The 115343-nt window shown below is 72.1% G+C and carries 94 protein-coding genes and 1 tRNA gene (1 of these 95 only partly in view); 56 read left to right on the top strand and 39 right to left on the bottom strand.

The genetic code is table 11. The annotated features are described in order from the left end of the window. The 3 genes from ACFT9I_RS01165 to ACFT9I_RS01155 form a co-directional block, all read left to right on the top strand. Positions 1–450 carry the end of a carbohydrate-binding protein gene (locus ACFT9I_RS01165; RefSeq protein WP_382559106.1) on the top strand. It extends 2433 nt beyond the left edge of the window, so only the last 450 of its 2883 coding nucleotides appear in the window; the start codon falls outside the window, past its left edge; its stop codon occupies positions 448–450. A gap of 20 nt (positions 451–470) precedes the next feature. Beyond that, positions 471–2198, top strand: a complete 1728-nt coding sequence (locus ACFT9I_RS01160) for a ThuA domain-containing protein (protein WP_382559104.1) — start codon at positions 471–473, stop codon at positions 2196–2198. 164 nt (positions 2199–2362) lie between these two features. After that, positions 2363–3085 (top strand): GntR family transcriptional regulator, encoded by a 723-nt coding sequence (locus ACFT9I_RS01155; protein ID WP_382559103.1) that lies wholly within the window; start codon positions 2363–2365, stop codon positions 3083–3085. Here ACFT9I_RS01155 and ACFT9I_RS01150 read toward each other — a convergent pair. The 4 genes from ACFT9I_RS01150 to ACFT9I_RS01135 form a co-directional block, all read right to left on the bottom strand. Beyond that, positions 3073–4509 (bottom strand): sulfatase, encoded by a 1437-nt coding sequence (locus ACFT9I_RS01150; RefSeq protein WP_382559101.1) that lies wholly within the window; start codon positions 4507–4509, stop codon positions 3073–3075. The two genes, ACFT9I_RS01155 and ACFT9I_RS01150, sit on opposite strands and share 13 nt — an antisense overlap. 113 nt (positions 4510–4622) lie before the next feature. Further along, positions 4623–4712, bottom strand: coding sequence for a putative leader peptide (locus ACFT9I_RS01145; RefSeq protein ID WP_382559099.1), 90 nt, complete (start codon positions 4710–4712; stop codon positions 4623–4625). Positions 4713–4819: 107 nt separating this feature from the next. Further along, complete coding sequence (locus tag ACFT9I_RS01140; RefSeq protein WP_382559097.1) at positions 4820–6544, bottom strand: alpha-glucosidase; 1725 nt, start codon at positions 6542–6544, stop codon at positions 4820–4822. Between the two features lie 42 nt (positions 6545–6586). Beyond that, positions 6587–8755 (bottom strand): alpha-galactosidase, encoded by a 2169-nt coding sequence (locus ACFT9I_RS01135; protein WP_382559095.1) that lies wholly within the window; start codon positions 8753–8755, stop codon positions 6587–6589. 225 nt (positions 8756–8980) lie between these two features. On the opposite strand from ACFT9I_RS01135, the gene ACFT9I_RS01130 reads away from it, so the two are divergent. Together ACFT9I_RS01130 and ACFT9I_RS01125 are read left to right on the top strand one after the other, a co-directional pair. Next, entirely contained in the window at positions 8981–10138 is a 1158-nt protein-coding gene (locus tag ACFT9I_RS01130) for an ROK family protein (RefSeq protein WP_382559094.1), read from the top strand. 50 nt (positions 10139–10188) lie between these two features. After that, positions 10189–11178 carry a MerR family transcriptional regulator gene (locus ACFT9I_RS01125; protein WP_382559092.1) on the top strand — a complete coding sequence of 330 codons (990 nt, stop codon included), beginning with the start codon at positions 10189–10191 and terminating at the stop codon, positions 11176–11178. Between the two features lie 9 nt (positions 11179–11187). Here the strand turns inward: ACFT9I_RS01125 and cynS are convergent, their stop codons facing one another. The 3 genes from cynS to ACFT9I_RS01110 all read right to left on the bottom strand — a co-directional run bounded on the left by cynS (position 11188) and on the right by ACFT9I_RS01110 (position 13164). Beyond that, on the bottom strand, positions 11188–11631 hold the full coding sequence (gene cynS, locus ACFT9I_RS01120) for a cyanase (RefSeq protein ID WP_364792377.1): 444 nt from the start codon (positions 11629–11631) through the stop codon (positions 11188–11190). A gap of 148 nt (positions 11632–11779) precedes the next feature. Next, on the bottom strand, positions 11780–12244 hold the full coding sequence (locus ACFT9I_RS01115) for a hypothetical protein (RefSeq protein WP_382559090.1): 465 nt from the start codon (positions 12242–12244) through the stop codon (positions 11780–11782). A gap of 32 nt (positions 12245–12276) precedes the next feature. Continuing rightward, a complete protein-coding gene (locus tag ACFT9I_RS01110) occupies positions 12277–13164 on the bottom strand; it encodes an alpha/beta fold hydrolase (protein ID WP_382559088.1) in 888 nt (295 codons plus the stop codon). Positions 13165–13324: 160 nt separating this feature from the next. On the opposite strand from ACFT9I_RS01110, the gene ACFT9I_RS01105 reads away from it, so the two are divergent. The 4 genes from ACFT9I_RS01105 (at position 13325) to ACFT9I_RS01090 (ending at position 17154) form a co-directional block, all read left to right on the top strand. After that, positions 13325–14653, top strand: a complete 1329-nt coding sequence (locus ACFT9I_RS01105; RefSeq protein ID WP_382559086.1) for a PLP-dependent aminotransferase family protein — start codon at positions 13325–13327, stop codon at positions 14651–14653. A gap of 148 nt (positions 14654–14801) precedes the next feature. Beyond that, positions 14802–15500 (top strand): ABC transporter permease, encoded by a 699-nt coding sequence (locus tag ACFT9I_RS01100; RefSeq protein WP_382559084.1) that lies wholly within the window; start codon positions 14802–14804, stop codon positions 15498–15500. Then, a complete protein-coding gene (locus ACFT9I_RS01095) occupies positions 15497–16171 on the top strand; it encodes an ABC transporter permease (RefSeq protein ID WP_382559082.1) in 675 nt (224 codons plus the stop codon). Before ACFT9I_RS01100 ends, ACFT9I_RS01095 begins: the two co-directional genes overlap by 4 nt. Continuing rightward, positions 16168–17154: an ABC transporter substrate-binding protein gene (locus ACFT9I_RS01090; protein ID WP_382559080.1), complete on the top strand. Its 987-nt coding sequence runs from the start codon at positions 16168–16170 to the stop codon at positions 17152–17154. Before ACFT9I_RS01095 ends, ACFT9I_RS01090 begins: the two co-directional genes overlap by 4 nt. Before the next feature lie 28 nt (positions 17155–17182). On the opposite strand, the gene ACFT9I_RS01085 is transcribed toward ACFT9I_RS01090, so the two are convergent. Further along, the gene (locus ACFT9I_RS01085) at positions 17183–18154 is read right to left on the bottom strand and encodes an acetylxylan esterase (protein ID WP_382559078.1); all 972 of its coding nucleotides are present in this window, start codon (positions 18152–18154) and stop codon (positions 17183–17185) included. 173 nt (positions 18155–18327) lie between these two features. Between ACFT9I_RS01085 and ACFT9I_RS01080 the strand changes: the two genes are divergently transcribed. The 6 genes from ACFT9I_RS01080 (at position 18328) to ACFT9I_RS01055 (ending at position 26435) form a co-directional block, all read left to right on the top strand. After that, complete coding sequence (locus ACFT9I_RS01080; RefSeq protein WP_382559076.1) at positions 18328–19428, top strand: LacI family DNA-binding transcriptional regulator; 1101 nt, start codon at positions 18328–18330, stop codon at positions 19426–19428. Between the two features lie 86 nt (positions 19429–19514). Next, on the top strand, positions 19515–21125 hold the full coding sequence (locus tag ACFT9I_RS01075) for an FAD-dependent oxidoreductase (RefSeq protein ID WP_382559074.1): 1611 nt from the start codon (positions 19515–19517) through the stop codon (positions 21123–21125). A 112-nt stretch (positions 21126–21237) separates the two neighbouring features. Further along, positions 21238–23367, top strand: a complete 2130-nt coding sequence (locus ACFT9I_RS01070; RefSeq protein WP_382559073.1) for a hydantoinase/oxoprolinase family protein — start codon at positions 21238–21240, stop codon at positions 23365–23367. Continuing rightward, on the top strand, positions 23364–23999 hold the full coding sequence (locus ACFT9I_RS01065) for a hypothetical protein (RefSeq protein ID WP_382559071.1): 636 nt from the start codon (positions 23364–23366) through the stop codon (positions 23997–23999). Before ACFT9I_RS01070 ends, ACFT9I_RS01065 begins: the two co-directional genes overlap by 4 nt. Before the next feature lie 4 nt (positions 24000–24003). Further along, the gene (locus ACFT9I_RS01060) at positions 24004–25284 is read left to right on the top strand and encodes a transporter (RefSeq protein WP_382559070.1); all 1281 of its coding nucleotides are present in this window, start codon (positions 24004–24006) and stop codon (positions 25282–25284) included. Between the two features lie 44 nt (positions 25285–25328). After that, positions 25329–26435 (top strand): hypothetical protein, encoded by a 1107-nt coding sequence (locus ACFT9I_RS01055; protein ID WP_382559068.1) that lies wholly within the window; start codon positions 25329–25331, stop codon positions 26433–26435. A gap of 75 nt (positions 26436–26510) precedes the next feature. Here the strand turns inward: ACFT9I_RS01055 and ACFT9I_RS01050 are convergent, their stop codons facing one another. Further along, the gene (locus ACFT9I_RS01050; RefSeq protein ID WP_382559066.1) at positions 26511–27674 is read right to left on the bottom strand and encodes an ATP-binding cassette domain-containing protein; all 1164 of its coding nucleotides are present in this window, start codon (positions 27672–27674) and stop codon (positions 26511–26513) included. Positions 27675–27794: 120 nt separating this feature from the next. Between ACFT9I_RS01050 and ACFT9I_RS01045 the strand changes: the two genes are divergently transcribed. From ACFT9I_RS01045 to ACFT9I_RS00985, 13 genes are all read left to right on the top strand, one after another. After that, positions 27795–29093 (top strand): alpha/beta fold hydrolase, encoded by a 1299-nt coding sequence (locus ACFT9I_RS01045; protein WP_382559064.1) that lies wholly within the window; start codon positions 27795–27797, stop codon positions 29091–29093. Between the two features lie 42 nt (positions 29094–29135). Further along, entirely contained in the window at positions 29136–29876 is a 741-nt protein-coding gene (locus tag ACFT9I_RS01040; RefSeq protein ID WP_382559062.1) for a PIG-L deacetylase family protein, read from the top strand. Positions 29877–30005: 129 nt separating this feature from the next. Beyond that, a complete protein-coding gene (locus ACFT9I_RS01035) occupies positions 30006–31121 on the top strand; it encodes a PP2C family protein-serine/threonine phosphatase (RefSeq protein ID WP_382559060.1) in 1116 nt (371 codons plus the stop codon). A gap of 45 nt (positions 31122–31166) precedes the next feature. Continuing rightward, entirely contained in the window at positions 31167–32147 is a 981-nt protein-coding gene (locus ACFT9I_RS01030) for an NADPH:quinone oxidoreductase family protein (protein ID WP_382559058.1), read from the top strand. After that, positions 32144–33355 carry an acyl-CoA dehydrogenase family protein gene (locus tag ACFT9I_RS01025; protein WP_382559056.1) on the top strand — a complete coding sequence of 404 codons (1212 nt, stop codon included), beginning with the start codon at positions 32144–32146 and terminating at the stop codon, positions 33353–33355. Before ACFT9I_RS01030 ends, ACFT9I_RS01025 begins: the two co-directional genes overlap by 4 nt. Further along, complete coding sequence (locus tag ACFT9I_RS01020) at positions 33352–34542, top strand: acyl-CoA dehydrogenase family protein (protein WP_382559054.1); 1191 nt, start codon at positions 33352–33354, stop codon at positions 34540–34542. Before ACFT9I_RS01025 ends, ACFT9I_RS01020 begins: the two co-directional genes overlap by 4 nt. 110 nt (positions 34543–34652) lie before the next feature. Further along, positions 34653–36251, top strand: a complete 1599-nt coding sequence (locus ACFT9I_RS01015; RefSeq protein WP_382559052.1) for an ABC transporter substrate-binding protein — start codon at positions 34653–34655, stop codon at positions 36249–36251. A gap of 23 nt (positions 36252–36274) precedes the next feature. Beyond that, positions 36275–37240: an ABC transporter permease gene (locus tag ACFT9I_RS01010; RefSeq protein ID WP_382559050.1), complete on the top strand. Its 966-nt coding sequence runs from the start codon at positions 36275–36277 to the stop codon at positions 37238–37240. After that, positions 37233–38135: an ABC transporter permease gene (locus ACFT9I_RS01005; protein WP_382559049.1), complete on the top strand. Its 903-nt coding sequence runs from the start codon at positions 37233–37235 to the stop codon at positions 38133–38135. The genes ACFT9I_RS01010 and ACFT9I_RS01005 overlap by 8 nt, the downstream gene beginning before the upstream one ends. A 107-nt stretch (positions 38136–38242) precedes the next feature. After that, positions 38243–39163, top strand: a complete 921-nt coding sequence (locus ACFT9I_RS01000) for an ABC transporter ATP-binding protein (RefSeq protein ID WP_382559599.1) — start codon at positions 38243–38245, stop codon at positions 39161–39163. Further along, positions 39156–39818: an ABC transporter ATP-binding protein gene (locus ACFT9I_RS00995; RefSeq protein WP_382559047.1), complete on the top strand. Its 663-nt coding sequence runs from the start codon at positions 39156–39158 to the stop codon at positions 39816–39818. The genes ACFT9I_RS01000 and ACFT9I_RS00995 overlap by 8 nt, the downstream gene beginning before the upstream one ends. A 144-nt stretch (positions 39819–39962) precedes the next feature. Next, entirely contained in the window at positions 39963–40820 is an 858-nt protein-coding gene (locus ACFT9I_RS00990; protein WP_382559045.1) for a phosphatidylinositol-specific phospholipase C/glycerophosphodiester phosphodiesterase family protein, read from the top strand. Positions 40821–40970: 150 nt separating this feature from the next. Further along, the gene (locus tag ACFT9I_RS00985; protein ID WP_382559043.1) at positions 40971–41165 is read left to right on the top strand and encodes a hypothetical protein; all 195 of its coding nucleotides are present in this window, start codon (positions 40971–40973) and stop codon (positions 41163–41165) included. Positions 41166–41195: 30 nt separating this feature from the next. Here the strand turns inward: ACFT9I_RS00985 and ACFT9I_RS00980 are convergent, their stop codons facing one another. Beyond that, positions 41196–41597 carry a hypothetical protein gene (locus tag ACFT9I_RS00980; protein ID WP_382559041.1) on the bottom strand — a complete coding sequence of 134 codons (402 nt, stop codon included), beginning with the start codon at positions 41595–41597 and terminating at the stop codon, positions 41196–41198. Between the two features lie 339 nt (positions 41598–41936). Next, positions 41937–42293, bottom strand: coding sequence for a DUF779 domain-containing protein (locus ACFT9I_RS00975; RefSeq protein ID WP_382559039.1), 357 nt, complete (start codon positions 42291–42293; stop codon positions 41937–41939). Positions 42294–42423: 130 nt separating this feature from the next. On the opposite strand from ACFT9I_RS00975, the gene ACFT9I_RS00970 reads away from it, so the two are divergent. Then, the gene (locus tag ACFT9I_RS00970) at positions 42424–43260 is read left to right on the top strand and encodes an SGNH/GDSL hydrolase family protein (RefSeq protein ID WP_382559037.1); all 837 of its coding nucleotides are present in this window, start codon (positions 42424–42426) and stop codon (positions 43258–43260) included. Between the two features lie 96 nt (positions 43261–43356). On the opposite strand, the gene ACFT9I_RS00965 is transcribed toward ACFT9I_RS00970, so the two are convergent. The 6 genes from ACFT9I_RS00965 to ACFT9I_RS00940 are packed head-to-tail and all read right to left on the bottom strand — an operon-like array spanning position 43357 to position 59255. Beyond that, positions 43357–45306 (bottom strand): ABC transporter ATP-binding protein, encoded by a 1950-nt coding sequence (locus ACFT9I_RS00965; protein WP_382559035.1) that lies wholly within the window; start codon positions 45304–45306, stop codon positions 43357–43359. Positions 45307–45352: 46 nt separating this feature from the next. Next, positions 45353–46537, bottom strand: coding sequence for a glycosyltransferase (locus ACFT9I_RS00960; RefSeq protein WP_382559033.1), 1185 nt, complete (start codon positions 46535–46537; stop codon positions 45353–45355). Continuing rightward, positions 46534–47346 carry an alpha/beta fold hydrolase gene (locus ACFT9I_RS00955; RefSeq protein WP_382559032.1) on the bottom strand — a complete coding sequence of 271 codons (813 nt, stop codon included), beginning with the start codon at positions 47344–47346 and terminating at the stop codon, positions 46534–46536. The genes ACFT9I_RS00960 and ACFT9I_RS00955 overlap by 4 nt, the downstream gene beginning before the upstream one ends. A gap of 4 nt (positions 47347–47350) precedes the next feature. Continuing rightward, entirely contained in the window at positions 47351–47662 is a 312-nt protein-coding gene (locus tag ACFT9I_RS00950; protein ID WP_382559030.1) for an acyl carrier protein, read from the bottom strand. Then, on the bottom strand, positions 47659–52290 hold the full coding sequence (locus ACFT9I_RS00945) for a beta-ketoacyl synthase N-terminal-like domain-containing protein (protein ID WP_382559028.1): 4632 nt from the start codon (positions 52288–52290) through the stop codon (positions 47659–47661). Before ACFT9I_RS00945 ends, ACFT9I_RS00950 begins: the two co-directional genes overlap by 4 nt. Further along, positions 52287–59255, bottom strand: a complete 6969-nt coding sequence (locus ACFT9I_RS00940) for an SDR family NAD(P)-dependent oxidoreductase (protein ID WP_382559026.1) — start codon at positions 59253–59255, stop codon at positions 52287–52289. The genes ACFT9I_RS00945 and ACFT9I_RS00940 overlap by 4 nt, the downstream gene beginning before the upstream one ends. A 573-nt stretch (positions 59256–59828) precedes the next feature. Between ACFT9I_RS00940 and ACFT9I_RS00935 the strand changes: the two genes are divergently transcribed. The 5 genes from ACFT9I_RS00935 to ACFT9I_RS00915 all read left to right on the top strand — a co-directional run bounded on the left by ACFT9I_RS00935 (position 59829) and on the right by ACFT9I_RS00915 (position 63143). Beyond that, on the top strand, positions 59829–60452 hold the full coding sequence (locus ACFT9I_RS00935) for a methylated-DNA--[protein]-cysteine S-methyltransferase (protein WP_382559024.1): 624 nt from the start codon (positions 59829–59831) through the stop codon (positions 60450–60452). A gap of 35 nt (positions 60453–60487) precedes the next feature. After that, positions 60488–60961 (top strand): RNA polymerase sigma factor, encoded by a 474-nt coding sequence (locus ACFT9I_RS00930; protein WP_382559023.1) that lies wholly within the window; start codon positions 60488–60490, stop codon positions 60959–60961. Between the two features lie 13 nt (positions 60962–60974). Further along, on the top strand, positions 60975–61610 hold the full coding sequence (locus ACFT9I_RS00925; RefSeq protein ID WP_382559021.1) for a methylated-DNA--[protein]-cysteine S-methyltransferase: 636 nt from the start codon (positions 60975–60977) through the stop codon (positions 61608–61610). A 132-nt stretch (positions 61611–61742) separates the two neighbouring features. After that, positions 61743–62522: a S1 family peptidase gene (locus tag ACFT9I_RS00920; RefSeq protein WP_382559019.1), complete on the top strand. Its 780-nt coding sequence runs from the start codon at positions 61743–61745 to the stop codon at positions 62520–62522. 162 nt (positions 62523–62684) lie between these two features. Then, positions 62685–63143, top strand: a complete 459-nt coding sequence (locus ACFT9I_RS00915) for a nuclear transport factor 2 family protein (protein ID WP_382559017.1) — start codon at positions 62685–62687, stop codon at positions 63141–63143. A gap of 205 nt (positions 63144–63348) precedes the next feature. Here the strand turns inward: ACFT9I_RS00915 and ACFT9I_RS00910 are convergent, their stop codons facing one another. Continuing rightward, the gene (locus ACFT9I_RS00910; protein ID WP_382559015.1) at positions 63349–63933 is read right to left on the bottom strand and encodes a putative glycolipid-binding domain-containing protein; all 585 of its coding nucleotides are present in this window, start codon (positions 63931–63933) and stop codon (positions 63349–63351) included. Positions 63934–64145: 212 nt separating this feature from the next. Here ACFT9I_RS00910 and ACFT9I_RS00905 point away from each other — a divergent pair, with 212 nt between their 5' ends. Next, positions 64146–65006 (top strand): hypothetical protein, encoded by an 861-nt coding sequence (locus ACFT9I_RS00905; protein ID WP_382559013.1) that lies wholly within the window; start codon positions 64146–64148, stop codon positions 65004–65006. Positions 65007–65021: 15 nt separating this feature from the next. Here the strand turns inward: ACFT9I_RS00905 and ACFT9I_RS00900 are convergent, their stop codons facing one another. Continuing rightward, positions 65022–65774 carry a TetR/AcrR family transcriptional regulator gene (locus ACFT9I_RS00900; RefSeq protein WP_382559011.1) on the bottom strand — a complete coding sequence of 251 codons (753 nt, stop codon included), beginning with the start codon at positions 65772–65774 and terminating at the stop codon, positions 65022–65024. 84 nt (positions 65775–65858) lie between these two features. Here ACFT9I_RS00900 and ACFT9I_RS00895 point away from each other — a divergent pair, with 84 nt between their 5' ends. Together ACFT9I_RS00895 and ACFT9I_RS00890 are read left to right on the top strand one after the other, a co-directional pair. Continuing rightward, on the top strand, positions 65859–66350 hold the full coding sequence (locus tag ACFT9I_RS00895; protein WP_382559009.1) for a GNAT family N-acetyltransferase: 492 nt from the start codon (positions 65859–65861) through the stop codon (positions 66348–66350). Positions 66351–66530: 180 nt separating this feature from the next. Further along, on the top strand, positions 66531–67328 hold the full coding sequence (locus tag ACFT9I_RS00890) for an SAM-dependent methyltransferase (RefSeq protein WP_382559007.1): 798 nt from the start codon (positions 66531–66533) through the stop codon (positions 67326–67328). A 20-nt stretch (positions 67329–67348) separates the two neighbouring features. Here the strand turns inward: ACFT9I_RS00890 and ACFT9I_RS00885 are convergent, their stop codons facing one another. Beyond that, positions 67349–68557: an MFS transporter gene (locus tag ACFT9I_RS00885; RefSeq protein WP_382559005.1), complete on the bottom strand. Its 1209-nt coding sequence runs from the start codon at positions 68555–68557 to the stop codon at positions 67349–67351. A gap of 90 nt (positions 68558–68647) precedes the next feature. Continuing rightward, positions 68648–69922 carry a beta-ketoacyl-[acyl-carrier-protein] synthase family protein gene (locus tag ACFT9I_RS00880; RefSeq protein ID WP_382559003.1) on the bottom strand — a complete coding sequence of 425 codons (1275 nt, stop codon included), beginning with the start codon at positions 69920–69922 and terminating at the stop codon, positions 68648–68650. A 50-nt stretch (positions 69923–69972) separates the two neighbouring features. On the opposite strand from ACFT9I_RS00880, the gene ACFT9I_RS00875 reads away from it, so the two are divergent. Together ACFT9I_RS00875 and ACFT9I_RS00870 are read left to right on the top strand one after the other, a co-directional pair. Beyond that, positions 69973–70635 (top strand): TetR/AcrR family transcriptional regulator, encoded by a 663-nt coding sequence (locus tag ACFT9I_RS00875; RefSeq protein ID WP_382559001.1) that lies wholly within the window; start codon positions 69973–69975, stop codon positions 70633–70635. Between the two features lie 112 nt (positions 70636–70747). Then, positions 70748–72268: a hypothetical protein gene (locus ACFT9I_RS00870; protein ID WP_382558999.1), complete on the top strand. Its 1521-nt coding sequence runs from the start codon at positions 70748–70750 to the stop codon at positions 72266–72268. A gap of 22 nt (positions 72269–72290) precedes the next feature. Here ACFT9I_RS00870 and ACFT9I_RS00865 read toward each other — a convergent pair whose 3' ends face one another. Next, entirely contained in the window at positions 72291–72656 is a 366-nt protein-coding gene (locus tag ACFT9I_RS00865; RefSeq protein ID WP_382558997.1) for a hypothetical protein, read from the bottom strand. Positions 72657–72791: 135 nt separating this feature from the next. Here ACFT9I_RS00865 and ACFT9I_RS00860 point away from each other — a divergent pair, with 135 nt between their 5' ends. The 3 genes from ACFT9I_RS00860 to ACFT9I_RS00850 are packed head-to-tail and all read left to right on the top strand — an operon-like array spanning position 72792 to position 75770. Further along, the gene (locus ACFT9I_RS00860) at positions 72792–73484 is read left to right on the top strand and encodes an RNA polymerase sigma factor (RefSeq protein WP_382558995.1); all 693 of its coding nucleotides are present in this window, start codon (positions 72792–72794) and stop codon (positions 73482–73484) included. A 16-nt stretch (positions 73485–73500) separates the two neighbouring features. Beyond that, positions 73501–74517: a MerR family transcriptional regulator gene (locus tag ACFT9I_RS00855; protein WP_382559596.1), complete on the top strand. Its 1017-nt coding sequence runs from the start codon at positions 73501–73503 to the stop codon at positions 74515–74517. Continuing rightward, the gene (locus ACFT9I_RS00850) at positions 74508–75770 is read left to right on the top strand and encodes an NAD(P)/FAD-dependent oxidoreductase (RefSeq protein WP_382558994.1); all 1263 of its coding nucleotides are present in this window, start codon (positions 74508–74510) and stop codon (positions 75768–75770) included. Before ACFT9I_RS00855 ends, ACFT9I_RS00850 begins: the two co-directional genes overlap by 10 nt. A gap of 55 nt (positions 75771–75825) precedes the next feature. Here the strand turns inward: ACFT9I_RS00850 and ACFT9I_RS00845 are convergent, their stop codons facing one another. Further along, the gene (locus tag ACFT9I_RS00845) at positions 75826–77199 is read right to left on the bottom strand and encodes a cryptochrome/photolyase family protein (protein WP_382558992.1); all 1374 of its coding nucleotides are present in this window, start codon (positions 77197–77199) and stop codon (positions 75826–75828) included. 312 nt (positions 77200–77511) lie between these two features. Here ACFT9I_RS00845 and ACFT9I_RS00840 point away from each other — a divergent pair, with 312 nt between their 5' ends. From ACFT9I_RS00840 to ACFT9I_RS00820, 5 genes are all read left to right on the top strand, one after another. Further along, positions 77512–78762 carry a polyprenyl synthetase family protein gene (locus ACFT9I_RS00840; RefSeq protein WP_382558990.1) on the top strand — a complete coding sequence of 417 codons (1251 nt, stop codon included), beginning with the start codon at positions 77512–77514 and terminating at the stop codon, positions 78760–78762. Then, positions 78759–80321 carry a phytoene desaturase gene (locus tag ACFT9I_RS00835; RefSeq protein ID WP_382558988.1) on the top strand — a complete coding sequence of 521 codons (1563 nt, stop codon included), beginning with the start codon at positions 78759–78761 and terminating at the stop codon, positions 80319–80321. The genes ACFT9I_RS00840 and ACFT9I_RS00835 overlap by 4 nt, the downstream gene beginning before the upstream one ends. Then, positions 80318–81337, top strand: a complete 1020-nt coding sequence (locus ACFT9I_RS00830; protein ID WP_382558987.1) for a phytoene/squalene synthase family protein — start codon at positions 80318–80320, stop codon at positions 81335–81337. The genes ACFT9I_RS00835 and ACFT9I_RS00830 overlap by 4 nt, the downstream gene beginning before the upstream one ends. Beyond that, entirely contained in the window at positions 81334–82338 is a 1005-nt protein-coding gene (locus ACFT9I_RS00825) for a DUF5914 domain-containing protein (protein ID WP_382558985.1), read from the top strand. The genes ACFT9I_RS00830 and ACFT9I_RS00825 overlap by 4 nt, the downstream gene beginning before the upstream one ends. Before the next feature lie 329 nt (positions 82339–82667). Beyond that, on the top strand, positions 82668–83117 hold the full coding sequence (locus tag ACFT9I_RS00820; protein WP_382558983.1) for a DUF6234 family protein: 450 nt from the start codon (positions 82668–82670) through the stop codon (positions 83115–83117). A gap of 31 nt (positions 83118–83148) precedes the next feature. Here ACFT9I_RS00820 and ACFT9I_RS00815 read toward each other — a convergent pair whose 3' ends face one another. From ACFT9I_RS00815 to ACFT9I_RS00800, 4 genes are all read right to left on the bottom strand, one after another. Then, complete coding sequence (locus ACFT9I_RS00815) at positions 83149–84699, bottom strand: FAD-dependent oxidoreductase (protein WP_382558981.1); 1551 nt, start codon at positions 84697–84699, stop codon at positions 83149–83151. Beyond that, positions 84696–85403 carry a class I SAM-dependent methyltransferase gene (locus tag ACFT9I_RS00810; protein WP_382558979.1) on the bottom strand — a complete coding sequence of 236 codons (708 nt, stop codon included), beginning with the start codon at positions 85401–85403 and terminating at the stop codon, positions 84696–84698. The genes ACFT9I_RS00815 and ACFT9I_RS00810 overlap by 4 nt, the downstream gene beginning before the upstream one ends. A 50-nt stretch (positions 85404–85453) precedes the next feature. Further along, on the bottom strand, positions 85454–86656 hold the full coding sequence (locus ACFT9I_RS00805; RefSeq protein ID WP_382558977.1) for a lycopene cyclase family protein: 1203 nt from the start codon (positions 86654–86656) through the stop codon (positions 85454–85456). Between the two features lie 206 nt (positions 86657–86862). Next, complete coding sequence (locus tag ACFT9I_RS00800) at positions 86863–87423, bottom strand: TetR/AcrR family transcriptional regulator (protein ID WP_382558975.1); 561 nt, start codon at positions 87421–87423, stop codon at positions 86863–86865. A gap of 145 nt (positions 87424–87568) precedes the next feature. Here ACFT9I_RS00800 and ACFT9I_RS00795 point away from each other — a divergent pair, with 145 nt between their 5' ends. Beyond that, positions 87569–89167 carry a carboxylesterase/lipase family protein gene (locus ACFT9I_RS00795; RefSeq protein WP_382558974.1) on the top strand — a complete coding sequence of 533 codons (1599 nt, stop codon included), beginning with the start codon at positions 87569–87571 and terminating at the stop codon, positions 89165–89167. Positions 89168–89180: 13 nt separating this feature from the next. On the opposite strand, the gene yidD is transcribed toward ACFT9I_RS00795, so the two are convergent. The 5 genes from yidD to ACFT9I_RS00770 all read right to left on the bottom strand — a co-directional run bounded on the left by yidD (position 89181) and on the right by ACFT9I_RS00770 (position 98896). Next, positions 89181–89663, bottom strand: a complete 483-nt coding sequence (gene yidD / locus ACFT9I_RS00790; protein ID WP_382558972.1) for a membrane protein insertion efficiency factor YidD — start codon at positions 89661–89663, stop codon at positions 89181–89183. Between the two features lie 117 nt (positions 89664–89780). After that, entirely contained in the window at positions 89781–91370 is a 1590-nt protein-coding gene (locus tag ACFT9I_RS00785) for an ABC transporter substrate-binding protein (protein ID WP_382558970.1), read from the bottom strand. 11 nt (positions 91371–91381) lie between these two features. Next, on the bottom strand, positions 91382–93448 hold the full coding sequence (locus ACFT9I_RS00780; protein ID WP_382558968.1) for an ATP-binding protein: 2067 nt from the start codon (positions 93446–93448) through the stop codon (positions 91382–91384). A 253-nt stretch (positions 93449–93701) separates the two neighbouring features. Then, a complete protein-coding gene (locus tag ACFT9I_RS00775) occupies positions 93702–96923 on the bottom strand; it encodes an NACHT domain-containing protein (protein WP_382558966.1) in 3222 nt (1073 codons plus the stop codon). A gap of 323 nt (positions 96924–97246) precedes the next feature. Then, the gene (locus tag ACFT9I_RS00770; protein ID WP_382558964.1) at positions 97247–98896 is read right to left on the bottom strand and encodes a hypothetical protein; all 1650 of its coding nucleotides are present in this window, start codon (positions 98894–98896) and stop codon (positions 97247–97249) included. A 327-nt stretch (positions 98897–99223) separates the two neighbouring features. Between ACFT9I_RS00770 and ACFT9I_RS00765 the strand changes: the two genes are divergently transcribed. Together ACFT9I_RS00765 and ACFT9I_RS00760 are read left to right on the top strand one after the other, a co-directional pair. Then, a complete protein-coding gene (locus tag ACFT9I_RS00765) occupies positions 99224–99646 on the top strand; it encodes a hypothetical protein (protein WP_382558962.1) in 423 nt (140 codons plus the stop codon). A 139-nt stretch (positions 99647–99785) separates the two neighbouring features. Continuing rightward, positions 99786–102158 (top strand): APC family permease, encoded by a 2373-nt coding sequence (locus tag ACFT9I_RS00760; protein WP_382558960.1) that lies wholly within the window; start codon positions 99786–99788, stop codon positions 102156–102158. A 44-nt stretch (positions 102159–102202) separates the two neighbouring features. Here the strand turns inward: ACFT9I_RS00760 and ACFT9I_RS00755 are convergent, their stop codons facing one another. Continuing rightward, positions 102203–103795 (bottom strand): MFS transporter, encoded by a 1593-nt coding sequence (locus tag ACFT9I_RS00755; protein ID WP_382558958.1) that lies wholly within the window; start codon positions 103793–103795, stop codon positions 102203–102205. A 314-nt stretch (positions 103796–104109) separates the two neighbouring features. On the opposite strand from ACFT9I_RS00755, the gene ACFT9I_RS00750 reads away from it, so the two are divergent. After that, the gene (locus tag ACFT9I_RS00750) at positions 104110–104520 is read left to right on the top strand and encodes an RNHCP domain-containing protein (protein ID WP_382558956.1); all 411 of its coding nucleotides are present in this window, start codon (positions 104110–104112) and stop codon (positions 104518–104520) included. A gap of 64 nt (positions 104521–104584) precedes the next feature. Here the strand turns inward: ACFT9I_RS00750 and ACFT9I_RS00745 are convergent, their stop codons facing one another. After that, positions 104585–105328 carry a helix-turn-helix domain-containing protein gene (locus ACFT9I_RS00745; RefSeq protein ID WP_382559593.1) on the bottom strand — a complete coding sequence of 248 codons (744 nt, stop codon included), beginning with the start codon at positions 105326–105328 and terminating at the stop codon, positions 104585–104587. A gap of 236 nt (positions 105329–105564) precedes the next feature. Here ACFT9I_RS00745 and ACFT9I_RS00740 point away from each other — a divergent pair, with 236 nt between their 5' ends. After that, the gene (locus ACFT9I_RS00740) at positions 105565–106230 is read left to right on the top strand and encodes a DUF4097 family beta strand repeat-containing protein (RefSeq protein ID WP_382558954.1); all 666 of its coding nucleotides are present in this window, start codon (positions 105565–105567) and stop codon (positions 106228–106230) included. Between the two features lie 16 nt (positions 106231–106246). Continuing rightward, positions 106247–107095 carry an alpha/beta fold hydrolase gene (locus ACFT9I_RS00735; protein WP_382558952.1) on the top strand — a complete coding sequence of 283 codons (849 nt, stop codon included), beginning with the start codon at positions 106247–106249 and terminating at the stop codon, positions 107093–107095. Positions 107096–107163: 68 nt separating this feature from the next. Here the strand turns inward: ACFT9I_RS00735 and ACFT9I_RS00730 are convergent, their stop codons facing one another. Then, positions 107164–109542: an ABC transporter permease gene (locus ACFT9I_RS00730; protein ID WP_382558950.1), complete on the bottom strand. Its 2379-nt coding sequence runs from the start codon at positions 109540–109542 to the stop codon at positions 107164–107166. Continuing rightward, complete coding sequence (locus ACFT9I_RS00725) at positions 109539–110282, bottom strand: ABC transporter ATP-binding protein (protein ID WP_382558948.1); 744 nt, start codon at positions 110280–110282, stop codon at positions 109539–109541. Before ACFT9I_RS00725 ends, ACFT9I_RS00730 begins: the two co-directional genes overlap by 4 nt. Before the next feature lie 219 nt (positions 110283–110501). Here ACFT9I_RS00725 and ACFT9I_RS00720 point away from each other — a divergent pair, with 219 nt between their 5' ends. From ACFT9I_RS00720 to ACFT9I_RS00710, 3 genes are all read left to right on the top strand, one after another. Then, the gene (locus tag ACFT9I_RS00720; RefSeq protein WP_382558946.1) at positions 110502–111782 is read left to right on the top strand and encodes a sensor histidine kinase; all 1281 of its coding nucleotides are present in this window, start codon (positions 110502–110504) and stop codon (positions 111780–111782) included. Beyond that, entirely contained in the window at positions 111779–112486 is a 708-nt protein-coding gene (locus tag ACFT9I_RS00715) for a response regulator (protein ID WP_382558944.1), read from the top strand. The genes ACFT9I_RS00720 and ACFT9I_RS00715 overlap by 4 nt, the downstream gene beginning before the upstream one ends. 127 nt (positions 112487–112613) lie before the next feature. Further along, positions 112614–112699: transfer RNA gene (locus ACFT9I_RS00710), tRNA-Cys, on the top strand. 106 nt (positions 112700–112805) lie between these two features. Here the strand turns inward: ACFT9I_RS00710 and ACFT9I_RS00705 are convergent. From ACFT9I_RS00705 to ACFT9I_RS00695, 3 genes are all read right to left on the bottom strand, one after another. Beyond that, positions 112806–113246, bottom strand: a complete 441-nt coding sequence (locus tag ACFT9I_RS00705; protein ID WP_382558942.1) for a nuclear transport factor 2 family protein — start codon at positions 113244–113246, stop codon at positions 112806–112808. 127 nt (positions 113247–113373) lie between these two features. Continuing rightward, positions 113374–114327: a helix-turn-helix transcriptional regulator gene (locus tag ACFT9I_RS00700; RefSeq protein ID WP_382558940.1), complete on the bottom strand. Its 954-nt coding sequence runs from the start codon at positions 114325–114327 to the stop codon at positions 113374–113376. Positions 114328–114331: 4 nt separating this feature from the next. Continuing rightward, positions 114332–115237 (bottom strand): phytanoyl-CoA dioxygenase family protein, encoded by a 906-nt coding sequence (locus ACFT9I_RS00695; protein ID WP_382558938.1) that lies wholly within the window; start codon positions 115235–115237, stop codon positions 114332–114334. Positions 115238–115343: the final 106 nt, after the last annotated feature.

The following is a 115343-nucleotide window of genomic DNA, read 5'->3' as shown; positions in this document are numbered from 1 at the left end:
GTGACCGGGCAGGGCAACCTCTTCGACCTCGACGCCTTCACCTTCACCACCGGCACCAGCGGCTCCAGCCAGACCGTCGAGGGCGAGTCGTTCAGCTCGGGGCAGGGCGTCCAGGCGGCCGCTCACGCCCCGGCGAGCGGCGGCAACACGCTCGGCTACATCGAGAACGGCGACTGGGCGGGCTACGCCTCCGTCCCGACGGCCGGGACCAAGACCTTCTCCGCGAAGGTCTCCTCGGCCGGCGCCGGCGGCACCATCACGATCCGCTCGGGCTCGGCGACCGGAGCCGTCCTCGGCACCGTCGCCGTGCCCAACACCGGCGGCTGGGAGACCTTCCAGAACGTCTCCACCGCGCTGACCGGTACCGGATCGTCCGGGGCGCTGTTCCTCACCTTCACCGGTGGGGCCGGTTCGCTCTTCGACATCGACACCCTCACTCTCACCAAGTGACGCGAGTCAAGGAGACAGTGATGCTCCGTCAGCTCCGTACCCTGCCGAAGACCGCCGCGGCGGCCTTCGCCCTCACCCTCGGCCTCGCCGCGTCACTCCTGGCACCGGCCACCGCGGCCCAGGCTGCCGACCCCGCGTACAAGGTCCTCGTCTTCTCCAAGACGGCGGGCTTCCGCCACGACTCCATCCCCGTCGGCACCCAGACCATCCGCGACCTCGGCGCGGCCAACAACTTCACCGTCACCGCCACCGAGGACAGCAACGCCTTCACCCCGTCGAACCTGGCCGGCTTCAAGGCCGTCGTCTTCCTCTCCACCACCGGCGACGTCCTGAACGCCAGTCAGCAGTCGGCGCTCCAGGGGTACGTGGACGGTGGCGGCGGCTACTTCGGCATCCACGCGGCGGCCGACACCGAGTACGAGTGGCCGCAGTACCAGCAGCTCGTCGGCGCCTGGTTCAAGAGCCACCCCGCGGGGACCCCGCGGGCCACGGTGAAGAACGAGGACCGGACCCACGCCGCCACCTCGCACCTGGGTCAGACCTGGTCCCGCGTCGACGAGTGGTACAACTACCGCACCAATCCCCGCCCGCAGGTCCGGGTGCTCCAGAGCATGGACGAAACCAGTTACTCCGGCGGGGACATGGGTGACCACCCCATCACGTGGTGCCATCCCCAGGGCAACGGCCGGTCCTTCTACACCGGACTCGGCCACACCCAGGAGTCGTACGCCGATCCCGCGTTCCGGTCGCTGCTGCTCGGCGGCATCCGGTACGCGGCGGGCTTCGCCAAGGCCGACTGCCGCGCGGAGACCGGCTACACGACGCTCTACAACGGCTCCACCACCGGCTGGTCCCAGGCCGGACCGGGCAGCTTCACCAACACCGACGCCACCCTGAACGCGCAGGGCGGCATGGGCCTGTACTGGTACCGCACGAAGGAGTACGCCTCGTACTCCCTCAAGCTGGACTGGCGCATGGCCGGGGACGACAACTCCGGTGTGTTCGTGGGCTTCCCGGCCTCCGACGACGTCAACACGTCGGTGAACCAGGGCTACGAGATCCAGATCGACTCCACCGACGCGGCCGACCGGACCACCGGGTCCGTCTACGGCTTCAAGGCGGCGGACATCGCGGCCCGGGACAACGCCCTGAATCCGCCGGGGAGTTGGAACGCGTACGAGATCCGGGTGGAGGGGGAGCGGCTCCAGGTCTTCCTCAACGGCGTACGGATCAACGACTTCACCAACACCGACCCGGTGCGCTCGCTCCAGCAGGGGCACATCGGGATCCAGAACCACGGCACCGGTGACGACGTGTCCTTCCGCAACATCAGGATCAAGGAACTGGGCGGCACCACACCGCCCCAGTCGACCACCTACGAAGGGGAGTCCTACACCTCGGGGCAGGGCGTCCAGGCGGCCGACCATGCTCCGGCGAGCGGCGGCCGGACCCTCGGCTACATCGAGAACGGCGACTGGGCGGGCTACTCCCAGGCGTCGCTCAACGGAGCGAAGACCTTCGCCGCGAAGGTCTCGTCGGCCGGCGCGGGCGGCACCGTCACGATCCGCTCGGGCTCGGCGACCGGACCGGTCGTCGGCACGGTCGCGGTGCCGAACACCGGCGGCTGGGAGACCTTCCAGAATGTGTCCACCACGCTGACGGGCACACCGACCGGGCCGCTGTTCCTCAGCTTCACCGGTGGCGGCGGTTCCCTGTTCGACATCGACACCTTCACCATCGGCAGATAGCGGCACGCGGCTCCGGCTCGTGGCGTGTGACTGACAGGCCGTAAGCGACCTGCGGGACGGCCGAGTTGGCCCCGGGGACTCATCCCCGGGGCCAACTCATTTTTGCGTATGTCTTCGGTCAATGCCGTTGACGCGTCGTACTTCATACGTCATATATGAGACACATGACCTTCACGCCGACTCCGATACCGTCCCGCACCCAGTACGTCCTGGAGGCGATCAAGCACGCCATCCTCACGGCGCGGCTCCGACCGGGTCAGGCGCTGGTCGAGGCCGAACTCGCCGCCCAGTTCGGCGTGTCCAAGACGCCCGTACGCGAAGCGCTCAAGACCCTCGCCGGTACCGGCCTCGTCGTCATGAGCCAGTACAAGGGAGTTGTCGTACGGCATGTCGACGCGGCCATGGCACGAGAGGTGTACGACGTCCGGCTGCTGCTCGAACCGGAGGCGCTGCGCCGCTCGGTGAGCCGTGCGGCCCGGCTCGACGCGGCCCAGGACGCCCTGGACCGGGCCGAGTCGGCGGCGGACCGGGCGGACAGGTCGCTCGCCAACCGCGACTTCCACCGGGCACTCTATCTGCCCTGCGGCAACCCGCTGCTCGCCCGGCTGCTGGACGAGATCCGCGACCAGGCCGCCCTCGTGTCCACCGTGGCGTGGGCGGCCGTCCCGACCTGGGAGCGCGAGGCGGCCGAGCACCGCGAGATCCTCCGGCTCGCGGTCGCGGGCGACGCCACGGCTGCCGGGGACGCCCTCCACCACCACATCGCCTCGTTCGTACGCCGGGCCTTCCCCGAGGACGAGGCGGGCGGCGGCTCCCTCGGGGAAGGAGGCTCCCTCGGCACAGGCGACTCCCTCGGGACAGGCGGCTCCGACGCTCAGGCGGACTGAGCCGGATACGGCAGCAGGTCCCCGTCCACGCGCTCCCACGCCGTGCGCAGCTCGGCCAGCAACTCCGGGCGCAGGCCCGCCTTGTCGGCCTGTTCACGCTGGTCGGACCCGAGGTGGAAGAGCTGGTCCTGACCCGACTTGCCCCGGTAGTACTTCCACTCGTCGCGCCGCAGGGCCCGCTCCCCGCGCACCCGCCAGAACAGGTCACGGCCGCTCGGCGGCGCGTCGCCGCGCAGGAGGTGGCCGGCCAGACTGCGGCCGTCGAGCGGATAGGCCGGATGGGGGCGGGCGCCGCCCAGCTCCAGCAGTGTCGCGGTCCAGTCGGGCGTGAACACCGGAGCCGAGCTGACCTGTCCGCCGTCGATGGCGGCCGGCCAGCGCAGCACGGCCGGCACCCGGATACCTCCCTCCAGCAGCGAGGCCTTGTTGCCGCTCAGCGGCCAGTTGAACGAGAAGCGTTCCCCGCCGTTGTCGCTGGCGAAGAAGACGAGCGTGTCGCGCTCCTGGCCAGAGCGGCGCAGCGCGTCGAGCACCTGGCCGACCGAGCGGTCCAGGTCCTCGACCATCTCCCGGTACTTCTCCACCGACCCGCCGTCGCTGTGCCACAGGGCCCCCGGGTCGCCCGCCTTGATCCGGCGCACGATCTCCGCGCTCTCGCGCGTGTCACCGTCCGCTGTCCAAGGCCAGTGCGGGGTGGTGAAGTTGAGGTTGAGCAGCCAGGGCTCGCGGTGGTCGCGCCTTACGTACTCGCTCGCCCGCTCGGTCAGGATCCGGGTGTAGTAGCGCAGGTCCTGGTACTCGGCGTCGCCCTCGTAGAGGTCGTACTCGCCGCCCTGCCCGAGCTTGGAGTAGTACTCCAGCGCCCCGCCGAAGTTCCCGAAGAACTCGTCCCAGCCGGACCGGGTGGGGGAGTAGTCGGGCAGGAAGCCGCAGTGCCACTTGCCGATCAGCGCCGTCGCGTACCCGGCGCCCCGCAGCAGTGACGCGAGCGTGGGATGGGTCGGCTCCAGACCGACGGACCTGTCGGCGATGGGCTCGGCCAGCCCGCCCTTCGTACGGCCCGGATAGCGCCCGGTGTAGAGCGAGAACCTGGTCGGCGAGCAGGTCGCCGAGCCGGCGTAGGCGTCGGTGAACCGCACACCCTGCCGGCCCAGCCGGTCGAGGTTCGGGGTGCTGATGTGGGTGGCTCCGTAACTGGACAGATCGGCCCAGCCGAGGTCGTCGCCCAGGATGAAAAGGATGTTGGGCCGGCGTGGCCGGCGCCCCGTGGCGGCGCGGAACTCCCGCTCCGCCGGCCGCGTCTCGTGCTCCGAGGCGACCGCACGGCCGCCCGTCGCTCCGACGGCCGCGGCGGCGGCACCGGCCCCGACGACCCCGCCGAAGGTGCGGCGGGACAGCTTCGACTTCGACGCGTGCGAAACCACGACTTCTCCAGAGAGTGATGGCCCGTGGGGCGTGCCTGGGCACGACGCGGCCACGCGGCCGGTACAGGTGAAGGGGAGACGAAGGAGAGCTCAGTCCCTGGGGACCGGGCGGTTCACACGCAACAGATGGCGCTCGCTACACGGACCAGGTCGACGTGGCGGCGCTCCACAAGAGTGACCCGGAGGCCACTGGGGGGCTGCATGACCATGGAGACTGGTCCATGGTCCGCGCGGCTGTCAACGCTCGTCCACGGGCCGGACGAGCCAGGCGGGGTGGACGGAGGTGGGCGGGCGGGCTCGACGCCGGGACTCAGGCCGTCGGGCGGCGCCGACGGTTGACCCGTGCCTCCCAGGGGGCGAGCGAGACCGTGGTGGTCACGGGTCCGGGGTCCGGGACATTGCCGATCAGCAGCTCGCTGTCCCGCCAGCCGTCGTCCGGCAGCTCGACCTCGGCCACGTCGCCGGTGAAGTTGCCGAGGACCAGCAGTTCGGTCGCCGTACCGTCCGCCGCCACCAGCCGTCGGGTGAAGGCGTACACACGCGGGTCCGCCGACAGCAGCATGGTGAAGTCGCCGTGTGCCACGGCTGGTTCGGAGTGCCGGAGCGCGATCAGCCGGCGGTAGTGGTGGAAGACGGACGACGGATCGCCGTACGCCGCTCGCGCGTTGATCCCGGTGTGGTTCGGGTTGACCGGGATCCAGGGGGTGCCGGTGGTGAACCCGGCGTGCGGGGAGGCGTCCCACTGCATCGGCGTACGGGCGTTGTCGCGCCCCATGGCCCGCAGCCCCGCCAGGACACGCGCCGGGTCGGTGCCCCGATCGACCGCCTCCGCGTAGTGGTTGAGCGACTCGATGTCGCGGAAGTCGTCGATGGAGGTGAACGGGGCGTTGGTCATGCCCAGTTCCTCGCCCTGGTAGACGTACGGCGTCCCGCGGTGCAGATGCAGGACGGTGGCGAGCATCGTCGCGGACCTGACCCGGTGGCCGGGTCCGTCGTCGCCGAAGCGGGAGACGACGCGGGGCTGGTCGTGGTTGTTCCAGTAGAGGCTGTTCCAGCCGACCTCGCTGAGGCCGTCCTGCCAGCGGCCGAGCGACGCCTTCAGATCGAGCAGATTCAGCGGCCGTACGTCGAACTTGCCGTCGCCGTGGTCGAGTCCGACGTGCTCGAACTGGAAGACCATGTCCACCTCGGCGCGGGCCGGATCGGTGAAGAGTCTGGCCTCCTCGACGGTGACGCCCGGCATCTCGCCGACGGTGAGCAGCCGTTGGGGACGCCCGGCGAAGACCTCGCGGTGCATCTCCTGGAGGAATTCATGGATCCGGGGGCCCGCGCCGTGATGGGTGCGGTCGTGCAGCGCGGGGTCCTTCGAGATGAGGTTGATGACATCCATCCGGAAGCCGTCCACGCCCCGGTCGAGCCACCAGTTCATCATCCGGTGGACCGCCCCGCGGACCTCGGGATTCTCCCAGTTGAGGTCGGGCTGCTTGCGGGAGAAGAGATGCAGGTAGTACGCGCCGGCCGGCTCGTCGTACTCCCAGGCGGGGCCGGAGAAGAAGGAGCGCCAGTTGTTGGGCTCGGCGCCCGGGGTGCCGGGGGCCGCCCCGTCCCGCGCGGGCCGCCACCAGTACCAGTCACGCTTGGGGCTGTCCGGCCCCTGCCGGGACTCGGTGAACCACGGGTGCTCGTCGGAGGTGTGATTGACGACGAGGTCCATGACCAGCTTCATGGAGCGCGCGTGGACGGCGGCGAGCAGGTCGTCGAAGTCCGCGAGCGTACCGAGGGACGGATCGATGTCCTGGTAGTCGCTGATGTCGTAGCCGTTGTCGTCCTGCGGGGACGGGTACACCGGCGACAGCCACAGGACGTCGACACCGAGATCGGCGAGATGGTCCAGCCGCCCGATGATGCCGCGCAGGTCTCCCACGCCGTCCCCGTCGGAGTCGGCGAAGCTGCGCGGATAGATCTGGTAGACGACCGCGGACTTCCACCAGGCTTCGGGGGAGGGGGACGGGGAGGGGGAGTTGGTGCTGCTCACGTGCTTGAACCTCGCATGATGTCGGTGGTCGCGGGACGCCGGTCAGAGCCTGTACGCCTCCACGAGCACGAGACGTTCCGGGTGGAGCGTCGGGGCCCGCACCCCGGCGACGGCCAGCGTCCGGCCGGTCAGCTCCACCCCTTCCGCACGCTCCCACCAGAGTGGGGCGGCCCGCGGGGATCCGTCGGGCCGGTCGCCGGGCCCGTGGGGCCGTACCCGGTAGCGGGCGTCCGGGTCGAGTCCGGGCAGCCGTACCGGGTCCGCCGGTGATGTCACGCTCGTCGCCGTCTGGACCAGGGCGTACAGCGCGCGCGAACGGTCGGCCGCCACCACGCCGTGCACCCACAGCGCCGGATCGGGATGGTCACCGTGCACGACCGTGCCGGAGTGCAGCAGCGGCCGAAGCTCCTTGTGCGCGGCGACCCACTCGGCCAGCCGGGCGCGCTCGTCGGAGTCGGCGGCGGTGAGGTCCCACTCGATGCCGAAGTGCCCGAACAGGGCGGTCCCGGCCCGGAAGTCGAGGGTGTGGGTACGCCCGGTGGTGTGCGCGACCGGCGAGCCGACGTGGGCGCCCAGGAGCTCGGGTGGCAGCAACAGCCCTGTCCAGCGCTGGATCTGCTGTCGTTCGAGCGCGTCGATGCAGTCGCTCGTCCAGACGCGGTCGGTGCGTTCCAGGATGCCGAGGTCGATCCTGCCTCCCCCGGAGGAGCAGGACTCGATCTCCAACCCGGGGTGCCGGGACCGCAGTTCGTCCAGGAGCCGGTACGCCGCCGCCGTCTGTACGTGGACCCCGGCAGCGCCCGTCGGACTGTGCCCGGCGTCCACGAGATCCCGGTTGTGATCCCACTTGAGATAGTCGATGTCGTACTCGCCGACCAGCGCGTCGAGGCGCTCCAGCAGATAGTCGTACGCCCCGGCGTGGCCGAGGTCGAGCACCTGCTGCTGCCGGGACTCCGGCGGGAGGCGCCCGCCCGTCGCCAGGATCCACTCGGGGTGCGCGCGGGCGAGGTCGGAGTCGGGATTGACCATCTCGGGCTCGACCCATAGCCCGAACTCCAGTCCCAGCGACCGGACATGGTCGACCAGCGGGCCCAGCCCCTCGGGCCAGACGGTCTCGTCCACGTACCAGTCGCCGAGCCCGGCGCGGTCGTGCCGACGTCCCTTGAACCATCCGTCGTCCAGGACGAAACGCTCCGCGCCCACCTCGGCGGCGGCGTCCGCCAGGGCGGTGAGCCTGCCGAGGTCCTGCTGGAAGTAGACGGCCTCCCAGGTGTTGAGGGTGACCGGCCGGGGCCGGTGCGGGTGCCGGGCCCTGGCGCGCAGGTGCTGGTGGAAGCGCCCGGCCAGTTCGTCGAGCCCGTGGCCGTACGATCCGACGATCCACGGGCTCGTGTACGACTCGCCGCCCGCCAGCCGGACTTCGCCCGAGAGCAGGGTCTCCCCGGCACCGAGCAGGGACACCCCGGCGGGGGTGCGTTCGGCGAGGGTGCGGTGGTTGCCGCTCCACGCCACATGCAGACCCCAGACCTCGCCCGTACGGAAACCGAATCCGCGCTCGCCCGCGAGATGCAGCAGCGTCGCGTCGGTGCCCGTACGGCCCCGGCGGTTCTCCCGGAGATGCGTACCGAGCGTGAACTCGTGGCGCTGCGGGCTCCGTTCGCGCACATGCCGGCCGGTGAGGTCGAGGATCTCGGTGGCGTGGGCGGGCACGGGGAGGGCGAGCAGCAGACCGTCGAGGACGTACGGGCGCTCGCCGGTGTCGCGGTTGGTGACGGTGGCGCGCTGCCGTACGAGCCCGGAGGCGGTCAGCTCGACCTCCAACACGAGTTCGAGCCGGGCGTGTTCGTCGACGGCGTCGACGGTGAGCTGGTGCGCCTCGGGGAGGTCGGGTGTGCGGAGGGTGCGGATCGAGCGGACGGTGAAGGCGGTGGAGAAGTCGGCGCCGTCGCGGTGGCCGGTGAGGCCCGGTGTACCGAGCCAGCCGGCCGAGTGCTCCGGCAGGAGGGAGAGCGGCACCGGCAGGTCGAGGGTGTTGGACATCTGCCGGGCGGCGCTCGCGGTGGCCAGCTCGGCGAGCCCGGCCGGGTCGATGTCCCCCAGGTCGTCGCCCCAGTGGAGCACCCGGGGCAGTCGGACGCCGGTGCAGTCGAGGACCAGGCTCGTACCCGCGGCGCGGAGGTGGAGGTAGTCACGGGAGTGACCGGTGCGCATACGGGCTCCTCGGGTCGTCCGTCGTCTCAGGTTAGTTTCGGGGTGGAAGTTTCTGCTCGTCAATAGGTGGATGTCATGCCCTCGCTATGGCGAGAACACGCCCCTCGCGGCATGTTTGCTTCCGGTGTGGAAGTAAATGGGGTGAGCTGGCAGGATGGACGGACCCAGTTGCCGCAGGCGCCACAGCGCGCCGGGCTCCTCGCGGAAGGCCGTCCCTTGCACGTGATGACACCGGCGCCGTGGACCCCGCTCTCCGGGGCCGCGCACGCCGTCGCCCTGGAAGTGCTGCTGCGCGGACCGCTGTCCCGTAGCGAACTCGCCCGTCGGCTGGACCTGTCCGCGGGCAGCCTCACCCGGCTGGCGAAGCCGCTTCTGGACAGCGGGCTCCTCGTCGAGTCGGGCACTACCAGCCACGAATCGCGCGCCGGCCGCCCGACCCGGCCACTCGACATCGTCGCCGACGCGCACCACTTCGTCGGCGCCAAGATCACCCACGAGGACGTGCACGCCGTACTGACCACGCTCCGCGCCGAGGTCGTCGCCTCCGCGCGGGCGGACCTGCCGGGACGCGACCCGGCCTCGGTCGTCACCGTCCTGCGCGCGCTCACAGCCGAACTCGTCGCCGAACTCGCCCCGGAATCACGGCACATCACCGCCGCCGGCGTCAGCCTGGGCGGCAGCGTGGCCGACCACGCGACGGTCACCGGAGCGCCGTTCCTGGGGTGGCACGACGACGTACCGCTGGGGGCCATGATCGCCGCCGCGCTCGACGTGCCCACCGCCGTCGACAACGACCTGCTCGCGCTCACCCGCGCCGAGCACTGGTTCGGCGCCGCACGAGGCCATGACCGGTTCGCGGTCCTCACCGTCGGGGCGGGTATCGGCTACGGCCTCGTCGTGCACGACCGCGTCGTGGACAGCCCGGACGCGGGCGTCGGCCTGCTCGGACACTTCCCGCTGGATCCCCTCGGACCGCTCTGTCCGCGAGGACATCGCGGCTGCGCCACCGCCATGCTGTCGATGGCCTCGCTGCGCGCCGCCGCGTCGGTGGGACTGCGGCGAGACGTCTCGTACGACGAGTGCCTCGATCTGGCGGCGTCCGGCGACCCGGTGGCCGGGCCGCTGGTCATGGCCTCGGGCCGGGCCCTGGGACGTCTGATCGCGGCCGTCGCGAACCTCACCCTCACCACGGAGATCGTCCTGACCGGCGAGGGCGCACGGCTGGCGGAGGCGGCGCACGAGGCGCTGCGCGAGGGCCTGGCGTACGACCGGGATCCGCGCGCGGCGGCCGTCTCGCTCGACGTACGGCCGGTGGACTTCGGCCTGTGGGCGCGCGGCGCGGCGGTGACGGCCATCCAGGCGTATGTGCTGGGGCGCGTCTGACGACGCACGTGGTTGCGTCTCCCGTCGGGGGAGACCCGAGACTGGGGGTCATGGACGGCGACGCGCTCCACCCGATCGGCGAGCTGGCCCGGCGTACCGGGCTGACGGTCAAGACCATCAGGTTCTACTCCGACCGCGGGATCGTGCCGCCGGCCGGCCGCACCCCGGCCGGCTACCGCCTCTACGGCTCCGACGCCGTCGCACGCCTGGACCTCGTACGGACACTGCGCGAACTGGGCCTGGACCTCGCCACGATCCGCAAGGTCGTGGTCCGGGAACTGCCGCTGTCCGACGTCGCGGCGGCGCACGCGGAGGCGCTGGCCGTGCGGATCCGCGTGCTGCGCCTGCGGCACGTGGTGCTGACGGCGGTGGCCAGGCGCGGGTCCACACCTGAGGAGATGGAACACATGCACAAGCTGGCCGGACTCTCCGAGGACGAACGGCGCCGTCTCGTCGGCGACTTCCTCGACGCCGTCTTCGGCGGCCCGGACGCGGCGCCCGCGTCGGCGGGCGAAATCGCGGGCCCCGCAGTGGGCCCCACAGCGGGCCCGATGGCCGGCGTCATGCGGTCGATGACCCCCGAGCTGCCGGACGATCCCGCCGACGAACAGCTCGACGCGTGGCTGGAGTTGGCCGAGCTGTCCCGGGACCCGGACTTCCGCGCCGCCGTGCGGCGGCTGATGGAGGACGACGCCGCGGACCGCGCCGGGGCGAGGGCGGGAGCCGTGCCGCGCCGTGACCCCGTCGCGGTGGTACGTGACACGGCCGGCCCCGCCATGACGGCCGGGATCGACCCGGACTCACCACGGGCCGATCCGGTCGTCGCGTCCGTCACCGCCCACTACGCCGATCTCCTCGGCCGCCGGGACGACACCGCCCTCCGGCACCGGCTGCTCGCGCGGCTGACGGCGGCGGGCGACCCCCGCAGGGAGCGGTACCTCCAACTCCTCGCCGTCATCAACGGCTGGCAGGCCCCGGAGAGCCTGACGCCGGTGCTCGACTGGTTCGGCCGCGCCCTGCGCGCCCGGACACCGGTGTAGGGCGACCCGTCACCACTGGTACGGGAGGTACTTCCCGTCCATCGTGATGACCACGCGGTCGCCGGCCGGGTCCGGTACGCGCTGGACATCGAGGCGGAAGTTGATGGCGCTCATGATGCCGTCGCCGCACTGCTCGTGGATCAGTTCCTTGATGGTCGGACCGTAGACCTGGACGACCTCGTACAGTCGGTAGATCGTCGGGTCGACCGGTACGGCGGCGTCCAACGCCCCGCGCGTCGGCTGGAGTTGGAAGGCGAGAGCGGCATCGTCCCCGAGTTCGAGGAGCGCGGCCGCGGTGGCGGCCTCGTCCTTCCCCATCGGGTGCTGGCCGAGGAGCGCGGCCGTGGTCCAGGCGAGCGGTTTGCCCACCGCCTCGGCGAGTTGGGCCCAGGTGATCCCGGTCTTCACCTTGGCCTGGCGGACGGCCTCGGCGGCTTCGTGCTTGCTCAGCATGTGCAACTCCATTCCCGGACTGCGGCCTGGTAGCACGCGGCCACAGCATAGGAGAGAGGCGACAGGAGGGGTACGGCCCGTCTCCGCGACGTGGCTGCTCACAGTGGGTGTTCGCAGGGGCGGACGCGGAGACTCACGAACGGGCCTTTCAGGAAAGGGACTTGCGCGCCTTGCGCAGCGCGTAGAGCTGGAGATCGGCGAATCCCAGCACGGCCACCGCCTGGACCACGATCAGCGCCGTGCCCAGCCCGGTCGGGTCGAGCCACCCGGCGGCGGCCGTCACGACGCTGAGCGCGAACCACGCCAGATTGCTGCCGATCACCGTCCGCACCGCCGTACGACGCGGTGCCCGCGCGGAGCTGACCCAGGCCACGAAGACCGCGTAGAGCACCAGGAACGCACCGATCCCGGCGAGGAACGCGACCGGCAGACCCAGCACCGAGTCCAGCGCGGCGCAGCCGATCAGGGCGGCGGCCCCCACGGCGCCGGTGGCGACGGCGTCGAGCCGCAGCGCCAGGCGCAACAGGCCGGTGTCACCGCGTACGACGGTGGAATCGGTGGACGGCGCCGTCAGCGACGGGGCGGGGACACCGAACGAATCCGACGAACTCATGGGTTCCTCCTCGGGGAAGCGGCTTGACTTCCCTAATGGTTCTCGAAGGCGCCGTCCTGGTCGATTACCCGGGAGGTAATGGGCGGCGGGGAGCCCGGCAGAAGATCCGGCAGGGAGTCGAGGAACGCGCCGAGCACCGCGTCGAACTCCGCCCGCCGCTCCAGGTTGGGCATGTGCCCGGCACCCTCGATCACCGCGAGCGTCGCGCCGGGTATCCCCTCGCTCATCACACGCGCGTCGGCGACCGGCGTGTATACGTCCTCGCTGCCGACCACGACGAGCGCGGGCACCGCCACCCGCCCCAACATGCCGACGTAGTCGGGCCGTTCGGCCCGGCCCCGCAGCGCCGCCGCCGCGCCCTCGGGCGGCGCGCCGCGCATCATGTCCCTTACGTGCCCGGCCACCGCCGGCAGCGCCTCGACGTTGTGCGGCGCCACCATCTTCGTCAGCACCTCGTCCGCGTACGGCCCCATGCCCTCCCGCAGCAGCCGGTCGGCCATCGCGTTGCGTGCCAGCTTGCCCGGCGCCGTCTCGGCGGCGGCGAAGGTGTCGGCCAGCACCAGGGCCCGGACCCGCTCCGGGAAGAGCCGGTAGAACTCCAGGACGATCTGACCGCCCATGGAGAGCCCGCCCAGCACGACGCGATCGACGCCCAGCCGGTCGAGCAGCGCCGCGATGTCCCACGCGAAGGTGGTGAGTGTCGTCTTGCCGGGGACGACGGTGCTCCCGCCGTAGCCACGCAGATCGGCGGCGATCACCCGCCGCCCGGGGCCGGCGAACGTCTCGATCTGAGGCCGCCACATGGAGCGGTCGAACGGGTGGCCGTGGACGAGGACCAGAACGTCACCGTCGCCCCCGGCCTCGTCCCCACCCGCGTCGTCGTAGGCCAGGGTGATGTCGTACAGCGTCGTGGTGCTCATGCCCGCGTCCCTCGTCCGGTGCTCGAATCCATGCCGTCCCGCTTGCCTTCTCGATGCTATGTGGTGCAATATCTCGATGCAATGATGAAATTGTCCTCGGTGCAATTTTGGTGTTGGTCGCATGCAATGTGCCGCCGGGAGCGGCGCGGGAGGGAGTGCCATGGAGGACTACCGCCTGATCGCCGACCAGCTCGCGGCCGACATCCGGGCCGGGCACCTGGCCCCCGGCGAGCGGCTGCCACCGCAGCGGCCGTTCGCCCGGAGCCGTAACATCGCCAACTCCACGGCGGCCAGGGTCTACGGCGAGCTGATCCGGCGCGGGCTGGCCGTCGGCGAGGTGGGCCGGGGGACCTTCGTACGCGCCGCGCCGCCCGGACCGCAGCCGACGCTCACCGAGCCCAGCGAGGCCAGGGTCGACCTGGAGGTCAACTTCCCCGTCCTGCCGGAACAGGCCGAGCTGCTCGCCGCCGGTATGGCGCGGCTGGGACGCCCCGACGTACTCGCGGAGAGTCTTCAGCCCCTCGGCGGATCCGGGTCGCCCGCCGCACGCGAGGCCGCCGCGTCCCTCCTCGCCCGCGCCGGCTGGACCCCCGAACCGGAGCGGATCCTCTTCGCGGGCAACGGCCGCCAGGCGATCGCGGCGGCTCTCGCGGCCTGTGTCCCGGCCGGGGAACGGCTCGGTGTGGAGGAGTTCACCTACCCCGTCGTCAAGGGCATCGCCGCCCGCCTCGGGATCACCCTCGTCCCGCTCGCCATGGACGAGCACGGACTCCTGCCGGAGGCACTGGCGGACGCCCCGCCGCTGCGGGCCGTCTATCTGCAGCCGACGCTCCACAACCCGCTGGGCATGACGATTCCGCCGGACCGCAGGGCCCAACTCGTCGAAACGGCGCGGACGTTGGACCTGCACATCATCGAGGACGCCATCTACGGATTCCTCCGCGACGACGTGCCACCGCTCGCGACCCTCGCCCCCGAACGCACGATCGTCCTGGACAGCATGTCCAAGCGGCTCGCGCCAGGCCTGACCCTCGGGTACGCCGTGGCGCCGCCCGGCTTCGAGCAGCGGCTGGCCTCGGCCCTGCGCTCGGGAGCCTGGGCGACGTCCCGGTTCGCCCTCGACGCCGCGACCCGGTGGACGACCGACGGCACCGCCGACGCCGTCGGCCGGGCCAAGCGCGCCGACGCGGTGGAGCGCCAGCGCGTCAGGGCCGAGAGCCTGGCCGGCTTCACCGTGCACGCCGATCCGCGCGGCTACCACTGCTGGTGGGAGCTGCCCGACCACTGGCGGGCCGAGACGTTCGTCGCCGCGGCCGCCCGCCTCGGCATCGCCATCGCGCCCGGCGCCGCGTTCACCGTCGGCACCGGCCGCGCGCCCAACGCCGTCCGCCTCGCCCTGGGCACCCCCTCCCACCGCGCGCTCGCCGACGCCCTGGACCTCCTCGCGACCCTGGCGCGCGGCACACCGGAGGACGCCGCGCCGGAATGACCGCGGGCGCGGCGCCGATCCCGTACGTCGCCGCGATCCCGCCCGGGTCGGCGATCCCGTACGTCCCCGCGATTCCGTACGGGTCCGTGCGATCCCGTACGGGCCAACCCCACGCGCGACGCGCCCCGAACACGGCTGGAATGGGCGGGTGACCGCACCCCCCGACGACTGCCTCGCGCACAACGACTGGATCTGCGGCGCCTACCTCACCAGCCGTCGGCACATTCTCTGGGACGCGGTCCTCCAGCATCTCCAGCTCACCGTCGTCTCCGTCCTCATCGGGCTCGCCCTCGCCGTCCCGCTCGCCCTCGCGGCCCGGCGGTGGCGCTGGGCATCGGGACCGGTGCTCGGCATCACCACCGTGCTCTACACGATCCCGTCGCTCGCGATGTTCTCGCTGCTGCTGCCGGTGTACGGGCTGTCCGCCTCGCTCGTCGTCGCCGGTCTCGTCCTCTACTCGCTCACCCTGCTCGTACGGAACATCCTGGCCGGGCTGCGCGCCGTCCCCGAGGAGACCCGGCAAGCGGCGCGCGGCATGGGATACGGGCCGGTCAGACTGCTCCTCACCGTCGAGCTGCCGCTGGCGCTGCCCGCCTCGATGGCGGGCCTGCGCATCGCCACCGTCTCGGCGGTCTCCCTCGTCACCATCGGCGCGATCGTCGGGTACGGCGGCCTCGGCAATCTCATCTACGCCGGGATGAACACCTTCTTCAAGGCGCAGGTCCTCACCGCGTCCGTCCTCTGCGTGATCATCGCGATCCTCGCCGACCTGTTGCTCCTCGCGATCCAGCGGGTGCTCACTCCCTGGGCGAGGGAGCCGAGGCGGCCGAGGAGGCGGAGCGCGTGAACACCCTCTCCGACGCCTGGTCCTGGCTCACCAGCGGCTCCCACTGGTCCGGCTCCGACGGCATCTGGAACCGGCTCGGCGAACACCTCTTCCTCACCGTCGTCTGTCTGCTCATCAGCTGCGCCGTCGCGCTGCCCGTCGCGCTCGTCCTCGGCCACCTCGGCAAGGGCGGCGCGCTTGCCGTCAACATCTCCAACGTCGGCCGGGCCGTCCCCACGTTCGCCGTCCTGGTCCTGCTGCTCCTCACCCCGATCGGACAGTACGGCGACTGGCCGACGATCATCGCGCTCGTCCTCTTCGCGATCCCGCCGCTGCTCACCAACGCCTACGTCGGGATGCGGGGCGTGGACGCCGATGTCGTACGAGCCGCCCGGGGCATGGGTATGACCGGCCGTCAGCTGCTGGGGCGGGTCGAACTGCCCCTGGCGGCGCCGCTGATCCTCACCGGCGTACGGATCGCGGCCGTCCAACTCGTGGCCACGGCCACGATCGCCGCGCTGGTGGGAGGCGGCGGGCTCGGCAGGATCATCACCGCGGGGTTCAACCTCGCGTCCACACCGATGGTCGTCGCGGGCGCCGTGCTCGTGGCGGTGTTCGCGCTCCTGGTCGAAGCGGTCTTCGAGGTGGCGCAGCGGCTGGCCCCGCGGTGGGTGAGAGGCGGCACCGGATGAGCCCGCGCCGTACGGTGCAGAGCCCGCGCCGTACGGTGCGCACGCCTCTCGCCGCCGCCCTGCTCCTCGCGCTGACCGCCGCGGCCTGCGGCACGGGGCCCTCCCTGGAGAACCAGGGCACGGTCACCGCCTCGCCCGGCGACAGCAAGGACCTGACCATCGGCTCGGCCGGCTTCACCGAGAGCGACCTGCTGGCCCAGATGTACGCGCTCCTCCTCGGCCGGGCCGGCTACCGCACCAAGATCCTCTCCGTCACCAACCGCGAGCTGTACGAACCCGCCCTGGAGAGCGGCCAGATCGATGTCGTGCCGGAGTACGCCGCGACCTTCGCCGACTGGCTGAACGCCAAGGCGAAGGGCGCCGACGCCAGGACCGTCGGCTCGCCGGACCTGGACGCCACCATGAAGGCGCTGCGCGAACTGGCGGCGCGGCGCGGGCTCGACGTGCTGGACCCGGGCCGCGCCGTCGACCAGAACGCGTACGCCGTCAGCGCCGCGTACGCGAGGAAGCACCGGCTGAAGACGCTCTCCGACCTCGGGCGCGCCAAGCTGCCCGTACGGCTGGCGGCAGGCGACGAGTGCGTACAACGCGCCTACTGCGCACCGGGGTTGAAGAAGACGTACGGCATCCGGATCACCGGCATCGACCCCAAGGGCCTGGGCACCACCCCGTCCAAGCGGGCAGTGCAGAACGGGCAGGACCAGATGGTCGTCACCACGACCACCGACGGGACGCTCGCCGAGTTCGGTCTCGTCATCCTCGCCGACGACAAGCACCTCCAGAACGCCGACCACATCGTGCCCGTCGTCAACCGGTCCAGGGCGGGCGCCAAGGGCGTACGGAACGCCCTCAACAGGCTCAACACCGTGCTGACGACCAGGGATCTGGCGTCGATGAACGAGCAGGTGGACAGCTGGCGGCGGCTGCCCGAGGACGTCGCCAAGAACTATCTCAAGAGCAGGAAGCTGATCCCCGCCGGGTGATTACCCATCACCCATCACCCATCGCCTGTCAGGCCGTCAGGCGGCCCGGCAGCCAGCCCAGTTGGGCCTCCTCCTGGTAAGCCTCGCCGCCCTCGTGGCCGTTGAACTCGTACACCTCGATCGTCCGGTCCTCGTGCGGATAGACGTTGAACGCCGCGAACACCGTCGACGGCGGGCAGGTCTGGTCCTCCAGAGCCGCCGAGAACAGCGCCGGGGCCCGGCCGCGCGCCGCGAAGTGGACCCCGTCGAAGTAGCTGAGCGTCCGCCGGACCTGCTCGCCCCGGCGGCGGTAGGTGTGGAGGTAGCTGCCCACCTCCCGGTACGGATGCCGGTCGGTGAGCGTCGTCGCCCGCGGGAAGTCGCAGAGGAACGGCACGTCGGGCGCGATCGCCACCAGGTCCGGCACCAGTCCGGCCACCGCCAGCGTGATCCCGCCGCCCTGGCTGCGCCCGATCGCGGCCGTACGGGAGGCGTCGGCCAGCGGATGGGAGCGGGCCGCCTCCACCGCGCGGACCGCGTCGGTGAAGACCCGGCGGTAGTAGAACTCGTGCGGGTCCTCGATGCCCCGGGTCAGAAAGCCCGGGAACGAGGACGCGCTGCCCACCGGGTCCGGGGTGTCACTGCCGCCCCACCCGGCGCCCTGCCCCCGGGTGTCCATCACGAAGTACGCGAAGCCGGCCGACGGCCAGAGCAGCCGGGAGTGGGGCAGCCCGCGCCCGCCCCCGTAACCGACGAACTCCACCACCACGGGCAGCGGTTCACGGGTCCCCGCCGGCAGGACGAACCAGCCCTTGACCGGGTGGCCGCCGAAGCCCGCGAAGGTCACGTCGTACACCTCCACGGTCGACAGCGCCGTCGCGACGGGCTCGAAACGGGCGGCCAGCTCGTGGGTGCGGGTCTCGGCGAGCGTCGTCGCCCAGAAGGCGTCGAAATCGGCCGGTTCCACGGACCGGCTGCGGTAGTTCCGAAGCTCGTCGAGGGGCAGATCGAACAGGGCCATGTGCGGGATCACCTCGTGTTCAGCGGGCGGACGATCACACCGTACGGTCCCGGCCGCCGGCGAAGAAGAGGCCGGAAGAACTCTTGACCGATGTCTTGACCCCTGCGTTCGGGAGGTCCACAGTACTCGTTAATGCGCATTACTAATACGCATTAACGATCCGGAGGAACACGGTGGAGGAACCCAGGAAGCGGGCCCGGCCGGGCCGGGCCCCCGCACCCACGGGCCGTACGTCGCGGCCACGCCAGGCCGAGGTCGCCAGGCTCGCCGGGGTCTCACAGGCCACGGTCTCGCTGGTGCTCGGGGCGCGGAAGCAGGGCGCCACGATCTCCGAGGAGACCCGGCGCAAGGTGCTCGACGCGGTACGCAGCCTCGGCTACGTCCCCGATCCGGCGGCCAGCCGGCTCGCCGCCGCCCGCAACAACCTGCTCGGGGTCTTCAGCTTCACCTCCACCTTCCCGACCGACGTACAGCACTCGTACTACCCGTTCCTCGTCGGCGTCGAGCAGGAAGCGGCGGCGCGCGGCTACGACCTGGTGCTGTTCACCGGCTCCAGCACGGGCGGCGCGGGGGCCGCCGGACCGCACGCCCTGAACCGGGTACGGCTCGCCGACGGCTGCCTCTTCCTCGGCCGCCACGCACCCGCCGACGAACTGCTCCGCCTGGTCGCCGACGGCTTCCCCGTGGTCCACCTCGGCCGCAGGGACGAGCTGGAGGGGCTGGCCTGGGTCGGCGCCGACTACGTCAGCGCCAGCAAGGAGGTCGTCACCCACCTCGCCGGGCTCGGCCACCGGCGGATCGTGCTCGTACGGGAGGACGACGAGGCCCCCGCGTCCACCGACCGTGAGCACGGCTTCCTCAAGGGCCTGGAGGAGGCCGGACTGCCCGGCGGCCCGGCCGCCGTCTTCCGCTCCGCCGACCCGGAGCACGACCTCACCGCCGAGCGGCTGCGCGGCTGGCTCGACGACGGCGTCACCGCGTTCGTCGCCGAGGAGACCGACACCGGCGACGCCTGGCGCGCGCTGCACGGCGCCGCGCACTTCGTCGGCATCGACTGCCCGCGCGACGCCTCCCTCGCGCTGCTCGGCAGCCCGCCGCCGGACCTGTCCGACGGACCGACGCCCACCGGATTCGACATCCCCCGGCCGCAGTTGGGCGCCGCCGCCGTGCGGATGCTCGCCGCGCTCGTGGCGGGGGAGCGGGCCACCGAACCACTGGTGGCCTGCGCCTTCCGGCCCGGCACCACGGCGGGAGCGCCACCCGCCCACCACTGACCCCTACCGACCGTCGCATCAAGCACCGACGCATCAAGCACCGTCGCATCAAGCGCCAACGCACACACAGCACTTCAAGGAGACCCGTGACATCCGCACCCGACATCCTCATCGTGGGCTCAGGGCTCGGCGGCGTCGCCGCCGCCCTCGCCGCCTGCCGGGCCGGACGCACCGTCGTCCTCACCGAGGAGACGGACTGGATCGGCGGCCAGCTCACCTCCCAGGCCGTCCCGCCGGACGAGCACCCGTGGGTCGAGCAGTTCGGCACCACCGCCTCGTACCGCACCCTGCGCGAGTCCATCCGTGACCACTACCGCCGGTGGTACCCGCTGCGCTCCGAGGCCCTGGCCCTCACCGATCTCAACCCGGGTGCGGGCCGCGTCAGCAAGCTCTGCCACGAGCCGCGCGTCGCCCTCGCCGTCCTGGAGGCGATGCTCGCGCCGCACCGCTCCTCGGGCCGGCTCACCCTCCTGACCGAACACCGCCCCGTCGCCGCCGAGACGGGCGACGACGACACCGTACGGTCCGTCACACTCACCGACCGCGACGGCAACCGCCGTACGATCAGCGCCCGTTACGTCATCGACGCGACCGAGACCGGCGAACTGCTCGAACTCGCCGGGGTCGAGCACGCGATCGGCGCCGAGGCGCGGAGCGAGTTCGACGAGCCGCACGCCCCCGACGAGGCACAGCCCCTCAACCAGCAGGGCATCACGGTCTGTTTCGCGCTCTCCCACCACGAGGGCGAGGACCACACCATCGACCGGCCGGCCGACTACGACTTCTGGCGCGCCTACCGGCCGGACTTCTGGCCCGGACCGCTTCTCGGCTTCCTCGCGCCCGACCCCCGCACGCTGGAGGCCGTACCGCGCACCTTCGTCCCCAACCCGGAACTCGACCCGCTCGACGTCACCGCCGACCAGTCCGCCGACGCGGGCGACAAGGAGCTGTTCGGCTTCCGCCGGATCCTGGCGCGCAAGCTGCACCGGCCCGGCGCGTTCGACTCCGACATCACCCTCGTCAACTGGCCGCTCAACGACTACTGGCTGAAGCCCCTGATCGGCGCCGGCGAGGAGACGTCGGCCGCCGCGCTCGCCGAGGCCCGGCAGCTGTCGCTCTCGGTCCTGTACTGGCTCCAGACCGAGGCGCCGCGCGCCGACGGCGGCAAGGGATTCCCCGGACTGCGGCTGCGTCCGGACGTCACCGGTACGGCCGACGGACTCGCGAAGGCGCCGTACGTACGCGAATCGCGCCGTATCAAGGCCGTCACCACCGTCACCGAGCACGACGTCGCGATCGACATCGTCGGCCCGCACGGCGGCACCCGCTACCGGGACTCCGTCGGCGTCGGCAACTACCGCATCGACCTGCACCCCTCCACCGGCGGCGACAACTACATCGACATCGGCTCGGTGCCCTTCGAGATCCCGCTCGGCGCGCTCGTACCGCGCCGTGTCCGCAATCTGCTGCCCGCCGGAAAGAACATCGGCACCACCCACATCACCAACGGCTGCTACCGGCTCCACCCGGTGGAATGGAACATCGGCGAAGTCGCGGGTGCACTGGCCGCGCACTGCGTCGCCGAGGGCGTCGAACCGCGCCAGGTCCAGGCCGAGGACAAGCGGTTCGACCAATTCGCCCGGCTGCTCGACCGCGAAGGAGTCCAGCGCCACTGGCCCGACGTACGCGGCTACTGACAGCACCCCGTACCGAACGAGGCGGTGAACAGCCGGGCAGGACAGCTCCACCTGCCCCGCCCGGCCCACCGCCCACGTAACTGCCAACCCTGCACAAGGAGGTGCCCCTACCATGAACACCCACCGCATCCGCGTCGGCATCGACGTGGGCGGAACCTTCACCGACGCCGTGGCCGTAGACGCCACGACCCTGCGACTTCTGGGGCAGGTGAAGGTCCCCACCAGCCACCATCACGAGGACGGCGTCGCCCACGGCATCGTCGAAGCTCTCGACCGTCTGCTGGAGAAGACCGGACACGCCCCGAAGGACGTGGCCTTCCTGGCCCACGGCACCACCCAGGCTACCAATGCCCTGCTGGAGGGCGACGTCGCCACCGTCGGCCTGATCGGCGTAGGCGCCGGTCCGAGCGCCGGATTCACCCGCAGGCTCGCCGCCTTCCGGAAGCTCGAACTCACCCCCGGCAAGCGGCTCCCGCTCGCCTACGCGCATGTCGCCGACCCGGACGACGGGCCCGCCGTACGCGCCGCCGTCGAGGCGGTCGTCCAGGAGGGCGCCCAAGTCGTCGTCGCCAGCCAGCCGTTCAGCGTCGACCGCCCCGAGGGCGAGGACACGGTCGTCGCGGTGGCCGGGGAACGCGGTCTGCCGACGACCGCCGCGCACGAGATCACCTCGCTGTACGGGCTCCACAAGCGCACCCGGACCGCCGTCGTGAACGCCGCGATCCTGCCGCGCATGCTCGCCACCGCCGACCTCGTCGACGCCTCCATCATCAAGGCGGGCGTCACCGCGCCGCTGATGGTGATGCGCTGCGACGGGGGAGTGATGTCCCTGGACGAGATGCGCCGCAGACCGCTGCTCACCGTGCTGTCCGGACCGGCGGCGGGAGTCGCCGGCGCCCTCATGCAGGAGCGCGTCAGCGAGGGCCTGTTCCTGGAGACCGGCGGCACGTCCACCGACATCAGCGTCGTACGGCGCGGCAAGGTCGCCGTCCGGCACGCCACCATCCTCGGCAAGACCTCGTACCTGTCGGCGCTCGACGTCAGGACCGTCGGTGTCGGCGGCGGCTCGATGGTCCGCATCGGGGGCGGCAAGGTCACCGGCGCCGGACCGCGCAGCGCGCACATCGCGGGCCTGCCCTACGCCTGCTACGCGACCCTGGACGACCTGAAGGACGCGAAGATCAGCACGATACGTCCGATGGACGACGACCCCGCCGACTACGCGGTGCTCGACGCCGCCGGCGGACGCTTCGCGATCACCATGACCTGCGCGGCCAACGCGCTGGGCCGGGTCCCCGAAGGGGACTTCGCGCACTGCGACCCGGCCGTGGCGAAGGCAGCGATAGCGCCGCTGGCCGCCGCGCTCGGCACGGACGTCGCCACGGCGGCGGCCCGCGTGCTCGACGCCGGCACCGACCAGGTGAAGACCGTGGTCGACGCGATGATCCGCGACTACCGGCTCGACAAGGACACCGCCGTGCTCGTCGGCGGCGGCGGCGGCGCGGCCTCCGTCACCCCGCACCTCGCGGCCGTCTCCGGCCAGGAGGGCCGGATCGCCCGCCACAACGAGGTCATCAGCCCCATCGGCGTCGCCCTCGCCCTCATCCGCGAACAGGTCGAACGCATCATCCCCGGCGCCGGCCAGGAACAGATCCTCGCCGTACGGGCCGAGGCCGAGGCCGCCGTCGTCGCCCAGGGCGCGGCCGCCGACGGCGTCGAGGTGGAGGTCACCGTCGACCCGCAGACCAGCACCGTGCGGGCCGTCGCGACCGGCGCCACCGAACTGCGGACCCAGGACCGCGCCCACCGGGCCGACGAGGCCGACCGGCTGCGCGCCGCGGCCGACAGCCTCAAGACCGACCCGGCGTCGGTGCGCGTCCTCGCGGGCACCCCCGCGCACACCGTGTACGGCACCGACGTCCACCGCCGGTTCCGTGCCGACCGGCATCCGGTGCGCGTCGTGGACGCCGACGGCGTCGTACGGCTCCACGCGCCGGACGCCCGCGTCGAGTCCACCACGGTCGGCCGCGCGCCCGAGGTCCTCGCCGGGCTGGTGAAGGAGGCCACGTCGTACGGCGACGGCGGCGTCCGCGCCCCCTCCCTGCGGCTCCTCATCGGCTCCAGGATCGCCGACCTCTCCGGCGTACTCGACCCGGGGCCGTTGCTGGCGCTCGCCCGCAGCGAACTGCGCGCACGCGCCGCCGACGAACCGGTCGTCGCCGTCCTGGAGGTGCGCTCATGAGCGCCGCCGCCCTGCTCGACCGCGCCGCGCTCGCGGCGATCGAAGCACTGGAGGCGACCGACGACATCGAGTTCGCCGTACGGCTCCTCGCCAACACCCCCACGCACGAGAACCGCGACCCGGCCCTCCTGCGTCAATGGGCGGCCACCGCCGACGAGTTCGGCGCCGCGCTCGCCCCCGTCGCGTGCACGGCCCGGGTCATGGAGAGCGCCGACGGCCTGGAGAGGGGCCTCCTGGCCCGCTACACCTCCCGGCCGGTGCCGACCGTCGAGCTGTTCACCGACACCCTGGCCCTCGCCGAGGAACTGATCGACCGGCTCGGCTGGCGCCACTGGTATCCGGCCGGATCGGTACGGGCGGCGGCGGTCGCCCACGAGGCCGTGCACGAACAGCTCCACCACGGACCGGAGAAGACGGCCCTGAAGCGGTCCCTGAACCACGTCGTGCTGCGCGCGGGACGCCACCGTCTGTACGGCCACGTCGCGGGCGCCGACGAGATCGCCGCCCACGCCTACGCCCGCACCGTCTGCGGTCTCGGCCGCAGCCCGCTCCTGCTGACGGCCGCCCTGGCCACCGCGGCGGAACCGAAGCACGGATCCCCGCAGGGATCCCCGCACGGAAGAAAGAAGTAACGCCATGGGCGTCGTCATCCTTCTTGTCATGGCGGCCGGTGTCGCCGCGATGCTCACCCGCAAGCTCCCCACCGCCTTCGCCCTCGTCATCCTGGCCGTCGTCATCGCCTTCCTCGCGGGCGCCCCGCTGACCGGCGAGAACAGCGTCCTCGACACGGTCGTCCAGGAGGGCGCACCCGCCCTCGCCGCCACGATGATCGCGATCCTGTTCGGCTCCTGGCTCGGCAAGCTCCTCGACGAGACCGGTATCGCGGGCACCCTCGTCCGCAAGATCGTCGAATTCGGCGGTGACCGCCCGGTCGTGGTCGCGCTCGGTGTCCTCGCCGTCTCGACACTCGTCGGTACGGTCACGGGCTCGGCGCCCGCCGCGATGCTCGCCGGCATCATCGGCATCCCCGCCATGATCGCCGTCGGTATCCCGAAGGTCACCGCGGCCGGCACGATCCTGATGGGCATCGCGGCCGGTATGCCGTTCGAGCTGCCCATCTGGCAGTTCTTCTCCACCGCGCTGGAACTGCCCGTCGACACCGTGCGCGGCTTCATGATCAAGCTGTTCCCGTTCGCGCTGGCCGCCGCCGTCCTCTTCGTCCTCATCGAGACGCGACGACGCGGCGTCGAGCACGCCTGGTCGCTCAAGTCCGCGTCCGCGAAGCCCACTTCGCGCCGCAAGCAGCTCGGCGACGCCCCGTGGTACGCGCTGCTCACCCCGCTCGTACCGCTGATTCTCGCCCTCGGCCTCGACGTCGCGATCCTGCCGTCGATGCTGGCCGGTGTCCTGTACGCGCTGGTCACCACCACGCGGCCGGGCGAGATGAGCAAGCGGCTGCTGCGCACCCTGTACGGCGGCTTCGAGGTCGCGGCGGCGCCGATCGTGCTGTTCATCGCGATCGGCATCCTGCTCGCCGCGGTGAAGCTGCCCGGCGCCGTGGAGGCGCTGGAGCCGCTGGTCAAGGCCGTCAGCCCGCAGAACCCGGTGCTGTTCGTCGTGGTCTTCACCCTGCTCGTACCGCTCTGCCTCTACCGGGGGCCGCTGAACGTCTTCGGCCTCGGCGCGGGCATCGCCGGTGTCCTCATCGCCGCCGGCATCTACCCGGCCGTCGCGGTGCTGGGTCTCGCCACCTCGTACAACCAGGTCTTCGGTGTGTCGGACCCGACCAGCACCCAGACCGTGTGGAGCGCCCAGTACGCGGGGGTCACACCGCAGCAGGTGATGCTGCGGACCCTGCCGTACGTCTGGGCCGTCGCCCTCGGCGGCTTCTGCGTCACCGCCGCCACCTATCTGTGATCCCGCACTTCTGTGATCTCTCAACTCCCTGGACGGAGAACGACATGACACAGCAAGACACGCACGGCACCCACGACCGGCCGCAGAACCCCGGCCGTCGGATATTCCTGCGCGCCGCGGCCGCGACAGCCGCGGTGACCTCCGGTGTGATAGCCACCGGCGCCACGGCGGGCAGCGCCGGCGCTGCCCCTGCCGCCGCGACCCCCGCGACCCCCGCGACCCCCGCGGCCCCCGCCGTCGCCGCCGTCGCCGCGGCGCCCGGCGGATTCCCCGACTACCGGTACCTCAAGACGCTCCTGAAGCCCTCCCAGCTCAAGTACAACCCCACCGGCGAGATCATCTTCCCGTGCATCCGGGGCGTCTACGACAAGCTGGCCAATCCGCTGGGCCGTTACTACCTCTACTACGGCCCGCACGACGCGCCCGGCGGCATCTGCCTGGCCTACGGCGACTCGCTGGAAGGGCCGTTCACCGAGTACACCGCCAACCCGATCGTCTCCAACAACTGGCAGCCGCACTACAAGGTCAGCCACGTCGCCTCGCCGCACGTCATCTGGCGCGCGGACCTCAAGGAGCTGTGGCTCTACTTCCACGGCGAGAACGGCACCACCCGCCTCGCCCGCTCCAAGGACGGCATCACCTTCACGTACGACAAGGTGGTGCTCACCACCGCGATGATGCCCGCGGGCAGCAACGAGACCTCGTACGCCCGTGTCTTCGCGCACGAACTGCCGTCGCGCGGCGCGCACTACGTGATGCTCTTCATGCTCAACAACCAGTCCAACCACCGTGCCATCGCGTGGGGTTGGTCGAGCGACGGCCGTAACTGGACCTTCGACCAGACGCCGCTCGTCCGCCACTCCGACGTCGGCGCGAACAACGTCGGCGGCCCGCACCTGCTCAGCCGGAACGGCAGCACGTACGTGGTCTACAACACCGACAAGGAGCACGGCGGCAATCTGCTGATCACCGAGGTCGGCAACGACTTCAGCCGCCGGAACCACCTCGGCGTCTTCTACGACTCGGCCAACAGCGCACCGGACAACGGCCGCAGTGCCGCGCCGAGCTTCGGGACCGACGAGGGAGTGCCGTACATGGTCTACGAGGCGGGCGAACGCCTCCAAGGCTCGATCGCGGTCGCCCGAGGCTGACCGGTCCACTCCGGGCGGGGTGCGTAGGACGCACCCCGCCCGGCAGTCCTGGCACGCCTGAGCGTCCGCCCACGCCTACGCGTCCGCGACCGAGTCGAACTCGACCTCGCCGCGCGGGATCCCGTGCGCGTCCGCGTCCACCGACCGCCGCAGCGCCTCGTGCAGCTTCGCCGGGGTCAGCACACCCGCGAACCGCGATCCGTCCACCACCGCGACCCACCCCGCGTCATGCTGAAGCATCTCGCTGAACGCCTGCTTCAGCGGCGCCCCGACCGGCACCCACGCCTCCATGCGCCGCGCCGTGTCACCCACCGTGCCCTGCCCGCCCGCACGCTCCAGCGCGTCCGCCGACACCCAACCGTGCAGCTCACCGCCGCCGTTCAGCACCACCGCCCACCTCCCGCCCTCCTCGCGCAGCCGCTCCGCCGCGCCCGCGGCCGGCTCGTCGAGCCGGGCCACCGGGGGCTGCTCCAGGTCGGCCGGCTCGATCGTGGTGACCGACAGCCGCTTCAACCCCCGGTCGGCGCCGACGAATTCCGCGACGTACGGGGTGGCCGGCGTCCCGAGGACCGCCCCCGGCCTGTCGAACTGCTCGATACGCCCCTGCCCGTACACCGCGATCCGGTCGCCCATCAGCACCGCCTCCTCGATGTCGTGCGTCACCATCAACACCGTCTTGCGCACGGTCGCCTGGAGATTCAGGAACTCGTGTCGCAGCCGCTCACGCGTCACCGGGTCGACCGCGCCGAACGGCTCGTCCATCAGCAGCACCGGCGGATCGGCCGCCAACGCGCGTGCCACGCCCACCCGTTGACGCTGACCGCCCGACAACTGCGCCGGATGGCGCGGCCCGTACACCTTCGGGTCGAGCCCCACCAGATCCAGCAGCTCCGCCGCCCGCTCACGTGCCTTCGGCTTCTTCCAGCCGATCAGCGCCGGGACCGTCGCCGTGTTGTCGAGGACCGTACGGTGCGGAAAGAGCCCCACCTGCTGGATCACGTAGCCGATCCGGCGGCGCAGCCGTACCGGGTCGACCCCGGAGATGTCCTGGCCGTCGACGAGGATACGGCCGGACGTCGGCTCGATCAGCCGGTTCACCATCATCATCGTGGTCGTCTTGCCGCAGCCGGAGGGTCCGACCAGAGTGACCAGCTCCCCTTCACGGACCTCGAAGGACAGGTCGTCGACGGCCGTCGTACCGTCTGGGTAGACCTTGCTGACCTGCTCGAACCGGATCATGAGGTCACGCTAGGAGCGAGCGGGGACGTTCGCACACGGGCCGCGGCTGAACGGTCGCGGCCGGCTGCCGGACCACAGCCAACGACACAGACCACACGGACCACCGACCCAGGAGCACCTTTGACCAGCTACCGCCAGCCCGGCGTCACCCTCACCGACCACCGCTTCTCGGTCCCGCTCGACCACGCGAACCCGTCGGGGGAGCGGATCGAGCTGTACGGCCGCGAGGCCGTGGCCACCGCGAAGGCCGACGCCGACCTGCCGTGGCTCGTCTACCTCGAAGGCGGACCCGGCTTCGGCGCGCGCCGTTTCATCGGCCGCCAGGCGTGGCTCGGGCGCGCCCTGGAGGACTTCCGGGTGCTCCACCTCGACCAGCGCGGCACCGGCCTCTCCACCCCCGCCAACCGCCAGACGCTCCCGGCCCGCGGTGACGCCCGGCAACAGGCCGACTACCTGGCCCACTTCAGGTCCGACAACATCGTGCGGGACTGCGAGGCCATCAGGCCCCAGCTCACCGGCGGCGCCCCGTGGACCGTTCTCGGCCAGAGCTTCGGCGGCTTCTGCGCCGTCCGCTATCTCTCCGCGGCGCCCGAGGGCCTGCGCGCCGTACTGATCACCGGCGGTCTGCCCACGCTCGACGGCGGGCCCGACGACGTCTACCGCGCCGCCTACCCGCGTATCGAACGCAAGGTTGCCGCGCACTACGCCCGCTATCCGCAGGACGTCGAACAGGCCCGCCGGATCGTCGGACACATCGCCGAACACCACCCGGTCCTGCCGAACGGCTACACCCTCACCCCCGAGGCGTTCCAGTCCCTCGGCATCCTGCTCGGCGGCGGCGAAGGGACCCATCAACTGCACCAGCTGCTGGAGAACGCGTTCGTGCACACCCCCGGCGGCCATGAACTGTCCGACACCTTCCAGGAAGGCGTAGCCGCCCAGCTCTCCTTCGCCGGGCACCCGTTGTACGCGCTCGTGCACGAGGCCGTCTACGCCCAGGACACCCGCCCGACCGCCTGGTCGGCCGAGCGGGTACGCGCGGAGTTCCCCCGGTTCGACGCGGCGCGGACCCTGGCCGGCGACACCCCGCTCCTGTTCACCGGCGAGACCATCCACCCCTGGCACTTCACCGCCGACCCCGCGCTGCGCCCGCTGCGCGAGACCGCGGAACTGCTGGCCGCCCGCCGGGACTGGCCCGCGCTGTACGACGTCGACCGGCTGGCCGCCAACGAGGTCCCGGTCGCCGCCGCCGTCTACCACGACGACATGTACGTCGACACCGCCCACGCGCTGGAGACCGCGCGCGGCATCCGGGGCCTGCGCACCTGGGTCACCGACGAGTACGAGCACGACGGCGTCCGGTCCTCGGGCCCACGGGTACTCGACCGGCTGCTGGCGCTGGTGCGCGACGAGATCTGACAAGCACTGCGGGCCCCGGCGCCACCCGCCTAACCTGCGGACATGACTGATTCGACCGAACAGCTCGCCCCCATGCCCGCCGACTGGCAGCGCGCCCTCGCCGTGGTCGCGCACCCCGACGACCTGGAGTACGGCTGCTCGGCGGCCGTCGCCGCCTGGACCGACGAGGGCCGCGACGTCACGTATCTGCTCGCCAGCAGGGGCGAGGCCGGGATCGACACGATCGACCCCGCCACCGCCGCCCCGCTGCGCGAGCGCGAGCAGCGGGCGAGCGCCGCCGTCGTCGGGGTGTCCGAGGTGGTCTTCCTGGACCACAAGGACGGTGTGATCGAGGAAGGGCTCGCGCTGCGCCGCGACATCGCGGCGGCGATCCGCCGCTACCGCCCGGAGCTGGTCATCACCCTCAACCATCGCGACACCTGGGGCGGTACCGCCTGGAACACCCCGGACCACCGCGCCGTCGGGCGCGCCACGCTCGACGCGGCCGGCGACGCGGGGAACCGCTGGATCTTCCCCGAGCTGACGGAGCGGGGGCTCCAGCCGTGGGACGGCGTGCGCTGGGTGGCTGTCGCCGGGTCCACCCGCCCGACGCACGCCGTCGACGCGACGGCCGGGCTGGAACGCTCCGTACAGTCGCTGCTCGAACACCGCAGTTACATCGAGGTGCTGACCGACGAGGACCCCGAGGTGTACTGCCGTACGTTTCTCACGGCCCACGCGCGGGAGGTGGCGGCGCGCTTCGGCGGCCGGCCGGCGGTGCCCTTCGAGGTCTTCGGCCGCTGACAGAGCCGTCCGGTCATGGGGGTTTACCTTTTTGGGTGCTTTGATCAGTTTCATAGCGCGGTGAACCCGTTGTTCCCATGATGTGGTGACTGGATGCAGAGACGGGCTCGGCAGAGAGGGACCGGTGACATGGACCAGGGGCATTCCCGCCTTCAGCAGTACCCCTGGTTGCCCCCGGTGCTGCTCGTCGGTTCCGTCGGCCTCGAACTGGTGACTCCCAAGATCGTCAGCGGCGCCGCGCTCATCGCCGTCGCCGGCATGGCGGCGGCCATCAGCGGCACGTTCCGCTACACCCTGCTGATCGTGGCCGTCGGCCTCGGGCTCACGGGCGTCTCCGCGTTCGAGGCCCACCACGGCTACGCGTCCGCGACCGTGCAGGTCGCGGAGATCGTGATCGCCTCGGCTCTCGCGCTGGCCGTCCGGCGCATGCTCGACAGCCAGAGCGCCAAGTTCTCCGTGGTCAGATCCACCGCCGAGCAGTTGCAGCGGGCAGTCCTGCCACCGCTGCCCAAGATCGTCGGCCCGATGACCGTCGCCTGCCGTTACGAGGCGGCGAACGCCGCAGCCCGGATCGGCGGCGACCTCTACGCCGTGGAGGAGACGCCCTTCGGCCTCCGGCTGCTCATCGCCGACGTGCGTGGCAAGGGCCTCGGCGCGGTCTCCGCCGTCTCCGTCATCGTCGGGGCGTTCCGTGAGCGCGCCGAGTCCGAGGCCGACCTGGTGGGGCTCGCCGAACGGCTCGACCGCGCGGTCGTCCGTTCCGTCGAGCAGTACGCCGACCCGTTCGCCGTCGACGCCGCCGAGGCCTTCGCCACCGCGCTCCTGGTCGAGATCGACCGGCGCGGCGCCACCATGCGGCTGCTGAGCTGCGGCCATCCCGCCCCCTATCTCGTACGGAACGGCGAGGTGCGCCAGCTGGACACCGGCCAGGCGGCGCCCCCGCTGGGGATGGGGAGCCTCGCGCCCGGCGTCGGCGGGCCCCACTCGTACGACTTCCCCATCGGCGCCACCCTGCTCTGCGTCACGGACGGGGTGACGGAGGCGCGGAACGCGGCCGGGACCTTCTACGACCCCCTCAGCGAGCTGAGGCCGGTCCCGGACGGGGATCCGGAGCGGCTGATCGGGGCCCTGTTCTCGTCGGTCGGCCGGTGGACGAAGGGCCGACGCAGCGACGACATGGCGGTGCTCGCCGTCGCGCGGCACGGCGACGACGAGCCTGTTCCCAGAGGGCAAGCGACTGCTTAGTATGTGGGGGAGTGTGTACCGACCCTCATGTGTGGAGGCCCCCGAATGCAGGCATGGCGAGTGCACCGGAACGGCGAGCCGAGCGAGGTGATGCGGCTGGACGAGGTGGACCGGCCGGCACCGGGCGACGGTCAGCTCCTGCTGAAGGTCCTCGCGGCCGACATCAACTTCCCCGACGCCCTGCTCTGCCGGGGCCAGTACCAGGTCCGCCCGCCGCTGCCCTTCACTCCGGGCGTCGAGATCTGCGGTGAGACGGAGGACGGACGGCGCGTCATCGCGACCCCCGCCCTGCCGAACGGCGGACTCGCCGAATACGTCGTCGCCGACGAGGCCGCGGTGCTCCCCGCCCCCGACGCCCTCGACGACGCCGAGGCGGCGGCCCTGCACATCGGCTACCAGACGGGCTGGTTCGGACTGCACCGCAGGGCGCGCCTCCAGGCGGGCGAGACACTGCTCGTGCACGCCGCCGCCGGAGGCGTCGGCAGCGCGGCCGTCCAGCTCGGCAAGGCGGCGGGCGCCACCGTCATCGGCGTGGCCGGCGGCCCGGACAAGGTGCGCGTGGCAAGGGAGTTGGGCTGCGACCACGTCATCGACCGGCGCACCGACGACATCGTCGCCACAGTGAAGGAGATCACCGGCGGGCGCGGCGCCGACGTCGTCTACGACCCGGTCGGCGGTGACGCGTACGCCAAGTCCACCAAGTGCGTCGCCTTCGAGGGCCGCATCCTCGTCATCGGCTTCGCGAGCGGCACCGTCCCGACCCCCGCCCTCAACCACGCGCTCGTCAAGAACTACTCGATCGTCGGTCTGCACTGGGGCCTGTACACCCAGAAGGACCCCGCCTCGATCCTCCGCTGCCACCAGGAACTGACGGAACTCGCCGCCAAGGGCGTCGTCAAGCCGCTCATCAGCGAGCGGGTACCGATGGCGGGCGCCGCCTCCGCCGTCCAGCGCGTGGCCGACGGCACCACCACCGGCCGACTGGTCGTGGTCCCCGCCCCGGCATCGGCCGCGGGCGCCCGGTGAAGGCGATAGACGCGGCCGAACTGCGCCGCCGTACCGAGGATCTGCTCGCCGCGCACCCGCCGGCCGACACGGAACCGACCGACTTCCTGAAGGCCCGCTTCGACGCCGGGCTGGCCTGGGTGCACTTCCCGGCCGGCCTCGGCGGACTCGACGCCCCGCGCTCCCTCCAGTCGGTCGTCGACGCCGAACTGGCCGCCGCCGGCGCCCCCGACAACGACCCGCGCCGTATCGGCATCGGCCTCGGCATGGCCGCCCCCACCATCCTCGGGTTCGGCACCGACGAGCAGAAGCGCCGCTTCCTGCGGCCCCTGTGGGTCGGCGAGGAGGTCTGGTGCCAGCTGTTCAGCGAGCCGGGCGCCGGGTCCGACCTCGCCGCGCTCGGGACCCGCGCGGTGCGGGACGACGACGACGCCGGTGGCGGTGGCGGTGGCGACTGGATCGTCAACGGGCAGAAGGTGTGGACCTCCAGCGCCCATCTCGCGCGCTGGGCCATCCTCATCGCCCGTACCGACCCCACCCTGCCCAAGCACCGGGGCATCAGCTACTTCATCTGCGACATGACCGCCCCCGGTGTCGACGTCCGGCCGCTGCGCCAGATAACCGGCGAGGCCGAGTTCAACGAGGTCTTCCTCACCGACGTCCGGATCCCCGACGCCCACCGGCTCGGCGCGGTCGGCGACGGCTGGCAGGTCGCCCGGACCACCCTCATGAACGAGCGCGTCTCGATCGGCGGCGCCCGTCTCCCACGCGAGGGCGGCATGATCGGCGCGGTCTCCCGGACCTGGCGCGAACGCCCCGACCTGCGCACCCACGAGCTGCACCAGCGCCTCCTCACGCTCTGGGTGGACGCCGAAGTGGCGCGGCTGACCGGCGAACGGCTGCGCCAGCAGCTGGCCGTGGGCAGGCCGGGTCCCGAAGGCTCGGGCCTGAAGCTGTCGTTCGCCCGCCTCAACCAGGAGATCAGCGGTCTTGAGGTCGAACTGCTCGGCGACGAGGGCCTGTTGTACGACGACTGGACGATGCGGCGCCCGGAACTCGTCGACTTCACCGGTCGCGAGGCCGGCTACCGCTATCTGCGCTCGAAGGGCAACTCCATCGAGGGCGGTACGAGCGAGGTACTGCTCAACATCGTCGCCGAACGCGTCCTCGGCCTGCCCGCCGAGCCCCGCAACGACAAGGACGTCGCATGGAAGGACCTCACCCGATGAGCACCGAGGACGCCGCGACCGCCGCTCCCGCCACCGGAGAGGGCGCCGACTCCGCCGAGGCCGCGCCCGATCTCCTGTATTCCGAGGCGGAGAACGACCTGCGCGCCGCCGTACGGTCCCTGCTCACCGACCGGGGCGACGTCCCCGCCGCGCTCGCCCGCGCCGAGTCGGGCGCCCCGTACGACACCGCGCTCTGGACATCGCTCGCCGCCGGGATCGGCGCGGCCGGGCTGCTCGTACCGGAAGCGCTCGGCGGCCAGGGCGCGAGCCACCGCGAGGCCGCGGTGGTGCTGGAGGAGCTGGGCCGGGCGGTAACTCCCGCCCCGTACCTGACCAGTTCGGTGATCGCGACGCAGACACTGCTGGCCCTGGGCGAGACCGTTCCCGCCGTTCCCGCCGTCACGAAGCTGCTCGGCGCGCTGGCCGAAGGCCGTACGGTCGCCGTGCTCGCCGTCCCGCTCTCCACCGGACCCGACGCCCCGCTCCTTCTCGACGCGGCCCCGGGCAGCGGGATCAGGGCCGTGGCCGACGCCGCGATCGCCGACGTCCTGCTCGTCCTCGGGGACGACGGGCTGTACGCCGTCGGGACGGCGGAGCCCGGCGTCACCGTCCGGGCGCACACCCCGCTCGACCTCACGCGCCCGCTCTCCACCGTCACCGTGGACGCCGCGGCGCTGGCCGCCGGGACCCGGCTCGCGCACACGGGGACGGCGGAGGTCGCCGTACGCCGCGGACTGCTGGCCGGCGCGGGACTGCTCGCCTCCGAGCAACTCGGCCTCGCCGAATGGTGTTTGGAGGAGACGGTCCGGCACACCCGCGAACGGCACCAGTTCAACCGCCCCATCGGCTCCTTCCAGGCGCTCAAGCACCGGATGGCCCACCTGTGGCTGGAGGTCGTCTCGGCCCGCGCCGCCGCCCGCAACGCCGCCGACGCGCTGGCCACCGGCAGCCCCGACGCACCGCTCGCCGTCGCGGTCGCCCAGGCCTACTGCGGCCGGGTCGCCGTGCACGCGGCCGAGGAGTGCGTCCAGCTCCACGGCGGCATCGGTATGACCTGGGAGCACCCGGCGCATCTGTATCTCAAGCGGGCCAAGTCCGATGAGATCGCGCTGGGTTCGACCGGATCGCACCGCGACAGCCTCGCGGCGCTGACGGGCCTGCCCGCGCCGGGCGCACGGGCGCGGTAGTTCCGGCCGCCCTTCGACCGGGATACCACCTGGACAACCACCCCTTTACATACTGTTTAATTGCGAGTCGTTCGCAATAACGTTTGATCTTCAGTAGGGGTGTGGAATCCATGACCGCCCGTTCGATACGTGGCACGGCCGCGGCGACGCTGGCCGGTTCGCTGGCCCTCACCGCCGTGGCCTGCTCGAACCCGGACAGCGGCTCCGGCGACGGCGGCGGGGACCAGGAGTCCGCCGTCGTCGGGATCGCCTACGAGCCGGACAGCCTCAGCCCGCTGCTCGGCTACGGCAAGGACGGCAACTCCAAACTCTTCGACGGGCTTCTCACGGTCGACGGCGACATGAAGCTGAAGCCCGCCCTCGCCTCCGCGCTCCCCGAGGTCGCCGCCGACGGCATGACCTACACCTACCGGCTGCGCGACGACGTGAAGTTCAGCGACGGCAAGCCCTTCGGCGCGGCGGACGTCGTCTTCACCTACCGCACCATCCTGGACGCGAAGACCAACAACCCGTCCAAGACCGAACTCGCGGCCATCAAGGACGTCACGGCCAAGGGCGAGAGCACCGTCGTCTTCACCCTGAAGTACCCGTACGCGCCGTTCGCCCAGCGCACCGTGCTCCCCATCGCGCCGGAGCACGTGGCGGGCAGGCAGGACGTCAACTCCGGGCCGTTCACCAGCAAACCGGTCGGCACGGGACCGTATCTCCTGACCAACTGGTCCAAGGGCGAGAAGATCAGCTTCAAGGCCAATCCGGACTACTGGGGCGGCGAGGCCACGGTGAAGAAGTTCACCATGGCGATCATCAAGGACGACGACGTACGCGCCACCCGGCTGCGCGCCGGTGACCTCGACGGCGCGATCCTGCCGCCCAACCTCGCCAAGGGCTTCAAGGACGACAAGGGCAGGCGGACCTACGCGGCCACGACGTACGACTACCGCACCGTCACCCTCCCCACCCACAACAAGGTCGCCGGTGACAACGCCGTCCGCCGCGCGCTCGACGTCGCCGTCGACCGCGACACCATGGTCGACAAGATCCTCGACGGCGCGGGCAGGGCCGCCTACGGCCCCGTGCCCACCGACAGCGAGTGGTTCACCAAGGGCACCGAGCGCCCGCACGACCTCGCGCGGGCCGAGAAGATCCTCGACGAGGCGGGCTGGAAGCCCGGCCAGGACGGCATCCGTACGAAGGACGGCGTACGCGCGAGCTTCCCGCTCTGGTACCTGACCGGCGACAAGCTCCGCCAGGACCACGCCCTCGCCTACGCCTCCGACGCCAAGAAGGCCGGCATCGACATCAAGACCCAGGCCGGTACGTGGGAGGTCATCGAGCCGCGGATGAAGGTCGACGCCGTCCTGGCGGGCGGCGGAGCCCCCGGTGACCCCGACTTCGACCAGTTCAGCCTCCTCAACTCCGGCCTCGCCGGGGACGGCTTCAACAACATGGCCTGGTACGACAACCCGGCCGTCGACAAGGCCCTCGACACCGGTCGCGAGAGCGGGGAGAAGCCCGCGCGCAAGGCCGCGTACGACACCGTCCAGCGCGAGCTGGCGAAGGACCCCGGCTACACCTTCCTCACCCACATCGACCACATGTACGTCGTGAACGACACCTGGGGCACCCTCACCACCCAGGTCGAACCGCACGACCACGGACTCGCCTCCGGCCCCTGGTGGAACGTCGAGCAGTGGGCCCGCACGCTGTGAGCCGCCGCCTCCCGTGGGGGGCGATGGCCCGCATGACGGGGCGGCGGACGCTGTTCGCCGCCCCCGTCCTGCTGGTCGTCACCTTCGGCGTCTTCGCCGTCGCCGCGGCCTCACCGTTCGACCCCGTCAAGGCCTACGCCGGCACCGCCGGGCTCACCGCCTCGCAGGAGACCCTCGACCAACTGCGCGCCAACCTCGGCGTCGACCAGCCGCTCGTCGGGCGCTGGTGGGAGTGGCTGACCTCGGCCGTCACCGGTGACCTGGGCGACTCCAGCGTCATGCGCCGGCCGGTCGCCGACGTGATCACCGAACGCCTCGGCTGGTCCGTGCTCCTGGCCACCACCGCCTTCGTCCTCGCGATCCTGCTCGGCACCGCGCTCGGCGTGGCCGCAGCCCGCCGCCCCGGCGGCTGGCTCGACCGGGGCGTCAGCTCGGCCGCGTACACCCTGGAAGCCGCACCCGCGTTCTGGCTGGGGCTGCTCGCGATCTGGTTCTTCGCCCTGCGGCTCGACGTCCTGCCGGCCGGCGGTCTCACCGACTCGGGGAGCGACATCGTCACCTTCGGCCAGGTCGCCTCGCACCTGGTGCTGCCGGCGGCCGTGCTCGGCGTCTCGCAGATGCCGTGGTTCTACCTCTACGTACGGCAAGGGGTCGCCGACGCGCTGGAGGAGGACCCCGTACGCGGGGCGCGCGCCCGGGGACTGAGCGAACGCACCGTCCTGCTCGGTCACGCCTGGCGCTCCGGGATGCTGCCGATGCTCACCCTCATCGGCTCGCGAGTCCCCGAACTCATCACCGGCGCGCTCCTCATCGAGACCGTCTTCAGCTGGCCCGGCATCGCGGCGGCCACCGTCGAGGCGGCGACCTCCGTGGACTTCCCGCTGCTGGCGGCGCTCACCGTCCTCGCCACGGCGGCCGTGCTCGTCGGCAACCTGCTCTCCGACCTGCTGTACGGACTCGCCGACCCGAGGGTGGGCTTCGATGGCTGACACCACCACGCACACCGCTCATGAGCCGGCCCCGTCGTGGCGCTCGCGCGGGCGCGGGCGCAGCCGCCGCTCGACGCGATCGGTCCGTGCCGTCACCTCGGCCGTCATCGTCGCCGTCGTGGCGCTGGCCGTCCTCGTCGTACCGCCGGTCGTCCAGCTCGACCAGCAGGCCGTCGATCTCGCGCTCAAGCTCCAACCGCCGTCCCTGGAGCACCCGTTCGGCACGGACGACGTGGGCCGCGATCTGCTCCTGCGCTGTGTGTACGGGCTCCGCGTCTCGCTCCTCGTCGGACTGGTCGCCGCCCTCGTGGCCACCGTCATCGGCACGGCCGTGGGCGCCGCCGCCGCGGCCTTCGGCGGCTGGACCGACCGTGTCGTCATGCGTCTCGTCGACACCTTCTCGTCGGTGCCGCACCTGCTCCTCGGCATCTTCGTCGTCGCGATGTTCCGCCCCGGCGTCTGGCCGGTGATCGTGTCGGTCGCCCTGACGCACTGGCTCTCCACCGCCCGGATCGTCCGCTCCGAGGTCCTGTCGCTGCGCTCGCGGCCGTACGTGGACGCCGCGGTCTCCGGCGGCTCCTCGCGGTGGCGGATCACGGTGCGCCATCTGCTGCCGGGGGTACTGCCGCAGGCGGGGCTCGCCGCCGTACTGATGGTGCCGCACGCCATGTGGCACGAGTCGGCGCTCTCGTTCCTCGGCCTCGGGCTGCCCAGCCACCAGGCGAGCCTCGGCAACCTCGTACAGACGGCGCGCGGTTCGCTGCTCGCCGGCGACTGGTGGCCGACACTCTTCCCCGGGCTGTTCCTGATCGTCCCGACCCTCGCCATCGCCGGGCTCGCCGGGGTGTGGCGGGAACGGATCAATCCGCGCCGCCGATCGGAGCTGATGCTGTGACGACCCCCGAGCCCCGTACTCCGGTGGAGACCCCGGTGGAGACCCCGGTCGAGTCGTCCGCACCGGCGCCCGTGCTGTCGGTGCGCGGCCTCGGCGTCCGCTTCCGGATGCGCGGCGGACGGCACATCGCTGCCGTCACCGACGCCACCTTCGACCTCGCCGTGGGGGAGTGCCTCGCGCTCGTCGGCGAGAGCGGCTGCGGCAAGTCGGTCCTCGCGTCGGCGCTGCTCGGCCTGCTGCCGGGCAACGCGCAGACCACCGGCTCCGCGCTGCTGGGTGGCGCCGACCCCGTGGACCTGCTCACCGCCGACGAACGGACCCTGGCCCGTACGGTACGGGGCCGGCGCATCGGCCTCGTACCGCAGAGCCCTGCCGCGCACCTCACCCCCGTACGCACCGTACGGTCCCAACTGGTCGAGGTACTGCGTGAGTTGACGGGTGCCCGAGGGCCGGCGCTCGCCCGGGCGGCCGAGGCCGCCGCCGAACGCGCGGCCTACCCCGCCGACCACCTCGACCGCTACCCGCACGAACTCTCCGGCGGACTCGCGCAGCGCGCGGCGACCGCCCTCGCGCTGATCGGCGACGCTCCGCTGCTGCTGGCCGACGAACCGACCACCGGACTCGACCGGGAACTGGTGGACCGTACGGCCGACGAACTGCGCCGGCACACCGACGACGGCCGCGCCCTGCTGATGATCACCCACGATCTGGCGGCGGCCGAGCGGATCGCCGACCGCGTTGCCGTCATGTACGCGGGCCGGATCGTCGAACTCAGCCCCGCGGCAAGCTTCTTCGGCGGCCACGGGCCACGCCACCCCTACGCGCGCGGCCTGCTCGACGCCCTGCCCGAGCGGGAGTTCACCGCCATCCCCGGCATGCCGCCCGAACTGGGCGACCTCCCCGCCGGCTGCGCCTTCGCCGCCCGCTGCCCGCGGGCCACCGACAGCTGCGCCACCCTGCCCGACCTGACACCGGGGCCCGGCTCGTCCGTCGCCTGCCATCACGCCGAGGAGCGCGTCGATGCTTGAACTCCTCGGCATCACCGCCGGATACGAACGCGGAGCCCCCGTCGTCAAGGGCGCGTCCGTCACCGTCGCCCCCGGCGAGTCGGTGGGCCTCCTCGGTCCCAGCGGCTGCGGCAAGTCGACCCTCGCCCGGGTCGCCGCCCTGCTGCACCGGCCCGACGCCGGCACCGTGACCCTCGACGGCGAACGCGCCACCGGCTGGCGCCACCGCGCCCCGAGGGCCCAGCGCACCGCGATCGGGGTCGTCTTCCAGCAGCCACGGCTGTCGGCCGACCCCCGGCTCCGGCTGAGCGACCTGATCGCCGAACCGCTGCGCGCCAACGGCCGCCGGGACGAAGTGACCGAGCGGGTCGGCGAGCTGGCGCGGACGGTGGGGCTCACCGACGAGCTGCTCGGCCGCAGGCCGCACGAGGTCAGCGACGGTCAGCTCCAACGCGCCTGCCTCGCCCGTGCGTTGGTGCTGCGCCCGCGCTGGCTGGTCTGCGACGAGATGACCGCGATGCTCGACGCGTCGACCACCGCCGCGCTGGTCACGGTGGTCGAGGAGTATCGGCGCGCCCAGGGCGCCGGACTGCTGGCCGTCGGCCACGACCGGGTGCTGCTGGAGCGCTGGTGCGACCGTACGGTCCGCTGGCCGGAGATCGCCGAGACCGTCTGAGACCGCCCGGACGGTCCGGGGCGGGACTGTCTGAATCGCAGCCGTCGGCTGGTCGAACTCTTCGTACGACCCTGCCCTTTGGGCCAGGTGACGGCGGATACTCGGGGCGCCCTAGTCGTTCGCCCCACCGACCTCGGAGGCATCATGGCCCTCACCACCCGACGCAGAGCGGTGACCACCCTCGCCGCCGCGATCGCCGGAGCGGTCGCCGTACCCTCGTACGCGCAGGCGACCGAGCGGGGCGGCGGCCCCCAGCCGCTTCGCCGCGCCCACGCGCACAACGACTATCTGCACGAGCGGCCCCTCCACGACGCCCTGTCGCACCGCTTCACCAGCGTCGAGGCCGATGTCTTCCTGGTCGACGGCGAGTTGCTGGTCGCCCACGAGCCCGAGACGCTCGACCCCACGCGTACGCTCCGCTCGCTCTACCTCGACCCGCTGCGCGACCGGGTCAGGGCCAACGGCGGTGCCGTGTACCGGGGGCACCACCGGCCGGTGCAGCTGCTCATCGACATCAAGACGGACGGCGCCGCCGCCTATCTGGAGCTGCACCGCCAACTGCGCTCCTACCGCTCCATGCTGAGCACCTACTCCTACGGCGCCGTACGGTACGGCGCCGTCACCCCGGTCATCTCCGGCGACCGCGCCGCCCGCGTCCCGATGGAGGCACAGCGGGTCCGCCACGCCTTCTACGACGGCCGGCTCGAAGACCTCGGCAGCACGGCGCGAGCCTCGTTCGTCCCGCTCATCAGCAGCAACTGGACAACGAGCTTCACCTGGCAGGGAGTCGGCGCCTTCCCCGCCGCCGAACGCACCGAACTGCACCGCATCGTCCGCGCCGCCCACCGGCGGGGCCAGCGCGTCCGGTTCTGGGCGACCCCCGACCTGGCGGGGCCCGCCCGCGACGCCGTGTGGTCCGAGCTGCTCGACGCCGGGGTCGACCACGTCAACACGGACGACCTGGCCGGTCTGGAGAGCTTCCTCGCCAAGAACGACCGGTAGCCGAGCAGAACGACCGGTAGCCGAGCAGCCGACGGAAAGCAACCGGTAGTCAACCCGTACGGCCTACACGCCAGTTGCCTGAACTGCCCCTCCGCTCCGCCAGACTGACGGCCGAATGCCGCAATTCCGGCGCGGCGGAGGAGGTTGGCGATGGCCATTTCGATCTCACTGGTGCTGCTACTGGTGGTGCTCACCGTGATCTTCGTGCGCAACGGCGGACTCAAGCTGGGGCACGCCATCTGCTGTGTGCTGCTCGGGTTCTTCCTCGCGGGCACGAGCATGGCGCCGTCCATCCAGGACGGGATCAACTCCACCGCGAACGTGGTGAGCAGCCTGCAACCCTGAGTACGGGCCCCGGTTGCCGGGTGACGGCTGTCAGGCGACCGCGCAGGCGGTGACGGCCGCCTGGGTGGCGGTGGCGGCCGTCGTGGTCGCGGCGGCGCTCGCGTTGGCGGACGTGACGGCGGCGGCAGCGGCCTCCGTCGCGGTGGCGGCCGCCTCCGCGAGCGCGGCGGCGGGCTGGGTCGCCGCGATGGCGGCGGCGACTGCCTTGACCGCGGCGGCGGACGAGGCCGCGTCGGCCTTGGCGGCATCGGCGGCGGTGGCGGCGTTGGCCGCTGACGCGGCGGCGGCCGTGGTGGAGGCCGCGCAGGCGACGGGATCGGCCATGGCCGAACTCGGCGCGGCGGTACGGGTGTCGGCCTGGGCGACAGCCGTGGCACCGACGGTCAGAGCGGCCGTGGCGAGAGCGGCGGCGGCGATGCGTTGAAGCGTCATGAGGGAACCCCTGTCTGCTGAAGGGCGAGCCTCGGTGCCCGGCGCAGGGGCCGGACCACGGATTCCACCGGGACGGGGAACCGAGGTGGCTCACACCGGAAGCACAGCACCCGCCGACTCCGGTGTCCTGTCGGCAGTTGGGCGCATCCCGCCCCGGACTCCCACGGGACCGCCCGCCGCCACCCGCGCCGGAGCGCCTGCTCACAGGGCGTGGCGCGGCCGGACCGGGGTCCGTCCGGCCGCCGCCCCACCGGCCCAGCCGAGTTCCCCGTACGAGTACGGGACTCGCCGCCGTACGCCCGCCCCGTTCGCCCGCCTCGTTCGCCCGCCGCGTACGCCTCAGATCAGCCGGGAGCGGATCAGGAACCGCACCCCTTCCGGCGCCTCCAGCGAGAAACCGCTGCCGCGCCCCTCCACGACGTCCACGATCAGCCGGGTGTGCCGCCACGCCTCGTACTGGCTCACCGACATCCAGAACGGCACCGGCTCCGTGACGCCCTCGACCGCCAGGGACTCCAGGAGCACGTCCGAGTTCCCCGTACGGAACTCACCGTCCGGGTAGCACATGGGCGCGCTGCCGTCGCAGCAGCCGCCCGACTGGTGGAACATCAGCGGTCCGTGGTCGGCCCGCAGTTGCCGTATCAGATCGGCGGCGGCGGGCGTCACCTCCACCCGCGTGCTCTCCTCTTCACTCATCCCGCCAGTAAACCGGACCCAACGTTGCATGAAGGTTGCGTGCCTGCGGGGGAGCTTCCTGAATTGCCATCAGATATTTTATGACCGGGTATACCGCAGGGCATCAAGTGGTGCTATTTATATAGAGTCCATGACCCCACTCATCGGAGAAGTATTCGTGCGTTCCAAAAGACCACTCATCGCCGCACTGCTGGCAATGGTCGTAGCCGCAACCGTAGCCCCCACAGCGACCGCGGCACCGAAGGCGGCCGGTAAGTACGTGGCCATCGGCGACTCCTACGCGGTCGCCCCCGGTACGCGTACCTACGACAACCCCGACGACCCGTGCCGGCGAGGTCCGCTGACCTACCCCCGGCTCTGGGCCGCCCAGCACCCGGACACCGCTTTCGTCGAGGCCTCGTGCTCCGGCGCGACCACGGCCGATGTCGCCAGCACCCAGATACCGCAGCTGACCGCCGACACCACACTGGTAACGGTGCAGGTGGGAGGCAACGACGTCGGTTTCGTCGATGTTCTGACGAACTGCATCCTGACGATCGACGACGCGGACTGCATCGCCGGCGTCGAGCTCGCGAAGCAGGCCGCCACCGGCGCGCTGTCTCCCGCGCTCGCGCAGACCTACGGCGCGGTGCGGGCCGCCGCCCCGTCGGCCAAGGTCGTCGTCGTGGGCTACCCCCGGCTCTACAAGATCGGTGGTTCCTGCGGAATCTTCGGTCTCAGCGACGCCGAGCGTTCGGCCATGAATTCAGCGGCCGACGTGCTGAACGACATTATGGCGAGCCGTGCGGCCGAGGCCGGATTCACCTTCCTGGACCCGCGTCCCGCATTCGACCCGCACACCCTCTGCTCGGGTGGCTCGGAATGGGTGACGAGCCTGGAGTGGGACAAGATCAACGAGTCCTACCACCCGAATGTGGAAGGCCACAGGGACGGATATCTGGCAGCCCTGAACTCCATTACCGGCTGACCGGATCGCATTGTTCCGAACAGCTGAGAACGGCTGAGAAGAACTGAGAACTGGTGAGGGCATTCCGCTCGATCGCGGAATGCCCTCACCTACTTCTCACCGATTCACCGGCACCGGCTCCCCGGCCGGTCCACCGACACCGGTACCGACATCGGCACCGGCTCCGGCTCCGCCGATCGCGGAGACCTCCGCGTCGTCGCCCACCAGCATCTGGGACGCGGCCAGTTCGCGGTACAGCACGTCCGCCTCGACCAGTTCCTGATGGGTTCCCGTGCCACGTACCCGACCGTGTTCGAGCACCACGATCTGATCCGCGCCCGTCACCGTGGAGAGCCGGTGCGCGATCAGCAGCACGGTGCAGCGCCGCGCCGCCTGTTCGACCGCCTCGCGCAGCGCCCGCTCGTTGTTGGCGTCGAGCTGCGCGGTCGCTTCGTCGAGCAGCAGCACCTCGGGACCGCGCAGCAGAGCGCGCGCGATGGCGAGCCGCTGCCGCTCACCGCCCGAGAGCGCGACCCCCCGGCTGCCGACCTCCGTCCGCAGCCCGTCGGGCAGCCGCTCGATCAGCGAGTCGAGCCGCGTCAGCCGCAAAACCTCCGCGACCTCCTCGTCCGACACGTCCGAAGCCGCGTACGTGAGGTTCTCCTCGATCGTCCCCGCCATGACGGGTGACTCCTGCTCGACGTAGGCGATCCGGCGGCGCACCTCGGCGCGGGGCAGGGTCGCGATGTCCACACCGCCGATCAGGATCCGGCCGGCCGCCGGCTCGTAGAACCGCTGGAGCAGGGCGAACATCGTGGTCTTTCCCGCACCCGAGAGACCCACCAGCGCGCTCTGGGTGCCGCCGCGCACCGTGAACGAGATGCCGCGCAGTGCGGGGGACCGGTCCGGGTAGGAGAAGTGGACGTCCCGGAACTCGACCGGGGGCGCGTCCGTTCCGTCCCAACGGCCCCCGCGCGCGGCGCCGTTCACCTCAGCACCGTCTCCGTCCACGTCATCCACGTCGTCCTCGATCGGCATCCGCCCGACCTGCTCGATACGCCCCACGGCGCCGAGCCCCTGCTGGAGCATCCCCAGCCCCGCGACCAGCGAGCCGATCGGGCTCGCCAGGTAGAACACGTACAGCAGGAACGCGATCAGCGCCGACGCCTCCAGACTCCCCGAGGCGACCAGCGCGCCACCCACCCCGAGCACGGCGAGGAACGCCGCCTGGATGGAGACGCCCGACAGCACCTTCACCATCGCCACGTACCGCGCGCCGACCAGACCCGCCCGGTACGCGCCGTCGACGGCCTGTCCCGCGAACGCCGTCTCCCGGCCCTCCGCGCCGTTGGCCTTCACGGTCCTGGCCGCGCCCAGCGCCCGGTCGAGCGCCGCGCCGACGGCGCCGATCGACTCCTGCGAACGGGCGACCGCCTCACGGATCCGCGGCAGGATGAGCACCATCACCAGCGTGACGCCGAGCAGCACCGCCACGGTCACCCCGAGCAGTCCCACATGCACCAGGCCCATCAGCACCACGGCCCCCAGGATGCTGAGCACGCCGTTGGCGACCATCACCAGGCCCTCGGTCGCGGCGTTCTGCACGAGCGTGCTGTCGGACGTGACGCGGGAGATGAGATCGCCCGGCGCGCGGCGGTCGAGTTCGGGCACCCGCAGCCGGATCAGCCGGAACACCAGATCCCGGCGGATCTGCCGCACCACCCGCTCCGAGGTGCGCTGCTGCCACCAGGACTGGAGTCCGGTGAGCACCGCCCCCAGGACGACCAGGCCGGCCAGGAGCAGCACGGGACCCATGACCCCGCTGCCGTCGCCGAGTCCGTCCAGTACGTGCTGCGCCACCAGCGGCTGTACGAGGCCGGCCCCGCTGGCCCCCAGGAGGAGCAGCAGTGTGGCGCCCAGGACGAGGCGGTGCGGCCTGGCGTAGCCGAGCAGGACGCGCAGCGGAGCCGTGCCTGGCGCGCCCGGGGTGTCTGACGTGGTGTCAATTGTCTTGGCGTCACCGGCGGGTTCGGTGCGGGAGTCGGGGGGAGCGGAAGCCGATGTCATGGGGGGTCCCGTGGTTGCGGTCGGGGTGAGGTGAGTGGGCCGGGGGTCAGCCGGAGGCGGGGACGGGGGCATGCCGCGCCGCGATCCGTTCGAGGTGGTCGGCGGCGGCGGACCGGCCGCCCGCCGCGCGCAGCGACCGGCCGATGGACTCGGCGGCGGCCCGGTGCCCGCCGGCGTCGTCCAGCACGGTCTCGATCGCCGTACCGAGCCGGGCGGCGTCCACGCGGCGGAAGCGGACCCGCACACCGGCGCCCGCGTCGACCACCTGTCCCGCGACGATGGGCTGATCGTCACGGATCGGGGCGAGCACCAGCGGCAGGCCGTGCCACAGCGTCTCGCACACCGTGTTGTGGCCGGCGTGGCAGACGACGGCGTCGGCCCGTGCCAGCAGGTCGAGTTGGGGCACGTGCGGCCGCACGATCACACCGGGCGGTACGGCTCCGAGGGTGCCGCCGGGATCGACCACGACCCCCTGCACCCGGTCGCCGAGCGCGTCCAGCGCGGTCACCGCCTCGGTGAGGAAGCGGCCTCCGGCGTCCGCGTTGGCCGTGCCGAGCGAGACGAGAACGAGGCGGCGCCCGGGGTCGAGAAGGTCCCACGGAAAGTCCGAACCCCCGGCGCGCGGTGCGACGGCGGGGCCGACCAGATGGACTTCCCCGCCCGGCAGCGGTGTCTCGCCGACCAACTCGCGCCCGGTGAAGGCGATCACGCCGTGCGGCGAGAAACGCGGATCGCCCTGCGCGGCCGGATCACCGATCCGGGCCCGCAGTGCACCGAGCAGGTCGGCCAGCCACGCGCCCACCTTCGGCAACTCCGCCAGCGGGTCGACGAGTTCGGCCGACGTGGTCGCGGAGGTGACATGCACGATCCCGCGACGCTCGGCGACCAGCGCGCCCGCGACGGCGTGCTGGTCGGTGAACACGGCGTCGGGACGGAACCCGTCGATCGCCGCCTCGACGCCCGGCGCCATCAGATCACCGAGCGGGACGAAGAACTTCTCCCAGAGGTGCTGGAAGGCGCCGGGCCCCGCGAGGCCCGGCGGCCGGCTCAGCCCGTTGTCCGGCATGGCGCACTCGTAGACCTGGGCCCCGGGGCCCGCGAGCGCGCGGATCTGGTCGCCGTAACCGGCCCACGCCACCTCGTGGCCGCGCCCCGACAGTTCGTCGGCGACGGCGGCCAGCGGGTTGGTGTGACCGACCAGTGGGGGGACGACGAGCAGAAACCGTGTCACCGCACCGCCTCGGCCAGGGTGTGCTCCCGCACCCAGCGCAGGATCAGGTCCTGGGTCTCCTCGGTGCGCTCGACCAGCACCGAGTGGCCCTGCTCGGCGAGGACCACGGTGCGGCAGGACACCAACTTGGTCTCCAGCTCGGGCACTTGGGCGCTCAGCCCGGACTCGTCACCGAAGATCGCGAGCACCGGGCAGCCGTCGAGCGCGTCGAGGCCGTCGTCGATGACACGGCCGGCCGGGACGTCCTCGGCCAGGGTGGTCGTGGCCAGGATGCGGCTGGCCCCCCGCGAGAGCCGGGCGGTGTGCGCGCCGTGGTTCGCCGAGATCCAGCCGATGACCTCCTCGCGGGCGAGCTGGTTCTTGGCGTCCCTGAGTCCGTCGGCCATGTGCCGGGTCCACTCCGCCACCGGAGGCTCGGACTCGATCATGGTGACGGTGGCGACCCGGTCGGGGTGCCAGGCGGCGAACGCGGTCGCGATCGTGCCGCCGAAGGAGTTGCCGACCACATGCACCCGGCGCGTCTCGCCGAGCGCGTCGAGCACGCCGACGAGATCCCCGACGAACGATTCGAGCCGGTACCCCGTGGCCGGCCGGTCACTGCGGCCGTGCCCCCGCAGGTCGTACATGATCACGTCGATGCCCGCCGCCGCGAACGCCGGGCCGAGCGTGAAGTAGTAGCTGGCCAGACTGTCCGTGAGTAGACCGTGGACGAACACCACGACCGGCGGATCCCCGCCGTCGGCCGGCGGGTTCGCGGCGGGCAGCCGCTGGACGTGGGTGGTGATGTCCCCGGTGCGTATCTTCGCCATCGGATCAGACCTGCCCGGCAGTGTGCAGGGAGGCGGCGACATAGTCGACCAACTCGCCGACCGTGAGCGCGATGATCTCGTGCAGTTCGAGATCGGCGATGAACAGGGCCAGGTTGACCTGGTCGCCGTAGTGCTCGCGCAGCGAACCGGCCAGCGTCACCAGGTCGATGCTCTCCAGTTCGAGATCGTCGTGGAAGGTGGTCTCCCGGGTGATCTCGGCGTCGTCCAGACCGTCTTCCTCCAGCATGGTCCGCAGCATCGCGGTGATGTCGCTCTCCACGGCCGTGGCCACGGTTGCATCGATTTCGGTGGTCATGCCGAATCTCCTGTCAGGTGTATCTGGTCTGTGCGGTCTGCCTGGTCTGTGCGTTCCATACGATCTGTGCGGTCTGTGCGGGCGTCGTTCTCGGTCGTCGTCCAGGCGACGACGTACTGCCGCTCCGGCAGCCCCGGCGGATTGGCTGTCTCTTCCAGGCGCACCTCGTAGAGCCGTCCCCCGGCCACCACGCGTGCGCGCCTCTCGTCGGCGGCCACCACGCGGTACTCCGCGGGGCGGCCACGCAGGCCGGTGCCGCGCGCCTTCGCGACGGCTTCCTTGGCGGTCCAGAAGCGGGTGAACCACAGGGCGCCGCTGCCCGGCGACCGCGCCACCAGAGCGTCGAGCAGGGTGAGTTCGGAGGTGTCGCACGAGGTCTCGACCGTGGCGCGCGGCCGTTCGACGATCTCCTCGATGTCGATACCGCAGGTGCCGCGCGCGGCGATGGCCACGCCCGTCTCGCGGCGGTGCGCGATCGAGACGGTCAGCTCGCCCGGCGCGCGCCCGTGCACGCCCTCGACCAGCGGGCGCCCCGACGTGTCGTTGCGTACGGAGATCTCGGCCGGATAGATCTCGCCCGCGCCCTCCCGCCACAGCAGCCGGCGCACCGCGTCCTTGGCCGAGATCCGGCCCAGGAGCCACTGGCGCCTGCGCACCGGCGGCAGCCCCTCGTAACGGGCCCGCTCCGCGCTGCCCAGCATGTTGCGCATGATCAGCTCGCGCGTCGCCAGGTCCGGCCAGCGCTCGTGGACGATCGCCCAGCCGCCCGGCCGCTCCGTGGACAGGGTGTTCTCGCCCGGGAAGCGGTCCACCGCGCGGATGTTGGCGTCGGTGTCGAAGCGCCGGTCCTGCCAGCCGGTGAACTCCGCCCAGACCAGCCCGTCCTCACCGATCAGCTGCATGTCGGCCGTGAGCGTGAGGTCGGTGACCTCGGTGATCCGGATCAGACAGGTCAGCCGCTCGCCCGGCCGCGGATGCGGCCCGTGGAAGCGGATGCGCTCCATGCGGACCGGGAACACGGTGGTGCGCTCGGTGAGCGTCGCCATGATCCAGTAGCCGAGCAGCTGACCGACGTTGTCGAGCAGGGCGCCGGGCGCCTCGGGGGTGGTCAGCACCCCGCGTACCCACCGGTCGCCGATGGCCGTCAGCTCGCTGACGCCCTGGAAGCGCGGCCCGTGGAACATCCACCGCTCGTCGTAGAGCTGCTCGGCCGTCAGGCCGGGCACCCGTTCGGCGGTGGTGTCGACCGGCCAGGCCGGGGGCGGCGCGGGGTGGGCGGCGGCCAGTTCGACCACGGCGCGCGAGTAGCCGGTGAGGCTCACCTCGACCCGGTCGGCCGCCAACTGCCGTACCTCCAGCGGCACATCGACGGCGGGCATCGCCTCGATCCACTTCAGCAGGCGCACGTCGTGGACCGCGACCGCCCGGGTCCCGGGCACGGCGCGCTCCGCGATCTCCATGAGATGGCCGATGACGGTGGTGGCGGGGACGATCGGCCACCGGTCGCCCTCGTCGGGCCAGCCGGGGCGCTGCCGGAAGAAGCAGTGGTCGAGGAGGTACGGCATCTCGGCGACGTCCACGCGCAGCGCGGCGGGGACGGCGGGGACGGCGGGCTCCGGCGGCGGGGGTACCGCCGTCGTGGCCGGGGCTGTCGCGGTCGCCCGGTACGTCGTGGCCCGTGCCGCGATCAGCTCGTCCGCGACCGCCGCCGTGTCGTTGATCAGCGCCGACAGTTCGGCGGCGATCGGGAACCCGGCACCGGCCCGGCCGAGCGCGTCCAGCCGGTCGAGGGCATTGCCGTCGCCGATGGGACGGGCGGCGGGCGGGTGGCCGATGCTGTCGGCGAGGAGCTTCTTGGCCTGCTCGGGCAGGGACACCAGTGCCCCGCCGAGGTCGAGCCGTACGCCGGGCCGGGTGCGACCCGCGCTCGCACGCGTTCCCGTGGCGGCGGCCGTGCCGGGCGTGGATCCGAGCAGCGGACCGACGTCCGGGGCCGCGCCCTCCACCCACAGCGCGGTGACCACCCGGCGCAGCTGCGCCAGACTGTCCCGCGCCGAGGAGTGCGCGGAGACGACCAGCCGGTCCTTGCCGGCCAGGGTGTCGTCGATCAGCGAGCCGAGCTGACCGGCACCCAGCTGGATGAACGCGCGGTGCCCCGCCTCGTGCATCGTGGTGATCAACTGCCGGAACCGCACCGGTTCGAGCAGATGCCGGACGAACAACTCCCTTACGGCAGCCGGGTCCTGGGGATAGCGCGCGGCGGTCGTCGCCGACCAGACCGGCGTGGACTGCACGTGCAGTGTGTACGTCTCGGCGGCCCGTCTGATCGGATCGAGATACGGGGCGAGCATCGGGGTGTGGAAGCCGGAGCGGAACGGCAGTACCTGCCCGATCACGCCCTCGGTCCGGAACCGGTGGACCAGTTCGCCGACCGCCTCCTCCGGACCGCAGATCATCGACTGGTTCGGCGCGTTGTCGTGCGACAGCACGACGTCGCTCCGGCCCGCCAGTTCGGCGAGCACCCGGTCGGCGGGCATCCCGAGCACGGCGAACGCCGCACCGGGTACGCGCAGCGCGTCCGGGTCGAAGCCCGCGAGGAAGGTGTCGACCTCGTCGGCCGCGTGAATCCCGCCGCAGGCCATGGCCGTCCACTCGCCGACACTGTGTCCCGCGACCGCGTCCGGCACCACGGACAGCCTGCGCAGCGCCGTGTCGAGGAGCCTCCCGAGCTGGAAGACCGCCGCGCCGTGCCGCCCCACGTCACCGACCTTGGCATCGTGCCCCGGCGCCCACGTCAGCCCGAACCGCTCGGCCAGCGAGTCCACTTGGGCCTCGAACTCGGCTTCGAGCCCGGGGAAGACGAACGCGGTCGTGCCGCCGCCCGGACCGAGCAGCGGACGCGGGCTGAACCACACGTCGCTGCGCCCGCGCCAGGCCGCGCCCTTCGTGACCGCCTTCCTGGCCAGCTTCAGCCTGCGCGCCGTCGGGTCCACGATGCCGAGCCGGACGGGACCGGCGGCGGGCGCGTGCTCGTGCTCGCTCAGACCGGCCGCCAGGACCGTCGAGTCGTCGGCGTCCAGCAGCGCGGCGAGCGTCGCCTGATCGGGGGCGGCGAGCCGCAGCACCCGCTCCGGTTCGGTGACGGTCGCCGTCGCCCGCGCCGTACGCCTGTCGACAGTCACGCCCCCAGCGGCCGGTACCGACGAGGCCGGTACCGACGCCGCCTGCTCCAGCACGACATGGGCGTTGATGCCGCCGAAACCGAAGGCGTTGACGCCCGCCCGCCTCGGCGCGCCCGTGACGGGGCTCTCCCAGGGAGCCGACTTCGACAACGGCGTGAACCTGGTCGCCTCCAGCGCCGGATGCGGATCCTCGCAGTGCAGCGTCGGCGGCAGCACCCCGTGATGGAGTGCGAGCGCCGCCTTGATCAGCCCCGCGATACCGGCGGCCGGCATCGTGTGACCGATCATCGACTTCACCGACCCGATCGCGGCACGCGCTCCCACCGCCGGACCGAACACCTCGGCGAGCGTGGTCAGTTCGGCACGGTCACCGGCCGGGGTGGCCGTACCGTGCGCCTCCAGCAGACCGATGGCGTCGGCCGCGCGCGGGTCGAGTCCCGCCGCGTCCCACGCCTGCCGTACGGCGCGGACCTGCCCGCCGGGATCGGGGTTGAACAGACTGGCCGAACGCCCGTCGCTCGCCACCCCGGTGCCGGAGACCACCGCGTACACCCGGTCGCCGTCGCGCTCCGCGTCCGCCAGCCGCTTCAGCACCACGATGCCGGTGCCCTCACCGATCAGCACACCGTCCGCGCCCTGGTGCAGCGGACGGATCCGTTCACTCGGCGACAGCGCGCCGAGCTGGCTGAACACACTCCACAGCGTGATGTCGTGGCAGTGGTGCACCCCGCCCGCGAGCATCACGTCGCAGCGGCCACTGTCCAGTTCACGTACGGCGTGGTCGACCGCCACCAGCGACGAGGCGCAGGCGGCGTCGACGGTGTACGCCGGGCCGCGCAGGTCCAGCCGGTTGGCGACCCTGGAGGCGGCCAGGTTCGGCACCAGCCCGATCGCCGACTCCGGTTGTTCCGGGCCGAGTTGACCGGCGAACGCCGACCGCACTTCCTCCAGCCGGTCGTCGCCCAGCTCGGGCGCCAGCTCGCGCAGGGTGCGCACCAACTGGTTGGCCGTACGCACTCGTTGGTCCAGCCTGACCAGACCCGGCGTCAGATAACCGCCCCGGCCCAGCACGATCCCCGCCCGCTGCCGGTCCGCCGGCAGCACCGGCTCACCACCGGCGTCGGCGATCGACTGATGGGCCACGTCGAGCGCGATCAGCTGGTCCGGCTCCGTACCCGCGACGGAGGTCGGCATGATGCCGAACCGCGTCACGTCGAACTCGGCGCTCTCGTCGACGAATCCGCCCCGCCGGCAGTACACCCGGTCGCTGCGCGGGGGACCGCCGGGCGCGTAGAACTCCTCGTCCCAGCGGCCCGCCGGAACCTCGGTGATCGAGTCGACGCCGTTGACGATGTTGTGCCAGTAGCTCTCCAGATCGTTGGCGCCCGGGAAGTACACGGCCATGCCGACGACGGCGACCGGTGTGCGCGAGTCCACCGAGGTCACCAGCCCGACGCGGTATAGACGGTCGCGTGCACCTCGGGCGCGCCCCAGGCGAGTTCACGCAGCAGGCTCAGCGGCCCCTCCTCGGGGTCGATGAGCTTGATGCCCCGTGCCGCGTACGAGCGCATCAGCGCGGGGGTGACCATGCCGCCGTTGGTCTCGGCGGCGGCCCAGGGGCCCCAGTGCACGGTCAGTCCGCGGCGGTCGTCCGTCGACCAGCGGCGGCCCAGCTCCTCCAGCGCGTCGTTGGCCGCGGCGTAGTCGGACTGGCCGCGGTTGCCGAGCGCGGCGGCGATGCTGCCGAACAGCACCGCGAACCGCGGGCCGCGCGGCAGCACGTCCACCGCGTCGAGCACGGCGCGCGCGCCGTCGACCTTGGTGGAGAACACCCGGCCGAAGGACTCCGTGGACTTCTCGGCCAGCAGCTTGTCCTCGATGACCCCGGCCGCGTAGACGACACCGTCGAGCCTGCCGTGCTCGGCGTAGATGTCCTTCACCGTGGCCCGTACGACCTCCGTGTCGAGCACGTCCACGCAGTGGTAGCGGACCTCGCTCCCGAGCGCTCGCAGCCCGTCGACGGTCGCCCGCACCTCGCGTTCGGCGAGCACCGCCCCGACCAGGCGCTCCACCTCGCCGGGAGAGGTCAGGCCGGTGGCCAGGAAGGCGGCCCGCAGCCCGTCGCGGTCGGCGGCGCCGACGGTTGCCGGGTCCTCCGACGCGGCGGGCACCGGGGTCCTGCCCATGAGTTCGATACGGCACCGGCTCGCCGAGGCGATCGTGCGGGCGAAGCGCGCGGTGATGCCGCGTGCGCCGCCGACCAGCAGGACGACCGACTCCCGGTCGAGCCCCGCCGCCTCGGCCTCCGCCTGGCCCTCGCCGGCCGGGCCGGCTCCGGTGGCGGCGAGCGCGCCGAGATCGGTCGGGGTCAGCCGCAGCGCACGCCGCTTCCCGCCGTCGGTGAGGACGACCGGTTCCCGTTCGGTGGCGGCGAGTTCGGTGACGAGGGCGTCCGACACCGCGTCGGCGGTCGCGTCGGCCGCCACCTCGACCAGGGTCGCTTTCGTGTCGGGGTACTCGCGGGCAACGCTGCGGAAGAAGCCGCGCAGCCCGCTGGCCGCGCCCTCGGTCCTGCGCTCGACGGCGATGACAGCGCCCGGTGCGCCCGCGAGCGCCGCCTGGAACAGGGGGAGGGCTTCGGGGAGCGGCGGCTCCGCCGCGTCGAGCGTGTCGAGGAGGACCACGGCGTCGGCGGTGGCCGTCGGCAGCTCACCGGCCGGTACGAGCGTGGGCGAGGCACCGGCCGCGCGCAGCCGCTCGGCCAGCTTGGGGGCCAACTCGCCGCCGCCGAGCAGCAGTACGGCGGCTCCGGCGGCGATCGAGCCGGTCACCTTCTCCAGCGGCGCCTCGGTGAACTCCAGGCGCTGCGGGGCCAGGATCTCCGCTTCGGCAGGTGAGGTCTCGGCCGCGGCCGTCTCCGTTTCCGGCTTTGTCTCCGCCTCAGGGGCGTCGGCGGTGCCGGTGAGCCGTTCGACGAGCAGTCCGGTGATGCCGGCCGCGGTGCGCGCCGTGCTGAGACCGTCCAGCTCGCCGCTCGCGTCGAGGGGGAGGCCGAGGCGTACGGCGAGTTCGCCGGCTATCTCGGCGCGCTTGATGGAGTCGACGCTCAGGTCGGCCTCCAGATCCAGCTCGGGCTCGATCATCTCGACCGGGTAGCCGGTGCGGTCCGCCACCACGGTCAGGACGGCGGCGAGCACCGATTCCGGGTCGGTCGCCGACGCGGTGGCCTCGGCCTCCGCGACGGGCGTGGTGGTGGGGCCCGCCGCCGCGGTGGGGGACGCGGCGGCGGGCAGTGCGAGGACCGACGGTGCGGTCGGTGCGGCGACGGCGGCGACGGCCGCCGGCTGCCAGGCGACGGGAGCCGGCGCCTGGACGGCTGCCACCGCTCCCGGCCCGCCGAGGTAGGTCATCAGGACGTCGCGCTGGGCGGCGACCAGATCGCGGCTGGTGCGCAGGAATTCGGCGACGAGCGCGTCCGGTGCGCTGTGGGGGGACTGGTTCTCCGGCACGATCAGCTCCGTAACGGGTCGGGCGGGGTGCAGGGCGGTGGGGGGAATGGTGCCGTCGGCGAGCCGGACGAGCTGGCCGTCCACGGTCCAGCCGGGGCTGCGCTCGGCGACCGCGGTCTCCGGGTCGACGGCGTCCCGGCCCAGGAAGAGGCGGCCGGTGCGGACGTCGGCCCCGTTGACGGCGAGTTGGGCCAGCGCGGTGAGGAAACCGCTCAGGCCGCCCGGCCGTCCGCCGTCGAGCGGAATCGTCCGGTGGGGACGGTCCCCGAGGACGGCCGAGACCAGCCGGCTGAGCACCCGGCCAGGACCGACCTCGGCGAAGACGCGGGCACCGGCGGCGTACATGGACTCGATCTGCTCGGCGAACCTGACCGGCGAGCCGATCTGGGCGGCGAGCCCCGCCCGTACCTCGGCGGGGTCCGTCGGATAGGGCTCCGCCGTACGGTTGGCCCACACGTCGAACGCGGGCGGATACACGGTCAGTCGGTCGAGCCGCTCGGCGAACGCGTCACCCGCGCCGGCCAGCAGCGGACTGTGGAAGGCGCAGGCCACCTGGAGCGGTTTGACCGAGTGGCCGGCGTCCCGCAGGCGCGAGACCGCCGCGGCCACCTGCTCGGTCGGTCCCGAGATGACCGTCTGGGTGGGCGAGTTACGGTTCGCGGCCACGACCTCCCCGTTGAGGCCGGCCAGCCGCAGCACCTCGTCCACCTGCTCGGGCGACGCGGTGACGGCGGCCATCGTGCCGGCGTCACCGCCAGCCGTCCGGGACAGGATCGCCTCGGCGCGCGCGGCGCTCGCCGTGATGACGTCCCTGGGGGAGAGCGCCCCGGCCACGCCGAGCGCGACCAGTTCGCCGTAGCTGTGCCCCGCGGCCATGTCCGGGCGTACGCCGACGGAGGCGAGCAGCTCGGCGGCGGCGAGTTCGACCACGCCGAGGGCGGGCTGGGCGACGGCCGTGTCGGTGATGCGGGCCAGCTGCCCGGCCTTGCCCTGCTCGCCGAACGCGGCCGGCGGGTGGAGGACGTCGGCCCAGCGTGCGCCGAGCTGGAGGTAGCGCTGCAACTCCGGGAAGGCGACGAAGAGTTCGGCGAGCATGCCGGGACGCTGGCTGCCCTGCCCGGGGAACAGGAACGCCAGTTTCCCCTCGGCGTCACCGGCACTCCCGTCGGCCGACTGGATGCCAGCTTCGGGCGTCTGGATCCCGGCCCCGGCCGTGTGGATGCCGGCCTCGGGCGCGTGCTCGCCCTCCGCCGCGCGGCGCAGCAGCTCGGGCAGTTCGGCGAGGCTGTTCGCCACCACGGCGATCCATACCCGCTCGCCGCGCACCGCCGACCGGTCGCTTCGCCGTGCCGCGCTACGCGCGTAGTCGCGCAGCTTCCACGGGCCGCCCTTGGCCAAGAGGTCCTGGAGCGCCCGCACCGAGCGTCGGGCCGCCTCGGCGTCCTGCCCCCGGAACGTGAAGAGTTCGGCCGGCCACGTGTCCAGGGAATGCGCAGGTGGCGCCTGGGTGTACGCGCGTAGAACAACGTGGAAGTTGGTGCCGCCGAATCCGAAGGCGCTCACTCCCGCGACACGCTCCGCCGGCTCCACCGCCCACGGCGTCGCCGTCGTGTGGAAGACGAACGGGCTGCTCGCCTCCTTCCAGGCGGCGTTGGGCTCCTTCAGGTGCAGGGTCGGCGGCTTCACCCCGTGGTACAGCGCGAGTGTGACCTTGATGAGTCCGGCGAGCCCCGCCGCGCACTTGGTGTGCCCGATCTGGGACTTGACGGAGCCGACCGCGCAACTGGCCACCTCGGCACCGGCTTCGGTGAACACCTCGGTGAGCGTGCTGAGTTCGGTACGGTCCCCGACGACGGTCCCGGTGCCGTGCGCCTCGACCAGTCCCACATCGGCCGGCGAGACACCGGCGTTGTGGTAGGCGCGGGTGAGGGCGGCGTGCTGTCCCTCCGGGCGGGGCGCGGTCAGACCGAGCGCGCGCCCGTCACTGGCGCTGCCCACCCCGTCGATCACGGCGTACACGCGGTCGCCGTCGCGCTCCGCGTCCGCGAGGCGCTTGAGGACCACGCAGGCCACGCCCTCGCCGAGGGCGATGCCGTCGGCGGCGGCGTCGAAGGTGGCCGAGCGGCCCGTGGGGGAGAGCGCGTGCACGGACGAGAACAGCAGATAGTCGTTGATGCCGTTGTGCAGGTCGGCGCCGCCGCACAGCACCATGTCGCTGGTGCCGGAGACGAGTTCCTTGCAGGCGACGTCCACGGCGGTGAGCGAGGAGGCGCACGCCGCGTCGACGGTGTAGTTGGCACCGCCGAGGTCGAGCCGGTTGGCGACCCGCCCCGCGATGACGTTGGCGAGCATGCCCGGGAACGAGTCCTCGGTGAGCTTGGGCAGTTGCTCGTCGAGCGCGGGCGGGATCGTGCCGATGTAGCCGGGCAGCACCGTACGCAGCGTCGTCGCGTTCGACAGGTCGCTGCCCGCCTCGGCGCCGAACACCACCGACGTACGGGCGTGGTCGGTGCCCTTCGCGTCGTACCCCGCGTCGGCGAGCGCGCGGCGCGCGGCCTCCAGCGCGAGGAGCTGCACCGGTTCGACGGCGGCGAGCGAGGCCGGCGGAATGCCGTAGCGCAGCGGGTCGAACGGGATCTCGGGCAGGAAGCCGCCCCAGCGGGACGGGGTCCGCTCGCCGTCGCCGTCCGGCGCGTAGTAGCGCTCCTGGTCCCAGCGCTGGGCGGGGACCTCGGTGACACAGTCCTTGCCCGCGAGGATGTTGGCCCAGAAGTCCGCCAGGTCGGGGGCGCCGGGGAACATGCCGGCCATGCCGACCACGGCGACGCGCAGCGGCTCGGGAGCCGGCCGCTCGTCCGCCGCGCCGATGCCGAGCGGGCCGCGCAGTTCGGTGGCCCTGGCGCGCAGCCAGCCGGCCGCGCCCTCGCTCACGGCGTCGTGCAGCGCGGCGACGGTGGTCACCGCCTCGCGGAGCACCACGACCTCACCGGCCATGAACATGCCCTCGTCGGCCTGCCGGGTCTCGTCCACGGCGAGCAGGTCGTCGCCGACCCGCTCGATGCCCTTGCTGGCGAGGCGCAGCCGGCCGACGTTGAACCGCTCCAGGCGTTCCCAGATCTCCCGGTCGGGCACGCCTTGTTCGCGCAGCTCGTCCTTGAGGGCGGCGAAGTCCTCGCTGATGGCGCTCCGCGCGCACCGGGTGGCGTGGCCGGGCGCCGTCTCCAGCAGATCGGTCCGCTCCGCGTCGAGGATGCGGCGCTGGAAGAGCGGCTGGATGGCGCCGCCGTGAACCGCCTCCTCGGTGAACAGGTAGGCGGTGCCCATCAGTACGCCGAACGCGACACCGGCGCGGGTCAGCGGGGCGGCCAGCGCGGCGGCCATCGCGGCCGACCGCTCGTCGTGAATGCCGCCGGCGAAGAGCACGGTCAGCCCGGCGGCCTCGTCGTCGGCCTTGGCTCCGGACTTGGCCCCGGCCTTGGCTCCGGCAGTTGCACCGGCCTCGGCGAGGAATTCGAGCAGGACCTCGGTCTGCGCCTCCCACAGCGGGAAGCTGTTGCGCGGTCCGACGTGTCCGCCGCACTCGGCGCCCTCGAAGATGAACCGGCGCGCGCCCGCCGCCAGGAACTGGCGCAGCAGTCCGGGCGACGGCACGTGCAGGAAGGTCGTGATGCCCTCCGCCTCCAGCGCGGCAGCCTGGGCCGGCCTGCCGCCCGCGATGATCGCGTGCGTGGGCCTCAACTCGCGTACGACGTCGAGCTGCGCGGCCTTGATGTCCTCGTCGGCGAAACCGAGCACGCCCACGCCCCACTTGGCGTCGCCGAGTGCGTCGCGGGTGCGTTCCAGCATCGAGCGGGTCCGGTCGGCGTTCGCCAGCGCGAGCGCGAGGAACGGCAGTCCGCCCTCGGCCGCGACCGACGCGGCGAACGCGGGCTCGTCGCTGACGCGCGTCATCGGCCCCTGGGCGACGGGCAGTCGGGTACCGAGTGCGCGCGCGCCGGCCGACCCGGCCGCCAGCGCGGCGGCGGGGGTGTCGTCGGCGAACGCGTCGGCCATGGCGGCCGCGATGCCGCGTACGGCCTCGGCCACCGTGGTCCAGCGCTCGGCGAAGGAGGCGGCGAGGAAGGCGTCCTGGCCGAGGGGGACGAACTGGGTACGGAGATCGTCCGTACCGATCCTGGCGGTGAACTCGGGCTTTTCGAGCGGGAGTTCGGGGGCGCCGGGGCCACGGCGGCGCAGCACGCGCACCCCGTGGTGCAGCACGGTCTCCGAGCCGTCGAGCCCGGCGAGCACACCGGTGAGCTCGGTCGGCAGCCCCGCCTCGTCGAACAGCGCGAGCTGGGTGTCGAGTACGACTCCGGCCGCGCCTCCGGCGACGGCGGCGGCGGCGCTGTGCGGTCCGATGCCGCCGCAGGCCCAGGCGGGGAGGTCCAGGGCGGGTTCGGCGAGCACCTGCTGGAGGAGGACGAAGGTACTCAGCTCACCCGCGCGTCCGCCGCTCTCCGAGCCGCGCACGATCAGTCCGGCGGCACCGGCCTCGGTGGCGCTCAACGCCTCGTCCAGGCTGGTGACTTCGACCAGGACGCGGCGGCCGGTGAACTCGGCGGGCGACCGGGTGGGGTCGGCGAGCAGCACCGTGTCCACGAGTTCGGGCAGCTCGTCGGCGGTCGCCGAACAGCCTTCACGTATCCGGACGCCGAACGGAACGGACGACCAGCGGCAGGTGCGGTCGAGCAGGTCGACCACCTCCCGGGGGTCCCCGGTGGGCAGTTCGAGCACACCGACCGCGCCGGTGGCAGCGGCCGTGGCGGTCAGGCGTGGGGACGGCCGTTGCAGAGGGTTGATCACGATGACCGAATGCGGCAGGGAAAAGTCATTGGACCAAGAAGGTCCCGGAGTCCGCATGAACTCTCCAGATACGTGGGGCAGTTGTGGGGATTGGCAGTTAAGTGGCCGCGCTTCCCCAGAGTCAACCGATCACAGAGAGTCGCCGACGCGATTCATCGAACATGTGTACGTCTTTGGTGCGAGGTGGATTCAGGCAGACGGGAGGTTAGGGGACGTTTTTCATGTGCGTCATCCGTGGATCATGTCGTTGATATCGACATGACATGCGCGTGGAACGTTCGGCGCCCACAGGTGCCCGAAGCTGTGCTTCAGATCACAATAACTTTCTCGATGGGTGTCCGGTTCCGGCCTTATGGCTACACAGAGTGAGACGGCTCCGATGAGCGGGCCCGTTGACCTTCATGGGTGAGTTCCGGCAGCTCAGCGGCTTGAAATGGCCGTCTCGCACGCTTCTGGAAGCCATCTTTCGCAGCGTTTCAACACTCAATGTCCACGGAGAGACGAAAGATTGGCGACGGAGCGCAGCCGAGAGCCACGCGCCGAACCGCCGCGACCTACGACCTCACATTCGCCCGCTCCCGCGCGTCTACCTACTGAACAGGGACGTCGCACGAGAAGGAGGCCGGGACCATGACCGACATCGGACAGCCCGCGGGCACGAATACGGACACGGCTACGGGGGCGGTTACGGGCGCGAGCACGGCCAAGAGCGTGGCTACGGAGACGGGCACGGACACGGGCACGGACACCCGCCACGCGATCGTCGAGACCTCGCTCGGCGGCCTGACCGTGGTCGCATCGGGCGACGCGATCACCGGCCTGTACTTCCCGCACCACTGGTACATGCCGTCCGAGGCGAGCCTGGGCCGGCGCATCGACGTCCGGGACGACACCCTGCTGACCCTGGCCGCGACCCAGCTCGCCGAGTACCTCGACGGCGACCGGACCACGTTCGACCTGCCGACGCGGACGAACGGGGACGCCTTCCAGGAGCGGGTCTGGGCGATGCTCCGGGAGATCCCGTTCGGCGAGACCACCACGTACGGCGAACTGGCCGAACGGCTGGGGAACAAGGCACTCGCCCAGTCCGTGGGCCAGGCGGTCGGCCACAACCCGCTCTCCATCATCGTGGCCTGCCACCGGGTGGTCGGCAGCAACGGGAAGCTCACCGGCTTCGCGGGCGGCCTCAAGCGCAAGCAGCGACTCCTGGAGATCGAGGAGCCGGCGACCGTGAAGGAGGCCAGGCTCTTCTGAACAGGGCACCCGCACACCGGCAGAGAATGATCGCCATGAAGAAGCCCTTCGAGCGAGTGGTCGAGGAACACGCGGACACCGTGCTCCGCGTGTGCCGGGCGGTCGTCGGCGTCCACGACGCGGACGACGCCTGGTCGGAGACGTTCCTCGCCGCGATGCGCGCCTACCCGGACCTGCCGGACGACGCCAACGTGGAGGCGTGGCTGGTGACGATCGCCCACCGCAAGGCCATCGACATCACCCGCGCGGGCCGGCGCCACGCCGTCCCCGTCGCGGAGCTGCCCGAGCGTCCGTCGCCCGTCGGACTGCCGGGCGAGACCGACCACGACCTCTGGCGGGCCGTCAAGGCGCTCCCCGAGAAACAGCGGCAGGCGGTGGCGTACCACCACTTCGCCGGACTGCCGTACCGGGACGTCGCGGAGATCGTCGGGGGCACTCCGGAAGCGGCGCGCCGCGCCGCGTCGGACGGCATCAAAGCACTCAGGACCACCCTCTCCGACCGAAGCTGAAAGGAGCGACACCATGAGCGACACCATGAAGGACGACGCCACCGATGACCCGGACGTCTCGGCCCTCCTCGGCCGTGCCACGGCCGCCCCCGAGACTCTCGCCCGGCTGCACGCCAGGCTGGAGGACGCGGCGACCCGCGACGGCCTGCTGGACGTCGCGTACACCGTTGTCGACAGCCCCGTCGGCCGGCTCCTGCTCGCCGCCACCGAGAAGGGCCTCGTCCGCGTGGCCTTCCACAACCAGGACCACGACAAGGTCCTCGACGACCTGGCCGGCACGCTCAGCCCCCGGGTGCTGCGCGCCCCGAAGCGCCTGGACGACGTGGCCCGCGAACTCGACCAGTACTTCAACGGCGAGCGCAGGACGTTCGACCTGCCGCTCGACATGTCGCTGTCGCACGGATTCCGGCAGCTGGTGCAGCGTCACCTCCCGGAGATCTCCTACGGACGGACGCTGAGCTACGGCGAGGTCGCCCGGCTCGTCGGCAACCCCAAGGCGGTCCGCGCCGTCGGTACGGCCTGCGCGACCAACCCGCTTCCCGTCGTCGTCCCGTGCCATCGCGTGCTGCGCGCCGACGGGACGCTCGGCGGCTACGCGGGTGGCGCCGCAGCCAAGTCCGTCCTCCTGGATCTGGAGGCGGCGGCCTGACGCACCGTCAGAAGGCAGGAGTCGTGCGGCCGATACCGGCCGAATGGCGCCTTTCCCACTGACGTATCCCTCCCCGCGACCCCACAATGGCAGGCGCATGACATGTCATGACCGGGAAAACGGGGAGGGAACATGAGTCCGCACCTGAATCCGTACCGCACCGAGAGACCGTTCCGCGGAGGGTTCGGCAGAGCGCTCCGCACGGCCGCGTCGGCCGTCGCCGCACTGACCCTGCTGCTCGGCTGGTTCACCGCCACCGGGTCAGCGGCGTACGCGCAGGAGTCCGGCACGCCGAAAGCCACCGCCGCAACGTCCGCAGCCGGCAAGGCGGTCGCGGTGCGCGGCGGCAACGTCATCTACAGCAGCATCGGCACCCGCTGCACCGTCGGCTTCAACGCCCGTAGCGGCAGCACCTACTACGGCCTGGTGTCGGGCCGCTGCGCCCAGGGCGCCACCAACTGGTACGCGGACGCGGCCCTGACCGTGTTCGTCGGCACCACCGCCGGATCGAGTTTCCCGGTCAACGACTACGCGCTCATCCGCTACACCACCAGCACGGCGGTGACCTTCCCCGGCGAGGTCACACTCGGCGCGGGCGGGGCGCAGGACATCACCGGCGCCGCGAACCCGACGGTCGGCCGTTCCCTGTGCCATGTCAGCCAGGTGGCCGGAGTCCGCTGCGGCACCATCACGGCCGTGAACGTCACGATCAACTACCCCGAAGGCGTGGTGAGCGGGCTGTTCAGTTCCAACATCTGCTCCGAGCCCGGCGACGTGGGCGGCCCCGCGTTCTCCGGAACGACCGCGCTGGGCATCATCGTCGCCGGCAGCGGAAGCTGCTCGTCGGGCGGCACCACCTTCTACCAGCCGGTCGTGGAGTGGCTGTCGGTCTACGGCCTCTCCCTCTACTAGAGGAGGCCGCGACGTCGCGGGTGCCGGACGGGTGCGGTCGAGCCGGGCCCGTCCGGCGGCGGAATTCGGCCACGGCCTCCTGCGGCGCCGGAGGCCGTACGGAGAACGATCGTTTTCTAGACTGGCGGCCAGTCGAGAATGATCGTTCTCAGGAGATGGCCCATGACCGTCCGCCCGCCCGTACCGCCCTTCGACCGCGCCGCCGCCCTGGCGAAGGTGCAGGCCGCCGAAGACGCCTGGAACACCCGCGACCCGGAGCGCGTCGCCGGCGCGTACACGGTCGATTCCGTCTGGCGCAACCGCGACACCTTCGTCACCGGCCGCCCGGCGATCGTCGAGTTCCTGAGCGACAAGTGGTCGCGCGAACTCGACTACGCGCTCCGGAAGAACCTGTGGGCGTTCGACGGCGACCGGATCGCGGTGCGGTTCCAGTACGAGTGCCGCGACAGCGGCGGCCAGTGGTGGCGCAGCTACGGGAACGAGTTGTGGGAGTTCGACGAGAACGGGCTGATGCGGCGCCGCGAGGCCAGCATCAACGACCTGCGGATCGAGGAGTCCGAGCGGCGCGTCTTCGGCCCGCGTCCGGAGAGCGAGCGCGGGGTCGAGTTCCCGATCCGGTGACGTACGAGAGACACGCGGACGCGGCGGCCTAGGACCTGTCTTCAAAGTCCCGCCTGGCCCGCGACGCCTGGCACGGCACCTCGCCACGTTGTCGGAATCGACCAAGTACGCCCAGTACGAGGCCGATCCTCCGCCTTGCGATGCACCGCACCAGCCGCCGCAGGCCCCGCCCTGCGGGCGGACGGCGCTACTTTGAAGACAGGCCCTAGGCCGCGCGGGTGGCGATCCCCGGGTACGAGAGCACCAGACCCGCCTCGTCGTAGACCAGCCGGCAGCGGAAGTCGAAGACCTCGGCCGAGTAGTCGTAAGCCTGCCGCGACCCCTCGTCGGCGATGCGCCGATAGTCCTGCTCCAGCCGCTCGACGGAGAGGTCGAGCGCGCGTACGTACGCTGCCGGCGCCGCCGACGAGGCCCCGACGGCCAGTTGGAAACGGTGCACGGGAAGGGTGTTGGTCATCGCCGACGACTCCAGGTCGACGTCGAGAACCCCGTCGAGGTGCGGCGCCGGCGCCCCGTCCACCTGCCAGCGGCCCGCGCCGTCCGCCTGGAGCACGGTCGAGCGCGTCCCGGCCTCGGACCGCCCGGTGACGACGGCCCGGCGCGTCAGCCAGTCGGCGTCCAGGGTGATGTCGTAGTCGACGGTCCAGGTCCGACCGTCCTCGACGGCCGTCGTGCACCCGACGATGTGCCGCTGGTCGCCCGAGTGCCGGAAGTACACGACCTCGAACCCTTGGCGCGCGTGCTCGTGCGACCAGGCGGCGGACGCCGGAAGCGGTACGAAGGTGGTCATGCCGGTACGGTTTCATGCCCCGCCCGCGCGGGGGACGCGGACGCGCTCATCCGGGCCGGGCCGCCGCAACCGGTCCTGGGACGGTGCCGAGCACGGTGAGCCGGCGGTCATGGGCACTACGCTTACCGCCCGTACCGCTTCCCGCGTTCGAGGACGCCGCTCTTCTTCCTGTTCTGCGAGGCGGTGAGCCACGGTTGGTCAAGGAGTGCCAATTGACGAACAGTCTCGAAAACGTGTTGTGGCTGGGCGGCCCACCGGGAGCGGGCAAGTCCACAGTTGCCCGATTGCTCGCCCGGCGTCACGGCCTGCGCTGGTACAACTCCGACGCTCGCACGTGGGAGCACCGCGACCGGGCGGTCGCCGCAGGACATCCGGCCGCGATCCGGTTCGAGGAGATGACGATCCCGGACCGGCGGTCCGCCTCCCTTGAGGACAGGCTTGCCATGTCCCTGCACCGTGAGCGCGGCCCCATGATCCAAGACGACCTTCGCGCTCTGCCGGCTGCTCCGCTGACGATTGCCGAAGGCACACCGATCACCCCGGAGGTGGTCCGCGACGGATCAGCCCTGTGGCTCTTCCCGACGCCGGGGCTGCGGCGCGAGCGACTGAATGAACGTCACCTGCCCCCCGGGACAAGGGAGTTGTACGAGCACCTGAGCGATGTGATCGCCGAAGAGGCCGAGCAGTTCAGGGACCAGGTCGTGGTGATCGACGAATCATGGTCCCTGGAACAAGTCGTGGCGGAGGTTGAAAGACGCTTTGGCGCGGTGCTCACACAGGGGCCGACCGCGAAAGACCGAGCCGAGCGAAGCCAACTGATCCGCTACGCCAACCGTGCTTCTGTCGATCAGTACCGCAGCTATTTCACCCGACCATGGGCGCGGGCGCTGGAGGACATCTCGGACGTCGTGCTGCCCTTCTCCTGCGAATGCGCGCATGCCGCATGCGACGAGCAGGTGAGCCTCGCCGTGTCCGATTTCCCCACGACCCCTGACGACACGTCCCCTCCCCTTCTCGCCGAAGGCCACGACCCCGTCGAAGAGCATCGCCCGGGCCACGCGTTGTCGGGCTGACCGGTGCGGGCCGGGCTACGCCGACAGGCCCAGGGACCGGACGAGGTCCAGCATCTCGGCGCGGTAGATCTTCTCGGGCGCGCCGGTCTGCCCGCCCAGATGGCCGTAGATCTCCAGCGACACCAGCCCGTGCATCCGCCCCCACACCCGCAGCGCGAGAGCCACGGCGACGGGCGGCAGATCCGGGAAGTCCTCGCGGACCGCCGCGGCCAGCGACGGGGCGAAGTCGGACCACTCGTAACTCTCGTCGGACTGCCGCGCCACCGCCTGCGGCCACGCGGTGGCGACGAGTCCGGTGAGCCCCGCGCAGGCCCGGCGCGCGGCCTCGGCGGCCGGACCGCCTTCCGGGGGGCGGTAGTTGGGCACCGGGTCCCCGTACACCAGCCGGAACCCCTCGGGATTGTCGAGCGCCCACTGCCGGAACGCGGTGGCCCACGCCAGGATCCGACCGGCGGAGTCCTCGGCCGGCAGCGCGTCGCGCGCGGCCTCCGCCACGTCGACGAGCGAGGTGTACACCTCGGCGATCAGGGTGGTGACGAGGTCGTCGCGGGTCGCGTAGTAGCCGTAGATCGCGTTCGCGGTCATCCCCATCTCACGGGCGATGGCGCGCAGCGTGATCGCGTCCGGCCCGCCCGAGGACATCAGGGCGAGCGCGACCGACTTGATCTCCTGGGTGGTCTCCGCCCGCAGCCGGGCCCGTCTGTTCTGCGGCCGCGGCGGATTCGGTGGCTGGGGCGACGGGGGTGACGGGGGCGTACGAGCTTCCATGGCCGGACTGTACAGCGTCGCTCATCTGATCACCGTGCGGCAACCGCACGCCGTGTGGTCCCGGACGGTGCCAGAATGCTTCCCATGATCGTAAGACTCGCGCGAGAGCAGGATCTGTCCGGCTTCCTCGGCCTGGCGGCCCAGGTGGAGCACTGGTTCGGGCCGATGGTGGACGACCCCGGCTTCAGCGGCGCCGTGGTCGAGCACGTACGTGGGGGGCGGGCTCTCGTCGCCGTCGACCAGTTGGCGGCGGCACGGCCGGAGACCGCTCAACCGCCCCTGCTCGGCGGCCTGTTGTTCGGGTCGGACGCCCCGACGTTCCATGTCCACTGGCTCGTCGTCTCGGAGCAGGCGCGCGGCCGGGGCGTCGGCGCCGCGCTGATGGCCGAGGTGATGACGAGGTTCGTCACGGGCCCCGGCACCGTCGAGGTGGTGACCTTCGGCGCCGACCACCCCGGAGCCGTCGCCAGCGGCGCCCGCGCCTTCTACGAACGGCTGGGCTTCATCCCCGCCGAGACGACGGACCCCGGCCCGGAGGGCGGCTCACGCCAGGTCTACCGACTGACCGTCAGCTAGAGCCCGAGGCCCCGTGGCCGGCGTGGGTCGGCAGCCTGACCCATCGTCGACCGACCGGTCGCATGGGCGCGTGCCCCGACCCCGTACGCCATGAACAGGCCCCTGCCTCAAGGTAGTTGACACACTCGAAGGATGGGGGCGGGTCAGTGGCCATGTGATCGCGGTGACATAATCCGGCGCATGACGTCAGGCACCCCCAAGCCCCAGATCGACACCAGCAAGCCCCACCCCGCCCGGCTGTACGACTACTACCTGGGCGGCAAGGACAACTACCCCGTCGACCGGGAGCTGGCGGAGAAGCTGGCCAAGGGGGCGCAGCGTGGGGCGCAGATCAACCGTGAGTTCATGCACCGGGCCGTGGCCTGGGCGGCCAGAAGCGGTATCGACCAGTTCCTCGACATCGGCACCGGCATACCCACCGAGCCCAACCTGCACCAGATCGTGCAGAAGATCGTCCCGGCCGCGCGGATCGTGTACGCGGACAACGACCCCATCGTGCTCCGGCACGCCGAGGCCCTGCTGGTGAGCACGCCCGAAGGGGCCACCGAGTACGTCGAGACCGACGTACGCCAGCCGCGGGGCGTCCTCGAACACGCCCGCCGTTTCCTGGACTTCGACCGGCCCGTCGCGCTGTCCCTCGTCGCGGTGCTGCACTTCCTCGGGGACGACGACGACCCGTACGGCGTCACCCGGACCCTCGTCGACTCCCTGCCGTCCGGCAGCCTCCTGATCATCTCGCACGGCACCGCGGACTTCCTGGACCCCGAACAGGCGAAGAAGATCACCGGGACTTACCGGTCCGGCGGTATCAACCTCCGGCCCCGCACCCGGGACGAGGTCGAGCGGTTCTTCGACGGGCTCGACCTCGTGGAGCCCGGTCTCGTCCGGGCCCCCGACTGGTACAAGGACACGCCCGCCCCGGCGGCCGAGGAGAGCGGCTTCTACGTCGGAGCGGCCCGCGTCCGTCGAGCGCCCTGACCCCGGCCCGCTCCGTCGACTCAGGCCGCGTCCGCGTTCCGCCGTACCCGCAGCTCGCGGAGCTCGTACAGCCCGACACACGCCGCCAGCACCGCCACGCACCCGGTGAAGATCAGGCCCACGGTCCGCAGTTCCAGCAGCAGCGTCAGCGCGCCGATCCCGATCACCGGTAGTGAGATGCCGATGTACGCGACGACGAAGAACGTGGAGATCGTGCCACCGCGCGCCGTCGGTGGCGCCGCCGCGCCGATGGCGGTGATGGCCGCGCGGAACGCCAGCCCCTGGCCCAGTCCGCCGCAGATCACACCGACCACCAGCAGCGGCAGCGACTCGATGAACAAGGAAGCTCCCACCAGTACGAGCCCCGCCACCAGTACCAGGCTGCCGCCCGGCAGCGCTCTCGCCGCTCCCACCCGGCCCATCAGGGACTGCCCGACGGTGGAGGCCAGGAAGACCGAGAACACGACGGCGCCCGACACCGCCAGATTGCTCTCGTGCAAGGTCGTCGCGATGAACGTCGGCGTCACCGCCGTACAGAGCCCCAGCAGCGCGAAGCCGGAGAACGCGGCCAGCGCCGCCGGCGCGAAGATCCCCCGTACCTCGGGCGGCACCTTCAGCCCCTGCGGCCGCAGCCTCGGCCGCCGGGTCCGGTGCTCGACCGGCTCCGGCAGGAACCACGTCAGGACGACGCCCACGGCCACGAGCGCCAGTGCCGCGATGAACGGCAGCTTCAGCGGCGACGGCGCGTACTGCGCGAGCAGCCCCGCGAGCAGCGGCCCGCAGCCGAGTCCGCCCATGTTCGCCGCCGTGGCGGCCAGCCCCGCGCGCGCCTCACGGCCCGGCGGCGCCAGCTCCATCACGGTGGCGGTGGCGGCGCCGCTGAACAGCCCCGCGGCGAAACCCGACAGAAGGCGCCCCGCGAACAGCAGCGGCAGTCCGCCCTCGGTGAGGAAGCAGACCGCGCTGGCGGCGGAGAGCCCGAGCGCGAAGAACAGGACCGGTCGGCGGCCCGCCTGGTCGGAGAAGTTGCCGGCCAGCAGCAGCACGGCGATGACCCCGAAGGCGTAGACGGCGAAGACGACCGTCACCATGAACTCGGAGAAGCCGAGCTTCTCGCGGTAGAGCCCGTACAGCGGAGTGGGCAGCGTTGTACCCAGCATGCCGATCGCGAAGACGACCGCGGCGCCGAGATATCCGGCCGACGACCGTCGTGTGGTGCGCTGCGGCATGGGCGCTGTGTCCTCACCGTATGAAACGGATGAAAAGGGATGTTGCTGCCCATATCTTCGGTGAGGTGGCACTGCCTGTCCAACGAAGGATCAGGACCGCACCGCCCCGGACCTCGCCCCGGACCTCGCCCCGGACGGCGCCGCGGTGAACGCCAGCGAGACGTTGTGGCCGCCGAATCCGAAGGAATTGGCGACCCCCGCAGCCCAGGTCCCCCGGCGGGGACGGCCGGCGACGACGTCCAGATCGATCGCCGGGTCGATCGTGTCGAGATTCCTGGTCGCCGGCACCGTCCCGTCCCGCAGCGCCAGCACCGTCGCCAGCGCGCCCAGCGCCCCGGACGCGCCCAGCAGATGGCCCGTCATCGACTTGGTCGCGGTGACGGCCGGGTGTCCGCCGACGGCCTCGGCGATGGCGTTCGCCTCCGCCACGTCGCCCTGCGGGGTGGACGTCGCGTGCGCGTGCACGAGGCCGACATCCTCCGGATGGAGCCCGCCCGATCTCAGGGCCGTACGGATGGCGCGCACCTGGCCGCCGCTGTCCGACGCGGTGATGTGCCGCCCGCTGGACGTCACCCCCGCGCCGACGAGTACGCCGTGGGGGCGCGCGCCGCGCGAGCGGGCGAACTCCGCGCGCTCCAGCACCAGTACGGCGGCTCCCTCGCCCAGCACGAAGCCGTCGCGCCCCGCGTCGAACGGGCGCGACGCCCCCGCCGGATCGTCGTTGGCCGTGGACAGCGCCATCATCTGCGCGAACCCCGCCAGCGGCAGCCCGTGCAGACACGCCTCCGTCCCGCCCGCGACGACCACATCGGCCCGGCCGAGCCGGATCAGGTCGAGCCCGGTGGCGATGGCCTCGGCGCCGGACGCGCACGCGCTCACCGGTGTGTGCGCCCCGCCCAGGGCCCCCAGGTCGATGCTCACCCAGGCCGCGGGCCCGTTGGCCATCAGCATGGGCACGGTGTGCGGCGAGACCTTGCGCGGCCCGGACTCCTCCAGGATGTCGTCCTGGCGGAGCAGTGACAGTACGCCTCCGACTCCCGTACCGATCACGACCGCGATCCGCTCCGGATCGGCCTCCGGGCGCGCCGCGTCGGCCCATGCCTCGCGGGCGCTGACCAGGGCGGCCTGCTCGCACCGGTCCAGCCGGCGGGCCTCGGTCCGTCGCAGGGCGGTCGCCGGATCCGTCCGCAGCCGGGCCGCCAGCCGGACGGGCAGCCCGGCCGCCCAGTCGTCGTCCAGCACGCCGATCCCGTTCTCCCCGGCCAGCATCGCCGACCACGTGGTCGGCACGTCACCGCCCAGCGGGGTGGTCGCCCCGAGGCCGGTCACCCATACACCCGCGTCTGATTCTCGTGTCGTTCTCATGATCGGACCGTAGCCAACCAACCGTCTGGTCGGCAATGTAGGGTTCTGCCATGCCTCCCACCGATCAACTGGCAGGAACCCGCACCCGGCTGCTTGTCGCGGCTCGCGACGAATTCGCCGCCCACGGCATGGGCGGCGCGCGCGTCGGCCGGATCGCCGAGCGGGCCGGCGTCAGCAAGGAACGGATCTACGGCTACTTCGGCAGCAAGGAGAAACTCTTCGCCGCCGTCGTCTCCGAGGCCCTGACCGAGCACGCCACGCTGCTCGGGCCGCCGTCCGGCGATCCCGCCGAGTACGCGGGCCGGATCTACGACCTCCACCGGCGCAACCCGCAACTGCTGCGCCTGATGATGTGGGAGGCCCTGTACTACGACGGGGGCGGCCTGCCGAACGAACAGCCGCGCGGCGCCCACTACCGGGACATGGTCGCGACGCTCGAAGACACCCTCGGCACCGAGTCCGACAGCGAGGCGGCGAGCACCCTCCTCGCGCTCATCGGCCTCGCCATCCTGCCGACCGCGTTCCCCCAGATCACCCGGCTGATCCTCGGCCCGGCGGCCGACGGGGCGGACGTGGCCGATGCTTCTGGCGACGGCACCGATGACGACACCGGCGACGACACCGCCGATGACACCGATGATCTGCGGGCCCATATCGTGCAGTTGGCGCGCCGCATGGTTTCGTCACCGAGCGGGCCGTCGACACCCGGATAGGCGAGCCATCGAGCGACCAAGAGTGATTCATATGCTTTAGATGCGATTTCTTAATATTCGACCCATGGCGTGTCCGTCGGCCGGGTAGCCCCCGGACAGGCAGCTTTGGGCCATGACACAGACCAAGGCCGTCGCGACCGGCCTGCGAGAGACGAGCCGCCCGGCCCGCCGGGACTGGACGGCCGACGACGGTCTCCTGTGGCTGGCGGTCGTCGCGAGCGTGTACACGATTGTTCAACTCGTCTTCCTCGTACCGGGATCCGGGCTCGGCTGGGACGAGACGGTGTACACGAGCCAAGTCAGCCGCGCCGCCTCCGACACCGCGTTCTTCAGCGCCCCCCGCGCCCGGGGCATCACCTTCCTCATCGCCCCGGTGACCTCACTCACCTCCTCCGTCGAAGCGCTCCGCGTCTATCTCGCGCTGCTGTCGGGCGCCGGGCTCTTCGTCGCCCTCCGGGTGTGGCGGCGCCTGCTTCCGGCATCCGTACTCGCCCTCGCCGGCGCCCTGTTCGCCGGGCTGTGGATCACCCTCTTCTACGGGCCGCAGGTCATGCCTAACCTCTGGGTCGCCCTCGGCTGCCTCTGCGCCGTCGGCTTCTTCCTCAGGGCCGCGCGCGACCGGACCGACCGTACGGCCCTCATCGGGCTCGGTGTCGCGGTGGCCTTCGTCGCGCTCATGCGTCCCACCGACGCCTTCTGGCTCGGCGCCCCGCTCGCACTCGTCGCGCTCGCCGTCGGACGCTGGCGGCGATGGGCCCTGCTGACGGCGCTCGCCGCGGGCGTGGCCATCGGCTGCGCGGAGTGGATCATCGAGGCGTACGTCAGCTACGGCGGCCTCTTCACCCGGCTGGCGCGGGCGAGCGAGATCCAGGGACACCTGGGCTGGCACCTCGTCTTCGCCGACCACATGCGCTCGCTCGACGGGCGGTTGCTCTGCCGCCCCTGCGACGTCCGGTGGCGCCGGCCCGCCACCGCGATCTGGTGGTTCGCCCTGCCGCTGCTCACCCTCGGCGGAGTGCTGGTCGCCGCCCGCCTGCGGCGGCTGCCGCTCGTACTGGTGCCGACGCTGGTCGGACTGTCGATGGCCGTGCAGTACCTGCTGCTGATCGGGTACGCCGCGCCGCGCTTCCTGCTTCCCGTGTACGCGCTGTTCGCGCTGCCCACCGCCCTCTTCCTGACCTGGATCGTCAGGACCGCCAGGCCCCGCCGGCTGGTCGTGGCTCTGCTGGTGACGGCGGCGGTCGCGCATCTGTGGGTCCAGGGTTCGGTCGTCGCCGACCGGGCGGAGCGCAGCCGCGCCGACCGCGTGAAGCTGGACGGGGTGGTGGCCGAGCTGGCACGGCAGGGCGTACGGCCGCCGTGTGTGGTCAGCGGCACGGAGGCGATCAGGGTCGCCTTCCGGGCCGGCTGCGCGTCGCGGCAGACCGGCGGCCACGACGGCAGCATCACCCCCGGCCAACTCGTGGCCTACGGGCTCGAACGGCCGGTGGCGTTCGTGGCGGCGGGCAACGCCGGACCACCGGCGTACGCGCGCGGCTGGCGGGTCGAGCGGATTCCGGATCTGCCGGGACTGCGCGACTGCCGCGTGTATCTGTCACCCTCCGCCCGCCAGGTACCGGCGAACCTGCCGTAGCGCCCCCAACAGGGCTGATTCCTCAGCCCGTTCGGCGACCGGGGACAGCCTTCCGCGTGAACTCCACCGCGCCCAGCAGGTTCTGATCCAGCGTCAGGACGAAGACCGGGCCGTCCGGGTCGGCGCGCTCGCCCACCGTGAACCGGTGGGCCGAGTGCTCCTGGGCCGGCCAGGTGTGCGACACCCGGCCGTCCTCGACCTCGCGGCACTCCCCGTACGTGAACTCCATCCGGTCCGGCTCGGTCAGCACCCAGGTGAACTCGGTGATGCACTCGAACGACGAACGACGGCCCGACTCCGTCCACCCCGTGCCGTCGTCATGGATCAGGACCTCCCGATACCGGCCGTCTCCCAGGTGCGCGCGCCACAGTCCCGTCGGATCACTCATCCGGTGATTGTGACAGGCGATGCGGAAACGATGCGTATTGCCCGCGACGCATCGTTTGGCAAGAGTGACCGGTGTCTCCCCACGTACCCGCCGACCGTACCGCCGGCCGGGCGACTCCCGGCAGGAGGAGCCGCTGTGAACTCGACGTACGCCGAAGCCGACGCCGGCACCCGGTCCCGGCCCCACACGCCGGTGCCCGTCGAGGACACCCGCGCCGAGGACGACCTCGTCGCCGCCCTGCTGCGCGGCGACCCGGACGCGCTGGCCGACGCCTATCGCCGGTGGGGACCGCTGGTGCACACCCTGGCCACCCGTTCCCTGGGCGACGCCAAAGAGGCCGAGGACATCACGCAGCAAGTCTTTCTCGGCGTGTGGCGGGGGCGAGCCGGCTACCGGCCGGAACGCGGGCCCATCGCCGCCTGGGTCGTCGGGATCACCCGGCGGAAGATCGTCGACGCCCTCGCCGCCCGCACCCGGCGCACCGCGCTGGTCGCGGCGGCGACCGCGGCGGCCGAGACCCGCGTGGCGCGACCGTCCGACCACCCCGAGGCGGTGCTGGACCGGGTGCTGGTACTGCGCGCCATGGAGACACTGCCGCAGGCCCAACGGCGTCTGCTGTCCCTGGCGTTCTTCGACGACCTCACCCAGGTGCAGATCGCCGAGCGCACGGGGCTGCCGCTGGGCACCGTGAAGAGTCATGTACGCCGCGGCCTGCACCGGCTGCGCGGCTGTCTGGACCCGGACGGCCAGGGGACGCCGGCCGAAGGGGCACCCGACGACCCGGCCGCCGCTCAACCGGCCGCGTACCGGCGCCGGCTCGTACAGTGATCAAGTGAGCGAATCGATGCACGGGGTCGAGGGGGCGGGCGATGTCGCGGGCCGGGCCGGGGCCACGACGGGCGTCTCCACCGGCGCCGTTGCCCGCCGGCTCGGCGTCTCCCCGACCACGTTGCGCTCCTGGGACCGGCGTTACGGCATCGGGCCCGCCGCGCGCGAGGACGGCCGGCACCGTCGGTGGACGCCCGCCGACGTCGCGATGCTCGACGAGATGTGCCGCCTGACCGCCGCCGGGGTGCCACCCGCCGAGGCCGCCCGCGCGGCCCGCGACGGGACCGGCGGCGCGCCGGACCGGCCCGCGCCGCGCCCCGGCCCCATGGATCGCGGGCTGCCGCTCGGTGACGTCCGTGACGTCCGGCCGGAATGCCGGGGCCTGTCCCGCGCGGCCGTACGCCTGGACGCGCCCGTCGTGGAGGAACTGCTCACGTCCTTCGTCGACGAGTACGGCCTGGTCCGCGCCTGGGAGACCGTGATGATGCCGACGCTGCGCGCGGTGGGACGCCGGTGGGCCGCGTCGGGTGACAAGTACGTCGAGGTCGAGCACCTGCTGTCGTGGTACATCTCGTCCGCCCTGCGCCGCGTACCGGCCGCCCCGCCCCTGCGGACCGACACCGGGCCGGTGCTGCTGGCCTGCGTACCGGGCGAGCAGCACACCCTCCCCATCGAGGCGCTGACCGCCGCACTGGCCGAAGTCGGCCTGCCCACAAGGATGTTCGGCGCCTCCGTACCGGTGACCGCGCTGGACGAGGCCACCCGGCGCATCGGCCCCCGCGCCGTCGTCCTCTGGTCCCAGTCCCGCTCGACGGCGAGCCGCCCGCTCGCGCAGCACATCGCCGCGGGCAGCTGGGGCGTGAAGGGAGCCCGGAGCGGCCCCGAGGTCATGCTCGCCGGACCGGGGTGGGCGGGACCGCCGATGCCGGGGATATCGCGCTCCCACGGACTGCGCGACGCGCTCACGACACTGGCCCGGCTCTACGGCCCCGAACCGGCACCCGAAGCGAAGGACGGCCCACCATGTCCGTAACACGGCCCACCACGCCCGTAACACGTGTCACCCCCGATGTCCTGGTGATCGGAGCGGGCCTGGCCGGTCTGGCCTGCGCGCACGACCTCCTCGCGAGCGGTCTGCGCGTCGACGTGCTGGAGGCGTCGGACGGAGTCGGCGGGCGTATGCGGTCCGATCGCGTCGACGGCTTCGTCATCGACCGGGGTTTCCAGGTCTTCAACACCTCCTACCCGCAGGCGAAACGCCGCCTCGCGCTGCGCGACCTCCGCCTCCGCCCGTTCACACCGGGAGTTCTCGTCCACACCGACCAGGGCCGCGTCCATCTCGCCGACCCCACACGCGCGCCGCGCACGGTCGGGGGCCTGCTGCGCGGCGGACCGGCGGCGCCTCGCGATCTGCTCGCCCTCGCCGCCCTGTCCGCCCGCGACATGCTCGGGCCCGTACGGCCGCTGAAGCGCGCCGAGGACCACACCACGCGGACCGCCGTCGCGGCGGCCGGGATCTCCGAGGAGTTCGCCGACCTGTTCTTCCGGCCGTTCCTGTCCGGCGTGTTCCTCGAAGACGAACTGGAGACGTCCAGCCGGGTCTTCCACCTGGTGTGGCGCAGCATGCTCCGCGGCACGCTCTGTCTGCCGTCGGACGGAATCGGCGACGTGCCGGCGCAGTTGGCCGACGCGCTGCCCGCCGACACCGTACGGTTCGAGTCCCCCGTCGACCGGCTCACGGACGACGGGGTCCTGCTCGCCGACGGCGGGGAGAGCGCGGCGGGCGTCGTGGTCGTCGCCACCGGGCCGGAGCCCGCCGTACGTCTGCTGCCCGGCCTGGACATGCCGCCGTACCGCGTCGTCACCACGTACTTCCACACCGCGCCGGCGTCACCCCTGGCCGAGCCGACGCTGCTCACCGACACGCGGCTGCGCTTCCTCAACAGCTGCGTGCTGAGCGAGGTGGTGCCCGGCTACGCGCCGGCCGGCTCCTCGCTCATCGCCACCTCCGTTCTCGGCGAGGACACGGGAGGCCGGGAGCGCGCGCTGCGCGAAGCGCTCGCGGAGACGTACGGGACGGACACGGCCGGCTGGGACCTGGTGACGGCGCGCACCATCCACGACGCGCTGCCCGCGATGCCGCCTCCCCAGCCGCTCACCCGGTCCTCCCGTGTCGGTCCCGGACGCTATGTGTGCGGGGACCACCGCACGACCGGGTCAGTCCAGGGCGCGCTGGCGTCCGGGGCACGGGCGGCCCGCGAGATCCTGCGCGACCTGGGTCGGTAGTCGGACGGTGGTGCGCGTCGGCTCGTCGCCGCCGCGCCGGTTCCGGCGCGCCGCCTCAGCCCTTGTCGCGCGCCCGCAGGAAGCGGTCCCGGCCCTCGGCCAGTTCCAGGAGCGGGTCCGGGTAGTCGTACCGGGCCCGTTCGAGCCTCGGGAGCTTCCACGGCTCGTGGACGGCCGCACCCGCCAGCCCGCTCAACTCCGGTACCCAGCGGCGTACGTAACGGCCCTCCGGGTCGTACCGCCTGCCCTGGGTCACCGGGTTGAGCACCCGGTTGGGACGCGAGTCGGTGCCGGTCCCGGCCATCCACTGCCAGTTGAGCTGGTTGTTGGCGATGTCGCCGTCCACCAGCAGCTCCAGGAAGTGGCGCGCGCCCACGCGCCAGTCCACGTACAGCGTCTTCGTGAGGAAACTCGCCGTCAGCAGCCTGCCCCGGTTGTGCATCCACCCCTCGTGGCGCAGCTGGCGCATGGCGGCGTCCACCACCGGATAGCCCGTCCGGCCCGCCTTCCATGCCTCGATCTCCGCGCCGGCGGACTCCTCCGACCGCCAACGGTCGTGCTTGGTGCGGTAGTCGGCCGACGACGCGCCGGGCCGGGCGGCCAGCACCTGGTGGTGGAAGTCCCGCCAGCAGAGCTGCCGTACGAACGCCTCGGCGCCCGCACCGCCCGACCGGCGCGCCCGCACGACGAGTTCGGTGGGGGAGAGGGTGCCGAAGTGCAGATGTGGCGAGAGCCGCGAGGTGACGTCGCCGGCCAGGTCGTCGTGGCCGCTCTCGTACGTCGCGAGGCCGGCCCGCCGCCAGGCGGCGAAGCGCCTGCGGCCCGCCGTCTCACCGCCCTCGGCGAGACCCGCCGAGACCCCCGCCGTGTCCGCGCGCGCGGGCACGGGCTCGGAGCCGACCCCGGCCGGCACCCGTACGGTGCGGGGCGCCGCGAGCACGTCCCGCAGGCGCTCCCGTGACCAGCGGCGGAAGTACGGGGTGAAGACCGCGAAGTGGTCCGAGCCGTCCGGGGTGACGGCGCCCGGCGGGAGCGCGGTGAGCGTGGCGTCGTGGACGCGCAGCCGGCGGCCGTCGGACTCCAGCGCGCGGCGCAGCCGTTCCTCGCGCCGCTGTGCGTAGCCGCTGACCCCGCCCGCCGTCCGCACCTCATCGGCGCCGGCCTCGGCGGCGACCTGACAGGTCTCCCGCACCACGTCGCCGGTGCGTACGACGAGCCGCCCGCCGCGCTCCCGGAGTCCCGCGTCGAGATCGGTCAGACAGTCGGCGAGGAACGCCCGGCGGTTGGGCGTGGCGAACCCGGCCGACACGATCGCCCTGTCGAGGACGAACAGCGGCACCACCTCGTCGGCGCCGGCGAGGGCCGCGTGCAGCGTGGGGTTGTCGTGCAGGCGCAGATCGCCGGTGAACAGGACGACCGAGACGGTCATGGAGCCACTTCCCCTCACGTATGTCACTCGTGCCCGCTGTTCCGTCCGTTCCGGGCGTCCGGATGCGGACCGGTCCGGATGACGGCGCGCCGACGCCCGGCCGGGGGACTCCCGCGGTGCCATGTCACCCGAAGAGGCGCACCGGTGACGCGGCTGCCCCACGTACGGGCGGCGACCGTGGTGGACTGAGGCGCGCCGGCCGGGCGCCGACAGCGCGCCGCCGGGGCACGGCGCATCCGAACTCCCCGTCCGGTCCGAATGAACTCGAACGAACGGTGAACGCAGTCGTCCGACGCGAGGAGAGGAAACGCGATGCGCGGCAGTGGGACCGGGACCCGACTCTCCGAAGGACACGAGGGCGCGTGGCGGGACGCCGTCGACCGGGACGTGGCGGCGGCCGTCGAGCGTGAACTCGCCGACGTACTGCGCGGCAGGGTCCGGGACGCGGCCGAGGTCGACGCCGTCTTCGCGCGCGACGTCGCCGAACGCGTCGCGGACTTCACCCTGCGCGGCGGCAGACGCATCCGGTCGCGATTCCTGTGGTGGGGCCTGCGCGCGTGCGGCGGGGAGGACATCGGGACCGGGGCCGTCCTGCGTATCGCCGCCGGGCTCGAACTCATCCAGACCTGCGCACTCGTGCACGACGACGTGATGGACGGATCGCCGCTGCGCCGCGGCCGGCCGGCCGTGCACACCGACTTCGCCGCGCGCTACGGCCCGCTCGCGAACCCCGGCCCGCCCACCGATCCAGGTCCGCCCGCGTGGGATGTCGGCGCCGCCGCCCCCTTCGGTACGGCCGCCGCGATCCTCGTCGGAGACCTGGCACTGGCCTGGGCGGACGACACCGTGGCCGACGCGGACCTCGCCCCCGAACCGCGCCGCCGGGTCCGCGAGGTGTGGCAGGCGATGCGTACGGAGATGGTGGCCGGCCAGTATCTGGACCTGCACAGCCAGGCCAGCGGCTCGCGCTGCGCCGTCCGGGCGTTGCGCGCGGCGTGCCTCAAGACGGCCATGTACACCGTCGAGCGGCCCCTCGCCCTGGGCGCGGCGCTGGCCGGCGCCGACGAGGCCACCGTCGGGGGTCTGCGCTCGGCGGGCCGCCGCGCCGGAATCGCCTTCCAACTGCGCGACGACCTCCTCGGCGTCTTCGGCGACCCCCGGCGCACCGGAAAGCCCAGCGGCGACGACATCCGGCAGGGCAAGCTCACCTACCTCGTCGCCGTGGCCCGCGCCCGCGCCGAGGCCGACGGCGACATCGCGTCCCTCGCGGTCCTCGACAACGCGCTCGGGGACCGGGGACTCTCCGAGGAGGACATGGACCTTGTCAGGGCCGTACTCATCGACACCGGCGCGAAGGACCTCGTGGACGCCAAGATCGACCGGCTCACCGTGGACAGCGCCCGCCGGCTGGCGGGTGTCACCGTCGATCCCACCGCGCGCGGACAACTCGCCGCACTCTTCCGGGCGGCCGCCGGCGTCGGACCACCGGAGGCGTCCACGCTCGACCGGGACCCGCCGCACCCGGAGAGACTCCTCGCAGCGGGCCGGGGGAGCGGCCGATGAAGACCCTCGACGGACCGACCGACCACGTCGTCGTGGTCGGCGCAGGGCTTGCCGGACTCTCCGCCGCCCTGCATCTCCTCGGCGCCGGCCGCGCCGTCACCGTCGTCGAGCGCGGCACCGGGCCGGGCGGCCGGGCCGGCCGGGTCGAACGCGGCGGCTACCGGATCGACACCGGCCCCACCGTCCTCACCATGCCCGACCTCGTCGAGGAAGCCTTCGCCGCCGTCGGCGACACACTCGCCGACCGGCTCGACCTCATCCCCCTGCACCCCGCCTACCGGGCACGATTCGCCGACGGCAGCGCACTCGACGTCCACACCGGCGGCGACGCGATGGCGGCCGAGGTCGAACGCTTCGCCGGAGCCCGCGAGGCACACGGCTACCGGCGGCTGCGCCACTGGCTGGAGAAGCTGTACGCGGTACAGATGCGTCGCTTCATCGACACCAACTTCGACTCGCCGCTGAGCCTTCTCCACCCCGACCTCGTCCGTCTGGCGGCGCTCGGCGGCTTCGGCCGGCTGGACGCCCGCATCGGGTCGTTCATCTCGGACGAACGCCTGCGCCGGGTCTTCTCCTTCCAGGCCCTGTACGCCGGGATCCCGCCGGCCAAGGCCCTGGCCGCGTACGCCGTCATCGCGTACATGGACACCGTCGCCGGGGTCTACTTCCCGCGCGGCGGCATGTACGCCCTGCCCCGGGCCATGGCGGACGCGGCGGCGGACGCGGGCGCCGACTTCCGGTACGGCCACGACGTCACGCGCCTGGAGCGCTCGGGCGGGGGAGGGGCCGCCGGCGGCGGCTCCGGTGACCGGATCACGGCCGTCATCACCGGCCGGGGCGAGGACCAGGTACGCATCCCCTGCGACGCGGTCGTCCTCACGCCCGACCTGCCCGTCACCTACCGCCTGCTCGGCCGGCCGCCGCACCGCCCGGTCCCGCTGCGGTTCTCGCCGTCCGCGGTGATCCTGCACGCGGGCACCGACCGCACCTGGCCGGGACTGGGCCACCACACCATCTCGTTCGGACACGCCTGGAAGGGCACATTCCGCGAACTGACCCACACCGGGAGCCTCATGAGCGACCCCTCCCTCCTCATCACCCGTCCCACGGCCACCGACCCGTCCCTCGCGCCACCGGGCCGCCACCTCCACTACATCCTGGCGCCCTGTCCCAACACCCGTATCGGGCCCGGCGTCCAGGAGTGGGCGGACCTCGGCCCCCGCTACCGCGACAGCCTCCTCACCGAGCTCGAACGCCGCGGACTGGCCGGACTCGGCGCCGCCATCGAGGAGGAGTGCCTCGTCACTCCCGCCGACTGGGCCGCCGAAGGGCACGCGGCGGGCACCCCGTTCTCCGCCGCCCACACGTTCGCGCAGACCGGCCCCTTCCGCCCGCGCAACCTGGTGCGCGGCACCGCGAACGCCGTCCTCGCCGGCTGCGGCACCACCCCGGGAGTCGGCGTCCCCACTGTCCTGATCTCCGGCAAACTCGCCGCCGCCCGCGTCACCGGCGCGGGCGCCCGGGGGGCCGGCCGCGTACCGGGAGGACGGAGCGCATGACCGACCGCGAACTCGACGCCGCCGGCATCGACGACCCCCACCTGCGCGCCGCCTACGCCCGGTGCCGCAGGCTCAACGCCCGGCACGGCAAGACCTACTTCCTGGCCACCCGCCTCCTGCCCGTCGGGCGACGCCCCGCTGTACACGCCCTCTACGGCTTCGCCCGCTGGGCCGACGACATCGTCGACGACCTCGAATCAACGGCCACCGCCGCCGAGCGCGCCGAACAACTTGGCGCCCTCCAGGAGCGGTTGGCGGCCGGGCTGCGCTCCGGGCGCAGCAGCGAACCGGTGGTCAGGGCGCTCGCCCACACCGCGGCCGCGTACGGCATCGACCACCGGCTGTTCACCGACTTCATGGCCGCCATGCGCAGCGACCTGGCGGTCACCGACTACGCCACCTACGACGACCTGTGCGGCTACATGCACGGCTCGGCCGCCGTGATCGGCCTCCAGATGCTGCCGGTACTCGGCACCGTCGTCCCCCGCGAGGAGGCCGCCCCGCACGCCGCCGCACTCGGTGTCGCCTTCCAACTGACCAACTTCGTCAGGGACGTCGGCGAAGACCTCGACCGGGGCCGGATCTATCTGCCCGCCGATCTGCTCGCCGCCCACGGAGTCGACCGCGAACTGCTGGCGTGGAGCCGTACCACCGGTGTCCGGGACCGGCGGATCACCGCCGCGCTGAAGGCCGCCGTCGCCCTGACCCGCGGCGTCTACCGGCGGGCGGCGCCCGGACTCGGCATGCTCGACCCGGTGTCACGCCCGTGCATCCGCGCCGCGTTCGTCCTGTACGGCGGGATCCTCGACGCCGTCGCCGACGACGGGTACGCGGTGCTGCACCGCCGCGCCGTCGTGCCGCGCCGGCGGCGGGCCGTCGTGGCCGTCGACGGGCTGGTACGGGTGGTGGCCGCCCGGACGAGAGCCGCCGCCCACGTGTCCGGCACGGAGACCACCACCGGCGTACAACTGACCCAGGCGCGTGCGGACGCCGCCGCGCACGAGGAGGTGGCATGAGCGCTCACGACGACGGCCCGCGACGGCGGTACCCGCTGCGGCTGCGCCGCGGACCCGCCAAGTGGGAGCGGCAGAAGCCCAGTTGGCGCGAGGCCCGGCCGGCCCTCATCGCGGCTGCGTTGGAACAGGCGCTCGCCCGGCCGTCGGGCAACTGGTACGTGATCGGCGCCGCCCGCGACGTACGGCCCGGCCGCCCGCTCGGGCGCACCGTGGCGGGTGTCGAACTGGTCGTGTGGCGCGACGAGTCGGGAAAGCTGGTGGCCGGTCCCGGTGCCTGCCCCCACCTCGGCGCACCACTCAAGGACAGCCGGGTGCACTGCGGCACACTGATCTGCCACTGGCACGGACTCGCCCTGGACGGGGGGCCGTTCGCGGGCTGGGAGCCCTTCCCGGCCTACGACGACGGGGTGTTGGCCTGGGTCCGGCTCGACCGGGCGGGTGGCGAGGAGCCGTTGGACCGGCCGGTCGTCCCGCCCCGGCCCGAGACGGCCGAGTCCGTCGACGCCGTCTACACCGGCTTCGGGGTGTGCGAGCCCGAGGACGTGGTGGCCAACCGGCTCGACCCCTGGCACGGCGCCTGGCTGCACCCGTACTCCTTCGTGGATCTCACGGTCCTCTCCACCCCGGAGGAGGGGGGCGACGGCTTCGCCGTGGACGTCTCCTTCAAGGTGGCCGGGCGGGTGGTGGTACCCGTGCGCGCCGTCTTCACGGCGCCCGAGCCGCGCACGGTCGTCATGCGCATCACGGAGGGGGAGGGCCAGGGCTCCGTGGTGGAGACCCATGCCACCCCGCTCGGCCACGAAGACCGCGGCCGACCGCGAACCGCCGTCGTGGAGGCGGTGGTCGCCGCCTCCGACCGTCCGGGCTTCACGGCCGCCCGCGCCGCGGCACCCGCGCTGCGCCCCCTGATGCGCGCGGTCGCCGGCCGTCTGTGGCGCGACGACCTCGCGTACGCGGAACGCCGCTGGCACCTGCGGAGTACCGGCCGCTTTCCCGGCTAGGGCCTGTCTTCAAAGTAGCGCCGTCCGCCCGTAGGGCGGGGCCTGCGCCCGCTGCGGAGCGGCTGATGTCTCGTTGGTGCGGTGCATCGCAAGGCGGAGGATCGGCGTTGTGGATGGCCCGGCCGTACTTGGCCGACTCCGACAACGCAGGGGGCACCCCCGTGGCCCCCTCGGGGCCTACGGGGGAGAGGTGCCGTCCAGGCGTCGCGGGCCAGGCGGGACTTTGAAGACAGGTCCTAGGGCGTGTCCGGCGGGTCTCCGGGGGCCGGGCGGCTGCTAGGTATCCGTACTCATGCACCCACGCCGCCCGGACCGGCAGGGTGTTCGATATGAGCAACCTGCCCGTCGCGCCCCCGGCCTTCGACGCCTCGGTGAAGCCCCGCGCGGAGCGTGGCCCCGACGTGGGGGCCTCGTGCGCGCTGGTCTTCCTCGAACTGGTCGCCGTGGCGGTGATCGTCGTCCTGTGGCCGTTCCTCGACCACTTCGACCTGGACCCGGCCTCGGACATCGAGACGGTGTCCCTCTGGCGGTACCTGCCCGCCCTCGGCGGCGTCGCCGTGGTGGCAGGCGCGGCGGCCGTGATCGCCGCCCGTGCGCGTGCCACCGTGACCGTCGTGAGCCAGGGCTCGATGGCCGTGCTCGTCGCCCTCGCCTTCTTCGCCGGAGCCGCCCTCCAATCCCACGAGGACGAGCGGAACCGCCCCGTCCCGGCACCGACAGGGCCCGTGGGCTGCCGCAGCGGTGGCGACAACAGCGAGTGCGCGCGGTACGGCGGATGAACCGGGCGGTACGGCGGGTGACCCGCCCCGGTCACCGCCGGGCCAGCCGTACCAGTGCGCGCAGCCCTGCCGACCGTCCCTGGGCGGGCACGGTCCACAGCGTCTGACCGCGTACGCCCAACCGCTCCAGCAGCGCGTTGGCGGCCAGGAAGCCCGTGGTCGCGGCGCGTTCCATGAGCGCCACCGGCAGGTCCGTACGCACGAGGTCGCCGGCCACCACGACGGCGGGGTCCGGTGTACGTACGGTGGGCCGGTCGCCGTAACCGCCCACCGGGAACAGCGGACAGTCCGACCGCCACTCGTGCCGCGCGTCGACCACCCTCGCGTCCCGCGTCTCCGGATACACCCGGTGCAACTGCTCGACCAACAGCCTCTGTTGACGGTCCCGTTCGACGCCGGGGGCGACGGCGTACGCGTGCAGCTCGACCACCGAGCCGCCCGTTCCGGCCGCCCACCGCGCCGCCTCGCCCTCCCAGCGGTCCAGCACACTCACGTTGTCGAGCCCACCGAACCCGCTGGTCCCGAGGAAGCCGGGCCGGTCGGCGGCCACCGGACGGTCCAGCCACAGCCGCGACACCAGGAACGGCGGGGCGTTGCGCAGCCGTCCGATCCCCGTCCGCCACCCGGCGTCGCACAACTGGGGCGAGTCGGCGACCACTTGGCGCAGTCCCGCACTGTCCAGCGCGAGCACCACCGCGTCGTACCGCCGTGGGCGCCCGCCCGCCGTCACGGTCGGACCACCGTCGGCACCCGGCGCCACCTCGTCCACCGCCGTACCCGTACGCAACTCGACCCCGTGCCCGGTGAGATACGAGCCCAGCGGCTCCCACAAGGCGGCGGGGAAGGGGGCGTTCGGCACATCGAAGAGCAGGCCCTCGCTCGAACCCAGGAAGTAGATGTGGAACATCAACACCAGTTCGGCGGCGGACAGTTCGGCCGGATCGGAGAAGAAGCTGCGGGAGAACACCTCGAACGCCAGATGCCGGGCCGCCTCGGGAAAACCGATCCCGGACAGGAAGTCCTGGGCGCTGACCTTGTCCAACTCCTCGTACACCTCGGGCACCCGCACATCGAGGAGGGGCAGCGCGGCCGTCGCGTCCATCCGGGTCAGATCGCGCCAGCCGAAGGTGGGGCTGAGCGCGACGAATCCCAGGGCGCTCCACGGCGGCGTCCGGGGGACCCGCGCGAAGCTGTCGTACAGGCCCGCGCTGTGGCGTAGCGGGTAGTCCGGCAGCCCGGTGAGCATGCCGAGGCCGGGATCGGCCCGCCGGAGCAGGCCCCGGAGGTTGTAGTACTGCCGGAAGAAGGCGTGGAAGCCCCGGCTCATGGTGGCCATCGAACCGTCGGCGAGCGTGACGGGCCAGCCGGCCAGCCGCCCGCCGAGGCCCTGTTCACGCTCGTACAGCGTGACGCGCACACCGCGCTCCGCGAGCGCGGTGGCGGCGGCGAGGCCCGCGATGCCGCCACCGACGACCGCGACGTCCGGCGCGTCGGCGCCGCCGAACCGCGCCCGCCCCGGCGCGGCTCGGACGACCTGGGCGCGGCGGTCCCGGCCCCGGCGGGGCGCGGTGCGGCCGGTCACCGCGAGCGCCCCACGAAGGTGTGCACGATGCCCGTCTGCCAGCCCGGCATCGGCAGCACCCGTACATCCGCGAACCCGGCACGCCGCAACCGGTCGCCGAAGCCCGACGCCGTGTCGAACTCGACCACGCTGCGCCACAGATGACGGTAGAGGTCCGCGTCACCGGCGAGCCGCCCGGCGGGGAGGACGATGCCCTTGCACACGGCCGTCCAGACCGCGCGGTCCACGGCGCGGCCACCGAGCGCGTACTCGTGCACACCGATCCGGCCGCCGGGCGCGAGCAGGGACCGTGCGACGGCGAGGGCGCCGTCCGGGTCGGTGACATTCCGGAAGAGGTACGCGGCGAAGGCCCCGTCGAACGGGCCGCTGACGCCCGCGTCGGCCAGCCGCTCCACCGGCGCGTGGACGAACGTAACGCCCGCCGGCCACGGCTTGGCGGCCGCCCGCTCCAGCATCCCGGCCGACGCGTCCACCGCGACGATCTCGGCGTGCGGGGCGGCGGCCAGCAGCGCGGCGGTCGACGCGCCCGTCCCGCAGCCCAGGTCGAGCAGCCGCAGCCCGGCGCCGCCACGGGGCAGCCGCAGGCGCCGCGCGGAGCGCCGGAGGTGCGCGTGGTAGCCGGGGTTGACGGCGACCAGCCGGTCGTAGCTGAGTGCGGCATGGTCGAACGCGGCGGAGAGTTCCGCGTCGTGCAGGAGCGTCATCTGGCGGCCGTTCCCTTCGGGGCTCGTCGGTGGCATCGATCTCATCGGTCTCATCGGTCTCGTCTGTCTTCGGGCGGTCGTCGCGGCAGCCACGGCAGTTCGGCGACGGTGCGCAGCATCGGACCGACCGGGGTGCGCAGGCCGATCGCGAAGTCCTCGTACGGGCGGGTGTCGCCGTCCAGGAAACGGAGCAGCCGCTCCATCGGTACGCGCCGGAACAGCCCCTCGAAGAACGCGGCACCGTCGACCCGTCCGCTGTCCAGCCCCCGCAGCAGAACGGCGTCCATCGCCCTGGCCCGCGCCGAGTGGGCGGGCGGCGGCTCGGGCACCCGTCCCGCGTGGTACGCGGCGGCGACCGCGCGCGTCTGTCGCTGCACGGCGGCGAAGGTGTAGCCGGTCGACGGCCGGGTGGCACCACCGGCGGTCCCGATACGGAACACCGAACGGCCCACCCGGCGGGGAAAGCGGCCGTCGGTCATCGGGATGACGCCCTGCTCGGACGCGGTCACCTCGAAGGGGCCCAGCCCGAGAACCTGTTGGACGTAGTGCCTGAGCGCCGCGTCGTAGCCCGCGTCGTCCAGCACCTCGCGGGAGAACTCGGTGTACTCCACCAGCGCCTCGTGGGCGCTCGTCGGCAGGACGTATCCGAAGGACAGCCCGTGCGGTGGCTGCGGGGTCCGGAAGTCCATCAGATCGGCGGTCCGGGGGTCGAACACCGGCCGGTCGGTCCGGACGAACCAGCCACGGAAATGCTGGAGCAGCGTCGTCCGCGCGGGTGGCAGGGCACGCGGCGGCCGCGAGTCGAACACCCAGCGGCCCCGCAGCGCCAGCGGACTCCCGTCGGCGGCGACGCCCGTCACCTCGGCGCCGGACGCCACGTCCTTGATCCCGTCGATCCGCGCCACCACACGCCGCGGCGCCCCCGGCCCGTCGAGCCGCCGGGCCAGCAGCGCCTCGAAGGCGCCGGACCGCAACATCTTGTAGTGGTACGGAGCGGGCCGCCCCACACTCGCGGCGCCGTCCCGCCCCCGTACGCGCAGCGACTCCCACGAGCCGGTCAGCGCGCCGTCGAAGTCGCCGGGGGAGGTCTCCCAGAAACACCAGGTCCGCTCCGGCGGCCTCAGGGGGCCGGCGGGAGCGTCGACCAGAGTCACGTCCGGAATCGGACGGCCGGGGGGAGGGGTGCACAGCCGGTACGCGAGGGAGAGACCGGCCGCGCCCGCGCCGACGACGATCACGTCCGTCTCGTGCACCACCGCTCCTCCCGTCGTCCCGTCAGCATTCCGCATCAGCACCCGACTTGGACGCAGGCGGCACGGCCGCCCGTCAGCTCGGGCATGTGCTTGTGCCTGTCAGCGAACATGCGGACGCAGCCCGCTTCGGTGCGGACGCGGGTGCGCCGATCGGGCCGCTGTCCACCGACGGTGCCGTGGCGGTCCCGTGTCCTCGGTCCGGAGCCTCACGCCTCCTCGGGCAGATGGGCGGCCAGTGCCCGCAGGCCCGCCAGCACCTCGTCGGCGGTCGGTGCGGACTCGGGGTCGGTGAGATGCTGCATCATCAGGCCGCTGACGAGGGCGAGTTGCACCGAGCCGAGGGTGCGGATCGTCGCTTCGGGAAGCTCGGTCTCGGCGATTCCGGTGACCTCTCGCGCCATGCCACTGCGTCCCTGCCGCAACCCGGCGGCCACCTGCTCGCGCAGTTCCCCATCGCGCTGAGCCCGCAGGACGGTCTCCAGATTGGCCATCCAGAAGGTCTTGTTGGCCGAGAACGCCTCGATCAGGCGACGCCACAGCGCGCCGAGATCGGCGTCGTCCGCCGACGGACCGAAGGCCTGGTCTCCCGAGTCGAGCGCCTCGAAGAGGGCCTGGTTGAGCAGCGCCTCCTTCGAGCCGAAGTGATAGCCGATCGCCGCCATGCTGACGCCTGCCGCGGAGGCCAGGTCGCGGACCGTCGTGCGCTCGTAGCCCTTCGTGAAGAGGCACTCTCTGGCGGCCTCCAGCAGCTTCTCCCGGTTTCCCATGACGCGGACCCTAGCAACGACCTGCACGTTCGCACCAGACGAACGCCTCAGACGATCGCCTGAGGCGAACGAACGTCTTGCGCATCTGTCCAAATCCTGGCTACCGTTCCGAGCATCGAAGAGCACACCGATCCCAGGAGCCCGGATGACCACCACGAAGTCCCGCTTCGCCCTCCTTGGCGCGGCCATCGTCTCCGCAACGCTCGCCGCGCCGGTGATCACGGGCGGCCTCGCCTCCGCGCGCCCCGGCACCCACGTCCTCCCCACCCGGGTGATGACCGCCGAGGGCCCGGTCCAAGGCGCGGTCGCCGGTGCGGCGCGCACGTTCCAGGGCATCCCTTACTCGGCCCCGCCGACCGGAGAACGCAGGTGGAAGGAGCCGCAGCCGGTGCGCCCCTGGTCGGCGCCGCTGGACGCCCGATCCCCGAAGAACGCCTGCGCGCAGCCGACCGACCAGCCCATCTCGATCGAGGGCGGCGGCAGCGAGGACTGCCTCTACCTGAACGTCACGACTCCGGCGGGGCGGACGACGGGACGGCTCCCGGTCATCGTCTGGATTCACGGCGGCAGCTTCACCTACGGCGACGGCGCCACCTATCGCGCGGCCAAGCTGGCCGCCGCGCAGCAGGGCGCGATGGTCGTGACGATCAACTACCGGCTCGGCGCGTTCGGCTTCCTCGCCGCGCCCGGCCTGCGCGCACCGGCCAACCTCGGCCTTCTCGACCAGCAGGCCGCGCTGAAATGGGTCAAGCGCAACGCCACCGCCTTCGGCGGCGACCCCCGCGATGTCACGATCATGGGCCAGTCGGGCGGCGGCTACAGCGTCTGCGCCCAGTTGGTCTCTCCCGGAGCCCGCGGTCTCTTCAGCAAGGCGATCGTGCAGAGCGCGGGCTGCGTCGGACCGGACGGCTCATTCACCCGCACACAGGCGGAGACCAACGGCCTCGCCGTCGCCGAAGCCGCGGGCTGCGACGATCCGCGCACCGTCGACTCCTGCCTGCGGCACCGGTCGACCACCGAGCTCAACAAGGCGTCAGGCTCCGGGCACGACGGCTACCGGCCCGTGGTGGACGGCAAGACACTGCCCGAGGCCCCGTCACAGGCAATCGCCGCCGGGCGGTTCACCCGGGTACCGGTGCTGCACGGCTCCACTCACGACGAGATGAGCGGGCCGGCCGGGCTCGACGAGATCATGACGGGGAGGCCGCTGACCGCCGAGGGGTACACCAAGAAGGTCACCGAGCAGTTCGGGAAGGACGCTCCCGCGGTCCTGGCCGAGTATCCGGTCGCGAACTACCCGGCGCCCGGGGCGGCGTTGTCGGCTGTGCTGACCGACTCGGAGTGGTCGACCGCGGCGCTCGACACCCAGCGCGCGCTGGCCCGCTACACCCCGGTCTACGCCTACGACTTCGCCGAGGACAGAGCCCCCTACTTCAAGGGCGTGCCGCGGCCGGCGAGTTTCTCGCTCGGCACCGGCCACATGATCGACCTGGCCTACCTGTTCGACAACGACCTGTTCGAGCCGCTCGACGCCGCGCAAGCCGGGCTGTCGGACACGGTGACCGCCTACTGGAGCCGGTTCGCGAGCACCGGTCAGCTGAACGGGCAGGGGTTGCCCGGGTGGAAGCAGTTCACCACCCGCGGCCCGTACGTGCAGCGCCTCGCGGCCGGCCGCATCGGGCAGACCGACTTCGCGGCCGACCACCACTACGCCTTCTGGAACGCACTCGCCCTCTCGCGGTGAGGTGAAGGGCTCACTACTCCGGGACCGGATCCCGGAAGCCCCGGCGGCGGACCGCACCCGGTCGGCAGCGCAGCAGCCGGCCCAGCATCAGGAGCCCGCCGCGCAGCGCGCCGTGGCGGTGGAGGGCCTTGATCGCGTACGTGGAACAGCTCGGGGTGTACGGGCAGCACGGTGGCCGGTCCGGGCTGATCTCCGCCCGGTAGTGGCGGACGGCGGCGTACATCGCACCCGCCGTCCGCCCGGCGGGCCGAGGCGCCGCCGGGTCCGGGCCGGCCGAGGGGCGGCGCAGCAGGGGGAGGAAGAGGGCGGGCAGCGCGCTCAGCCACAGCTGGGGGCAGCACTGCCGGTACCCGACATAGGTGTCGAGGCACGTCTCGACACAGCCAGGCTCGTCGTCCTTGTCGCGCGGCCCGTCGTCCCCGCTTCTGTTACGCCCCTGTCGCCTCTGCCGTGCCTGCCGTTCACGGGCCCGATCGGGCCTTCTCGACGTCGTCACCACGCCCCTCCCCGTTCCCGGCGGATCCTACGTGTGGGCCCCGGACCTGCCGTAACTCGCCCCAGGAGGTGCCCGATTCGCCCGAGCCCGAGCTCAATCCCGGGCCCGGGCCCGGCGTCACGACGGGCAGGCGTTCGCGGTCGCGCCCCGGTACGTGTGGTAGACGGGCGACGGGTCCGGGCCGCCCGGCCGCGGCGGGAACTCGACGACCGGGACGGGCTTGCAGACGGCCCACTGGTCGTTCACGTCCGGCCCCGTGAAGCCGTACGTCCCGGCGGCGCCCACCAGACAGGACGTGCACGTGCTGCCGGAGATGCTGGGAATGACGAGCGTGCGGTAGACGTCGTCCTTCGAGGGGAGATACACGCCGCCCCGCGTCCGGCTGTCGTCCTCGTTCTCGTTGATCTCCGTGAAGGTGCGGTCGACGGCGTCGGCGAGCAGCGTGAAGCCGTCGTGGTACATGACGGCGTAGCCGTCGTCGAGCGGTGCCCGGCCGAGCTTGTGATCGTTCTTCAGTTCCTCGAAGTTGTCGAGGAATCGGCCGAGCGCCTTCTTCGGTTCGGCCTGCTCGTTCCACCAGGCGGGATCGACGGCCGACGCGTCGACGATCCTGGCCCGCGCCTCCTCCAGCCACCGCTCGGGCGCGTCCGCGGTGAGGGTGGGCTCCAGCCCTATGCCGACCTTGAGGATGCGCAGCTCCGAGGTGCGACCGCAGTCGCCCTCCTGGGCGAGGCGCGCGATGAAGTCGGGCAGGTCCTGGTCGCGGCCGGCGAAGAAGACCGTGTCGGACTTCTCGTTGCAGATCTTCTGTACGGCGTCGGAGAACCGTCGCGGGATCCCCTCCGTGATGCCCGACGAGCCGATGAAATTGGAGCTGTGGTTCGACAGGTCGTACGTGTCGTCGAAGTGCTCCTCGAAGACGCCGCGCAGATTCGTCGAGTAGACGTCCTCGTCGCGGTCGTCCCAGACCAGGAATCCCTTGCGGTCCTGCGGGTTCCTGTCCAGGTAGAGCTTGAGCGCGCGGGCGAACTGGTCGTTGTTCGGCGACGTCTTGAAGAAGTACGGGGCGTTCATGTCGGCCGACGTGATGACCGGGCCGACGGTCGGGATCTTGAGCCTGCTGAGTGCCTTGATCGTGTCCCGCGTCTCCGGCGTACTGCTCGGGATCCCCGTCACGCCGACCAGCGGCGCGCTTCTGTCCTCGGACAGCTCGGCGAGCCGGTCGACGACGGGCTCCCACTGGTCGAGGTTCCGGCCGTCGGGCGCGAGCAGCAACTGGTAGTGCGGCCCGCCGAAGGTGTTGGCCTGCCGCTGCGCCGCCAGCGCGCCGGCCAGTCCCCGGCGGATCATGTCCGTGGTCATCGCGCTGTGCTCGTCGGCGGTGAAGGGCATCATCAACGCGATCCGTACGTACGGGATCTTGGGCCCGCTCGACGGCGACTCCCAGCCCTCGCGCACCCGGGTGTTCTCGTCAGCCACCGCCCGGATGAGGCTCGCGATCTCCGGATCCGCCTCGAACGCGCCCGCGGTGACTCCGACGCAGTCGCCGCCGATCTCCTCCAGGTCGTCACCGCAGGGGCCGGGACCCCGTACGAGGTTGACGAGGACGGCGATCACGACGGCGGTCAACGCCCCCAGGCCGAGGGCGGCGAGCCAGTCGACCGGACCCCACTCGCGGGGGTGCCGACGCAGCAGCCGGACCAGCATGCGCTTCCTCCTCACTCGCCGGGGACGGGCAGCGGGCGCTTCTTGCGCGCCGCGACGGGCCAGCTGCGGGCGGCCTGGCCCAGGACCGCGTGCCAGGACCGGTGCCGTGGCGAGAGGTACGCCAGCTCCTCGCCGACCGCCCTGCACATGTCGGGGTCCGGCTCGGTGTGCGGCTGCGACACGTGCCACAGGGCGTGCAGCAGCCGGTTGACGCAGCGCTCGATGTCGTCCAGCTCCGCGTACCGGCCGTCGTGCGCGCCGAGCGCGACCTGCGTCCGTTCGTCGATCCACTCTCCGTCGGGCGGCGTCGGCGGTGTGGGTGCCGTCGCCGCGTACCGCAGGCACAACACCCAGTGCCTGGCCGCCTGTTCGTCCTGCTCGGCCTGGAACTCCTCGGCCAGCGCGGCGACGACCGTCTCGGCGTTCCCGGCCGCGAGCGTGTGCCGCAGCGCGTCCGCCTCCCCGCTCTCGCCGCGCTGCGTGTGGTGTATCCGCAGGAACTGGTGGATCTCCTGCCAGTTGCGGCCCGCGTCCGCCACCCGCGAGGTGCGTCGTGCCTCGTGCACGAGCAGCGTCTGCAGCAGCGTGTCGGCGACCAGCGGCTCGTCCGGGCTGGTGAGCCGCTGCCACTGCTGGTCTTCGAGGTAGTCGGTGGCCGAGTTGGCGGGCAGCTGGTCGGGCCCCTGGAACCGCAGATGGGCCGCCAGCGCCTCCGCCGCCGTGCTGTCACGGGCCAGCGAGAGCAGGGTCAGCCGGTCGCGCTGGCGCCGGTCCGGAAGCAGCCGCTCCAGCAGCACCTCGGTGACCGCGCGGCCGTCCTTCATGGTCAGTTCGAGCAGCCCCCGAGGCTCCACGGCGGCGCCCCGCCCGGTGGCGTCGAGGACGGCCGCGCACAGCACGGTGGTCGCGGCGGGATGCCCGCCGGTCAGCGAGTGTACGGCGGAGGCCAGATACGGGTGGAGCGGCCTGGCCGGCCGGTCCGGTACAAGCAGGGGCAGGATGTCGTCCCGGCTCAGCGGCGCGAGCGGCACGGCGAGCAGGCCGGCGGACGGGGCACGGCCCCGGCGCTCCCAGCCGGACGACTTCACCAGGTCGGGCAGCTCCCGCCGGATCGCGGCGTCGTCCTCCTCCGGCAGCTCGCCGAGCCGGGTGGCCACGACGACCAGCTCCTCGTGGTCGGGGCGTTCGGGCAGCGCCCGGTTCTTCAGGAGCAGATCGAGGAACGCCTGACCCGCCGTCACATGGGCGTCGTCGAGCAGCACGAGCGGCCAGGGCTCCCGGTTCCACCGCTGGAGCCTGCCGTACGAGGCGGCGACATCGTGCAGGAAGGCCGCCATCAGGCTCTGCTCGGCGAAGTCCCGGTAGTCACCGCCCTGTTGGAACCACTCCCCGAGCAGCGGCAGCGGATCCTGCCCGTCCGCGCCCGGCGGAAAGCGGCGCGCGTACCACTCGCGGGCCGCGCCCGGCCCGTACCGCTCGGTGTACTCGGCCAGCACAGCGCCGGTGACCGCCTCCCGGTCCCGCTCCGCGTCGTCGGTCGGCGGACCTTCCAGCCGGCCCTCGACGGCGGTGGCCCAGGTGTGCCGCAGGGTGTCCTCGTCCCCGTCGGCGAGCCGGCACGCCAGCAGCAGCCGTGCGTGCAGCAGGCAGGTCGCGTCCCGCTGCTCGGAGTTGTCCCGTTCCCAGCCGGAGACGGCGAACAGTCCGGGCGTCAGGACCGGGAAACGACGCCGCAGCTCGGGAGCGAGACCGCACACCAGTTCCGCCAGGATTCCGACGAGGGTCGACGCGGTGGCGGCCGTGCCCGGGGCCGGGCCGTACGGCAGCGCTCCCGATTCGGTCGGGACGATTCTGACGTGGGCCAGCGGGAGCCGGTCCCGGTAGTGCGCCGCCAGGTCCGCCAGGACTGCGCTGCGCCCCATGCCGTGCCGGCCCGTCACCAGCACCACGGGCAGATCGCCGTGGAGTTCCCTGGGCGTACGGGACCTCTCGTCGTACGTCAGACCGGTGAGCCGGGGGACGAGCGAGCGCAGCAGCGGATCCCGGCCGTGGAGCGGTGACGTGTCGGACGGGCGCATGTGGTCGCGTCACGCCCCCTTCGTCCGTCGCTGACCGGCAGCCACGAGCCCGGAGGTGGGCGGCACCGCTTCCCCGAGACACCAACCGCTGGCATCCATACCAATTAAGCCTGGAATCAAAGAACTTACCGGCCGGGAAACCCCCTCGCCAGGTCGGCACCACACTCTGTCACCCGGTTGTGACAGGTGGGACTCGGGAGGGCGTGCGACTCAGGTCGACCCCGGCGGCGGTGTCAGGACCCCGGCGGCGGCGTCAGGGATGCGGATGGATGTCGAGTTCGACGTTGTCGGGGAGCGTGTCCGCGCCGCGGATCTCACCCGCGTACGAGAGCCGGACCAGGCGCAGCCTTCGCAGTCCGGCCAGCGAGCCCAGATCCAGCTCCGAGACCTGGGACAGATGAATCTCCTCAAGTCCCGGCAGCCGCCGGGCGATCCGCCGCAGGGGCACCGCCGCACCGGCCCTGGCCCGTACCGTCAGATGTGTGACCTGCGGGATCTCCGTACGCGGCGCGAACAGCAGCATGCTGAGCTGCTGCGGCGACAGGGTCAGCCTCCGCAGCTCCGGCAACTCGCCGAGGAGAGAACCCCATTCGTCGGGCGTCACGCGATCGCTCGCGTCCTGGAGCCGCAGCTCCTCAAGCCCCCGGCAGTGCACGATCCCCGCGAGCTGCGCCGCCGCCGGCGGCAGGGACAGCAGACGAAGCGAGGCGGCGCGCGGCAGATCGGACAGCCCGCGCCACGGCACCTCCGACCCCACCAACAGCCCTTCCAGCGAAGGGCAGTCCGACAGCTTCAGCAAGGGCTCGAACTGGGGGAGATCCCGCAGTTCCAGCCGCCGGAGGTGCGGCAGCCGCGTCAGGGGCGTCGGATCCTTCACGTTCCGGCATCCCTGGAGCGCCAGCGTCTCCAGCTCGGGGTAGACGGACAGCAGCTCCAGGTCCTCCAGTTGGAGCGTGTTGTGCAACCGCAGCTCGCGCAGCCGGCGCGGATTCAGCGACGTACGGATCTCCTCGGGACCGAAGTCGCCGTGCAGCCCGACGCGTTGATAGCCGGACATGGTGCGCAGGGCGTCCAGCTCGGCGTGCGAGCGCACCGTGACGACCTCGTCCGGGGCGGTCTCCAGGAGCGGCCGGACGATCTCCTCGGCGTACACCAGCGTGTCGAACCGGTCCCAGTGGTCGAGGAGTTGCGCCCGGACGGCGGACTGGCTCGTCCCCAGGAACTCGCGCAGCCGGGGAATGGCGGCGTCCCCGCCGATCTGGCATATCGCGTGGACGGTGGCCAGCTCCTCGTCACCCTCCAGATCCTTCGCCCGGGGCAGCAGACCGAGCAGCAACGGGCCCGTCTGGGCCAGCGATCTCGCCTCGCGCAGACTGCGCGGCGGAAGCATCCGCGCCGCCCGGTCCTCGATCGCCTCACGCACCGTCGGCTCCAGACGCGTGGCCTGTTCGAGGGAGGCGAGGGCGAGCAGTCGCAACCGCGCCTGCACCGCCGCGTCCTTCTCCCGGTCGCCCCGCTCCCGCAGACGGGTCAGCAGGTCGGCGCGTTCCTGGTGTCGTGCCTGTGCGACGGCCATCTGAACCACGTCCTCCCACTGGTCCAAGTGTGCGTTGTTCACCAGCATGCCCATGTCGCGCTCCTCCAGCACCGCACGGGCACCCAGGAAGTCCTGAAACGTGCGGTGGATGAAGCTCACCGCACCGGTGGCGGGCTCGCGCAGCAGGCCCGAGCGCTCCAGCAGGAGCTGCAGTGCCTCTTCCGGCGTACCGACCTCGGCGAGACGCGGTACGGACGGCTGAAGCCGGCGCACCACGTCCACCGCGTCCGCCCGCTCCAGTTGTGTCCGCTCGTTGCGCAGCAGCCAGTACGCCAGCCGCTGGAGCGGCTCCGTGGCCGACTTCTGGTCCAACTCAGGGCGGTGGCCGCGACCGTACACCTCACGCTCCAGGTCACGCCGCTCCAGAAGCATGGAGAGCGCCGCCTCGTACAGCGAGGAACGGCCCTGCGGCAGGAAGCCGCGGCGCTCCCGGTGCAGGGCGCACATCAGCGCGCACATCAGCGGGTTGGTCGCCAGCCGGCTCAACTCGGGGCTGCTGCGCAGCGACTGGGTCAGCGACTCGCCCAGCTCCTCCGTGGCCCTGGCCGCCGTGTGCCAGCGCCGGATGAACTGCCGCATGTCGGCGGGCCGCATCGCGGTGAGCGTGAACTCCTGGAAGCCCTCGCGGGCCAGCCACTGCCGGTCGAGGGCCGAGGGGCGGGAGGTGAGCAGCCACAGATTGCCCGGGAAGACGGCGATCAGCTTCTTGAGCCAGGCCCTGGCACGGGCCCGCTCGCCCTTGGGGATCTCGTCCGCGCCGTCGATCAGGAGCACGCCGCGCCCGTGCTGCAGCACCCGCGCCGCCCACCCGTCGGGCTCGGTGCCCACCAGCGGGCAGCCGATCCAGCGCAGGAAGTCCTCGGGCATGGGCAGTTCGGCGTCCTTGCGCACCAGCGCGCGCAGCGGCAGCACGAACGGCACGCGCCCGTACAACTGCGGCAGACCGCCGGGCACCCGGTCCTGCTGCGCGGTCGTGAGGGCCAGCCACTGGACGAGGGTCGTCTTGCCGGTGCCGGCGACCCCGCGCAGCAGCACCCGCTCATGGCTGGCGAGCAGCGCCTCGGCCGGGCCGCCGGCGCGCTCGGTCTCCGCGTCGCGGTCGACGCCCGCCTCGCCGTTCACCACGGGGACCGGATCGGTCCCGCCGCGGTACGGCACGGCCTCCAGGCTCAGATACGCGGACTCCAACGGCCAGTCCTGGCCGTCCGGTTCGCGCAGGTCGACGCCGTAGATCGTGAGCCGGCCGTGGCACTCGACGACATAGCGCGCGTACGCCTCCTCGAAGTCGGCGTCCTGGCGGCTGATGTCGGGCAGCCGGTCCAGCAGCCGGTCCAACTTCGCGCTCTGCTCGCGCAGTTCGCGGCTCTGCTCGATCTGGGCACGGGCGGCGAAGCCCGGCTGTTGGCTGAAGAGGCGTACGAGATGCACGCAGGCCGTCTCCAGGAGCCGGTCGTGGAAGCGCGCGGCGTCGTCGCTGAGGAGCCGTCGGGTGTCGGGGCCGGCGCGGCGGGACAGTTCGGCGGCGAGCCGCTCGGGGCCGAGCCCGAAGGCGTGCACGTCGTCCATGTCGAGATCGCCGAGCGCGTGCAGCGTGCGGGTCAGGGCCTGGCCGACGGCGTCGTGCTCGTCGGCGCCGACCGGCGGATCGTGCGGACCGGCCGCCCGGACGGCGCGGCGCACCAACTCGCGGGCGAGCTTGTGCAGATCGTCCTCGCTGAGAGTGCGGTGTTCCCTGTTGAAGGCCACCATCCGGCGGATCGGGATCGGGCGGTCGCCGAACTCCGCGCCCGGCACCTTGGCGGCCGGCAGTAACAGCCGTTTGAGTACCGGTACGACCACCGCGGACGCGATCCGCAGCCCCACCACGCCGCCGTCCACAGCAGCCCCCTTCCTCTCCCGCGTCGAACCGCCCCTGTGCGGGGCCGGTTCGACCGTGCGAGGCCCGTGGACCCCCGTAACTCTCCTCAGCCTAGCGGCGGGAGCCCCGGTCGGGTCAGGGCTCACCCGGGTCGCGCGACGATCGAACGCCGTCGCACGCCCGGCACCAACTCCCTTTGCGGGAAAGGGGCGTAGACGATGCCCCGAGGCCGCCATGCCGGCCCCGGGGCATCGGATGCCGCGGGCGCCGGCCGGTGTGCGAGGGGGGTACCGGCGCCCGCGACGGTTCATGGTCCGCCTGCCGATCCCGGGTCGGACAGTTGCTAGGCGATCGGCTTCGTCTGGGTGCACTTCTTCCACTCCACCCAGGGCCGCGCGCCGCCGCTCTTGGGCCCGGTGGCGTACGTCGGCGTACCGGTGATGGTCTGGTTCTTCTCCTCGTGGGTGATGTCGATGCCGAAGAGTTTGAAGCCGAGCGTCACCTGGCCGGCCGAGATGCCGAAGCCGATGCCGAGCGAGGCGTTCCACCAGTCGGTGTTGGCGTTGTAGTCCAGCCGGGAGAGCTTGCCCTTGTCGTGGAGCAGGCGCTCCAGCGGTCCGGCGTCGCTGCCCAGGGCCTCCGCCGCGTCCGACGGGCTGGGGAGGGCGTCGGACGCGGGGAAGTCGCCTCGGCCGCGCAGCCAGTCCTCGACCATCTTGCTGTCGCCGTCGTTGTCCAGCACGACCTCGGCGGACTCGGTGTGGATCTGGGACTTGATGTTGCCGCCACCGCCGCCGACATCGATGGTCACCGGCGTACCGGGAACGTTGGCACCGGCCCCGACCTGGACGCCGCCGCCCGCGCCGTTCTCCTCGCTGGTGGTGATCACCAGCTTCTCCGGGCGGTGCTCCTTGCCGTCCTCTTCTTCCTGGTCGAAGGTCTTGGCGTCGTAGGTGACGGCGACCTGCTGCATGCGGGTGGCTTTGCCCTGGGCGAGTTCGCCGCCCTTGGCGTCGACGCTGAAGGTGTAGACGAAGGTGATCTTGCCGGCGTCGGGGCCGGTGTTGGCGCGCATGACCACGACGTCCTCGGTCATGGTGCCGGTGCCGAACTCGCCGGAGATGCTGCCGAGGTCGGTGGGCTTGCCGTCCTTGTCCTTGCCGCCCTTGCCCTTCGTGAAGGACTTGCCGAAGCTGACCCCGCCCGACACCTCGGTGCTGGTCTTGGTGATGTCGACGTCGGGTGCCTTCTCCGGTGGCAGGTCGGGCTTCTTCTTGTTGGCGTGGTAGCCGCAGATCATCCCGAGTTCGGAGGAACGGGGCCCGGCGGGGCGGGAGTTGCACTCGTCCTGGGCCTTCAGATACTCGGTGAACTGCTTGGCGTCCTCCAGGTTCAGCTCCAGGTCCTTCTGCGGGTCGCCGGTCTTGTTGCCGTTGAACAGCCACTGGCCGCCGCTGCCGCTGCCCTTCATGTAACTGCCGCTCAGCGAGGCGCTGCCGCCCCAGTCCTTCAGACCGGGGATGCCCGCCGAGATGCTGGCCGTGACCCCGGCTCCGCTCTCGGTCACCCGCTCCAGGGTGACGGTGCCGTCGGACCACTGCTGGAGCTTGATCTGCTCGGAGCTGCTGAGCTTGATGAAGAGGATCTGGACGACGACCGTCTCCTTCGTCTGATCCTGGGAGAGCAGGCACTTGGCGGGCTGGAAGGGGTCGTCCGGCGGGGCCTCGGGCGTTCCGTCGCCACCGCCGCCACCCCCGTCGTCGCCGTCACCGTCGCCACCCTCGCCGGAGTCGCAGCCCTCACCGCCGTCACCCGCGTTGACGATCCGGCACACCGCGTCCTGAAGACCCACGGCCGTGTCGTTGGGAACGGTCAGCGCCACGATGGCCGCGACGATCGCGGCGACGACGCCGATCATCGCCACGTACTCGACGCCACCCTGGCCCGTCTCACCACGCCTGCGTGCTGTGTGACGGTATTGAGTGCCGTTCATCCGCGCTCCTCGTCCAAGCTGTGACTCGTTCACCTGAGTGGCTGGAGAGTAGGGAGCCTCCCGGGCCCAGCCGCAGGGCCTCTGGGCCCACTCGCGGGCCCAGCCGTACGAGAGGGCCCCCGACCGGGCAGCGGACGGAGCCGATACGGGCGCCGGAGGTGTGGGAACGGGCAGGGCGGCGGCGTACGAGGGGAGGGGCGCGGGGGACGCCGCGCAGCGCGCGCCGTATCGCCTCGGGCAGCGGTACCGTAGGAAGGACGAGGGCTTCCGAACACCCCCACGGGGCGGTGCGGGCCCGGGAACGTCGTAGGTGAAGAGGTGCTCCGTATGGACTCGGATCGTGCCGAGCGTCTGACCGCGGAGCTTCGCGCCCGCGGCGTCATGGCGCATCTGGTGCACGCGGGTGTCTACGAGTTCGGTATCCGGGTCGTCCTGGACGACCGGATCGAGGCGCTCTGGGACATGGACGGGGCGGCGGGGCTCGACGCGGAGATCGTGAACGAGGGGGCCCTGATCGGGTTCGTCCCGCATGTGCCGGGATCGGAGGAGTTCACCGAGGAGCAGCTCGTGAACTGCATCGCCACCACGAACTACGCCCTCGACACACTCCAGCGCCCCGCCGACCGAGCGTCCGGGCAGCCGGCGCCGGCGCAATCTGCCGCCCCACCGCCGGACGGGCCGCCGCACGCGACACCGCCCGCGCTTCGGCGGCAGCGCCGGGGCCACTGGATCCGGCGCGGCAGGCGCTGACGTACCGGTAGGTGCCGGCGTACCGACGGGTGCCCACGTACCGGCGGGCGCGACGGCACGCCGTGACGTGACGGCGGGCCGCCGGAACCTCCCGGCGTCACTCCCACCCCTGAGCTAGGCATTCCGCCACACTTGCGGCATGTCGGGCACTCACGGTAAGACCTCGAACGCCAAGAGCAAGCGGAGCGCGGCGGTACCGGGCAGCACCCCACTCCGGGCACTGGACGCACAGCAGCTACGTGTGCTGAGCAGCGTGGGACGCGAGTGGCGACGGGTGTCGGCGGGCCCCGACGTATGGCGGCGCGCGCTGCCCGTCGATCCGGATCTGGGGAGCCTCCCCACACCCGCCCAGATCACGCCCGCCCGCTTCGGGCGGGTCGTCCCGGTGTCACCGTTCGGCCCGACGTCGTCGAAGACCGCGGCACACCCGCCGGCTCCCACCGGCGCGCCGGGCGAGAGCCCACCGGCCGGCGAGAGCGCACCCGCCGGTCAGGGCCCATCCGTCGGCGAGGGTCCACCGGCCGGTGAGGGCCCGCCGGCCCCCGTCGACCGGTCCCGATCCGTCTACCGGCTGCGACGCCTGCTGCTGGGCCCCGCGTTGGCGAGCACGGCCATCGCCCGCGAGCGCATGCGCAAGCTGGTCGCCCTGCCCGTCCTGTCCGCCGACGCGCTCTCCTCCGTCGCGTACGGGCCGGAGGCCATGCTCGCCGTCCTCGTTCTCGCGGGCACCGCCGGACTCCGGTACTCGATCCCCGTCGCGGCCACCATCGCGTTCCTGATGCTGGCCATCGGCGTCTCGTACCGCCAGACCATCCGCGCCTATCCGCACGGCGGCGGCTCCTACATCGTCGCCAGCGACAACCTCGGGCGTGTGCCGGGACTCATCGCCGCCGCAGGGCTGATGACCGACTACATCCTGACCGTGGCCGTGTCGATCGCCGCCGGCGTCGCCGCGATCACCTCGGCCCTGCCGTCACTCGCCTCCTCCTCCGTACTGATCGGCATCGCCGCCATCGCCGTCCTGCTCGCCTGCAACCTGCGCGGCATCCGGCAGGCCGGCGCCATCTTCGCCGCGCCGACGTACGCCTTCGTCATCGCGATGCTGGCACTCATCGCCGTCGGCCTCTCCGACGCGGCCGACCGGGGCTTCCACCCGGTACCGAACCCGCCCATCAACGCCACCGAAGGGCTCGGCATCCTCCTCGTGATGCGGGCCTTCGCGTCCGGCGCGACAGCGATGACCGGCATCGAGGCGATCTCGAACGCTGTCCCTGCGTTCAAGCCCGTCGAGTGGCGCAACGCCCGCACCACGCTGACCTGGATGATCGGACTCCTCGTCGTGCTGTTCGCGGGCACCATCGCCATCGTCCACTACAGCGGGATCCTGCCGCGCTCCCAGGAGACGGTGCTGTCCCAGCTCGCGCACCTCAGTTACGGCTCGGGCCCGATGTACGTCTTCACGCAGGCGGCCACCGCCGCCGTACTGCTCCTCGCGGCCAACACCGCCTTCAACGACTTCCCCCGCGTCCTGTCCCTGCTGGCCCGCGACGACCACGCGCCGCGCCTCTTCGCGCGGATGGGCGACCGTCTCGCCTTCAGCAACGGCATCATCCTGCTGTCGGTCGCGGCGGGGCTGGTGTACGTGGCGTTCGACGGCCGCACCGCGTCCCTCATCCCGTTGTACGCGGTCGGTGTCTTCCTCGCCTTCACCCTCTCGCAGGCGGGAATGGTGGTCCACTGGTGGCGCCTGAGGGACCGTCACTGGCGAAAGAGCCTGCTGTTCAACGCCGTCGGTGGCGTACTCTCCGCGATCGTCCTCATCACGGCGGGCATCACCAAGTTCACGGAAGGCGCGTGGGTCGCGCTCGTGGCGGTCGGGGTGTTCGTCTATGTCACGACGCACATCCGGCGCCACTACGACACCGTGGCCGCGGCGCTACGGCTCCAACGGCACTCGATCGAACTCCCGCGCCGCACCATCGCCCCTCGCGTCGAACTGCCGCCCCAGGGCGTCGAGAGCTCCAGTGACCCGCGCAACCCCCGGGACCCGCAGGCGTTCGCGCGCACCGGAGGGCCGGGGCAGTCCGAGGAGACGGAGGAAGTGCCGGAGGAGATCCGGCACTTCACGCTCGTACTGATCGAAACGCTCGACCGCGCCGGTATGCGCGCGCTCGCGTACGCCGCCTCGCTCCAGCAGCCCGTCCTTGTCGTCCACGTCAGTACCGGCGTCGTCGAGGCCGAGCGCTTCCGCGACCAATGGCGGCTGTGGGGCGACCATCTGCCTCTCCAGGAACTCGTCTCCCCGTACCGCGCCGTCATCGCACCCCTGGTCAACTACATCGAGGCGCTGCACCACCAGCGGCCCGACCTCACCCTCACCGTGATCCTCCCGGAGATCGTCATGTGCCAGCGGCGCTACAGCGCCCTGCACAGCCGGACCGCCGCCCGCCTGCGCCGGGCGCTGCGCCCCCTGCGCAAGGTCGTCGTCACCACGGTGCCCTTCCACGTCTGACGGGCGGGACGGTGGCGCGTGGCGCGTGGCGCGTGGCGCGTGGCCTAGGCCGTGTGGCCGGGTGGCGCTGCCGCCGCTGCCCCTTGCGTCGGCGTGCCGGCCCGGGGGGACTTTCTGTTGATCATGACGGCGCCGACGACCGCCGCGGCGAGGAGGATGATCGCCGCCCAGGTGATGGCCACGGTGAAGCCGTGCACCGTACCGGTGTTCACGACGATGCTCCGCTCCGCCGGGGTCAGCGGGCCCTTGCGCGCCGCCGCTGCGAGATGGCTGGTCAGATACGTGGCCGTGGCGGTGGTCGCGATCGTGTTGAGCAGCGACGTACCGATGGAACCGCCCACCTGCTGCGCGGTGTTGACCGTCGCGGAGGTGACTCCGGAGTCCCGGTCGGCGACCCCCATGGTCGCCGTCGAGATGACGGGCAGGAAGGTCAGCCCGAGCCCGAAGCCCAGCAGCAGGGTGCCGGGCAGGATGTGTCCCGCGTAGGTGGAGTGGATGTCGAGGAACGTCAGCGAGAACATGCCCCCGGCGCTCAGCAGCAGCCCGGGGACCAGCAGGAAGCGCGGGGCCACGAGGGGGAGCAGCCGCGCGGAGATCTGGGTCGAGCCGATGATGATCCCGGCGGACAGCGGGAGGAAGGCGAGGCCGGCGGTGAGTGGCGAGTAGCCGAGGATGTTCTGAAGGAAGTACGTGAGGAACAGGAACGAGCCGAACAGGCCGATCGTCGCCATCGCCATCACGATGACCGAGCCTGCGCGGTTGCGCTCCTTGATGATGTGCAGCGGCAGCAGCGGGCTGGGGGACCTCCCCTGCCACCAGGTGAACGCGACGAGCAGTGCGACGCCGACGCTCAGCACGGTGAGGACCTCGGTGGAGGTCCACCCCTCCGGCTCGGCCCGGCTGAACCCGTACACGATCGCGACGAGACCCAGGCAGCCGAGCAGGACGCCCGGGATGTCGAGGTGCGCGCCCTTCGTTCCCGCCCGGTCCTTGAGCAGCGTCAGCGCGCCGATGACGGCGAGCAGGGCGATGGGCACGTTGACGTAAAGACACCAGCGCCAACTGAGCCATTCGGTGAGGATGCCGCCCAGGAGCAGGCCGATGGCGGAGCCGCCGCCGGCGATGGCGCTGAAGATCCCGAACGCCTGGGCGCGTTCCTTGCCCGCGGGGAAGGTCGTGGTGAGCAACGAGAGGGCGGAGGGAGCCAGGAGGGCGGCGAAGGTGCCCTGGAGCGCGCGGGAGAGGTAGAGCATCTCCTGACCGGCGGACGCGCCTCCGAGCGCCGAGGAGCAGGCGAAACCGATGAGGCCGATGATGAAGGTGCGCTTACGGCCCACGAGGTCGGCGACCCGGCCGCCGAGCAGCAGGAGCCCGCCGAAGGCCAGGGTGTACGCGGTGATCACCCACTGGCGGTTCGCGTTGCTGATACCGAGATCGTGCTGCGCGGAGGGAAGCGCGATATTCACGATCGTGGCGTCGAGCACCACCATGAGCTGTGCGGTCGCGATGACGGCCAGGGCCCACCAGCGGTGTGTGTCGGGTTCGGTCGGTGCGGGGCCGGACGCTTCGGTCCGAGAGTCGTTCGGTCTCTCGCTGCCCGTTCCGCCCGGCGGGTCAGGAATCGACGGATCACTCATCGGACTTCCTTCGCAGTGGACCTCGACTCACCATTCCGGTCAGAAAATCACAAATCGGACTTCCTTGCGCTGGATAATCGGTTGCCCCGCACCCCCGCCGCCGGTTTTCATGGCGCCGTACCGGCGAAACGCGACAAGGGTGGTGTGCACCGGATGGGTACGACCCGGCTGGAACCGATCTTGTGATCGAGGTGGGTTCAACACGGCGCTGACTCCGAACGGAGCAGCCGCCGAGCGAGGCGAACTCCCTCGACGCGAGACGGACGTGAGGCAACGGTCGTCCTTCCCCGCGTACCCGAGGAGTCGTACACAGCATGTCCCGTGACAACACGTCGCGCACCAGAGGATCCGGATCCCGCAACACCTCACGGCGGGCGCGCACCGAAGCGCGCGCCGAGTCCTTCCGGTGTCTGCAGTGCGGGCTCGACGTCCCGATGAGCGCGCCCGGTACCGATCACCGCAACCACTGTCCCAACTGCCTGTGGAGCCGTCATCTCGACGACACCCCCGGTGACCGGCAGGCGGACTGCGGTGCCCGGATGGAACCGCTCGCCATCTCCGTGCGGGGCGACGGCGAGTGGGTTCTCGTCCACCGCTGCACGCACTGCGGAGTGATCCACGCCAACCGCACGGCGGGCGACGACAACGCCCTCCCGCTGACCCGCCTGGCCGTGCGCCCCCTGGCCCAACCGCCCTTCCCCTTCGAACGGTTGGGCAGCCTCTAGGGCGGACACGCCCTAGGTCCTGTCCGGCCGACGCTCGCGGCAGGCCGTCGCGCGCCACGTTCCTTCACGTGGTGCGCGACGGCTCGTTCGAGGGTGCCTCGGGTCCGGTGTGCAGGACTTCGCGGGCCTGTTCGGCGGCGCGGGTGATGCTTTCGCTGATGAAGTCGAGGAAGCGGGCGATGTTCTCCAGGCGGCCGGCGGCAGGGGTGTGGGTGCCGAGGATGGTGGCGCCCTGGCGGGCGATCTCGACGAGCTGGTCGTTGGCTCGGGCGCTGGCGATCGTCGCCTGGTAGAAGAGTTCGTTGTCGACGACGTAGTGCTCGCGGCGGCGTTCGTCGCGTTCTCGGCGGACGAGGCTCTGGCTCTCCAGGAAAGTGATCGCCTTGGAGATGGACGCCGGGCTGACCTGGAGGCGCCGAGCGAGTTGGGACGCGGTGAGGCTGCCCGCGTCGGTGGTGAAAAGGCAGGTCAGCACCCGGGCCGGCATCTTGCTCAGGCCCGAACCCATGAGGACGGTGGTGAACGTCTCCTCGTACTCGGCCACGGCCTCGGCGTCGCGGCCGTGCGGCTGGGGAGCCGACTCCGCCCCTTGGGGAGAGGCGGTCCCGCGCCGGTGGGCGCGGCGTTCGGTGGCGCGGTGGGCCAGGTCGGCGCGGTAGGCGGTGGGGCCGCCGTTGCGCATCACCTCACGTGTGACCGTCGAGGTCGGGCGGTCGAGGCGTCGGGCGATCTCGGCGTAGGGGAGGCTGTCGGCCAGCCCCAGGGCGATCTGCTGGCGTTCCTGCTGGGTGAGCCTGCCTCCCGGCATCGCGGTCTCCTCAGGTGTTCCGTCGTGGTGGTCCTTGATCCCCACCGTAGCGTTCACCCTCATCCATTGCAATGATCGAGATGGCTGCCGTTGCGTTACTCTCAAGCCTGTTGCAACAGTTTCTAGGCTCTGAACTGCATAAATGGAATCTCTATGCAACTTATGCGTTGTCCGAATCTGGAAAGCAACGTAGCGTTTCCGGTGTCGGAAAGAGAAACCACACACAGGAGAACACGATGCAGAAGTTCGACACCCCGGCCCCGATCTCCGCCGTCCTGGACATCCCCGCCGGACGCGTCCAGTTCATCGCCGCGGACCGCACCGACACCACCGTGGAGGTCCTGCCCGCCGACGCCGGCAAGAGCCGCGACACCAAGACCGCCGAGCAGACCACCGTCACCTACGTCGACGGTGTCCTGCGGATCACGGCATCACCGGCTGGAAGCCAACTCCTCGGCCCGTCCGGGGCCATCGAGGTCACCGTCCAACTGCCCGTCGGCTCCCGCGTCGAGGCGAAGGCCGACAGCGCCGAACTCCGTGGCGTCGGACGCCTCGGTGACGTCGCCTTCGAAGGCGCGTACCGCCGGATCAAGCTCGACGAAGCCGCGAGCGTCCGCCTCACCGCGATCGACGGCGACGTCGAGGTCGGCCGGCTGGGCGGCTCCGCGGAGATCAGCACGGCGAAGGGCGACATCAGGATCACCGAGGCCGTGCGCGGCAAAGTCGTGCTCAGCACCCAGTCCGGTGACATCACGGTGGGCGCCGCCGCAGGCGTCTCGGCCGCGCTCGACGCCGGCACCGGCCACGGCCGCGTCAGCAACGCCCTCAAGAACGACGGCACCGCCGAACTCGACATCCACGCCACCACCGCCTACGGCGACATCACCGCCCGCAGCCTGTAACGAAGGAGCACCTCTCATGAGCATGGCGAAGAAGAACAGCACTTCCTCGACCGGTTCTGCGTGGAGCGGCATGGTGCCGGTCGACGATACGGCCCTGGCCGTCACCGACACCGGCGGTCCCGGTATCCCGGTGGTCTACCTCAACGGCCAGTTCGCCACCCAGGGTTACTGGCGGCGGGTCGTCGCCGAACTGGGCACAGGCTGGCGGCACATCACGTACGACGAGCGGGCCCGCGGCAGAAAGTCGAAGCGGTCGGCGGACTACTCCTTCGAGGCCGCCGTCCGTGACGTCGACGCCGTTCTCACGGCAAGGGGCGTGGACCGGGCGCTGGTGGTGGGCTGGTCCTACGGGGCGGTCGTCGCGGCGCACTGGGCCTCGCGCAATCCGGAGCGCGCACTGGGCGCGGTCCTGGTCGACGGCGCGTTCCCCTACGACTGGCTGGACGACGCCATGGAGCAGCGGATCCGGAAGCTGTTCCGGCGGATGGGCTGGTTCATGCCGCTGCTGCGCCCGACGGGCCTGGCTCCACGGATGAACGCCGAGCAGCAGGCGGACAGCAACATCGAACTCGGCAGGCTCTCCCGCGAGCGCGAGCTGGGTCCGGTGCTGGACAACATCACCGTCCCGGTGCGCTACGTGGTCGCCTCGGGGACGTCCCTCGGCAGCAAGGGGGACGAGCAGGAACGGATACGCACCGGCCTCGACGCGGTGACCGTCCGCAACCCGAGGATCCAGATCGGCGCGAAGGTCGCCAGCAACCACGGTGCGCTCCTCAAGAAGGACTTCGCGGCCATCGCCGAGTCGGTACGCGAAGTCGCCCTCCTCGACGGCGGGGACGGCCCGCCCCGGTCCGGCGGCCGGTGAACAGCCGGGCAGGTACTGCCCGCCCGCGAGGTCCGACGAGACCTCGCGGGACCGGGGCGGCCCGCTCCCTACTCCGTACGCAGAGCCGTCACCGTACGTGTCCTGGCCGCCCACCCGGCCGGCAGCAACGCGCCCAGTACCGCGATCAGTACGCCGCCGAGTCCGAGCATGAGCAGTTCGGGCGCCTGGTGGACGGCGATCACGGAGTCGGGCAGGTGGAGCCCGGCGCTGCGCCCCATGGCCGGCATGACCATGGTGTGCAGCGCCACCCCGGCAGGTACACCGAGGGCGCCGCCGAGCAGGCCGGACAGTACGACCGACGTCAGGAGCATCGCCACGATCTGACGGGGCGTCATGCCGAGCGCCTTGTGCACACCGAGATCACGGACGCGTTCGTGGGTGTCGAGCACGACACCGTTCAGCACTCCGAGCCCGGCGACGGTCACGAGCATCAGCGTCAGGATCGTGGTCAGCGTGTTGAGGATGAGGATCATGTCGCCGCCGTCGTCGGACGCCCTGCCCTGCGCGCTGACGCCCAACGGCTTCAGGCCGCTGTTCAGCGCCTTGATGTAACCGCTCACGTCCGTGCCGGACGTCAGCGCGATGTGGTGGCCGGTCGCCGCCAGACCCGGCTCCGCCGACTTGAGCGTCGCGGCGTCCGTGTAGACCAGCATGCCGTCACCCCGGGTGTCGAGGACCTCGCCCACGATCCGCACGGTGACCGCCGCACCCTTGACGCTCAGGGTGACCTCGTCCCCGACCTTCGTCCCGGTGGCGGCCAGGAACTGGGTCGGCACCACGGCCTCGCCCGCCGCGTCGATCCAGCGTCCCGAGACCATCCGGTAGCCGCCCCACGAGGCGTCGCCGCTGAACGCGGTGATCGTGGTGGACCCGTTGGTCCCGGCGACGGTCGCGTTCGTCGTGGCGGAGCCGTAGTACTTCTCGGTGCCCGGCTGCGCCTCGATCGCCGCTGTGATCGCCGCCGGATCCGGGGCGTCCGGCAGGCCGCCGCCCGGCGCGTCGCCAAGCCCGCCACCAGGCCCGCCACCGGGTCCCCGCTGCGGGCCGGACACACCGACGGTGACGTCGGCGGTGTTGTGGTTCCTGGCGCTCATCACCTCGTTGAGCGACGAGGAGAGGCCCACCGCGAAGGTGACCGTCGTGGCGCCGAACAGAACCGCCGCCACCATCGCCGCCGCCCGCGCGGGACGGGCGAAGGGCCGGGCCAGCCCGAGGCTGACCGCCCGTGGCAGCGGGAGCCGGGCGGCCTGCCGGGCCGCCCAGCGGCCCCGCCCCGCCGCCGGGACCCGCCCGACGGCGAGTGCGTCGACCGTGCGCAGCCGCCCGGCCCGCCACGCGCTCGCCCACGCGGTCACGGCGACCACGCCCAGCGCCCCGGCGGTCACGGCGACATCGATCCACGGGGCGACGGACAGCCCGGTCGTGCCGTACGCGTCCGCCGTCTCGGACAGCACCGGCACGGCGAGGAGGTTGCCCGCGACCAGCCCCAGCCCGATGCCGACCGCGGCCGGCACCAGCGCCTGGGCCATGTGGGCGCGTACGACCTGGGACGGGGTGAAGCCGACCGCCTTGAGGATGCCGATCCGCCGCAGCCCCGTACCCACCGTGCCGGCGACCACATTGCCCACGACGAGGACCGACATGACCAGCCCCAGGACACCGAACGCCACGAGGAACGGAACGAACAGCGCCGTGTCGCGGGCCGCGACCTTCCTGACGGTCAGCCAGGACCGCGCACCGGTGACCGCGTCGGCGGGCACCGACGCCGTCACCTCGGCGCGAGCTTCCCGCATGTCGGCGGTGGTCGCCGCCGCGTCGAAGCGGTAGAGCATCTGGTACGCGCCGACCGTGCCGGACGGCGTCAGCGAGGCGACCTGGGACGCTGCCACCCAGGCGTCGGCGGTACGGCTGACCGAGCGAGCCAGGCCGACGACCTTCAGCGTCGGACTGCCGGGCAGATCGGGGAAGTCCAGCTCCAGACCGAGGCGGACCTGGCGCCCGTCGTCGGCGGACAGCACGATCTCGCCCGGCGCGGTGGCCCAGGAACCCGTGGTCAGCGTGATCTCGTCTACGGGGCCATCGGGAGCGTCCCGGCCGACGACCGTCAACGGCGGCAGCCGCATGCCACCGTCGATCTGCGGAGTGACCGACGCGGTCGCGAACGGACCGGCCGCCGCGCTGACGCCCGCCCTCTCGCCGGACGCCGACAGCCGCGCGACCGTCGTCCTGTCCGCGTCGAACTGCGCGTTGAGATGCGCGCCGCGCTGTTCGGCGAACGCGTCGTCGAAGGGGGCGCTCGACGCCACGAGCAGGGAACCGCCGAGTACGGACGCGGTCACCGCCATCAGCGTGGCCAGCCCGATCACGAGCGTCTGCACACGGCGGCGTCCCACACCCGAGCGCACGACCCGGCCCAGGGCGCTCATCGGGCCGACTCCGCCGCGATGCCGGAAGTGACGTCGGAAGGGTCGTCGGAGGCGACATCGGAGGCGGTATCGGCGGTGATCCGGCCGTCGGCCAGCCGGATCGTACGGGTGGTGCAGGACCGCGCGAGGTCGAGGTCGTGGGTGACCACGACGACGGTCTGACCGTCGGCGTTGAGTTCCCTCAGTAGCCGACTGACGTCCTCCCCGGCGGCCGAGTCCAGCGCACCGGTCGGTTCGTCGGCCAGCAGCAGCGGCGGCCGGTTCATCAACGCCCTTGCCACCGCGACACGTTGACGCTCTCCTCCGGAGAGCCGGCCCGGAAACGCGCCGGCGTGCCGGCCGATGCCGAGCGACTCCAGCAGGTCGGCCGCGCGACGGTGCGCGGCCCGGCGCCCCATGCCCGCCAACCGGGCGGGCAGCACGACATTGTCCTCGACGCTCAGATCGTCCAGCAGGTTGAAGAACTGGAAGACCATGCCGATCTTCGCCCGCCGGTAGCGCGCCGAACCGGACTCGCCCAGCTCGTCGACGCGCACACCGTCCACGGTGACCGTTCCGGCGTCGGGCCGGTCCAGACCCGCGATCAGATTGAGCAGGGTCGACTTCCCACTGCCGGAAGGCCCGAGTACGGCGACGGAGTCACCGGCCCGGACGGTCATCGACGCGTCGACCAGTGCCGGCGGCCCGTCGTCGTAGGCGCGACTCACCTCGCGTAGCTCGATCACCGGTGCGGTCGTCATGGCTCGTCTCCCTCGGTCGTCCCTCGTCACATCTGCCGCGATCGACGCTAGGAGCGGGCCCGGCCCCGGCACGACGGCCGCCGGAGGTAACTCCCGTACCGCGTAGGGACGATGGCGGCGGGTGTCATCCCTGCGAGGTAGTCGACAGATGTACGGCGGTACCGGATACGGTCGTTCGGGCTGACGCGATCCGTACCGGCGGCCGACGAGAATGAGCCGGTGACGAACGCAGCGGCGGTGGAACAGCTCCGGGACGCGGCCAGATCCCTGATACGCCCGACCGGCCCCGTGCCGCGCCTCACCCGACGCAACCGGCTCTTCGACATGGCGCTGGCGGCGGTCGTCGGCATCACCATGGCCCACTACGTCACGGACAACCTGAGAGGAGAGGCGACGCGGTTCACCGTCCCCTCCCCGCTCGGACAGCCCACCGGATCGGGCGACTTGATCCTCCTGCTGAGCCTGGCGGTCGCCGCCTCGGCGCCCCTGCTACTCCGTCGCAGGCACCCGCTCACCGTGCTGTGGATCGTGATGGGCGCGACGGCGCTGACACCGCCGTACGCCGCGCGCCTCACCTTCTACGCCTGCGTCATCGCCGCCTACAGCGCCGCCGCCTACAGCCGCCACCGGGTACCGACGCTGGCGAGCCTGCCCCTCGCGGTGCTCCTCGTCAGCAGAGTGCGGGACGGGATGGCGCCCACCGTCCCCGACCAGTACGTCCCGCTGCTGATCTCGGTCCCGCTCGTCGTCGCGGCCATCGGGCTCCGTACGTGGAAACTCCGGGCCGACGAGGGCCGTACGCGGCTGTCCCGGCTGGAACGCGAGCAGGCGGCGGCGCTGCGCCGGGCCGTCGAGCACGAACGGGGCAGGATCGCACGGGAGTTGCACGACGTGGTGACGCACAACGTCAGCGTGATGGTCATCCAGGCCGGCGCCGCCCGCAAAGTCATGGCGACGGCTCCCGAGGACGCCCGCGAGGCGCTGCTCGCGGTCGAGGCGGGCGGCCGGGCGGCGATGAGCGAACTACGCCATGTCATGGGGCTGTTGACGATGAACGCGGACGACGCCCCGGACCCGGCGGGCGCCGGCCGTCCGGCGGATCTGGCGCCGCTGCCGGGCCTGGACCAGTTGGAGGGCCTGACCGGACGGGTACGGGACACCGGCGTGCCGGTCACGGTCACCGTCACCGGACAACCGCGTCCCCTGCCGGCCGGTGTCGAACTGACCGCGTATCGCGTGGTGCAGGAGGCGCTGACCAACATGGTGAAGCACGCGGTCGGCGCGAGCGCGGCCGTGACCGTCGTGTACGGCGCCGACCACCTCCGCGTGGAGGTCACCGACACCGGCGGGACACCGGGCCCGGCGGCGTCGGCCGGCGACGGCCGTGGTCTGATCGGTCTGCGTGAACGCCTCGCTGTCTACGGCGGAACTCTCCGAACAGGACCGCGTCCCCTCGGCGGTTACCGCGTCCAGGCACTGATCCCCGTGGAGACACCATGAACAAGTCGCCGCGCGTCGTGGTCGCCGACGACCAGGCGCTGGTCCGTACCGGCTTCAGGATGATCCTGAAGGCCGACGGCATCGACGTGGTCGCGGAGGCGGTCAACGGCCTCGAAGCCGTGGAAGCGGTACGGCGTACCCGGCCCGACGTGGTCCTGATGGACATCCGGATGCCAGAGCTGGACGGCCTGGAGGCCACCCGGCGCATCCTCGACGCGACAGCGGCGGCCGGGGCCGACCAGCCGCGCGTGGTCATGCTGACGACGTTCGATCTCGATCACTACGTCTACGCGGCGCTCTCCGCCGGGGCCAGCGGCTTCCTGCTCAAGGACGTCACCCCCGAACACCTCGTCGCCGCCGTCCACACGGTCCGCACCGGCGACGCCCTGCTGGCGCCGACGATCACCCGCCGCCTCGTCGAGCGCTTCGCCCGCCGCGACGCCGACACGGCCACGCTCCACCGCGACCTGGCAGCCCTGACCCCACGCGAACTCGAAGTCCTGCGCCTGCTGGCCGGTGGCCTGAGCAACGCCGAACTCGCCGCCCGTCTCCATCTGTCCGAGGCGACCGTCAAGACGCATGTCTCCCGCATCCTCGCCAAACTCGCCCTCCGCGATCGCGCCCAGGCGGTGGTCGTCGCCTACGAGACGGGCCTGATCAGCCCCGGCGCCCACCGGACCCGGGACGAACATCCGTGCGCGTAAATACAGATGAAGGGACCTGCGGGAGTCGGCTACTGTCGTCCCCACAACTTCACACGCAGCACCCCCGGTGCGTGGGCCGCGGCTACTTCTTAAGGTGAATCACGCCGCACACCGTTCTGATCTCGGGGGACCAGCATCGGAGCGCCCGGTGCGCAGGCGACGGATACTTCTTTCTGCAAAAAAGGGGACCCGGGTTCGAATCCCGGCGGTCCGGCTTCGGCCGGGCTGTGGTGCAGCGGCCCAGCATCCATGTCTCCGTCGCCGACTCTGATCTCGGGCGCTCCGATGCGGTGATGGCGCGGACTCACTCGGCGCGGACTCACCCGGCGCAGGCCGCGGCGATCGACAGGCTGTTCTCGTACAGGTGGTGGCGGGTGATCCGGCCGTCCTCGACCGTGAGGCGCAGCGCGAACGGGCCCTCGAAGGACTTCCCCGTGGCGCGTACGGTCCCCGACAGCTGCCCCGTCAGGACGGCGTCGGTGCCGTCGACAAGGAAGGCGTCGACAGATGCGCGCGCGTCCTCGGGCACAGTGTGCTCCATCAACTCCGTGAACTGGGCGGCACATTCGGCGCCGGTGGACCTCGGGCGGATCCACGGCACGGTGGGATTCTCGGCGAGCAGCCAGTCGACCTCGTCGGCGAAGATCTCGACCAGCCGGTCGGTGTCCCCGGCCACCCGGGCGGTGAGGAACTGCTGCACCACGTCCCGCGTGGCCTCGGTGGCCGAACTCACCGTGGTGGTGGGTGACTTGACGGACATGGTGTTCTCCTCGCGGCTGCGGCCGGATCCCGGCGGGGGTTCCCGTCGATGTGCTTGATCCTGGCAGTGGAGCGGAGAATGGTCGATTACCCCGGGGGTAATGGCGCGCGGCCGGTCAGCCGCTCACTCACCGGCCCGAGTGGGACGGTGGCACCAACGCCTGGAGCGCGGCCAGCGCATCGTTCGCGATCGGTGACGGGGGCGCCGACTCCGGTGGGACCGTGCGGAAGGCGCTCGGGGACATGCCGCAGACCGCGCGGAAGCGGCGCGAGAAGTGGTACGCGTCGGCGAAGCCGCACTGGACCGCTACGGCCCGGAGCGACAGATTGCTCAGCCACAGCAGGGGCTCGGCCCTCGCCAGACGGAGCCGTTCGAGGCCTTCCACCGGGCTGACACCGAGCTGCCGCCGGCAGATACGGCACAACGTGCTCTCCGAGACTCCCGCCGCCCGCGCCAGCCGCGCCAGGGCGAGCGGCCGGGCGACGCCGTCGGACCAGTGGGCGCGGACCGCGCCCATCATGGCGACCAGCGGTTCGGGAAGGGTGTGCGCACCGGTCCCGGGGCCGGGGCCGTACGCGAAGGTGAGGAGCAGGAGCCGCAGGGTCTCCTCGGCGTGCCGCTCCCAGCCCGGCCGGCGTGCCGCGCCGAGTGTCAGGAGGTACTGGCAGAGCGCGGCCATCGGGTCGCCCCGCCCCGTCAGATCCCGGACGACCGGCCAGTCGGTGTCGTCGGGCGCCACGGCGCCGGGCGGGGCGGGGTGCAGCCGGAAGTGTGTGTAGGCGTGTCGGGTGGGCCGGCGGGTGTCCCAGTGGAAGGTGTCGCGCATGCCGGGCCGTACGAGCAGCAGTGCGCTGGGCGTCAGCGGGACGGTCAGGTTGCCGCAGACCCAGCGGGCGCTGCCGTGCAGCAGCCAGACGAACTCGTACGAACGCGCGTCCCTGGGGCCGAACACCGCCCCCGGCGGATAGTCCGCGACCGCCGGCCCGAGCCGGGGGAGCAGCGTGGGGGCGAGGGGCGGCACGAAGGGGGACGGAACGAGGGGTGGGACGGGGAGTGGGACGAGCGTGCGGTCGTCCGTCATCGCCTCACCTGTCGCACCCGCCGGACCGGTCACGCCGCACCCGGGGCGTACGGATGTCCGTGACCCCCTTGTAGGCGTACGGGTCGCGGCCCGCGACCAGCACCACGTCCCGGAAGTCGGCCTGGGCCATGGGCAGTTCGTCCTCCGGCGGCGCCCAGGGCAGCAGGGACGAGGCGCTCATGTAGTGGTTGACCAGGGCCCGCCGGAAGCCCCGCGCGCCGGTGTTGGGCAGTGACTTGTGCAGCAGATGACCGTTGAAGAGCAGCACCGATCCGGCGGCGATCTCTACGGGGACGGCGTCGGCCTCGTCGTACGGAAAGTCGTAGGACTCGACCGTGCAGTCGTAACGGGCGTCGTCGTGCTCGCGGTTGGGGTAGATGACGCCCGGCCGGTGCGAACCCGGCAGGACCCACAGACAGCCGTTGTCGACGGTGGCGTCGTCCAGGGCGAGCCAGGCCGCGGTCAGCGAACGATCCCGGGTGGGGATGAACATCTCGTCCTGATGCCACGCCTGGCCCGGCCTGCCCTCGGACTTGACGAACAGCATCGACTGCATCGACTTGATGTCGGGCCCGATCACCTCGGTCAGTGGTCCGACGATCGCGGGATGGCACATGGTGTCGAGCATGAGCGCCGACAGCTTGTGCGGATAGTGCACGCACAGGAATCTCCGTACGGTGTCGTCGTCGCTCTCGCCCGCGACCGGCGGCAGCGCTCCCTCGACGACGCCCCGCTCGCCCCGGCAGATCCGCAGGGTCTCCGCACACAGCTCCGCGACCTCTTCCGGCGTCAGAACGCACGGCAGCACGGCGTAGCCGTCCCGGCCGAAGCGCGACATGAGGTCGCCGGCCGCCAAGGGGGCCGGCGGCAGGGTGCTTCGGGTGTTCTCCGGAATGGCGCGGACAGACATCGATCTCCCCTTCTCACCGGGACGCCGGCTCGTGGTCGCCTTCTCGATGCTCCTGCGACATCGCGCCTCAGTGCCATGGCTCGCCCGTGCGTACGGATGGCGAATC

Source organism: Streptomyces sp. NPDC057137 (assembly GCF_042670825.1).
Classification (GTDB): domain Bacteria; phylum Actinomycetota; class Actinomycetes; order Streptomycetales; family Streptomycetaceae; genus Streptomyces.
This window is presented reverse-complemented; position numbering and strand designations above follow the sequence as displayed.

Bases quoted from the DNA above. Each gene is read 5' to 3' on its own strand.
- ACFT9I_RS01160 (WP_382559104.1), top strand. From the start codon at position 471: ATGCTCCGTCAGCTCCGTACCCTGCCGAAGACCGCCGCGGCGGCCTTC.
- ACFT9I_RS01155 (WP_382559103.1), top strand. From the start codon at position 2,363: ATGACCTTCACGCCGACTCCGATACCGTCCCGCACCCAGTACGTCCTG.
- ACFT9I_RS01145 (WP_382559099.1), bottom strand. From the start codon at position 4,712: ATGCAGCCCCCCAGTGGCCTCCGGGTCACTCTTGTGGAGCGCCGCCAC.
- ACFT9I_RS01135 (WP_382559095.1), bottom strand. From the start codon at position 8,755: ATGCGCACCGGTCACTCCCGTGACTACCTCCACCTCCGCGCCGCGGGT.
- ACFT9I_RS01130 (WP_382559094.1), top strand. From the start codon at position 8,981: ATGACACCGGCGCCGTGGACCCCGCTCTCCGGGGCCGCGCACGCCGTC.
- ACFT9I_RS01125 (WP_382559092.1), top strand. From the start codon at position 10,189: ATGGACGGCGACGCGCTCCACCCGATCGGCGAGCTGGCCCGGCGTACC.
- cynS (WP_364792377.1), bottom strand. From the start codon at position 11,631: ATGCTGAGCAAGCACGAAGCCGCCGAGGCCGTCCGCCAGGCCAAGGTG.
- ACFT9I_RS01115 (WP_382559090.1), bottom strand. From the start codon at position 12,244: ATGAGTTCGTCGGATTCGTTCGGTGTCCCCGCCCCGTCGCTGACGGCG.
- ACFT9I_RS01110 (WP_382559088.1), bottom strand. From the start codon at position 13,164: ATGAGCACCACGACGCTGTACGACATCACCCTGGCCTACGACGACGCG.
- ACFT9I_RS01105 (WP_382559086.1), top strand. From the start codon at position 13,325: ATGGAGGACTACCGCCTGATCGCCGACCAGCTCGCGGCCGACATCCGG.
- ACFT9I_RS01090 (WP_382559080.1), top strand. From the start codon at position 16,168: ATGAGCCCGCGCCGTACGGTGCAGAGCCCGCGCCGTACGGTGCGCACG.
- ACFT9I_RS01085 (WP_382559078.1), bottom strand. From the start codon at position 18,154: ATGGCCCTGTTCGATCTGCCCCTCGACGAGCTTCGGAACTACCGCAGC.
- ACFT9I_RS01070 (WP_382559073.1), top strand. From the start codon at position 21,238: ATGAACACCCACCGCATCCGCGTCGGCATCGACGTGGGCGGAACCTTC.
- ACFT9I_RS01065 (WP_382559071.1), top strand. From the start codon at position 23,364: ATGAGCGCCGCCGCCCTGCTCGACCGCGCCGCGCTCGCGGCGATCGAA.
- ACFT9I_RS01060 (WP_382559070.1), top strand. From the start codon at position 24,004: ATGGGCGTCGTCATCCTTCTTGTCATGGCGGCCGGTGTCGCCGCGATG.
- ACFT9I_RS01055 (WP_382559068.1), top strand. From the start codon at position 25,329: ATGACACAGCAAGACACGCACGGCACCCACGACCGGCCGCAGAACCCC.
- ACFT9I_RS01050 (WP_382559066.1), bottom strand. From the start codon at position 27,674: ATGATCCGGTTCGAGCAGGTCAGCAAGGTCTACCCAGACGGTACGACG.
- ACFT9I_RS01040 (WP_382559062.1), top strand. From the start codon at position 29,136: ATGACTGATTCGACCGAACAGCTCGCCCCCATGCCCGCCGACTGGCAG.
- ACFT9I_RS01035 (WP_382559060.1), top strand. From the start codon at position 30,006: ATGGACCAGGGGCATTCCCGCCTTCAGCAGTACCCCTGGTTGCCCCCG.
- ACFT9I_RS01030 (WP_382559058.1), top strand. From the start codon at position 31,167: ATGCAGGCATGGCGAGTGCACCGGAACGGCGAGCCGAGCGAGGTGATG.
- ACFT9I_RS01020 (WP_382559054.1), top strand. From the start codon at position 33,352: ATGAGCACCGAGGACGCCGCGACCGCCGCTCCCGCCACCGGAGAGGGC.
- ACFT9I_RS01015 (WP_382559052.1), top strand. From the start codon at position 34,653: ATGACCGCCCGTTCGATACGTGGCACGGCCGCGGCGACGCTGGCCGGT.
- ACFT9I_RS01010 (WP_382559050.1), top strand. From the start codon at position 36,275: ATGGCCCGCATGACGGGGCGGCGGACGCTGTTCGCCGCCCCCGTCCTG.
- ACFT9I_RS01005 (WP_382559049.1), top strand. From the start codon at position 37,233: ATGGCTGACACCACCACGCACACCGCTCATGAGCCGGCCCCGTCGTGG.
- ACFT9I_RS01000 (WP_382559599.1), top strand. From the start codon at position 38,243: ATGCGCGGCGGACGGCACATCGCTGCCGTCACCGACGCCACCTTCGAC.
- ACFT9I_RS00995 (WP_382559047.1), top strand. From the start codon at position 39,156: ATGCTTGAACTCCTCGGCATCACCGCCGGATACGAACGCGGAGCCCCC.
- ACFT9I_RS00990 (WP_382559045.1), top strand. From the start codon at position 39,963: ATGGCCCTCACCACCCGACGCAGAGCGGTGACCACCCTCGCCGCCGCG.
- ACFT9I_RS00985 (WP_382559043.1), top strand. From the start codon at position 40,971: ATGGCCATTTCGATCTCACTGGTGCTGCTACTGGTGGTGCTCACCGTG.
- ACFT9I_RS00980 (WP_382559041.1), bottom strand. From the start codon at position 41,597: ATGACGCTTCAACGCATCGCCGCCGCCGCTCTCGCCACGGCCGCTCTG.
- ACFT9I_RS00975 (WP_382559039.1), bottom strand. From the start codon at position 42,293: ATGAGTGAAGAGGAGAGCACGCGGGTGGAGGTGACGCCCGCCGCCGCC.
- ACFT9I_RS00970 (WP_382559037.1), top strand. From the start codon at position 42,424: ATGACCCCACTCATCGGAGAAGTATTCGTGCGTTCCAAAAGACCACTC.
- ACFT9I_RS00965 (WP_382559035.1), bottom strand. From the start codon at position 45,306: ATGACATCGGCTTCCGCTCCCCCCGACTCCCGCACCGAACCCGCCGGT.
- ACFT9I_RS00955 (WP_382559032.1), bottom strand. From the start codon at position 47,346: ATGGCGAAGATACGCACCGGGGACATCACCACCCACGTCCAGCGGCTG.
- ACFT9I_RS00950 (WP_382559030.1), bottom strand. From the start codon at position 47,662: ATGACCACCGAAATCGATGCAACCGTGGCCACGGCCGTGGAGAGCGAC.
- ACFT9I_RS00940 (WP_382559026.1), bottom strand. From the start codon at position 59,255: ATGCGGACTCCGGGACCTTCTTGGTCCAATGACTTTTCCCTGCCGCAT.
- ACFT9I_RS00935 (WP_382559024.1), top strand. From the start codon at position 59,829: ATGACCGACATCGGACAGCCCGCGGGCACGAATACGGACACGGCTACG.
- ACFT9I_RS00930 (WP_382559023.1), top strand. From the start codon at position 60,488: ATGAAGAAGCCCTTCGAGCGAGTGGTCGAGGAACACGCGGACACCGTG.
- ACFT9I_RS00925 (WP_382559021.1), top strand. From the start codon at position 60,975: ATGAGCGACACCATGAAGGACGACGCCACCGATGACCCGGACGTCTCG.
- ACFT9I_RS00920 (WP_382559019.1), top strand. From the start codon at position 61,743: ATGAGTCCGCACCTGAATCCGTACCGCACCGAGAGACCGTTCCGCGGA.
- ACFT9I_RS00915 (WP_382559017.1), top strand. From the start codon at position 62,685: ATGACCGTCCGCCCGCCCGTACCGCCCTTCGACCGCGCCGCCGCCCTG.
- ACFT9I_RS00910 (WP_382559015.1), bottom strand. From the start codon at position 63,933: ATGACCACCTTCGTACCGCTTCCGGCGTCCGCCGCCTGGTCGCACGAG.
- ACFT9I_RS00900 (WP_382559011.1), bottom strand. From the start codon at position 65,774: ATGGAAGCTCGTACGCCCCCGTCACCCCCGTCGCCCCAGCCACCGAAT.
- ACFT9I_RS00895 (WP_382559009.1), top strand. From the start codon at position 65,859: ATGATCGTAAGACTCGCGCGAGAGCAGGATCTGTCCGGCTTCCTCGGC.
- ACFT9I_RS00890 (WP_382559007.1), top strand. From the start codon at position 66,531: ATGACGTCAGGCACCCCCAAGCCCCAGATCGACACCAGCAAGCCCCAC.
- ACFT9I_RS00885 (WP_382559005.1), bottom strand. From the start codon at position 68,557: ATGCCGCAGCGCACCACACGACGGTCGTCGGCCGGATATCTCGGCGCC.
- ACFT9I_RS00880 (WP_382559003.1), bottom strand. From the start codon at position 69,922: ATGAGAACGACACGAGAATCAGACGCGGGTGTATGGGTGACCGGCCTC.
- ACFT9I_RS00875 (WP_382559001.1), top strand. From the start codon at position 69,973: ATGCCTCCCACCGATCAACTGGCAGGAACCCGCACCCGGCTGCTTGTC.
- ACFT9I_RS00870 (WP_382558999.1), top strand. From the start codon at position 70,748: ATGACACAGACCAAGGCCGTCGCGACCGGCCTGCGAGAGACGAGCCGC.
- ACFT9I_RS00865 (WP_382558997.1), bottom strand. From the start codon at position 72,656: ATGAGTGATCCGACGGGACTGTGGCGCGCGCACCTGGGAGACGGCCGG.
- ACFT9I_RS00855 (WP_382559596.1), top strand. From the start codon at position 73,501: ATGCACGGGGTCGAGGGGGCGGGCGATGTCGCGGGCCGGGCCGGGGCC.
- ACFT9I_RS00850 (WP_382558994.1), top strand. From the start codon at position 74,508: ATGTCCGTAACACGGCCCACCACGCCCGTAACACGTGTCACCCCCGAT.
- ACFT9I_RS00845 (WP_382558992.1), bottom strand. From the start codon at position 77,199: ATGACCGTCTCGGTCGTCCTGTTCACCGGCGATCTGCGCCTGCACGAC.
- ACFT9I_RS00840 (WP_382558990.1), top strand. From the start codon at position 77,512: ATGCGCGGCAGTGGGACCGGGACCCGACTCTCCGAAGGACACGAGGGC.
- ACFT9I_RS00835 (WP_382558988.1), top strand. From the start codon at position 78,759: ATGAAGACCCTCGACGGACCGACCGACCACGTCGTCGTGGTCGGCGCA.
- ACFT9I_RS00830 (WP_382558987.1), top strand. From the start codon at position 80,318: ATGACCGACCGCGAACTCGACGCCGCCGGCATCGACGACCCCCACCTG.
- ACFT9I_RS00825 (WP_382558985.1), top strand. From the start codon at position 81,334: ATGAGCGCTCACGACGACGGCCCGCGACGGCGGTACCCGCTGCGGCTG.
- ACFT9I_RS00820 (WP_382558983.1), top strand. From the start codon at position 82,668: ATGAGCAACCTGCCCGTCGCGCCCCCGGCCTTCGACGCCTCGGTGAAG.
- ACFT9I_RS00810 (WP_382558979.1), bottom strand. From the start codon at position 85,403: ATGACGCTCCTGCACGACGCGGAACTCTCCGCCGCGTTCGACCATGCC.
- ACFT9I_RS00800 (WP_382558975.1), bottom strand. From the start codon at position 87,423: ATGGGAAACCGGGAGAAGCTGCTGGAGGCCGCCAGAGAGTGCCTCTTC.
- ACFT9I_RS00795 (WP_382558974.1), top strand. From the start codon at position 87,569: ATGACCACCACGAAGTCCCGCTTCGCCCTCCTTGGCGCGGCCATCGTC.
- ACFT9I_RS00785 (WP_382558970.1), bottom strand. From the start codon at position 91,370: ATGCTGGTCCGGCTGCTGCGTCGGCACCCCCGCGAGTGGGGTCCGGTC.
- ACFT9I_RS00780 (WP_382558968.1), bottom strand. From the start codon at position 93,448: ATGCGCCCGTCCGACACGTCACCGCTCCACGGCCGGGATCCGCTGCTG.
- ACFT9I_RS00770 (WP_382558964.1), bottom strand. From the start codon at position 98,896: ATGAACGGCACTCAATACCGTCACACAGCACGCAGGCGTGGTGAGACG.
- ACFT9I_RS00765 (WP_382558962.1), top strand. From the start codon at position 99,224: ATGGACTCGGATCGTGCCGAGCGTCTGACCGCGGAGCTTCGCGCCCGC.
- ACFT9I_RS00760 (WP_382558960.1), top strand. From the start codon at position 99,786: ATGTCGGGCACTCACGGTAAGACCTCGAACGCCAAGAGCAAGCGGAGC.
- ACFT9I_RS00755 (WP_382558958.1), bottom strand. From the start codon at position 103,795: ATGAGTGATCCGTCGATTCCTGACCCGCCGGGCGGAACGGGCAGCGAG.
- ACFT9I_RS00750 (WP_382558956.1), top strand. From the start codon at position 104,110: ATGTCCCGTGACAACACGTCGCGCACCAGAGGATCCGGATCCCGCAAC.
- ACFT9I_RS00745 (WP_382559593.1), bottom strand. From the start codon at position 105,328: ATGCCGGGAGGCAGGCTCACCCAGCAGGAACGCCAGCAGATCGCCCTG.
- ACFT9I_RS00740 (WP_382558954.1), top strand. From the start codon at position 105,565: ATGCAGAAGTTCGACACCCCGGCCCCGATCTCCGCCGTCCTGGACATC.
- ACFT9I_RS00735 (WP_382558952.1), top strand. From the start codon at position 106,247: ATGAGCATGGCGAAGAAGAACAGCACTTCCTCGACCGGTTCTGCGTGG.
- ACFT9I_RS00730 (WP_382558950.1), bottom strand. From the start codon at position 109,542: ATGAGCGCCCTGGGCCGGGTCGTGCGCTCGGGTGTGGGACGCCGCCGT.
- ACFT9I_RS00725 (WP_382558948.1), bottom strand. From the start codon at position 110,282: ATGACGACCGCACCGGTGATCGAGCTACGCGAGGTGAGTCGCGCCTAC.
- ACFT9I_RS00715 (WP_382558944.1), top strand. From the start codon at position 111,779: ATGAACAAGTCGCCGCGCGTCGTGGTCGCCGACGACCAGGCGCTGGTC.
- ACFT9I_RS00705 (WP_382558942.1), bottom strand. From the start codon at position 113,246: ATGTCCGTCAAGTCACCCACCACCACGGTGAGTTCGGCCACCGAGGCC.
- ACFT9I_RS00700 (WP_382558940.1), bottom strand. From the start codon at position 114,327: ATGACGGACGACCGCACGCTCGTCCCACTCCCCGTCCCACCCCTCGTT.
- ACFT9I_RS00695 (WP_382558938.1), bottom strand. From the start codon at position 115,237: ATGTCTGTCCGCGCCATTCCGGAGAACACCCGAAGCACCCTGCCGCCG.